105 protein-coding genes and 1 pseudogene (1 of these 106 cut by a window edge) are annotated in these 114913 nt (G+C 57.0%); 48 read left to right on the top strand and 58 right to left on the bottom strand.

Going from position 1 to position 114913, the window contains the following annotated elements; translation table 11 throughout:
• Window positions 1–1184, bottom strand: the 5' portion of a protein-coding gene (locus E9954_RS23485) for a UbiA-like polyprenyltransferase (protein WP_136081721.1). Its footprint begins 214 nt before the window's first position; the window shows 1184 of its 1398 coding nt (coding positions 1–1184); the start codon lies at window positions 1182–1184; its stop codon lies beyond the left edge, outside the window.
• A complete protein-coding gene (locus E9954_RS23480) occupies window positions 1181–1984 on the bottom strand; it encodes a 1,4-dihydroxy-6-naphthoate synthase (RefSeq protein WP_136081720.1) in 804 nt (267 codons plus the stop codon). Before E9954_RS23480 ends, E9954_RS23485 begins: the two co-directional genes overlap by 4 nt.
• A gap of 179 nt (window positions 1985–2163) precedes the next feature.
• Between E9954_RS23480 and E9954_RS23475 the strand changes: the two genes are divergently transcribed.
• Both E9954_RS23475 and cysI read left to right on the top strand, forming a co-directional pair.
• Window positions 2164–3972, top strand: a complete 1809-nt coding sequence (locus tag E9954_RS23475; RefSeq protein ID WP_136081719.1) for an assimilatory sulfite reductase (NADPH) flavoprotein subunit — start codon at window positions 2164–2166, stop codon at window positions 3970–3972.
• A gap of 83 nt (window positions 3973–4055) precedes the next feature.
• Window positions 4056–5777, top strand: coding sequence for an assimilatory sulfite reductase (NADPH) hemoprotein subunit (gene cysI / locus E9954_RS23470; RefSeq protein ID WP_136081718.1), 1722 nt, complete (start codon window positions 4056–4058; stop codon window positions 5775–5777).
• 161 nt (window positions 5778–5938) lie between these two features.
• Here the strand turns inward: cysI and rpsT are convergent, their stop codons facing one another.
• The 9 genes from rpsT to E9954_RS23425 form a co-directional block, all read right to left on the bottom strand.
• The gene (gene rpsT, locus E9954_RS23465) at window positions 5939–6202 is read right to left on the bottom strand and encodes a 30S ribosomal protein S20 (protein WP_136081717.1); all 264 of its coding nucleotides are present in this window, start codon (window positions 6200–6202) and stop codon (window positions 5939–5941) included.
• A 109-nt stretch (window positions 6203–6311) separates the two neighbouring features.
• On the bottom strand, window positions 6312–7574 hold the full coding sequence (gene lepB / locus E9954_RS23460; protein ID WP_136081716.1) for a signal peptidase I: 1263 nt from the start codon (window positions 7572–7574) through the stop codon (window positions 6312–6314).
• A gap of 94 nt (window positions 7575–7668) precedes the next feature.
• Window positions 7669–9474, bottom strand: coding sequence for a translation elongation factor 4 (gene lepA, locus E9954_RS23455; RefSeq protein ID WP_136081715.1), 1806 nt, complete (start codon window positions 9472–9474; stop codon window positions 7669–7671).
• A gap of 146 nt (window positions 9475–9620) precedes the next feature.
• Window positions 9621–11456 carry an amino acid permease gene (locus E9954_RS23450; RefSeq protein WP_136081714.1) on the bottom strand — a complete coding sequence of 612 codons (1836 nt, stop codon included), beginning with the start codon at window positions 11454–11456 and terminating at the stop codon, window positions 9621–9623.
• Entirely contained in the window at window positions 11453–12490 is a 1038-nt protein-coding gene (gene rlmN / locus E9954_RS23445) for a 23S rRNA (adenine(2503)-C(2))-methyltransferase RlmN (RefSeq protein ID WP_136081713.1), read from the bottom strand. The genes E9954_RS23450 and rlmN overlap by 4 nt, the downstream gene beginning before the upstream one ends.
• Window positions 12491–12575: 85 nt before the next feature.
• Window positions 12576–13421: a PTS sugar transporter subunit IIA gene (locus tag E9954_RS23440; RefSeq protein WP_136081712.1), complete on the bottom strand. Its 846-nt coding sequence runs from the start codon at window positions 13419–13421 to the stop codon at window positions 12576–12578.
• A gap of 167 nt (window positions 13422–13588) precedes the next feature.
• Complete coding sequence (locus E9954_RS23435; protein WP_136081711.1) at window positions 13589–14968, bottom strand: NAD(P)(+) transhydrogenase (Re/Si-specific) subunit beta; 1380 nt, start codon at window positions 14966–14968, stop codon at window positions 13589–13591.
• 3 nt (window positions 14969–14971) lie between these two features.
• Window positions 14972–15262 (bottom strand): NAD(P) transhydrogenase subunit alpha, encoded by a 291-nt coding sequence (locus E9954_RS23430; RefSeq protein WP_136081710.1) that lies wholly within the window; start codon window positions 15260–15262, stop codon window positions 14972–14974.
• A gap of 2 nt (window positions 15263–15264) precedes the next feature.
• Window positions 15265–16407, bottom strand: coding sequence for a Re/Si-specific NAD(P)(+) transhydrogenase subunit alpha (locus E9954_RS23425; RefSeq protein WP_136081709.1), 1143 nt, complete (start codon window positions 16405–16407; stop codon window positions 15265–15267).
• A gap of 304 nt (window positions 16408–16711) precedes the next feature.
• Here E9954_RS23425 and E9954_RS23420 point away from each other — a divergent pair, with 304 nt between their 5' ends.
• The gene (locus tag E9954_RS23420) at window positions 16712–17665 is read left to right on the top strand and encodes a tetratricopeptide repeat protein (protein WP_136081708.1); all 954 of its coding nucleotides are present in this window, start codon (window positions 16712–16714) and stop codon (window positions 17663–17665) included.
• Window positions 17666–17673: 8 nt separating this feature from the next.
• Here the strand turns inward: E9954_RS23420 and gltA are convergent, their stop codons facing one another.
• The 8 genes from gltA to E9954_RS23380 form a co-directional block, all read right to left on the bottom strand.
• On the bottom strand, window positions 17674–19095 hold the full coding sequence (gltA, locus tag E9954_RS23415; protein WP_136081707.1) for an NADPH-dependent glutamate synthase: 1422 nt from the start codon (window positions 19093–19095) through the stop codon (window positions 17674–17676).
• Window positions 19092–19928, bottom strand: coding sequence for a sulfide/dihydroorotate dehydrogenase-like FAD/NAD-binding protein (locus E9954_RS23410; RefSeq protein WP_136081706.1), 837 nt, complete (start codon window positions 19926–19928; stop codon window positions 19092–19094). Before E9954_RS23410 ends, gltA begins: the two co-directional genes overlap by 4 nt.
• 119 nt (window positions 19929–20047) lie before the next feature.
• Window positions 20048–20791 carry a type III pantothenate kinase gene (locus E9954_RS23405; protein ID WP_136081705.1) on the bottom strand — a complete coding sequence of 248 codons (744 nt, stop codon included), beginning with the start codon at window positions 20789–20791 and terminating at the stop codon, window positions 20048–20050.
• Window positions 20788–21618, bottom strand: a complete 831-nt coding sequence (locus E9954_RS23400; protein WP_136081704.1) for a GxxExxY protein — start codon at window positions 21616–21618, stop codon at window positions 20788–20790. The genes E9954_RS23405 and E9954_RS23400 overlap by 4 nt, the downstream gene beginning before the upstream one ends.
• 74 nt (window positions 21619–21692) lie before the next feature.
• A complete protein-coding gene (nadC, locus tag E9954_RS23395; RefSeq protein ID WP_136081703.1) occupies window positions 21693–22562 on the bottom strand; it encodes a carboxylating nicotinate-nucleotide diphosphorylase in 870 nt (289 codons plus the stop codon).
• Between the two features lie 30 nt (window positions 22563–22592).
• Window positions 22593–24098 carry a DNA cytosine methyltransferase gene (locus tag E9954_RS23390; protein WP_136081702.1) on the bottom strand — a complete coding sequence of 502 codons (1506 nt, stop codon included), beginning with the start codon at window positions 24096–24098 and terminating at the stop codon, window positions 22593–22595.
• Window position 24099: 1 nt separating this feature from the next.
• Window positions 24100–24966 carry a TdeIII family type II restriction endonuclease gene (locus tag E9954_RS23385; RefSeq protein ID WP_222847291.1) on the bottom strand — a complete coding sequence of 289 codons (867 nt, stop codon included), beginning with the start codon at window positions 24964–24966 and terminating at the stop codon, window positions 24100–24102.
• Window positions 24956–26005, bottom strand: a complete 1050-nt coding sequence (locus tag E9954_RS23380; RefSeq protein ID WP_136081701.1) for an AI-2E family transporter — start codon at window positions 26003–26005, stop codon at window positions 24956–24958. Before E9954_RS23380 ends, E9954_RS23385 begins: the two co-directional genes overlap by 11 nt.
• A gap of 157 nt (window positions 26006–26162) precedes the next feature.
• On the opposite strand from E9954_RS23380, the gene E9954_RS23375 reads away from it, so the two are divergent.
• From E9954_RS23375 to E9954_RS23360, 4 genes are all read left to right on the top strand, one after another.
• Window positions 26163–26414, top strand: coding sequence for an AbrB/MazE/SpoVT family DNA-binding domain-containing protein (locus E9954_RS23375; RefSeq protein ID WP_136081700.1), 252 nt, complete (start codon window positions 26163–26165; stop codon window positions 26412–26414).
• A complete protein-coding gene (locus E9954_RS23370; RefSeq protein WP_136081699.1) occupies window positions 26404–26559 on the top strand; it encodes a type II toxin-antitoxin system VapC family toxin in 156 nt (51 codons plus the stop codon). Before E9954_RS23375 ends, E9954_RS23370 begins: the two co-directional genes overlap by 11 nt.
• A 178-nt stretch (window positions 26560–26737) precedes the next feature.
• Entirely contained in the window at window positions 26738–28117 is a 1380-nt protein-coding gene (locus E9954_RS23365; protein ID WP_222847290.1) for an IS4 family transposase, read from the top strand.
• A gap of 9 nt (window positions 28118–28126) precedes the next feature.
• Complete coding sequence (locus E9954_RS23360; protein WP_136081697.1) at window positions 28127–28429, top strand: PIN domain-containing protein; 303 nt, start codon at window positions 28127–28129, stop codon at window positions 28427–28429.
• A 218-nt stretch (window positions 28430–28647) separates the two neighbouring features.
• On the opposite strand, the gene E9954_RS23355 is transcribed toward E9954_RS23360, so the two are convergent.
• Window positions 28648–30054, bottom strand: coding sequence for a phospholipase D-like domain-containing protein (locus E9954_RS23355; RefSeq protein WP_168442529.1), 1407 nt, complete (start codon window positions 30052–30054; stop codon window positions 28648–28650).
• Window positions 30055–30273: 219 nt separating this feature from the next.
• Here E9954_RS23355 and E9954_RS23350 point away from each other — a divergent pair, with 219 nt between their 5' ends.
• Both E9954_RS23350 and E9954_RS23345 read left to right on the top strand, forming a co-directional pair.
• Window positions 30274–30990 (top strand): hypothetical protein, encoded by a 717-nt coding sequence (locus E9954_RS23350; protein WP_136081695.1) that lies wholly within the window; start codon window positions 30274–30276, stop codon window positions 30988–30990.
• On the top strand, window positions 30987–31955 hold the full coding sequence (locus tag E9954_RS23345; RefSeq protein WP_136081694.1) for a hypothetical protein: 969 nt from the start codon (window positions 30987–30989) through the stop codon (window positions 31953–31955). Before E9954_RS23350 ends, E9954_RS23345 begins: the two co-directional genes overlap by 4 nt.
• A 107-nt stretch (window positions 31956–32062) precedes the next feature.
• Here E9954_RS23345 and E9954_RS32720 read toward each other — a convergent pair whose 3' ends face one another.
• The 3 genes from E9954_RS32720 to mutM form a co-directional block, all read right to left on the bottom strand.
• Entirely contained in the window at window positions 32063–32236 is a 174-nt protein-coding gene (locus tag E9954_RS32720; protein WP_168442528.1) for a hypothetical protein, read from the bottom strand.
• Between the two features lie 211 nt (window positions 32237–32447).
• Window positions 32448–33011 (bottom strand): peroxiredoxin, encoded by a 564-nt coding sequence (locus E9954_RS23340; protein ID WP_136081693.1) that lies wholly within the window; start codon window positions 33009–33011, stop codon window positions 32448–32450.
• Between the two features lie 125 nt (window positions 33012–33136).
• Window positions 33137–33952 carry a bifunctional DNA-formamidopyrimidine glycosylase/DNA-(apurinic or apyrimidinic site) lyase gene (gene mutM / locus E9954_RS23335; RefSeq protein ID WP_168442527.1) on the bottom strand — a complete coding sequence of 272 codons (816 nt, stop codon included), beginning with the start codon at window positions 33950–33952 and terminating at the stop codon, window positions 33137–33139.
• Between the two features lie 108 nt (window positions 33953–34060).
• Here mutM and E9954_RS33710 point away from each other — a divergent pair, with 108 nt between their 5' ends.
• Both E9954_RS33710 and E9954_RS23325 read left to right on the top strand, forming a co-directional pair.
• Window positions 34061–34255, top strand: coding sequence for a type II toxin-antitoxin system HicA family toxin (locus E9954_RS33710; protein WP_136081691.1), 195 nt, complete (start codon window positions 34061–34063; stop codon window positions 34253–34255).
• Window positions 34252–34608, top strand: a complete 357-nt coding sequence (locus E9954_RS23325; RefSeq protein ID WP_136081690.1) for a type II toxin-antitoxin system HicB family antitoxin — start codon at window positions 34252–34254, stop codon at window positions 34606–34608. Before E9954_RS33710 ends, E9954_RS23325 begins: the two co-directional genes overlap by 4 nt.
• A 22-nt stretch (window positions 34609–34630) precedes the next feature.
• Here the strand turns inward: E9954_RS23325 and E9954_RS23320 are convergent, their stop codons facing one another.
• Window positions 34631–36082 (bottom strand): hypothetical protein, encoded by a 1452-nt coding sequence (locus E9954_RS23320; protein WP_136081689.1) that lies wholly within the window; start codon window positions 36080–36082, stop codon window positions 34631–34633.
• On the bottom strand, window positions 36079–37137 hold the full coding sequence (mvaD, locus tag E9954_RS23315; RefSeq protein WP_136081688.1) for a diphosphomevalonate decarboxylase: 1059 nt from the start codon (window positions 37135–37137) through the stop codon (window positions 36079–36081). Before mvaD ends, E9954_RS23320 begins: the two co-directional genes overlap by 4 nt.
• Before the next feature lie 45 nt (window positions 37138–37182).
• Here mvaD and E9954_RS23310 point away from each other — a divergent pair, with 45 nt between their 5' ends.
• On the top strand, window positions 37183–38319 hold the full coding sequence (locus tag E9954_RS23310) for a D-alanyl-D-alanine carboxypeptidase family protein (RefSeq protein ID WP_168442526.1): 1137 nt from the start codon (window positions 37183–37185) through the stop codon (window positions 38317–38319).
• A gap of 70 nt (window positions 38320–38389) precedes the next feature.
• Here E9954_RS23310 and E9954_RS23305 read toward each other — a convergent pair whose 3' ends face one another.
• Together E9954_RS23305 and E9954_RS23300 are read right to left on the bottom strand one after the other, a co-directional pair.
• Entirely contained in the window at window positions 38390–38851 is a 462-nt protein-coding gene (locus E9954_RS23305; RefSeq protein ID WP_136081686.1) for a phage regulatory CII family protein, read from the bottom strand.
• A gap of 226 nt (window positions 38852–39077) precedes the next feature.
• Window positions 39078–40301, bottom strand: coding sequence for a DDE-type integrase/transposase/recombinase (locus E9954_RS23300; RefSeq protein ID WP_136077388.1), 1224 nt, complete (start codon window positions 40299–40301; stop codon window positions 39078–39080).
• 213 nt (window positions 40302–40514) lie between these two features.
• On the opposite strand from E9954_RS23300, the gene tig reads away from it, so the two are divergent.
• From tig to E9954_RS23280, 4 genes are all read left to right on the top strand, one after another.
• Window positions 40515–41810 (top strand): trigger factor, encoded by a 1296-nt coding sequence (gene tig / locus E9954_RS23295; RefSeq protein ID WP_136081685.1) that lies wholly within the window; start codon window positions 40515–40517, stop codon window positions 41808–41810.
• Window positions 41811–41913: 103 nt separating this feature from the next.
• Complete coding sequence (gene clpP, locus E9954_RS23290) at window positions 41914–42513, top strand: ATP-dependent Clp endopeptidase proteolytic subunit ClpP (protein WP_136081684.1); 600 nt, start codon at window positions 41914–41916, stop codon at window positions 42511–42513.
• Between the two features lie 117 nt (window positions 42514–42630).
• Window positions 42631–43890 (top strand): ATP-dependent Clp protease ATP-binding subunit ClpX, encoded by a 1260-nt coding sequence (gene clpX / locus E9954_RS23285; RefSeq protein WP_136081683.1) that lies wholly within the window; start codon window positions 42631–42633, stop codon window positions 43888–43890.
• Between the two features lie 193 nt (window positions 43891–44083).
• Window positions 44084–44320 carry a metalloregulator ArsR/SmtB family transcription factor gene (locus tag E9954_RS23280; protein WP_168442525.1) on the top strand — a complete coding sequence of 79 codons (237 nt, stop codon included), beginning with the start codon at window positions 44084–44086 and terminating at the stop codon, window positions 44318–44320.
• Between the two features lie 167 nt (window positions 44321–44487).
• Here E9954_RS23280 and E9954_RS23275 read toward each other — a convergent pair whose 3' ends face one another.
• Window positions 44488–46134 carry a glutamate synthase-related protein gene (locus E9954_RS23275; protein ID WP_136081681.1) on the bottom strand — a complete coding sequence of 549 codons (1647 nt, stop codon included), beginning with the start codon at window positions 46132–46134 and terminating at the stop codon, window positions 44488–44490.
• Window positions 46135–46268: 134 nt separating this feature from the next.
• Between E9954_RS23275 and E9954_RS23270 the strand changes: the two genes are divergently transcribed.
• Window positions 46269–47276: a DUF128 domain-containing protein gene (locus E9954_RS23270; RefSeq protein ID WP_136081680.1), complete on the top strand. Its 1008-nt coding sequence runs from the start codon at window positions 46269–46271 to the stop codon at window positions 47274–47276.
• Here the strand turns inward: E9954_RS23270 and E9954_RS23265 are convergent.
• The 5 genes from E9954_RS23265 to E9954_RS23245 all read right to left on the bottom strand — a co-directional run bounded on the left by E9954_RS23265 (window position 47265) and on the right by E9954_RS23245 (window position 51946).
• Complete coding sequence (locus E9954_RS23265) at window positions 47265–48530, bottom strand: hypothetical protein (protein WP_136081679.1); 1266 nt, start codon at window positions 48528–48530, stop codon at window positions 47265–47267. The two genes, E9954_RS23270 and E9954_RS23265, sit on opposite strands and share 12 nt — an antisense overlap.
• Window positions 48531–48591: 61 nt before the next feature.
• Window positions 48592–49719, bottom strand: a complete 1128-nt coding sequence (locus tag E9954_RS23260; protein ID WP_136081678.1) for an ABC transporter permease — start codon at window positions 49717–49719, stop codon at window positions 48592–48594.
• On the bottom strand, window positions 49658–50323 hold the full coding sequence (locus tag E9954_RS23255; RefSeq protein WP_136081677.1) for an ATP-binding cassette domain-containing protein: 666 nt from the start codon (window positions 50321–50323) through the stop codon (window positions 49658–49660). The genes E9954_RS23260 and E9954_RS23255 overlap by 62 nt, the downstream gene beginning before the upstream one ends.
• On the bottom strand, window positions 50320–51405 hold the full coding sequence (locus E9954_RS23250) for an efflux RND transporter periplasmic adaptor subunit (RefSeq protein WP_136081676.1): 1086 nt from the start codon (window positions 51403–51405) through the stop codon (window positions 50320–50322). Before E9954_RS23250 ends, E9954_RS23255 begins: the two co-directional genes overlap by 4 nt.
• Before the next feature lie 124 nt (window positions 51406–51529).
• On the bottom strand, window positions 51530–51946 hold the full coding sequence (locus tag E9954_RS23245; protein WP_136081675.1) for a hypothetical protein: 417 nt from the start codon (window positions 51944–51946) through the stop codon (window positions 51530–51532).
• A gap of 170 nt (window positions 51947–52116) precedes the next feature.
• On the opposite strand from E9954_RS23245, the gene E9954_RS23240 reads away from it, so the two are divergent.
• Entirely contained in the window at window positions 52117–52896 is a 780-nt protein-coding gene (locus E9954_RS23240) for a DUF3108 domain-containing protein (RefSeq protein ID WP_136081674.1), read from the top strand.
• Between the two features lie 2 nt (window positions 52897–52898).
• On the top strand, window positions 52899–53282 hold the full coding sequence (locus E9954_RS23235) for a Dabb family protein (RefSeq protein ID WP_222847289.1): 384 nt from the start codon (window positions 52899–52901) through the stop codon (window positions 53280–53282).
• 5 nt (window positions 53283–53287) lie between these two features.
• Here E9954_RS23235 and E9954_RS23230 read toward each other — a convergent pair whose 3' ends face one another.
• Entirely contained in the window at window positions 53288–54865 is a 1578-nt protein-coding gene (locus E9954_RS23230; protein ID WP_168442524.1) for a protein-disulfide reductase DsbD family protein, read from the bottom strand.
• A gap of 79 nt (window positions 54866–54944) precedes the next feature.
• On the opposite strand from E9954_RS23230, the gene E9954_RS23225 reads away from it, so the two are divergent.
• The gene (locus tag E9954_RS23225; RefSeq protein WP_136081672.1) at window positions 54945–56330 is read left to right on the top strand and encodes a CCA tRNA nucleotidyltransferase; all 1386 of its coding nucleotides are present in this window, start codon (window positions 54945–54947) and stop codon (window positions 56328–56330) included.
• A 400-nt stretch (window positions 56331–56730) separates the two neighbouring features.
• Window positions 56731–57540, top strand: a complete 810-nt coding sequence (locus E9954_RS23220) for an MBL fold metallo-hydrolase (protein ID WP_168442523.1) — start codon at window positions 56731–56733, stop codon at window positions 57538–57540.
• Between the two features lie 254 nt (window positions 57541–57794).
• On the opposite strand, the gene E9954_RS23215 is transcribed toward E9954_RS23220, so the two are convergent.
• The 7 genes from E9954_RS23215 to E9954_RS23185 form a co-directional block, all read right to left on the bottom strand.
• The gene (locus E9954_RS23215; protein ID WP_168442522.1) at window positions 57795–61553 is read right to left on the bottom strand and encodes an autotransporter outer membrane beta-barrel domain-containing protein; all 3759 of its coding nucleotides are present in this window, start codon (window positions 61551–61553) and stop codon (window positions 57795–57797) included.
• 891 nt (window positions 61554–62444) lie between these two features.
• Window positions 62445–63029: a PEP-CTERM sorting domain-containing protein gene (locus E9954_RS23210; protein WP_136081669.1), complete on the bottom strand. Its 585-nt coding sequence runs from the start codon at window positions 63027–63029 to the stop codon at window positions 62445–62447.
• Between the two features lie 66 nt (window positions 63030–63095).
• Entirely contained in the window at window positions 63096–63740 is a 645-nt protein-coding gene (locus E9954_RS23205) for a hypothetical protein (protein WP_136081668.1), read from the bottom strand.
• A 323-nt stretch (window positions 63741–64063) separates the two neighbouring features.
• Window positions 64064–64441, bottom strand: coding sequence for a transposase (locus tag E9954_RS33935; RefSeq protein ID WP_136081667.1), 378 nt, complete (start codon window positions 64439–64441; stop codon window positions 64064–64066).
• A gap of 91 nt (window positions 64442–64532) precedes the next feature.
• Window positions 64533–65879, bottom strand: a complete 1347-nt coding sequence (locus E9954_RS23195) for an ISAs1 family transposase (protein ID WP_136081666.1) — start codon at window positions 65877–65879, stop codon at window positions 64533–64535.
• Window positions 65880–65982: 103 nt separating this feature from the next.
• Window positions 65983–67917, bottom strand: coding sequence for a polyamine aminopropyltransferase (locus tag E9954_RS23190; RefSeq protein WP_168442521.1), 1935 nt, complete (start codon window positions 67915–67917; stop codon window positions 65983–65985).
• A gap of 164 nt (window positions 67918–68081) precedes the next feature.
• Entirely contained in the window at window positions 68082–71027 is a 2946-nt protein-coding gene (locus E9954_RS23185; protein ID WP_136081664.1) for a fused MFS/spermidine synthase, read from the bottom strand.
• 157 nt (window positions 71028–71184) lie between these two features.
• Here E9954_RS23185 and E9954_RS23180 point away from each other — a divergent pair, with 157 nt between their 5' ends.
• The 4 genes from E9954_RS23180 to E9954_RS23165 all read left to right on the top strand — a co-directional run bounded on the left by E9954_RS23180 (window position 71185) and on the right by E9954_RS23165 (window position 74874).
• Window positions 71185–71802 (top strand): PEP-CTERM sorting domain-containing protein, encoded by a 618-nt coding sequence (locus E9954_RS23180; protein WP_168442520.1) that lies wholly within the window; start codon window positions 71185–71187, stop codon window positions 71800–71802.
• A 143-nt stretch (window positions 71803–71945) separates the two neighbouring features.
• Entirely contained in the window at window positions 71946–72881 is a 936-nt protein-coding gene (locus E9954_RS23175; RefSeq protein WP_168442519.1) for a HEAT repeat domain-containing protein, read from the top strand.
• A gap of 62 nt (window positions 72882–72943) precedes the next feature.
• The gene (gene lgt / locus E9954_RS23170) at window positions 72944–73816 is read left to right on the top strand and encodes a prolipoprotein diacylglyceryl transferase (protein ID WP_136081661.1); all 873 of its coding nucleotides are present in this window, start codon (window positions 72944–72946) and stop codon (window positions 73814–73816) included.
• Between the two features lie 62 nt (window positions 73817–73878).
• Window positions 73879–74874, top strand: a complete 996-nt coding sequence (locus tag E9954_RS23165; protein WP_136081660.1) for a tRNA 4-thiouridine(8) synthase ThiI — start codon at window positions 73879–73881, stop codon at window positions 74872–74874.
• A 19-nt stretch (window positions 74875–74893) separates the two neighbouring features.
• Here the strand turns inward: E9954_RS23165 and E9954_RS23160 are convergent, their stop codons facing one another.
• A complete protein-coding gene (locus tag E9954_RS23160; RefSeq protein ID WP_136081659.1) occupies window positions 74894–75709 on the bottom strand; it encodes a hypothetical protein in 816 nt (271 codons plus the stop codon).
• A 263-nt stretch (window positions 75710–75972) separates the two neighbouring features.
• Between E9954_RS23160 and E9954_RS23155 the strand changes: the two genes are divergently transcribed.
• Genes E9954_RS23155 through E9954_RS23145 form a run of 3 tightly spaced genes read left to right on the top strand, consistent with a single transcriptional unit; the run spans window position 75973 to window position 79016 of the window.
• The gene (locus E9954_RS23155; RefSeq protein ID WP_136081658.1) at window positions 75973–76743 is read left to right on the top strand and encodes a hypothetical protein; all 771 of its coding nucleotides are present in this window, start codon (window positions 75973–75975) and stop codon (window positions 76741–76743) included.
• Complete coding sequence (locus E9954_RS23150) at window positions 76733–77869, top strand: S1 family peptidase (RefSeq protein WP_168442518.1); 1137 nt, start codon at window positions 76733–76735, stop codon at window positions 77867–77869. Before E9954_RS23155 ends, E9954_RS23150 begins: the two co-directional genes overlap by 11 nt.
• Window positions 77870–77882: 13 nt before the next feature.
• Entirely contained in the window at window positions 77883–79016 is a 1134-nt protein-coding gene (locus tag E9954_RS23145) for a S1 family peptidase (RefSeq protein WP_136081656.1), read from the top strand.
• 22 nt (window positions 79017–79038) lie between these two features.
• Here the strand turns inward: E9954_RS23145 and E9954_RS23140 are convergent, their stop codons facing one another.
• From E9954_RS23140 to E9954_RS23130, 3 genes are all read right to left on the bottom strand, one after another.
• Window positions 79039–80568, bottom strand: a complete 1530-nt coding sequence (locus tag E9954_RS23140; RefSeq protein WP_168442517.1) for a PEP-CTERM sorting domain-containing protein — start codon at window positions 80566–80568, stop codon at window positions 79039–79041.
• 221 nt (window positions 80569–80789) lie between these two features.
• Window positions 80790–81224: an OsmC family protein gene (locus tag E9954_RS23135; RefSeq protein WP_136081654.1), complete on the bottom strand. Its 435-nt coding sequence runs from the start codon at window positions 81222–81224 to the stop codon at window positions 80790–80792.
• A 98-nt stretch (window positions 81225–81322) separates the two neighbouring features.
• The gene (locus E9954_RS23130) at window positions 81323–82705 is read right to left on the bottom strand and encodes a Gfo/Idh/MocA family protein (RefSeq protein ID WP_136081653.1); all 1383 of its coding nucleotides are present in this window, start codon (window positions 82703–82705) and stop codon (window positions 81323–81325) included.
• A 204-nt stretch (window positions 82706–82909) separates the two neighbouring features.
• Between E9954_RS23130 and E9954_RS23125 the strand changes: the two genes are divergently transcribed.
• Window positions 82910–83920 carry a transposase gene (locus E9954_RS23125; RefSeq protein WP_136081652.1) on the top strand — a complete coding sequence of 337 codons (1011 nt, stop codon included), beginning with the start codon at window positions 82910–82912 and terminating at the stop codon, window positions 83918–83920.
• A gap of 1 nt (window position 83921) precedes the next feature.
• Here the strand turns inward: E9954_RS23125 and hrpB are convergent, their stop codons facing one another.
• The 6 genes from hrpB to E9954_RS23095 all read right to left on the bottom strand — a co-directional run bounded on the left by hrpB (window position 83922) and on the right by E9954_RS23095 (window position 90639).
• Window positions 83922–86453, bottom strand: coding sequence for an ATP-dependent helicase HrpB (gene hrpB / locus E9954_RS23120; RefSeq protein WP_136081651.1), 2532 nt, complete (start codon window positions 86451–86453; stop codon window positions 83922–83924).
• On the bottom strand, window positions 86443–86814 hold the full coding sequence (locus tag E9954_RS23115; RefSeq protein WP_136081650.1) for a YchJ family protein: 372 nt from the start codon (window positions 86812–86814) through the stop codon (window positions 86443–86445). The genes hrpB and E9954_RS23115 overlap by 11 nt, the downstream gene beginning before the upstream one ends.
• A complete protein-coding gene (locus E9954_RS23110; RefSeq protein WP_136081649.1) occupies window positions 86811–88727 on the bottom strand; it encodes an ABC-F family ATP-binding cassette domain-containing protein in 1917 nt (638 codons plus the stop codon). Before E9954_RS23110 ends, E9954_RS23115 begins: the two co-directional genes overlap by 4 nt.
• A 170-nt stretch (window positions 88728–88897) precedes the next feature.
• On the bottom strand, window positions 88898–89509 hold the full coding sequence (locus E9954_RS23105) for a hypothetical protein (RefSeq protein ID WP_136081648.1): 612 nt from the start codon (window positions 89507–89509) through the stop codon (window positions 88898–88900).
• 66 nt (window positions 89510–89575) lie between these two features.
• Window positions 89576–90103 (bottom strand): 3D domain-containing protein, encoded by a 528-nt coding sequence (locus E9954_RS23100; protein ID WP_136081647.1) that lies wholly within the window; start codon window positions 90101–90103, stop codon window positions 89576–89578.
• Between the two features lie 194 nt (window positions 90104–90297).
• On the bottom strand, window positions 90298–90639 hold the full coding sequence (locus E9954_RS23095; RefSeq protein ID WP_136081646.1) for a DoxX family protein: 342 nt from the start codon (window positions 90637–90639) through the stop codon (window positions 90298–90300).
• Window positions 90640–90905: 266 nt separating this feature from the next.
• Between E9954_RS23095 and E9954_RS23090 the strand changes: the two genes are divergently transcribed.
• The 12 genes and pseudogenes from E9954_RS23090 to E9954_RS33705 form a co-directional block, all read left to right on the top strand.
• Window positions 90906–91862 (top strand): hydroxypyruvate isomerase family protein, encoded by a 957-nt coding sequence (locus E9954_RS23090; RefSeq protein WP_136081645.1) that lies wholly within the window; start codon window positions 90906–90908, stop codon window positions 91860–91862.
• A gap of 15 nt (window positions 91863–91877) precedes the next feature.
• Window positions 91878–93203 carry a Gfo/Idh/MocA family protein gene (locus tag E9954_RS23085; RefSeq protein ID WP_136081644.1) on the top strand — a complete coding sequence of 442 codons (1326 nt, stop codon included), beginning with the start codon at window positions 91878–91880 and terminating at the stop codon, window positions 93201–93203.
• A 55-nt stretch (window positions 93204–93258) separates the two neighbouring features.
• Window positions 93259–93972: a 3-keto-disaccharide hydrolase gene (locus tag E9954_RS23080; RefSeq protein WP_136081643.1), complete on the top strand. Its 714-nt coding sequence runs from the start codon at window positions 93259–93261 to the stop codon at window positions 93970–93972.
• Window positions 93973–94474: 502 nt separating this feature from the next.
• Window positions 94475–95269 (top strand): helix-hairpin-helix domain-containing protein, encoded by a 795-nt coding sequence (locus E9954_RS33540; protein WP_168442516.1) that lies wholly within the window; start codon window positions 94475–94477, stop codon window positions 95267–95269.
• Between the two features lie 54 nt (window positions 95270–95323).
• A complete protein-coding gene (locus E9954_RS23070; RefSeq protein ID WP_222847288.1) occupies window positions 95324–95725 on the top strand; it encodes a thermonuclease family protein in 402 nt (133 codons plus the stop codon).
• Entirely contained in the window at window positions 95726–96391 is a 666-nt protein-coding gene (locus tag E9954_RS23065; RefSeq protein WP_136081642.1) for a DUF2490 domain-containing protein, read from the top strand.
• A 369-nt stretch (window positions 96392–96760) separates the two neighbouring features.
• Entirely contained in the window at window positions 96761–97861 is a 1101-nt protein-coding gene (locus E9954_RS23060; RefSeq protein WP_136081641.1) for a homocitrate synthase/isopropylmalate synthase family protein, read from the top strand.
• Entirely contained in the window at window positions 97854–98069 is a 216-nt protein-coding gene (locus tag E9954_RS23055; protein WP_136081640.1) for a hypothetical protein, read from the top strand. Before E9954_RS23060 ends, E9954_RS23055 begins: the two co-directional genes overlap by 8 nt.
• 125 nt (window positions 98070–98194) lie before the next feature.
• On the top strand, window positions 98195–99793 hold the full coding sequence (locus E9954_RS23050; protein ID WP_136081639.1) for a sigma-54 interaction domain-containing protein: 1599 nt from the start codon (window positions 98195–98197) through the stop codon (window positions 99791–99793).
• A gap of 15 nt (window positions 99794–99808) precedes the next feature.
• Entirely contained in the window at window positions 99809–100249 is a 441-nt protein-coding gene (locus E9954_RS23045; RefSeq protein WP_136081638.1) for a GNAT family N-acetyltransferase, read from the top strand.
• A gap of 728 nt (window positions 100250–100977) precedes the next feature.
• Complete coding sequence (locus E9954_RS23040; protein ID WP_136081637.1) at window positions 100978–101727, top strand: hypothetical protein; 750 nt, start codon at window positions 100978–100980, stop codon at window positions 101725–101727.
• A 66-nt stretch (window positions 101728–101793) separates the two neighbouring features.
• Window positions 101794–101907 (top strand): annotated as a pseudogene (locus E9954_RS33705) (fumarate hydratase C-terminal domain-containing protein); the annotation flags it as partial.
• Window positions 101908–101948: 41 nt separating this feature from the next.
• Here the strand turns inward: E9954_RS33705 and E9954_RS23030 are convergent.
• The 4 genes from E9954_RS23030 to E9954_RS23015 all read right to left on the bottom strand — a co-directional run bounded on the left by E9954_RS23030 (window position 101949) and on the right by E9954_RS23015 (window position 106536).
• A complete protein-coding gene (locus E9954_RS23030; protein WP_136081636.1) occupies window positions 101949–103121 on the bottom strand; it encodes a pentapeptide repeat-containing protein in 1173 nt (390 codons plus the stop codon).
• 194 nt (window positions 103122–103315) lie between these two features.
• Window positions 103316–105241 (bottom strand): hypothetical protein, encoded by a 1926-nt coding sequence (locus E9954_RS23025; protein WP_136081635.1) that lies wholly within the window; start codon window positions 105239–105241, stop codon window positions 103316–103318.
• 33 nt (window positions 105242–105274) lie between these two features.
• Complete coding sequence (locus E9954_RS23020) at window positions 105275–105664, bottom strand: type 1 periplasmic-binding domain-containing protein (protein WP_136081634.1); 390 nt, start codon at window positions 105662–105664, stop codon at window positions 105275–105277.
• Between the two features lie 29 nt (window positions 105665–105693).
• Window positions 105694–106536, bottom strand: a complete 843-nt coding sequence (locus E9954_RS23015; RefSeq protein ID WP_136081633.1) for a hypothetical protein — start codon at window positions 106534–106536, stop codon at window positions 105694–105696.
• A gap of 701 nt (window positions 106537–107237) precedes the next feature.
• Here E9954_RS23015 and E9954_RS23010 point away from each other — a divergent pair.
• A complete protein-coding gene (locus tag E9954_RS23010) occupies window positions 107238–107600 on the top strand; it encodes a group I truncated hemoglobin (protein WP_136081632.1) in 363 nt (120 codons plus the stop codon).
• Window positions 107601–108248: 648 nt separating this feature from the next.
• Here the strand turns inward: E9954_RS23010 and E9954_RS23005 are convergent.
• A complete protein-coding gene (locus E9954_RS23005) occupies window positions 108249–109844 on the bottom strand; it encodes an ABC-F family ATP-binding cassette domain-containing protein (protein WP_136081631.1) in 1596 nt (531 codons plus the stop codon).
• A gap of 132 nt (window positions 109845–109976) precedes the next feature.
• Entirely contained in the window at window positions 109977–110525 is a 549-nt protein-coding gene (locus E9954_RS23000; protein WP_222847287.1) for an AlkZ-related protein, read from the bottom strand.
• 199 nt (window positions 110526–110724) lie between these two features.
• Between E9954_RS23000 and E9954_RS22995 the strand changes: the two genes are divergently transcribed.
• The 4 genes from E9954_RS22995 (at window position 110725) to E9954_RS22980 (ending at window position 113550) form a co-directional block, all read left to right on the top strand.
• Complete coding sequence (locus tag E9954_RS22995; RefSeq protein ID WP_136081629.1) at window positions 110725–111555, top strand: hypothetical protein; 831 nt, start codon at window positions 110725–110727, stop codon at window positions 111553–111555.
• Window positions 111556–111582: 27 nt separating this feature from the next.
• Complete coding sequence (locus tag E9954_RS22990; protein ID WP_281281269.1) at window positions 111583–112212, top strand: YeeE/YedE thiosulfate transporter family protein; 630 nt, start codon at window positions 111583–111585, stop codon at window positions 112210–112212.
• A 1-nt stretch (window position 112213) separates the two neighbouring features.
• Window positions 112214–112780: a DUF6691 family protein gene (locus E9954_RS22985; RefSeq protein ID WP_136081627.1), complete on the top strand. Its 567-nt coding sequence runs from the start codon at window positions 112214–112216 to the stop codon at window positions 112778–112780.
• Window positions 112781–112884: 104 nt separating this feature from the next.
• A complete protein-coding gene (locus E9954_RS22980) occupies window positions 112885–113550 on the top strand; it encodes a general secretion pathway protein GspB (RefSeq protein ID WP_168442515.1) in 666 nt (221 codons plus the stop codon).
• A gap of 8 nt (window positions 113551–113558) precedes the next feature.
• On the opposite strand, the gene E9954_RS22975 is transcribed toward E9954_RS22980, so the two are convergent.
• Window positions 113559–113930 carry a hypothetical protein gene (locus E9954_RS22975; RefSeq protein ID WP_136081625.1) on the bottom strand — a complete coding sequence of 124 codons (372 nt, stop codon included), beginning with the start codon at window positions 113928–113930 and terminating at the stop codon, window positions 113559–113561.
• A 114-nt stretch (window positions 113931–114044) separates the two neighbouring features.
• On the opposite strand from E9954_RS22975, the gene E9954_RS22970 reads away from it, so the two are divergent.
• A complete protein-coding gene (locus E9954_RS22970; RefSeq protein WP_136081624.1) occupies window positions 114045–114233 on the top strand; it encodes a hypothetical protein in 189 nt (62 codons plus the stop codon).
• A 108-nt stretch (window positions 114234–114341) separates the two neighbouring features.
• Window positions 114342–114731 (top strand): HEAT repeat domain-containing protein, encoded by a 390-nt coding sequence (locus E9954_RS22965; protein WP_136081623.1) that lies wholly within the window; start codon window positions 114342–114344, stop codon window positions 114729–114731.
• Window positions 114732–114913: the final 182 nt, after the last annotated feature.

The following is a 114913-nucleotide window of genomic DNA, read 5'->3' as shown; positions in this document are numbered from 1 at the left end:
TGCGCCCCAACGGAACCGAGAGCCGCAGGAATACTGCGCACGCCGTTCGCGCGGTCGAATTCGATATCCATCAGGGCATAGATCACATCGAATCCGCTAATCCAGCAAAAGGTGAACAGCACCAGCAACCACAAAACCGGAGGGAAGGCCAGCGAATTGGTTATGGCCACGAATGCCCCGAGCGGCGCCATGCCGAGGGCCACCCCGATGCCATAGTGGCACAGTGGAGTAAAGCGCTTCAGCAATGAATAGAGCGTCAACGGAATCAATGGAAACCACGAGAGCCCAAGCACGGTGGGCCCGAGGAGCGCGCAGCCGACGAAGTAGATTGCCAATCCAACAATCGCCACCGCATACCCTTGCGCCATCGAAAGCGCACCCGTCGCCAGTTCGCGGTTTTCCGTGCGCGGATTCCTGGCATCGATGTTCTTATCGAGGATGCGGTTGACCGCCATGCCAAAGGTGCGGGCCCCGAGGCCCACCAATGCGATCAGTAGCAACGATTTGACGGCCGGCATCCCCCCACCCGCCCCGATCCACGCCCCCGCAAACAAGAGAGGCAGGCTAAAGATCGTGTGCTCGACCTTGGTGAAGGAGTGCAGCTTTTTCAGCATCGTGGCTTCGCCTGGCCCTGCTGCGGTTGCTCCGGAAGTTCCATTCACCACCTGGAAAACGGCCTCCGCCACGGTTTCCGAAACCGGGGAAATATGCTTTTGGATATCCTCTTTCCCATTCCCGTCGCCGAAGTCGGTGACGCCCTTGATCAGGATGCACGGCACCGAATGCTCCTCGCAAACACGGGCCACGGCATAGCCTTCCATATCGACCAACTCGCCATATTTAGAGAGCTCGCGCTTGCGTTTCGGCTCGAAGACCGGTTCCTGAACACTAACCAAACGCTTCAAGCCAATGCCCACGCCTACGTTCACGGCGGCCTTCAACTCCTCCATGCTGACCATCGAAACCCGATAGACCGCGCCCCGCTCCAGCCGATTGTTGAGAGCACCGCACACGCCGGCATTGATGATCGTCTTGCACCCATGCTCCTTCACCAGCTTTTCCGTGGCAATACGCGCGGCCTCAAGTCCCATTTCCTCCGAAATTTCAACAACGACGCCTTCCGGCACCCCCCGGTCGAGGAATGGTCGGGCTTCCATTTCTGTTGCGAACAACACGCCAATCATTGGATCACCCCAGCATCTCTCGCCCTCTGTTGCAACACACGAATCGCCGTGCGGCCTTCGTCGCCGAGATCGAGGGTGAAGTCGTTGACGTAGGTTTTAATGTGCTCGCTGGTCACATCCTCGGCCAGTTCCTGGGCATGTTGGCGAACATAGTCCCGGGTGGATCCCGGATCTTCGAAGGCCGCATGGATCGACCTCCGCAGGCGCGGCTCGATTTCCGCCGCGAGCCCTTTCCTGGCGGCAATGCATCCGAGCGGGATGGGCAACCCGGTGGTCTCCTCCCACCACTCGCCCAAGTCCTGGACGCACTCGAACCCGCGCTCCTTGTAAACAAAACGTCCTTCGTGAATGATGACCCCGGCGTCGGCTTCGCCCGACTCCACGGCCCCCATGATCTGGTTGAACGGCATGAAGATGCGGTTCTGGATTTCGGGCATCCAAAGACGCAGCAACAGATGGGCGGTGGTGTATTCCCCGGGAACAGCCACGCAAGCACACTTGCGCAAGTGTGCTTCAGCCCCGCCCCCGAACGCTTCCGCTCCTTTTCGAGCAATCACCAAAGGCCCGCAACCTCGCCCTAGCGCGGCGCCGACGTTGAGGAGTTCATACTCATCCTGCACCAGCAGCCAGGCATGGAACGAGAGCTTCGTCACATCGAATTTTCCCTCGAAAGCCCATTGGTTGAGGGTTTCAACATCATGCAAATGCGTTTCAATGTCCGGCTCCTTCGCCAATTGGCAAAAGATGAAGGTGTCGTTCGGACAGGGCGAATAGCCAATGGTTATGGGGGTTCCGTTCATTTCCTTACCATTTCACTCAGGTATAAATCATGTATATCACGTACAGTTTAGTAAATTTATGATTGATCCGATCATCTTTCAGGGTATTATCCGCACCGTCAATTTCAAAAACCAACGGAAAACCGGGCAAAACCTGAATCGCCCGGATCAAGGGTATAGAAACAAGGATTTGAGGGAAAATGTCAACACAACCTAATCATGGAGCAACCGGCGGGCTAGATGCCCAACTCCTCGGCCAGCTCAACCAGCTCTCGCAGGCCCTGACCCCGGCGCAGCTCGCCTGGGTTGGCGGCTACTTCACCGGACTCAGCGCCCAGGGCGGCGGGCAAGCGCTTCCCGCCGGTGGCTCCGGCGCAGCCTCCGCCCACGTACTGACCATTCTCTACGGCTCCCAAACCGGCCACTGCCGCTCCGTGGCGGAAGAGCTCAACGAGGCGGCCCAGGAGGCCGGACTCGCCACCGAGCTCGTTTCCATGGGCAAGTTCAAGGAGAAGAACCTCAAGAAACTCAAGCACGTGGCCGTCATCATCAGCACACAGGGCGAAGGCGAACCGCCGGACGATGCGCAGAGCCTGGTGGAATATCTCCATGCCACCAAGGCCCCGAAGCTCGACGATTTCCAATACTGCGTTCTGGCCCTGGGCGACAGCAGCTATGAATTCTACTGCAAAACCGGCAGGGATTTCGACGAGCGCCTCGAAGAGCTGGGCGGCAAGCGCATCCTCGACCGCGTCGATCTCGACGTCGATTTCGACGATGGCGCCGAAGCTTGGATTCCGAAAGCGGTCGAAGCCATGAAGGAAATCATCCCCGAAGGCACCGCCCCGGTTGCGGCGCCCGCCCTCGGTGGCTTTGGCGCCCCGGCCCCGAGCGTACACTACAGCCGCAAGAAGCCGCTGAAAACCCGCCTGCTGGCCTGCCAGAAGATTACCGGCCGCAATTCTGAAAAGGATATCCGCCACATCGAAATCGATCTCGAAGGCTCCGGCCTCGACTATCTGCCCGGCGACTCCCTCGGGGTCTGGTTCAAGAACGACGAAGAGCTGGTCGATGACCTGCTAACCCTGCTCGAAATGGATCCAGCCGCGACGGTACACGTCCACGACGAGCCCCGGCCGGTCAAGGAAGCCCTGACCGAAACCTTCGAGCTGACCCTGCTGCATCCCGCCTTTGTTACCGACTACGCCGATTTAATCGGAAACGAAGAGTTGCAGAAAACGGCGGAGGAAACCGAAACGCTCCGGGAATATGTGGAAACACGCCAGATCATCGACGTGGTTCGCGAGTATCCGGGCACCGCCGACCCCGAAGCCTTTGTTGCCTTGCTGCGCAAGCTCACACCGCGCCTCTACTCCATCGCCTCCAGCCAGGCCGAAGTGGAGGAGGAAGTGCACCTGACGCTCGGCGTGGTGGAATACGAAGCCCATGGCCACTACCACCTCGGCGGCGCATCCGGCTATCTCGGCCACCGCCTCAAGGAAGGCGAGGATGTGCTGGTCTATGTTGAATCGAACGACAACTTCCGCCTACCGGAAGACGGCTCCAAACCCATCATCATGATTGGCCCCGGCACCGGCATTGCCCCGTTCCGCGCCTTTGTGCAGGAGCGCGCCGCCCAGGAAGCCCCCGGCGACAACTGGCTCTTCTTCGGCAACCCGCACTTCACCGAGGATTTCCTCTACCAGACCGAATGGCAGGAATTCCTCGAAGACGGCGTGCTCACCCGGATCGACCTCGCCTTCTCGCGCGACCAGGAAAACAAGGTCTACGTCCAGCACCGCATTGCCGAGCAGGCCAACGAGATTTGGAACTGGATCCAGCGCGGTGCGCACATCTACGTCTGCGGCGACGAAAGCCGCATGGCGCGCGACGTTCACCAGGCGCTGCTCGAGGTCGTCGTTGAAAAAGGCGGCTACAGCACGGAAGAAGCCGAAGTCTACCTCGTCCAGCTCCGCAAGGACGGGCGCTACCAAAAGGATGTTTATTAACATAAGTTCTACGTATTACGTACTGCGTATTGGCACTCCTGAAGCAATACGAAGTACGAAATACGAATTACGGAGAAAATTCCATGAACGACGATTATCAACTGACCGAAGTCGAACACATCAAGGCGCGTAGCCGCCATCTGCGCGGAACCATCGAAGAGGGCTTGCGGGATCGCACCACCGGCGCGTTGCCGGCGGACGACACCCAGCTGACCAAGTTCCACGGCTTCTACCAGCAGGACGACCGCGACCTGCGCGACGAGCGCCGTCACCAGAAACTGGAGCCCCTTTATAGCTTCATGCTCCGCGCCCGCGTGCCGGGCGGCGTCATCACCGCCGAACAGTGGAAAGCCATCGATGCCATCGCCCGTGAGCTGACCGGCGGCGGACTCCGCCTCACCACGCGCCAAACCTTTCAATACCACGGTATTCTCAAGCACAACGTTAAGCCGCTGATCCAAGGCATCAACAAGGCCATGATCGACTCCATTGCCGCCTGCGGCGATGTGAACCGCAACGTGCTCTGCAACACCAACCCCGTCGAATCCGCCCTGCACCAGCAGGTCTATGCAGATGCCGTCGCCATCAGCAAACACCTGATGCCGAAGACGGCGGCCTACCACGAAATCTGGCTCGACCAGGAAAAGATCGCCAATTTCGAGGAGGAGGTCGAACCCATCTACGGCGACACCTACCTCCCCCGCAAATTTAAGATTGCGGTCGCGGTTCCCCCGCACAACGACGTGGACGTCAACGGCAACGACCTCAGCTTTGTCGCCATCGTCGAAGATGGCAAGCTACTGGGCTACGACGTGCTGGCCGGCGGTGGCATGGGCAACACCCACGGCGAGACCGATACCTATCCACAGATCGCCAAAAACTTTGGCTTCGTGAAGCCGGCCGACATTTGCAAGGTGGCCGAGGGCATCGTGACCACCCAACGCGACTTTGGCGACCGCACCAACCGCAAACACGCCCGATTGAAATACACCATCGACGACATGGGCGTGGAGGAATTCAAGAAGCATGTCGAGGAGCGATCCGGCGTTACGTTCGAGAACGCCAAGCCCTACGAATTCACCATGCACTCCGACCGCTATGGCTGGACGGAAAACGCCGATGGCACCTGGAACCTGACGCTGTATATCGAGCAAGGCCGCATCACCGATGCCGAAGGCCAACCGCAGATGCTGACCGGCCTGCTGAAGATCGCCGACCTGCATGGCGGCGACTTCCGCATGACCGCCACGCAAAACCTGATCGTGGCGCAGGTGGCCAAGGGCAAAAAGGACACGATTGAAAAGCTGGCCAAGGAGCACGGCTTGCTGCGCAAGGTGAGCGTCCTGCGCCAAAACAGCATGGCCTGCGTCGCGTTCCCGACCTGCACGCTGGCAATGGCCGAGGCCGAGCGCTACCTGCCGGACCTTATTACCAAGCTCGAAGCCATCGTCGACAAGAACGGCCTTTCCGACCAGCCCATCGTGGTCCGGATGACCGGCTGCCCGAACGGCTGCGCCCGCCCCTTCCTGGCGGAGATCGCGTTCGTTGGCAAGGCACCGGGCAAATATAACCTGATGCTCGGCGGCGACGGCAAAGGAACCCGCCTGAACAAGCTCTACCGCGAAAACATCGGCGAAGAGGAAATCCTGGCCACCCTGGAGCCGCTCATCGAGCAATACGCCAAGGAGCGCGAAACAGGCGAAGGCTTCGGCGACTACCTTGTGCGCACCGATGTCGTTCCCGCCGTCTACGACGGACGCGACTTCCACAAGAACCCCGAAGGTTTCATCTCCAGCGGGATCTAAACGTATTGCGTATTGCGTATTGCGTATTGCGTATTGCGAGGGATGGATCTCGCCGGCAGAAGAAATAGCAACACGAAATACGTAGTACGCAATACGCAATAGACATGCACAAAAAAACCCGCTCAAAGGCGGGTTTTTTCGTAGGTTGCCAGGTTGGTTAACTAGGCAATCTTGCGCAGGCCGTTGGCCGCATTGGTCTTGCGGCGGATGGCGGTGTTTTTCTTGATGACACCCACCTTGGCAGCCTTGTCGAGAACCGAGCTGTAGGTGCGCAATGCAACTGCACCGGCTTCGGCGTCTTTGGCTTCCAGTGCTTCCATCATGCTGCGACGGGCACTCTTGACACGTGTGCGCACCTGCAGGTTGCGGTCGTGGCGCACCACGTTCTGGCGCATTCTCTTTTTGGCGCTTTTCAGATTCGGCATATTAAATTACTCCGTTTTAACAAATTCGTTCGGTTTTCCTGTAAAGAAAGGTGTGGATAATAGCGAGGGCGGTTCCGAAGTCAACCCGCAAATCCTTCATTTTTACCACTTAGCGCACGATGCCCCAATGCTCGCGGAACGGCCAGTAGACAAAAATGGCCGGCCCCTGGAAATCATTGCGCGGAACACCGCCGAAAAAGCGCCCATCCAGGCTCATCATCGGCTTCGTATTGTCGCCCATCATCAGGTATTCATCGTCTGCCAGCTGAATGTAGTCGTCTTGGGTTGCCAGCCGGGAACCGGGGGCGTTGGCGTGCCCGCCGCTGTAGATGGGATCGGTCGCGATGGTCTCGAACATCGGTGGTTCGCGCACCACTTCGCCGTCGGCAACGATGCGGTTGTTCTGGATCTGGATTTTTTCACCGGCCAGGCCAACCATGCGCTTGATATAGAACGTATCCTTGCGCACCCCGGGATCGTTGATGTTGCGGGTATCGAACACCGAAATGTCGCCACGCTCGGGGCTCATGAAGTTGTATTTCATCTTATTGACCAGGATATGGTCGCCGGCAATCACCTTGCCGGCCAGGATGACGTCGCCCTTGTTGTAGTATTTGAGCGTGTTGGGCTGGAGCAGGTGGGCCGGAACCACATGGGGCATATTCCCGATCAGGAGCACATAGTCGCCGTTCTGGTCAACCTGGATGGCCTCGATCCGTCCTTCGGCCTGTACCGGGATTCCGCTTTCGCCCGGGCCGGGAATGAGCATCTCGCCCTTTTTGTAGACCTTGTTGCGGTCGATCTGCGCCAAATCGTTCATGAATTGGGGAATCTTGTGCTCAACGCCGCCGATATAGACGACGCTGTTGTCGCGCCCCCCCGCCCCGTAGGTCAGCTGGCCGGAGGCCTTGGCGCGGATCACCTTGTAGGACTCGCCCGTCAGCAGCCAGTTGAAAAACTTGAGCGGCTGCTTTTCATTCCAGCTCGAGTCGGCCTGCCAGGTGGATTGAATGCCGTTGAGCGTCGGTTGCATCGAACCGGTCGGAATCTTGAACGGCTGAAAAAAGAAGGCCCGGATGGCCATGGCCGCGCCGAGCGCCACAATAACGACCTCGACGTTTTCGCGGATGCCGGTGCGGTTCTTGTTCGGATACACCTTGTCGGCGGCGGCCTCCAGCGTGGCGACGGCCTGCTCGATATGGTCGCCCCCGCCCTCTTCGCGGATCTGGCGCACCACCGCTTCGGCATCGACCAGCGCCGCGATGTCGCGGGGATCGGCAATATCCTCGCGCATGTGCCGCGCATGCCGCGCCATGTGCAGGTATTCCTTCAGCTGCTTCCGCAGCTTTCGTCTTTTCAGCAAACTGATCATGGATTCTCCATTTTCAACCACCCGCTACGCTTATGGCACTAAGAACTCCAAGCTTGTTCTTCGTGCACTTCGTGCCTTTGTGGTTAAAAAACCTCTACTGGTTATTCGTTTTTAAAACAGCAATGAACGCTTCCTGCGGAATGTTCACCTTGCCAATGGCCTTGAGCTTCTTCTTACCTTCCTTCTGGCGCTCGAGCAGCTTGCGCTTACGGGAAATATCGCCGCCGTAGCACTTGGCCGTCACGTCCTTGCGGTAGGCGCGGATCGTTTCGCGGGCAATGATCTTGCCGTTCACCGCCGCCTGCAGCGCAACCGCGAAGGCCTGGCGCGGAATGACGTCGAGCAACGACTTGCACATTTGCCGCCCGCGGAACTCGGCCTTGGAGCGGTGCACGATGCTTGAGAAGGCATCCACCACCTCGCCATGGATCATGACGTCCATCCGCACCAGCTCGGACGGCTGGTAGTTCGCGTATTCGTAGTCCATCGAGGCATATCCGCGGCTGAGGGTCTTGAGCTTGTCGTAGAAATCGATCAGCACCTCGTTGAGCGGCATGTGGCAGGTGAGCATTACGCGGTGGCCGTCGATCGAATCGGTTTTCACGATGGAGCCGCGGCGATCCATGATCAGCGCCATCATATCGCCCAGATAATCGGTCGGGCAGATGATGGTGGCATTGATCATCGGCTCCTCGATGTGCTCGATCATGGTGGGATCGGGCAGATACATCGGGTTATCGACCTCCTGAACGTCGCCGTTCTTGAGCACCACGCGGTATTCCACGTTCGGATAGGAGGAAATGATGTCCAAATTAAACTCGCGGCGCAGGCGCTCCATGATGATTTCCATGTGCAGCAACCCAAGGAAGCCGCAGCGGAAGCCGAAACCGAGCGCGATGGACGACTCGGCCTGGTAGGAAAACGAGGCATCGTTGAGCCGCAGCTTGTCCATGCTCGCGCCAAGTTTTTCATAGTCGGACGTCTCCACCGGATAGATGCCCGAGAAGACCATCGGGTGGATTTCCTTAAAGCCCGGCAACGCGTCCGGCGCCGGCAGCTTGGCAAGGGTGAGCGTGTCGCCGATCTGGATTTCGGAGGCATCCTTGATGTTGGCGATCACGTAGCCAACGGAGCCCTCCTCCAGAATCTTGCATTTGTTCATTTCGGGCGTGAAAATACCGACTTCCTTGATTTCGTAGTCTTCCCCGGTGCTCATCACGCGGACTTTGTCGCCCGCCTTCAGCGCGCCGGAAAAGAGGCGCATATAGACCACCACGCCGCGGAAGGCGTCGTATTTGGAATCGAAGACCAGGGCGCGGGTAAACTGGTCCTTGGCCGGCTCCGGCGGCTTGAAACGTTCAACGACCGCCTCCAGCACGGCTTCGATGCCGATGCCCTTCTTGGCGCTGATCTGCAACGCGTCGGTCGCCTCGATCGCCAGAATATCCTCGATCTGCTGGGAAACCTCGTCGACGTCCGCATTCGGCATCTCGATCTTGTTGAGCACCGGGATAATGTCGAGGCCGTTGTCGTTGGCCAGATAGGTGTTGGAAACTGTCTGCGCCTCGACCCCCTGGGCGGCATCCACCACCAGGATCGCGCCCTCGCACGCCTGCAGCGAGCGGGAAACCTCATAGGAAAAGTCCACGTGGCCGGGAGTGTCGATCAGGTTGAAGGTATAGATGTTGCCATCCTTCGCCTTGTATTTCATCGTCACCGGGTGCGCCTTGATGGTGATGCCGCGCTCGCGCTCGAGATCCATCGAGTCGAGCAGCTGCTCCTTCATCTTGCGGTCTTCAACCGTATGGGTCAGTTCCATCATACGGTCGGCCAGCGTCGACTTACCATGGTCGATATGGGCAATAATCGAGAAATTTCGGACTAAACTAAGATCGTTCATAAACTTACAAAAAGGTTCCGGGCACAATCGTCCCACAAAAAACGAGCGCACAAGCTACCTGAATCCCCGCCCGCGCGTCAAGTTCCGCGCAACGCTTCAGGGCGAGGGCGTACGGGCGGCGCTTTCGGCGGAAGCGCCCGCCCCTCCTACATCCGGATGCGTTCACCGAGGAGGAGGATGTCCTTGAGCTGCTTTTCGTTCTTGGCGGTGCTCCAGCGTTTTTCGAATTCGGGATGCTGGACCAGGTGGGCAATGGCGGCGAGCGCCTTGAGGTGCAGGTGGCGCATATCGCGGCTGCCGGCAATCACGAAAAAGGCCTTCACCGATGTATCGGCCTCGAACCCGATCCCCTCGCGGCTGCGCACGAGCATGATCTTGAAGAGCTTCTCGCCGTCGCAAATGATGTGGGGAATGGCGACAAAAGGCGTTAGTACGCAACTGCCTTGCTCCTCGCGCTCAATGAAGCGTGCGCGGATATCGGCGGCGGAATGGGCCAGCTCTTCCTCCAGCGCGCCGGAAACCACATCGAGCAGCTCCTCCTGCCCCACCCCGGGAGCCAAGTCGATGGCCAGGGCGGTTTTGAGGACTTCGTCAAACTCATCGTGAACGACTTCATCGCGCTGATGCAGCACATCGTAGAGCTCCTTTTCCAGCGAGTCGGCGGTGAGGTTCTTATTGGTGAGGCTTTCGACAATGTGCAGCAAGGCATATTCCATGTTGGCGCGTTTTCGGCCGTAGAAGAAATAGATGAGCACGCCGAACGCAGCAAAGCCCAGGCTGATCTCGATGGCGGCCATGCCCATATCGATGATGAGGAGCGAGAAGCAGGCAACCCCGAACATGGGGAGCCAGGGGCTGAGCGGAACACGGAAGGTTGGGCGGTAGTTGGTTAGCCGGCTGCGGCGCATCACCAGCACGGCAATGGCGGAGAGAATGTAGGAACTGATCACAACGGCCGAGGCCGCCTTCACGAGTTTTTCGATATCGAGCAGCAGCGATGCGAGAATGATGGTCGAGGTCAGCACAATGGCCACCACCGGCTCGCCGTTCTTGTTCACCTTGGCCACGAAGGGAGGAAGGAGCTTGTCGCGCCCAAGGGCCAGCGGGTAGCGCGAGGCCGACATGATGCCGGCATTGGCCGTCGTGATGAATGCGAGCACCGCCGCCACCGTGATGGCACCGAAGCCCCACCCGCCCGCCAGCAACCGGGCGGAATCGGCGATGGGGGTGAAGGAAGCGGCCAGCCGCTCTCCCGGAAGCACGCCGACGGTGACGATCAGCAGCACCGCATACAGCAGGGTGATGGCGATGGTTGCCGCAATGAATCCTGCGGGAATGTTGCGGCGGGGATTCCGGACTTCCTCGGCAATCGTTGCGGTCTTGAGCAAGCCGCCGAACGAAACAAACACAAAACCGGCCGTTGAAAGAATCGACTTAAAGCTACCGCCCTCAGCCACGAACGGCGTGAAATGCGAAAGCTCCATGTTCGGTGCGCCGAGCACAAAATAGCCGCCGAGCAGCAGGAACAGCAGCCCAACCAGGACCACTTCGAATTTTGCGGCGGCCTCGGCCCCCCGGATATTGAGAATGGCAAACAGGAGGGTCACCGGTGCCGCGGTAAGGAACAACGGCACCTTTCCGCCGCTCAGCAGATAGACCACCTCCCCCAGACCGAATATGGCGAACGCGGTCTTCAGCGATAGCGCGAACCAGCTCAACAGGCCCGACACCGTGCCCACCAACGGGCCCAGGCTGCGGGTGAGGAAATAGTAGTCGCCCCCGGCCTTTGGCATTGCGGTTGCAAGCTCGATTACGCTCAGCACCCCGATCAACGCGAGTATTCCGGCAATGAAGTACGAAAGAATCATCGCGGGGCCGATGTGCGAAAAGGCCAACCCCGGCAGCACGAAGATTCCTGAGCTGATCATCGCACCGGATGCGATGCAGAAGACATCGATGAATCCCAGACCCTTCTTGCTCATGCGAACGCTTCCTTTCGTTTATGCTGAACCAGCTGGCCGCAGGCGGCGGCGATGTCGGAGCCTAGGGAATAGCGGAGGGTGGTGTCAAACCCGGCCTCCTTCAAGCGGTTTGCGAATTGCTTGCGCTCCGGCGGCGGCGTGCCGCGCAGGTTGCTGCCGGCATATTCGTTGAAAGGGATGATGTTGATGTGCACGGGGATGCCCCGCAGGTAGCCTTCGAGCGCCTTCAGATCCTCTTCCCGATCGTTCACCCCGGCCAGCATCAGGTATTCGATCATCACCTTGCCGCGCGCCGAGGCGGCCACCAGGGTTTCGCGCAATTGATCGAGGGGATATTTCCGCGCCTGGGGCATCAGCTTTTCGCGCACCTCCTGCCGCGCACTGTGCAGGCTGAGCGCCAGCTTCACATCCGGAAACTCCTGCGTGAAGCGATCCATGGCGTGCGGAATCCCGACGGTCGAAACGGTGATGCGCGCCCCGGAAAGGTTATGGAACGGCCCCGCCTTCAGGAACGAAACCGCCCCGAATACGTGTTCGAGGTTCAGCATCGGTTCGCCCATTCCCATGAAGACCACGTTGCGGATCGTCCGCCCCTCCGGTTTCACCATGCGGTTGGCCTGGGTGACTTGGTCGAGGATTTCGGCGGCGGTCAGGTTTCGAGTGAAGCCCATCTTTCCGGTTGCGCAAAAGCTGCAGTAGCAGGCGCAACCCACCTGGGAGGAAATACAAATGGAAGTCCGCCCGGTCTTGGGACGCAACACCACGCTTTCGACCAGGTGTTGATCCGGGGTCTTGAAAATCAGCTTGCTGGCGCCGTCGATCTTCGAGTCGTGGCGCTCGGCCATTTCCAGGCATTCAAACCCGATGCTTTGGTCGAAATCGGCCTGGGCACGTTCCGGGAGCGTGGCCAGCGCCTCGCCCCAGCCGCAGGCCTTCTTGAACAGGGCGTTGCGGAACAGCTTCATCCGGTGCGGCTGCACCGTGTTCCGGCGCCGAACCGCATCCATCGCCTCTGTGTCGTAGATCGAAACCATGTCGGGAATTCAACGAAAGAGCGCAAAGATCTCGAAGGCGTCCCCTTTCGTTCCTTGCGCCCTTGGCGTCCTTCTGTTTGAGATGCTATTTGAACGATTTCCTGGTCGCCTTGATGAGCGCCTTCCAGAGTTCGTCCTCGCTGGAGCAAGCCAACAGCGATTCGCTGACTTCCTTGTCGCGGAAGGTTTTGGAGAGGCCGGAAATCAACCGAAGGTAGAACGCGCTGGTGGCCGTCGGGATCACCACGAAGAAAAAGATGCGGGTTAGGGTACGCCCCGGGCCACCGAACTTGACCCCCTTCTTATGGATGCCGACGACCATGGATAAACCACCGCCCTCAACGCCGCGCACATGCGGGAAGGCCAACCCGTTATCGACCGCCGTGCTGATGATGGCCTCGCGCTGCAGGGCCAGGTCCAGCAGGTGGTCCTTGTCTTCAACAAACCCCTCCTGCTCCATGCGTGCACAGATTTCGCCGAGCACCTCTTCGCCGGTGGCCCCCTTCAGATCCACCATCATCAGTTCCGGCGCCGTGAACCGGCCAATGCCGGTTTTCTTGGCTTCGCCATAGGAACGGCTGACGCGTTCGCGGGCAATCAGCTGGTCCGGGTAGTAGAGGAAGCGCGCGCAGTTCGGACAGCGGCTGAGCCCTTCGGCCTTGTGGACGGCCTGCACCATGCTCTTGGTCAGCCCCATGCCGCAGCCGGTGCATAGTTCATTGGCCACCGGCACGATGGCTTCGGGATGCTTCTGCAACAGGCGGTTGAAGTGCGACTTGATCTGCTGCGGCAAATCCGCGCTCAGCGATGTAATCGATTTGGTCAATTCTTCGAGCCGGGCATTCGGCTGCGATACTTTTTTCTGCATATTGGCCACAACCAGTTCCTGCAATTGGATCAGCTGGTTGATAAGGCTATGCGTTGTCGTCATTTTGTGTCCTTTGTTTCTGTTGTTTGAAGTAGTAAAAAATACCAGCGTTTCAGAAAATTGGAAGCCTGCTCGCTAACATATTCCCAATATTGGAGAGCGGTCGCCGCATTTCGTTCAAAAGAATTACCCACTCATTGCGTTCCCACCGGCGCCCCGCGAAACGGTGGTCATAACTCCATCACGGCCCGAACGAGATCCTGCAGGACGGCCTTGGCATCGCCGAAGAGCATGAGCGAATTGTCGTTGATGAACAGTTGGTTCGGAATGCCCGCAAAACCGGGGCTGAGGCTGCGCTTGACCACGATCACCGTGCGCGACTTGTCGACCTCCAGGATCGGCATGCCGAAGATCGGGCTGCCGGCATCGTCGCGAGCGGCCGGATTGGTAACATCGTTGGCGCCCAGCACGATGGTGACGTCGGTCTGGGAAAATTCGGGGTTGATATGGTCCATCTCGATCAGCTTGTCGTAGGGCACCTCGGCCTCGGCCAGCAGGACGTTCATGTGGCCGGGCATCCGGCCGGCCACCGGATGGATGGCATACTTGACGTCGGTGCCGCGTTTTTCCAGTAGCGAGGCGAGCTCCTGGGTGACATGCTGCGCCTGGGCAACGGCCAAGCCATAGCCCGGGGCAATGACCACCCGCTGCGCATTTTCAAGGAGCATGGCCACCTCTTCCGCGCCGCAACTCTTGACCTTGCCCTCATAGAATTCCGTGCCGGGGATGGAGGCCATCTGCTCCTCGCTCACCATCGCGCCGCCGAAGAGCACGGCCCCGAGCGATCGGTTCATCGCCTTGCACATGATCTGGCTGAGGATGATGCCCGAAGCACCGACCAGCGAACCGCTGATGATGAGCCCGTTGTTCATCAGCACGAAACCGGTGGCGGCCGCCGCCAATCCCGAATAGGAATTGAGCAACGCGATCACCACGGGCATATCGGCCCCGCCGATGGCCAGAACCAGCAGGATGCCGAGCGCCAGGGCAACCACCACAAGCAGCAGGAGAAGGAGCCCCCAGCCCTGCCAGACAAACAGTCCCGCCAGCACAACCACGCCCAGCCCCAAGGCCACACGCAGGAGGTTTTGGTTGGGCAACCGCATCGCCTTGTCGGCATACCCCTGCAGCTTGGCCCAGGCCACCATGCTGCCCGTCAGCGTAACCGACCCGATCAGCGCGCTGAGCGACAACGCCACCAGCCAGGCCGCCGTTTGCTCGGAAGCGGGGGTAATCGTGAATTGGGCGAGCGCCACCAGCAGGGAGGCCCCGCCCCCGAAACCGTTCAACAGCCCAACCATCTCCGGCATCGCCGTCATTTTAACCGTCCGCGCCATGTAGGCCCCGATTCCGCCGCCCACCACCATCCCGGCAATGATCCAGCCAAAATTCAACCCTTTCGCCGAGAGCGTGGCCACAATGGCAATGAACATCCCGACCGCCCCGGTCAGGTTCCCCCTCACCGCGCTTCTTGGCGAACCGAGGCCCTTCAACCCCAGAATAAAAAGAATGGCCGCAACGAGATAGGCAAGATTGATGAGCTGATCCATGGCCTAGTCCTTTTTCTTCTTGAACATGTGGAGCATGCGATCCGTGACCATGAAGCCGCCGACAATGTTGACCATGGCGAGAACCACGGCCAAAAAGCCAAGGACGTTCGCAAGGATCCCGTCCATGCCGGAACCGATGCAGCACAGGATTGCGCCAATGATCGTGATGCCGGAAATCGCGTTCGATCCACTCATGAGCGGCGTATGCAACGTGGGCGGCACCTTCGTAATCACCTCGTAGCCAACAAAGACCGCCAGAACAAAAATAGTTAATGCACCGATCAATGCTTCCATGGCTACGCTCCTTCCTGCCCCAGCAGAGGTTTGATCATTTCGTGGACCACCTGCCCGCCATGCACCAGCAGCGAACCCGTCACAATCTCATCCCCAAGATCGATTTCAAACCGCCCCTCCTTCACCATGTTCAGCAGGAAGGTGCAAATATTCTTTGAAAAGAGCTGCGAGGCATGAACCGATGACCGCGATGGATAGTCGGTGTAGCCGACAATCTTGACGCCATGCCTGTCCACCACCTCGCCCGCAACCGCCCCTTCGGTGTTTCCGCCACGTTCGGCGGCCAGGTCGATGATCACCGATCCAGGCCGCATCGCCTGCAGCATTTCGTCGGTAATCAACACCGGCGCCTTCTTGCCGGGGATCGCCGCCGTGGTGACGACCACATCCACCGTTGCCACCTTGGCTTTCATCTGCTCCTGCTGCTTTTTATAGAAATCGTCCGACTGCGCCTTGGCATAACCGCCTTGGTCTTCGGCATCCGCCGTTTCGAGCTCGAACTCGACAAACCGGGCCCCGACACTCTCGACCTGCTCCCGGACCGCCGGGCGCGTATCGTAGGCCTCAACCACGGCCCCCAGCCTTTTGGCCGTGGCAATCGCCATCAGCCCCGCCACCCCGGCACCAATCACGAACACCTTGGCCGGGGTGATCGTACCGGCGGACGTCATCAGCATCGGGAAATATTTCGGAAGCAGCCCCGCCGCTTCGATCACCGCGCGGTAGCCGCCGATGGCCGCCATCGAACTCAGCACATCCATGCTTTGCGCCCGCGTGATGCGCGGAACAAACTCCAGCCCGAAGCCACTGATCTGTTTGGAAGCCAGCTGCTGCATCAGGTCCATACGGAAGAAGGCATCCATCAGGCAGACGAGGGTAATCCCCTCCTTCATCCGATCCACTTCACCCGGCTCGGGCGGACGCACCTTGAAAACGATGTCGGCGGCCTGATAAAGCTCCTCCGCACCGCCGGCAATTCCAGCACCGGCATCTTGATAGGCCTGGTCGGCAATGAACGCACCGGCCCCCGCCCCGCTCTCGACCAGCACCTCGAATCCCGCCTGGGTGAGCGCCGAAATGGATGCGGGAATCAGAGCCACCCGGTTTTCACCCGGCAGGATTTCTTTCGGAACAGCAACAAGCATCGGCGCACCTCGCAACGGATTAGTGTAAGAAAGCTTATCAGCTATTACACCATTCCAAAATCGCCGTCAAGGATTCGAAGGAAAATGCAGACCGTCACGGAACTGTCCACGACCGTGGACAGTTCCGTGACCTCCAGCCCAGGGAGGGCAGACACGAAAGTTCCCGGTCGGCATGACCCAAAGATTGAAAAACCAGTGACTCTATGTTGTCATCCGCCTACACCTTTAAGTCCTGCTATCCATTCGCACGGAACAAAAAGGCTAGCAATCCAAACTATTTATCCACATCACCGAGGTATCCTATATGAAGAATAAATGCCCAATCTGCAGCAAAGGCAAGCCCAGGCGCGAATGCCGGCTCCAGGAAAACACCCCCATCTGCTCTCGCTGCTGCGCGGAAATACGCGGCACCCACTGCGAGGGTTGCCCGCACTATGCCGAGGTCCTGCGTCATCAGGCCGAACGCTGGAATGCGGGCACACTGCCGGACGGGCACTTCATCGCCGAAATCAATCCCGAAGTCCAAGATGCCGTCGATTCCGCATTCCAACTCCAGCAGAATGGAGACCTGAACGGAGCGATGGAGGCCATGGAACAGTTGGCCTCGGAACATCCGCGCAACCACGATGTCTGCTACGGAATGGGGACCTTGCACGCCATGAACAACAATCCGGCCGAAACCGTTGAATGGCTCAAGAAAGCCGTCGAAATCCTGCCCTATTTCCCCGAAGCCTATTTCAACATGGCCGAAGCGTACCGGAAGCTTTACTCAATCGGGGACATGGTGCGCGCCCACCGCAAGGTCGTGGAATACGGTGACCCAGGGGAAGAATACTACCGTTCCGCCAAAGAATCCCTCGAACATACGGCACAGGTGATCCAGGAGAATAATGGGATCGGGCTCAATGCCTACCTTGAATCAGAAGCGGCATTCAACAAAGCCTTCGCGCTCATGGAGGAGGAGCAACAGTGGGAGAAGGCGCTCGCAGGCTTCCAAGCGGCGGCCGCCCTGCACGACCTCAACGCCCCCACGCACGGCAACATGGGGCTATGCCTCGCCTACCTTGGCCGCAAGGCGGAGGCACTGGCCAAGTTTGACCGGGCACTCGAAATAGATCCCGCATACGAACCGGCCATGTTCAACCGCCTGTCCGCCGAAGCAATGGACGAAGGCCACCCGCTCGAAGTCGCAGGCTTCAAGACAATCCACTTCAGCAAGGAACAGGTTGAAAAAAAGAAAGGCGAAGCCAACGCGTAGCGACGGCCCTACCCGGCGAGCATCTCGTTGATGGCGGCGGCGGCGCGGCGGCCTTCGCCCATGGCGAGGATGACGGTGGCGGCGCCGAGCACGATGTCGCCGCCGGCATAGATTTTATCGAGGGAGGATTTTCCGTTTTCATCCACCACAATGTTGCCCCACTTGTTGGTTTCGAGGCCGGGGGTGGTTTGGCGGATGAGCGGATTGGAATCGTTGCCGATGGCCACGATGACGGTATCGACATCGATCTCGAATTCGCTACCCGGGATTTCGACGGGGCGGCGGCGGCCGGAGTCGTCGGGTTCGCCGAGCTCATATTTGAGGCATTCGATGCCGGCCACCCAGCCGCGCTCGTCGGAGAGGATGCGCTGGGCGTTTTCGAGCATGTGGAAAACGATGCCCTCCTCCTTGGCGTGGTGCACCTCCTCGACGCGGGCGGGCATTTCGACCTCGGTGCGGCGGTAGATGAGGTGCACTTCCTTGGCGCCGAGGCGCACGGCGGTGCGTGCGGCATCCATCGCCACGTTTCCGCCGCCGAGCACGGCGACCTTTTCGGATTCGAAGATCGGGGTGTAGGCGTTCCCTTTGTCGTAGGCGCGCATGAGGTTGGAGCGGGTGAGGTATTCGTTGGCGGAATAGACGCCAACGAGGTTTTCGCCCTCGATGTTCATGAAGCGCGGCAGGCCGGCGCCGGTGCCGATGAAGAGCGCGTCGAACCCGTCGTGTTCCAGCAGGTCGTCGATCTTGCGCGTGCGGCCGACCACAAAGTTGGTTTCGAGTTTGCAGCCCATGGCGACGAGCGTGTCGATTTCCTGCTGGACGATCTTCTTGGGCAGGCGGAATTCGGGAATGCCGTAGATCATGACGCCGCCGGGCTTGTGGAACGCCTCGAACAACACCACGTCGTGCCCCTCGCGGCGGATGTCGGCGGCGACCGTGAGGCCGGCGGGGCCGGTGCCGACAACGCCAACCTTCTTGCCGGTGGGTGGCTTGGCAACGGGGGCTTCGATCAGGCCGTTCTCGCGCTCCCAGTCGGCGACATAGCGTTCGAGGCGGCCAATGCTTACGGCCTTTTCGACCGACTTCAGCGCCTTGCCCACGGTGCAGGGCGCCTGGCACTGGGTTTCCTGCGGGCATACCCGGCCGCACACCGCAGGCAGTAGGCTATTCTCCTTGATGACGGCGATGGCCTTGGCGTTGTCGCCCTCGGCGATGGCCTGGATGAAGCCGGGGATATCGATGCCGACGGGGCACCCGGAAATGCAGGGGGCGTTCTTGCATTGCAGGCAGCGATCGGCTTCGAGCTTCGCCTGTTCGGCGGTGTAGCCCTGGGCGACCTCCTCCATATTGGAGCGGCGGGCGACGGAATCCTGTTCGGGCATGGCCTGCGCCGGGATGGCCATGCGTTCCTTGGGGGTCAACGTGCTCATCGGTATTGCTCCATTCTGCAGACGTGGTTGCTCTCCTGCTTCTTGTAGGAGCCGAGCCGGATCATCAGGTTATCGAAATCGACCAGGTGGCCATCGAACTCGGGGCCATCGACGCAGACAAATTTGGTTTCGCCCCCGATGGTGACGCGGCAACCGCCGCACATTCCCGTGCCGTCGACCATGATGGCGTTGAGCGACACCACCGTGGGCACATCGAACTCCTTGGTGGTGGAGCTGCAAAACTTCATCATGATCGGAGGCCCGATGCAAACGGCCAGGCTGGGCTTGTTCTCGCGTGCGCAGACCTCGGCCAGCGGTTCGGTCACAAGCGCCTTGCGGCCATAGGAGCCATCGTCGGTACAGATGATGATCTCGTCGGCGATATCGGTCATTTGCTCTTCCAGGATGAGCAGCTCCTGGTTGCGAGCCCCGAGAATGATCGTGACTTGGTTGCCGGCGGCCTTGAGCGCCTTGGCGATCGGATGCAGCGGCGCAATCCCAATGCCGCCGCCCACGCAGACCACGGAACCGAGGTTTTCGATATGGGTCGGGGTGCCCAGCGGCCCCACCAGCGCGGCAACCTTGTGCCCAACTTCGAGCTGGGCCAGCAGTTCGGTGGTTCGGCCCACCACCTGGAATACGATGGTGATGGAACCTTCTTCGGGATCGGCATCGGCAATGGTGAGGGGGATGCGCTCCCCCAGCTCGTCATCGACCTGGAGAATGATGAACTGCCCCGGCTGGCGCTCGCGCGCGATCAACGGCGCCTCCAACCGCATAAGGTACACGGTTTCCGACAGTTGCTCCTTGAAATAGATCGTGCTTGAAGTCATTCCCCACCCCGCATGGTTAGTCTAATCGTTAGTTTGAACCAAAATTTACCGGATTTCCCGCCTCTGGCAAATATTTTCTCCTCCAACACATTACCCGCAAAATTATATCCCAAAGAAAACTACAAATTCAGCTCCCCAATAATGCCAACCCCCCGCAGCGTGAGCTTGGGATCGATGGTTGCGGAGACATCCCAGTCCTTGAAAATCCAACCGGCATAGCCGCCGGTGCAACAGACCGGCAACGGATCGACCCCGAAGTCATCCTCCAAAGCCGCGAGGATTTCGCGCACCATGCCGCGATACCCCAGGCGAGCGCCAATCTGCATGGCCTGCTCGGTATTGCGCCCGACCACGGCCTTGGTCTTGGAAGGCGCCACATGCGGCAGCAGCGCGGTTTTTTCGGCCAGATAGTCGAACATGAGCGGCAGGCCGGGGCAGATGATCCCGCCAATATACCCGCGTTGGGGATCCAGAATATCGAAGGTGAGCGCCGTGCCGAAATCGCACACCACCGAGGGCGTTCCGAGCAGGCGCACGGCGGCGGCGGCGTTGGCCAACCGATCGGCGCCGATTCGTTCGGGCTTGGGGTAGTCGACCGCCACCCCCAGCTCCAGCTCGTGCGTCACAAACAGCGGCTTCGGCAATCCCGCCGCCTTGAGCACCTTTTTCCAGCGCGCGTTCACCGGCGGAACCACCGAGGCAACCACCACGCCGTCCACCGGCTTGGCTGAGATGAGCGGCAATAGCTCTTCCTGGGTTTTGAAGCGCGAAGCGCACCGCCCCACCCCGGAAACCTTCCCGTTGCGGAAATAGCCGATCGAAGTGCTCGTGTTGCCGATATCTATGACAAGAATGGTATTCATTTTTTTACAGGACGATTGATAACAGGACTATTTTTCAGGGTGGTTAATTGGATTTTGTTACGGTTGAAATTGACCCACTGGATGCCGTTTAGATTCGTATGTTCTAAAAACCTCATTAGATGCTTCCGGTATTGATTCTGATGCTGAACAACGGATGAAACGTGCAAACAAAATGCCTCGCCTAGCAACGGGAGCGTATGTTGGCCCGCCGTCCTATCGCCGATGATGATCTCTACCGGCGAACATACTTTTTCCTCGCCACCCAAGAAATGTACCAAAGCATCCCTATACAGGTTGACATCAAGATAGGCACCCCACTCCGCCAATATAATTTTTACAATCCTCGAGAGTCGTTGACTGGATTTCAAATTTTGATCCCATTCCGATTCCTCCACCGAAAAAGCGAAGCGTGCCGCGAAACCCACTGTCGTCGACACGAAACGGTGCTGAATCGAAGGCGATGCAAAGTTCACGAGTTTCCCCTCCTTTAACCCGGAGAGAAACATATAATTAAGTAGCTGGGATTCGTGGTTCCCATCAAGGTTATCAACCGCCTTAAGTTCGTATAATGCGCCGCCATTCATCAATGCATCCACATAATAGGACTTGCGGAAGGAGTCCAACGACACCACGATTTCCCCTTCAGAAACAACGACAATCCCTTCCGACGAACAACGTGCAGAAACTTCCGCTTGATAAATCGATTCGTGATACAGACGCCCCAGCTCGTTCTGGACATCGAACACATGCCGCATCACTTGATAGTCAATTTCGTGAAAACGCGATTTCGACATTTCCTTCACATCGAATAGGCACTGCACCGGCATTCACGTCTCCCTAGATCAAACTACATTCCCTTTAAAAAAATAGTCCTGTTATCAATAGTCCTGTGAATTCCCGCCTATTCCACGAAGTCGAGGGCGAGGTCGATGGACGGCGCGGAGTGGGTCAGGGCGCCGACGGAGATGGCATCGACGCCGGTCTGGGCGATGTCGTGGATGGTGTTGAGGTTGATGCCGCCGGAGGCCTCGGTTTTGCAGATGCCCTTGCAGAGCGCCACGCATTCGCGCAGGACGTTGGGCGGCATGTTGTCGAGCAGCACCCAGTCGGGCTTGGTTTCGAGCGACTCCTTGAGCTGTTCGATGGTATCGACTTCGACCTCGATCTTGAGGTCGGGATATTTGGTGCGGGCGGCGGCTACGGCTTCGCCGACGCCGATGCCGTGGGTGCGCTCCCACGAAGCTAGATGGTTGTCCTTAATGAGCACGGCATCGAACAGGCCGTAGCGATGGTTGACCCCGCCGCCGCAGCGGACGGAATATTTCTCGAACGGGCGCAGCAGCGGCGTGGTCTTGCGGGTGCAGAGCAGGTCGACGGCCGGGTTGCCGGCGGCCTTGACATATTGGGCGGTGATGGTGGCCACGCCGCACATGCGCTGGATAAAGTTGAGCGCGGTGCGTTCGGCGGTCAGGATGCTTTTGGCCGAGCCTTTGATGATCAGCACATTGGTCAGGGGGGAAACGGTATCGCCATCGGCGACGCACTCCTCGATTTCGAGTTCCGGATTGACCTGGAGGAAAACCTCCTTCGCCACGCCAACCCCCGCAACCACGCACGCCTCGCGCGCAACCAGATGCGCTTCGGCCATGGCCTCGGCCGATACCAGCGACTCCGTGGTGACGTCCACGCCGATGTCGCCCAGGTCTTCCTTCAACGCCAACGCAATCGATTCCTTTACTTCGGGTCTTCTAAAAATGTCCGGTAATTCCATATTCCTATCCTCGGTTTAATCAAATCCTCATCAGGACCCCGCCGCCACGGATGTGCGGGAACCCGGTTTTTTCGTTTTCGGGGCAAACACCCCGGTTTCCAGAATCGCCTTGCATAACATGTCGATCACCGGAACGGAAACACTGTTCCCAACAAGCTTCATCCAGCGGGCCCGGGCATCCGGCAGCCTGAATTCGCCAGGGAAGCCCTGCATCAGGCAGGCTTCCCGCTTGGAAATCCTCCGGAACCTACCCGACCTGTAGATCTTTTCAAGGAACTGTCGCCGATAGTCTTCGGTCGTGGTGGGTTCAATGTCGTCCAGGGCAATATAATCGGTGGTATCGCTGGCGACCAGCGTGGGGAAGCGGTCGGAGCTGGGCAGAAAGATCCGGTTCACCCCGAAGAGTCCCGTGCTGATCTTGGTGTTTTTGAAGTCGTAGCGAATTTCCCGGCAGGTGATGATTCCCTTTTCCTTCAGCGCTTCAACGGTCCGGGCAATCCCCCCCCGCCCCAACCCGAGCGACCGGTTGCCCTTGAGATCATCGATGACCAGCTGCCCGCCCGCCGCGCAGGCGAGCACCATCGACTCCTCTTCCGCCAAGGCATGCCGCTTGGGCGATGCCACGTCGAACAGGTATTCCTCCGCCTCAAGAATGCCCAGGTCCACCAGGGCCAACAATTCGTCCAGCGCCACCGTTGGGTCGAGCGACTGGAAGTGCGGCAACGACAGCGGGTTCCCATCCAGCCTCCCATAAACACGCTTGCGCCGGTTTTGCAGGAGGAGATGGCAAAGATGCTTTTGCCGGTCGGTGGTCTCGAGGATATCCCACGAATGAATCGTGGTGTCTCCGTTGCGCAGGTCGTTGAACAGGAAATAGTCGTTGAAACCGTTCTTGCTCGAAAGGCTCATGACGCGTCCCGGCGAAGCGGTTGCCGCCGCAGGAACCCGGGTCTGGATCCCGAGCAAATCGCCCAGCGTTTTTCGGGCCTCCAGTGGCGGGGGCAACCGGAACCGTTCAAAGCAGCCCTTGTTCCTGAAACCCACGATATAGACACGAACCCGGTTTTGCGGAACGCCATGGTCGCAGGAATTGATGACATGGTGGCGGGCGTGATAGCCCGCTTCCCGGATCCGCTCCAGAATGTGCCCCAGGGCGCTCTCGTTGCGCGGGTCAACCAGCCCCTTCACATTTTCAAAAATGAAGGCCTTGGGCCGGGACTGTTTGAGCAGGTAGAGCGTATCGTTCCACAACTGGCCGCGGTCGTCGTCGAAGCCCAGGTTTTTGCCTGCAATCGACCAGCTTTGGCACGGCACACCGGCGGTCAGCAGATCGTGGGGCGGCAGGGCCTCGATCTTTCGGACGTCGCCCAGGTTGCCATCGGATGCTTCCGCGAAATTATCGCAGTAGGTTTCCACCGCATCGCGGCTGATCTCGCTGAAGCCGAGGCAGCTCCCCCCGTTGGCGGCCAGCGCCATCCGGAAGCCGCCGATACCGGAGAACAGATCCACGAATGTAAACTTGGATTCCTGTTCCATCCTATTTCAGCACTTGCTCGTTGTAGCCGGACGGCGGTTCCATTCCGAGGTATTCGCGGTAGATGCGCTTCTTGTAGTCCAGCCCCAGGGCATTGATTTCCCGGACAAAACTTGCATAGGTTCCCGCGCCGCCGATGAAGTCCCAGAACTCGTTCCCGATGAGCACCACAGGATCCTGTTGCATGTTGAACCAACGGCTCGGGAAGCTCCAGTCGTAGTCCTCCCGCTTGCCGAACGGATTGTACGGGAGGGCAAAAAAGACGTGGTCGACCACGCAGGGGTCCATGGCCAGCAGCTTGAACATCTTTTCCTTGCTGACCTTCGACTGGTCGCTGTTCGGCAGGGGCGCCTTGAGCTCGAACGCATATTTTTCGCCGGTCGATTCGCTTTCGATGTAGATATCGCACAGGACGCTTACCTGATGCGGGGCCCCTTTGCCCTGGCGGATGTAGGCCAGCTCCTCCTTCCACGCGGGATCGATCGGTTTCCGCCCGGCATGCGTGTGCTCCAGCTTGTCGAGTACCTCCTGGATCCGCCGGAGGCGTTCGCTGCCGATGAACCCGGTCACCACATGCCCCATGGAACAGTGCCCGTGGATCTCGCTGGCCACCACTTTCGCCAATTCCTCCCAAACGCCGCCGAAGCGGGTCACGAAGCGGCGCTCGAAATGCGAACCCTTGAAAATTTCGTCCGGCACCAATGCGGCATACAGCGTCTTCTCGGCATGGTGGTCGGCCGCAATGAACGGATCTTCCACCAGCACCGCCTCCATCACCCGATCCATCATCTCGGCAATAACCCGCCGAACGCCCATGGCCATGCGCTCCCTGGACTGGATTCCGATGCCCTCCATCAACCTAGGCTCCATGATCCTTCATGAACTGCTTGCCCGATCCCATCAGGATGCTGATGGGCTTGAGGGCGTCGATGTTCTCGCAGACAATCTTGATGGCGGCGGCGATCGGCACGGAGAGCAGCGCGCCGGTCATGCCCCACATCCAACCGAAAAAGATCAGCGAAAGCAGAATCACGACCGGGCTGAGGTTGAGGCTGTCGCCCATGATCTTCGGCTCAATCACATTCCCCATCGTCATCTGGATCAGCAGCAGGACAATGGCCGTGAAGATCGGTGTCCATACGGAGGGGTAGTATTGCACGATCGACAGCAGGATCGGGGGGATCGAAGCGAGGATCGATCCGATGCTCGGGATAAAGTTCAGGAAAAAGGCCAACGCCCCCCACGTCAGGGAAAATTCGACCTGGAGCAGGGTGAGCGCCAACCAAACCAGCACCCCCGTTGTTCCGCTGATGGCCACCTTGACGACGAGATACTGCCCGATCTGCTTCGAGATCGAGGCCGTCATTTCCGTGAACTGAACCGCCTGCCTGGCCGGAAACGCGGCGGCCACCTTGTATTTGAAGTAGGGTTTGCCCAGCAGCATGAACACCAGGAAGATCAAGACCAACGTCAGCTTGCCCAGGAAGTTGCCCATGAAGCCCGCCACCGAAACCGACATCGCCGCCACCTTCGGGCCGAGCTGTTGCGTCCAGTTGATGTCGGCCAGATAGTCCTCCGGCAGGTCGAGGTTGGCCGTGGCATCCTGATAGATGGCGTTGAGCTGCGAAATGTAGCGGGGCGACTCCGACAGCACATCGCGCACGCGCCCCCCCAGGAACACGCCGCCGAGGTAGCAGACGAAAAGTACCAGCACCAACACGAAAAAGACCGCCAAGCCCAGCGGTACCCTCTTATGCACCAGGTAGTTGACCACCGGGCCGCAAATGTAGGAAAGCAGCCAGGCAATCATCAGCGGGATCACCACCGTCTGCGCCACCTTGAACGCCGCCGCCACGGCAAACACCGCCAGCAGGCTCAGCAACCCCACCATTAAATTCGATCGTTTCATCAAAATCCCCTTTGGACATGGGACTATTGATAAACGACATTGCCCATGATTGAAAGTAGCGAGTAATGCGGAATTAGTGATCAACCAGCCCCCTCCATCCCACGACTTGACAACCGGCAGAAAAGTTATACCCTAAAGTATAACCAAGGAACACCAAATGCTAATGAAGGTATTCAACAAGGGCCAGGTAGTCATCCCCGCCGCCATTCGGAAAGAACTGGGACTCAACGTTGGCGACATGCTGGACATTAATTTGAACAGCGACCGCGCCTGCATTGAACTGAAAAAGGCGGAGAAGGCTTCTGGACGACTCGCCGGATCACTTTCCACGTATGCCCGAGGCAAGACATTCCCATCCAAGAAACAGATGCGCAACGCCTTGGCAAAGGGCATGGCCCATGAAGCATAGCCTGATTGACACCAATGTCATCGTCCGCTATTTGGTCGAAGATCCGGCAACCCTTCGCCCAAAATTCAAAGGCATCTATTCCTTTTTCGAAAAAGTGGAACAAGGAGAGGCCAGGGTCGAATGGCACTTAGTTAAGCCGCTTTGAATGGGATGTTTTCCCCGCAAACATTGCCTCAATTTGTGAATACAGACTTGGATTGTCTTGCGTCATATTGCACTATCTTTACATGCACACGACGCCCCTGTTTTCCATGCAGTTCCATATCCAGACGCTCAGTAAAAAACGACGTACCACCGCGCAACGCTTAGCCGATGAAATCGCTGTGGCAAGAACCCGCAGCCTTGAGCAGCTCAGCACATGCCTGGAGGAGTTCATCCCCGAACACTTGCTGGTTCAGAACGCAAGCGGCAAGCACAGCAGAAGCCGGATATTCACCAAACAAACAACGTTCTGGGCGTTTCTATCCCAGGTTATCAATGCGGACGGCGGTTGCTCCGAGGTGGTTTCCAAGCTCCGGGCGTTTGCTGCGCTCAAATGTCCCTTTGCCATTTCGCCCTCAACGGGCGCGTATTGCTCGGCGCGAAAAAACGTGTTGAAAGAAGAGATAAAGACGGTCTTTGATCATACCGCCGAAACCCTTGATAAAATGGAGCGCCGGGACTTTTGTGATCGTCGCGTCATCGTGGTCGATGGAACCGGGCTGACGGCCCCCGACACGAAAGACAACCAGGAAAAATGGCCGCAGCAAAAGCAGCAACAAGTGGGGTGCGGATTCCCCAGCTTGCGGGTTTGCGCCTGTTTCTCGCTAAAAACCGGCGGCGTATTGAGTTATAGGACAGGGAACAAGAGAAGCCACGAACTGCGTTTGTTTCGGGACCAATGGGATGATCTTTTTCAACCGGGTGACATCAATCTGGCGGATAAGATGTTCAGCAGCTATTTCGAGTTTGCCATGCTTTTAAAACGCGGCGTCGACAGCGTGGTTACCCAGCCCGCGCACAAGCGCAGGCCCATCGCAGAGGAGAATGCGGTCAAGAAGCTTGGCGGCAACGATTTGATCGTGGTCTGGAAAAAGCCGGTCTGGAGTAAGAAGGCCGCCTACTCGCGCGAAGAATGGGAGGCCCTGCCCCAAACACTGACGCTTCGCCAGATCAAGGTCGACGTCACAGCCAACGGGTTCCGCGTGAAATCCTTCTACATCATCACGACCTTGCTCAACCCGGACGAATACCCGGCGAACGACCTTGCCGAACTCTACCTGCGGCGCTGGGAGGTCGAACTCAACTTCGACGATCTTAAGACCACCATGGGGATGGATGAACTTCGCTGCAAGACGCCGGATATGGTGGAGAAGGAACTGCTCATGTACTTCATCGCCTACAACGCCGCCCGCTGGATGATCTGCAAGGCAGCCGGCACGAGCGGTGCCGATCCCATGCGGATCAGTTTCAAGGGAGCGCTTCAGGAACTCAGGAACTGGGAAGGGCAGCTCAACCACCCAAAGACCACCCAGCAAGACAAGCGGAAGCTGATCGCCGAGCTATACCGAGGCATTGCTCTTAAAATCGTCCCGCTCAGGCCCAACCGAAAAGAACCCCGCTGCCTCAAGCGCAGACCCAAGCCCTACCAACTTTTGACCGAACATCGAAGCACCATGAATGAAACCAAACACCGCGATAAATATCGAGCCAAGGCGGCTTAACTAAGTGCCATTCAGGCCAGGGTCCTGTTGCCGGAACTGGTTGTGTTCGAGGCTTTCTTCGTTCTCACCAGCTTCTATGAAGTTCCGCAGGCCGAAGCCGCACACACCCTGAATCTCGTGGTTTCCTTGAAGGGTATCTCGATGCAGGACAAGGGCTTGATGCGGTCGTGTCTGACCATCCTACAAAACAAGAAAATCGACCTGGTCGATGCCTATATCCTTGCCCTCTCCCGGCAAAAGGAAATCAAAACGGTCTATTCATACGACAACGACCTGAAGAAGAATGGTCTGGAATTGTTGAAGATCGAATAGTCAACAGCCGCACCAATAGTTCACGTAGAGCCGGATTGCTACTTTTCCGCCTTGATAATTTGCGTCCGGATATGCTTCAGCCGCCTATCATAATACCTTGCATCATTACCAATGAAGTCCGAGCAATGTCGCTACAGCTTGAGGCAGGTAAATCGTGATGAGTGAGCCGTGAAATGTGATTTCATGGCGAGTCGCGCCTCACTCGTCAATCATCAGGCTCAAAACGTGCCCATGCCGGTGTTTTCCATCCACCAGGCGGTGAAGCGGCGCCAGCGGGAGTTGTCTTCGTAGGTGGCGTAGTCGGTGGTGTAGGTGCGGCCGTCCGGATTGTTCCACCAGCGGTCAAACACCCGACGCGCCCGCTGCATGGCGGGATGTTCGAGCGGGGCGTTGAAGGCAAGGTCGGCTTCGCAGTTATAGTTGTCCATGTTGCGGCGGGTGTAGTTGCAGGAACCGAGCAGCAGCGTCGCGGCTCCATCGGCATGCTCGACATAGAGCATCTTGACGTGGCACTGCTCGCCGTGGGTTTGCGTCCAGCGCAATGGGACACCGCCCTTGACCAGCTTGGCGGCCGACTGCCGGTTCGGCACGCCGTTTTTCTCGAGGCCGAAGGCATCCTTCGAAGGATCCATGATGATGCGGACCTCGCACCCGCGCTCCTTGGCCGCAACAAAAGCCTTCACCACATCCTTATGCGAAAAATAGAACATGCACAGGTCGATGCGGGCTCCGGCCTCGGCGTTGCCCAGCAGCTCCAGCACCTTGTCCCTGATCCGGCTTTCGGTCAGCAGCTCTATGCGGTTGCCAGATGGAAGGGCGGAGGCTTCTCCGCCCGGGCGCTCAGCGAGCGCCCCTCCAGCACCGGAAAATTCAAGAATGGCCGACTCGGCCTCCAGCGCCATTTCCTGCCCGGCGCCATCAATGCGCAGGGCGGTGTTCCAATGCGCGCTGCTGGCGCTGTGCGGATTGGCGCTGGTGATGAGCAACGATTTGTCGGTAACCACGATCTTGCGGTGGTTGGCCTTGAAGTTGAGTAGCTTGAAAATACTGCGCAGCGAAACGCGCCCCTCGCCCATCGGGTTTCGCACGGTGCTCCCCGGCCCGACGCCGAACGGCTTCACCAAAAGCCGCCAAGGCTTGGAATAGAGCGGGTTGCTGTCTTTCATCTGGTTGAGATCCGTCCAGACCACCTGCACGCCCGCCTCTTCCATCGCCTTGAATTGCGCCGACTCGACCGAGCTGTAAACCGAGTTGACCGGGTCGGTGATGAAAATGATCTCCACTTCGGGATCGGCTTTTCTTTTGGCCACCAGCTGATCGGCCAATTCCTGGCTAAGCTGCCGCATGCACGGCCCCGGCACATAGCCAAAATCGTTCACGAGAAAAATATCCAGCAGGATGAACTCCTCCGCCTCCTCGATCATGTTGAATACCGAGTCGTAGATTTCCTGCTTCACCTGACGGACTTCGTTGGTATCCACCCAGGTTTCGTCCACCAACAACGCAACGTTTTCGGCGCGGGTTGCCCCCGAATAGACCATACCCAGTTTCTGCGGGTTGGTCGTGCAACCGGTAAGGATGGTTGCAATGAAACCAAGAAGGGTAGCCACATACTTGTATCGCATATACATCTCCTAAAATTGACCGGCAGATTAGAAGGTTTATCCCGAGTAGAAAACTAAAATGGTCTTTTCTATTTACACACCTCACTCATAGAGATTTTTGCAGGGCAGGACGGTTGGAGGAGCGGAGGTGGGACTTCGCCTTGCTTCGCGCCGCCCACCCCGAATTCCCTTGCAATCCACCCCGCCTTTATCAATGCTTTCCCTTTCTTAGGGGGCAATATGGATTCAGTAATCGTCACAAACTATCTCACCATCACCAACATGGTCACCATGTATTCCCCAGAGGTCGCCGGCCAGGTCGCCGAGAAAAGCATAAACGGCTTCGTCACCTTTTCCGCATGGCTCATCGGCCTCGTTGGATTGCTCCTGGTCATCATGGCGGTTAGGTACGCCATCGATAAAGGCAAACTAGACGCCGTTGCGAGCGAAATAAAAGATCAGCGGAGGGATTTGGATGATATAATCGAGGCCAACAAAAAGACCTCCGGCCAAAACGAAAAAATTAGTGCCAATCTTGTCCTAAACGAAGAAATAACCATCAACCACTTCGCGACCCTTTGGGCGAGTCTTGGGATGGAGTACCAGAGCAAGGATAATCATTCCCAGGCGATCATCCTATATCTCAACGAACTTGAAATCCTCTCCTCCAGTGCAGCCAAACACGTTCCTGAATGCATCGATTGTCTGCTTCGCCTTATTGGCTCCTTCAAGCTGATAAAAGAGAGTCAACCGGAGGGGGTGGGACAGCTGGTGTCATTTATCACGAGGCCTGATAAACAGGTAGACCTTAACAGCATAGTATCCAACATCAATGAAACCAAAGATAGCAAAGCCATAGAGCTCATGGCTCAGGTAATGGACTTTTTCTCAAACCCGCCAACGGAACCAAGCCCCCAAGCACCATCGCCAGAATCTCACCCGGAAGCCCCCGAATGAAAACAACAGCAGCCCTCCTGATCGCCTTCATCGCCGCATCCACGGTCGTCGCCTCACCGGCCATAAAAATCAAAAACCACAGCGTAAACTTCCGCAAAACCAAAAGCGGATCAGCCCTCGACCCCTCCGTCACCATCGACGCCGGCGCACAAACCACCCGCTACGCCACCAGACCCGTCGTCACCATGATCGTGCTCCTGAAAACCAAAGACACCGGAACCCTCGAAGTCGTAAAACTAAACTACGTATGGGCAAACGGCCTCTGGCAAACACACAAAAAGCCCGAGCACACCATTAAGTGGTCGAGAGAGCAGCCCGCCTGCGATTACAAAGAGCTATCCCCAAAAACCCTCCGAACGCCCAAGAAAGAAAAGCTCGAAACCCGCACCTACAAATCCACCCCCAAGATCCTCGCCATAAAAACCCGCCTATACATCGGCGGCCAGCTCGCCGACGAATCCGAAACCAAAGAACGCGCCGGTAAGTCCCCCCAAGGCATCCGCATCACAAAACACGCCATCAACATCGAAAAAGTAAAAAGATACGGCAACTCCGATGTCCACGTCCTGCGCCCCAGCGTCGCCATTCGCAACGACGCCCGCACCACCGTCTACGACACCCGGCCACTCCTCACCATGTCCATCCTCACCAAGGAGACCGGCTCCGGAACCATTGCCGTCCTCAAAACCTACTTCGACTGGGGCGGCGGCGAATGGCTCCCGCAACCCGCCGACTTCGACCCCACCGAAGAATCAATCAAACAACCCCCCTGCGACTACAAAGCCATCGCCAACGAAACCATCCGCGACAAAGCCGAACACGCCTCCGCCTTCTCCGATCTAGGCCTCCCCGACCGCCCCAAGATCCTCGCCACCAAAGCTCGCCTATACATCGCCGGCACCATCGCCGCCGAGCAGGAAGAAAAAACCCGCCACTGCACCTGGAACGACTGGGAAAACATATAAGGAGACACCATATCCGGATCACCATAAGAAACCGAAGCCCTGTTTCCCTGCTCAACATCGCCATCATGATTGTCGTGGCCCTCGGGCTCCTCCTGCTTTTTGGATGCCTAATCGGATGGGCGCTCGGCATCGGCAACATCCGCCACAACCAGCGCATCCTCATCAGCCAGAACGACGAAATCATCGAGCGCCTCGACGCCGCTATCGAGATCCAGCGCGACGCCGCCACGCACCAAGGTATCCACTCCGAACCCGAAACCCTGCGCGTAGAATAACGCCAAGCCCCTAGCCCCGAGCCGCCCCCCCCCAACATCAACCTAGGGGCGGACAAGGACAAACACGGAGACTAGGTCAGTCCTCGGATTTAAGTAAAACTGGGAATAGCAAACCCTTTTCCCGCGTTTCTATAACTCCAATAATACCCAACAAAAAAGGGGGCTAGGCATTGCGCCTAGCCCCCCGGGGGGTGGGGTGTTAACTAACCAGGGGAAGTTAGATTTTTCCTACGAGGTCGAGACCCGGGGTGAGGGTGTCGCTTCCCGGCGTCCAGTTTGCGGGGCAAACCTGGTCGCCATGTTCGTGTACAAATTTTGCGGCTTCGAGCTTACGGAGGGCTTCCGCTGCGCTGCGGCCAATGCCGAGGTCGTGGACTTCGGCGGTCTTCAGTACGCCGTTGGGATCGATGATGAAGGTGCCGCGCAGGGCGAGGCCTTCTTCTTCGATGTAGACGCCGAAGAGCTTGGAAACGGCTCCGGTCGGGTCGGCGCCCATCAGGTAGTTCACCTTGCCGATGGCTTCGGACTCGTCGTGCCACGCCTTGTGGACAAAAGCGGTGTCGGTGCTAACGGAGATAACCTCAGCGCCAGCTTCCTGGAATTTCGGATAGAGCGCCGCCACGTCCTCGAGTTCAGTCGGGCAGACGAAAGTGAAGTCGGCCGGGTAGAAAACCACCACAACCCACTTTCCTTTATAATCGGAAAGCTTGATGTCCTTGATCTCATCATTCTGAAATGCAGCCATTGCGAATTCAGGCACTTCCTGACCAATCCTAACCATTTTTCTTCTCCTTGATTTGTTAGCTGTTCCCAAACAACGGCCAAACAGTACCATTCCCGTTCAGTTTGTAAATAGGAATATGGATACTTTTTTAATGTTTTTTAAAAACCACCGTTTTTATTGGACTAAATGGGCTGACAAGCCGGACAAAAAGTGGTTCCCCGCTGGGCGACGACGGTTTTTTCGAGCGGTTCACCGCATCGGTCGCACGGATTTCCGCCCCGTCCATAGGCTTTGACCTCCGCGCGGTTTGCGCCGGAGTCGCCGTCCACCTGGCGATAGTTGGTTTTTCCACCGCCCAGCGAGGTGCCGCGATTCGCTACGCCGATGTTGAGCACGTGTTTGATCGCCTTGAAAAGAGCCGCCAGTTCCTCGTCCGTCAGCGAGTCCGACAATCGTTCGGGGTGGATCTTCGCCTCCCACAGGGCCTCGTCGGCATAGATGTTTCCGAGGCCGGCCACAATCGACTGATCCAGGATCAGCGGCTTGATCATCCGATGTCGTTTGCGCATGGCGTCCGCAAAATAGTTCCGGGTAAACCGGCGGGTCAGCGCATCCGGCCCCAGCCCCTTCAGGATAACGTCCGGATCATCCACCAGCTTCCACCGGCCAAACTTACGGGTATCCCGATAATAGAGGGTCAAGCCATCGGAAAGCTTCAGCACAATCCGGTCATGGCTCCCCGGCCCCATTGAAAAGGAACCCGCCATTCGGAGGTGAACCATGATCGTCTGCCCGGAGCTGAGCGAAAACATCATCCATTTCCCGACGCGCGAGATTTCATTGATCGTCGTTCCCTTGACCGCCTTGGAAAAGGCCGCAACGGAATAGGGTTCGATGGTCGGAGCCCAGGCCACCTTCACCGCGAGGATTTCCTTCCCCTCAACCCCCCGCGCCCGCAGCTGCCGCGCAATTGTTTCAACCTCTGGTAATTCGGGCATGGCACATCCTTTTTCGTCAAAATGATTATGGACAAAATAATTCAATTCCATGGGATGCCAAGACAAACGCACGTTGACTTCATGATACTATTTTAGTATCAAACATCCATGCCACGAAAGATTCGCGAGTTAATACAGGATCTAAAGAAAGCCGGCTTCGCTGATCGGGGAGGCAAAGGGAGTCACCGGAATTTCAAGCACCCAAGCGGCACGAGAATTACGATCAGTGGAAAAACAGGAGACGATGCGAAAAAGTATCAGGAGCGCGAACTGGAACGGGCGCTCCACGAGGTGAATAAATGAAGGCTAGCGACAAATATCTTAAGATCGTGGAATGGTCGGAAGAGGATCAATGCTATGTAGGCACCTGCCCCGGCCTGATGCTTGGTGGTATTCACGGAGATAACGAGGCCAATGTCTACAAAGAGCTCTGCCAAGCCGCGGAAGAATGGATTGTGATTTGCGAAGAAGACGGCGAACCCCTTCCCTCCGCAACCGCGGGCAAGGAGTATTCGGGCAAGTTCGTGGTCAGGGTGGGCAAGGAACTCCACAAATCCCTAGCCATCGAAGCCCTTCGACAAGGCGAAAGCCTGAACTCCTATTGCACCCAACGGCTAAAGGAAAGCACTCCGGAATATCGAACCAAAAAGGATTGAACATCCCCGGAAGAGACGAGCCTTACTCCCACTCAAATTCGATTCTGGTGATGGAGTATGGTGCAATTTCGATGGCTTCGAGCGCTTTGCCGGTCATTTCCGTTTTGTTAATGAACTGCGTTTCCTGCAGGGCCTCGGCGAGGGCGACGTCTTTTCGCGGGGAGAGTTGCAAGGCACCCGAAACCTTCAAGGTCTTCTTTGATTTGAGCGCATCGACCACGCAACGCTCCGGGCCCTTGTTGATTAGGATCAGATAGCCTTTCTCCCGTCCAATGAAAGCCCCGCCTTCCATTGCCGATGAACCGCCAATCTTCAACGGCACATACAACTCGCTCTTGCGAACGGCCTCCGCAAACATAGTAAAATGCAGGAATGAAAGATGCGTACCCTTCCCGATTCCGCCCTGCTTGTAGTCGTATTCGAGGAAATGGCTGAACGAATGCCAGTGCGACACCTTGACGGAGGGGCGCGACAGGAAACGAAGCAGCATGAGGTCGCTATGCAGCGCCCCGAGGTGGGAGGAGCGCAAGCCATACTTCCGCAGGTTGCCGGAGAATCCGCCGACCCCATATTCGGTGACCCAGATCTCCTTGTCCGGAAATTGGGTTTCGAGCCGCTTCAGTGCAGGATCAAGATGCTCCTTCATATAGGCCACCACATTCGAGAACGCATCGACGAAGGGGAGGAAGTCGGATTCCTCGACCTTTCCATCCATCCCGGTCTGCGAGTAGAGGTGAACGACAACGGCATCGAAAAACGTTAATCCCTCCAACATTTCCAGCCATTGCTGCTGCCGAGCCATGTTGGCGGGTTGCCCCTCTTCAAGAAACGATTCGTGCGTGTAGATATGGCTCGGCACCAGTACGCCGATCTTCGCTTTCGGAAACAAATCCCGAACCATCGCCGAAGTTTCCCTCGCCCGGCGAAGATAGTCGCGCGGATTCCGGAACGCCCAGGCATAGGCCTCGAAATAGAGCTCGTTGCCGATTTCGAAGCAGGGGATTTCCACGCCTTTCTCCGCCGCCTCCGCCAGCCACTCCCGGTTTTGCTCAACCGTCCGGGTGCAGATGTTGAGCACAACGGAATAGCGAGCCCCCGTGGCCTCGGCAAACTCGAAGAATTCGGCCGGTTTCTGCCCCCTGCCCCGCGTCATGAGTTTTACGCGCTCATTCTCCTTGCCGTAGTCCCTGCCCGATTCGGGCACCTCATCCCGCAAGCCGCGTTGCGGATTATAGAAGTTGGCCGGCGTTCCCCCCGGAAAACGGAAGAAGGGTTTTCCGGCTTCCTTGTATTTTGCCATGAAGGACGGGTCGGTGTACCAAACCGGTCGGCCCAGCAGCAGGCAGTTGGCGCCGTAGCAGTCCTGCTCCAGCGGCTGGCGCTTCTGCAGCAGCAACTCAAGCGATAGTTTTTCCGGCAATTCCGCCGCACAACATGCCGTAGCCCACAGGCACAAGAGCATAGACGCCCTCATGGAACCTCCTCGAACGGCTTGATGATTTTCAGGCCAGGAAAACTTCCGGCCACATCCGCTTCGCTTTCCTCAAGGAAGAGCAACTTGATGTTGGGCCCGGCATCAATGGTCAGATAAACCTCCAGGCCATCGGCGCGGACGCGCTGCACCTGGTGGATCATCGCCATCGATTCCGGCTGCAGGTAGATCAGCGGCGGCCAGGCGGACATCATCGTCGCGTGCATGGAAAGGGCGTTTTGTTCGGCGGTTTGTCCTAGGGCTGAAAAATCCTTTTCTTGGATGGCCCTGCGGATCGTTTCGATGTCGCGGCCGGCCTGAGTCGGCCAGCTCCTGTACAGCGGCGAAGTTTCGACCGTGCGGTTCATGCCGTCGCGCGAGCCGACCGGTTTGGCGGCATCGGTCAGCTCCAGGATGCCGATGCGGAACTCCGGCCATTGAAACGATAGCTTTTCCGCGAAGGAGTCGGAGCCATCGGGATGGGTTCCGGCATGCCATTGCACAAACCCATCATAGACCGAGCGCGAGGCACTACCGCTGCCAAGCCGGGCGAGCATGGAAAGCTTCCGCCGCTCCAGCCCCCACCCCGCAAAATCATCCAGCGCCATCACCAGCGCCGCAAAACCGGAGGCCGACGAAGCCAACCCCGCCGCCGTCGGTATGTTGTTCTCCGTCCGGACTTCGAAACCGGCATTGCCCAGCATGGGACGGAACAGGTCGAGGAATGCGGAAATGCGTTGGGCGAAGGAGGAATCGGGGCTCTGTAGCGCGTCGTTCAGATATACGAGATCAAGCGATGAGGGCATCGCTTCTACCGCGCGGCGCGAACTCGTAGACGCGATGCCCTCATCGCGTATCCGCAGCTCGGTGCGGGTGCCAAGATCGCCGAGGGAGATCGAGAGGCTGGAGTTGATCGGGAGGTTGAGTGCGGCGTCGCGCTTGCCCCAATATTTGCAAAGCGCGATGTTCGATGGCGCAAAGGCCGAACCGGCGGCCTTCGGGTTTGCTTGCCCCCCCGCGAGGATGTTTTTTACAAATTGGTGTTGTATGTCGTCCATGATTCCCTTGAGATGAGCCGCTATTTAAGAGAATTACATGCCCACATGAAGAAAAGCAACGTCACATTCATCGCCGCCGTCCTGATCTCCCTGCATGTCCTGGCTTTCATGCTCTTCCTGGGTTCGAAGGAAGGCAAGGCCGACAAGCAGTCCCCTCCCACGAACCCCGCGGCCCCATCCGCCCCCGCGCCGGAACCGGCGCCTTCCGCCGGGTTCGAGATGCCCGAATTGCAGGTTGCCGTGCCGGAACTGGCGGAACAGAAGCTCGAGATCGTGCCGGTCGAAGTGGTTGAAATGCCCAAGGCAGCACCGCGCGAAGCCATCGCCCACCCCCGCAATATCAAGGGCTACCTTCGCTCCGACCGCTCCAACCGCCGTACGTCGAAGACCTACTCCAGCCTGGTCGGCAATCCCTACCAAGGCGCCATCGTGATTGATGCGCGCACCGGTAAAATCCTCCATGAAGACCGGGCGGCGGTCTATGCCTACCCCGCCAGCGTGACCAAGATGATGACGATGCTGATCGTGCTCGAGCAGATCGACAAAGGCCTCGTCCGCTTGTCCGACCGGGTGAAGATCACGCCGGAGATCGCCGGCATCGGCGGATCGGGGGTCTACCTCGATGTTCGGGAATCCGGCGCCTTCACCGTTGAACAAATGCTGCAGGCATTGATGATCCACTCCGCCAACGATGCCGCCGCCGCGCTGGCCTTCCACGTGGCGGGCTCCATTGATGGCTTTGTGGACATGATGAACCAGAAGGCGCGCGAGCTGGGCATGAACTCCACCACCTACCACACCCCGCACGGCCTGCCCATCACCGCCCAACCGGACATCAGCACGGCCTACGACATCGCCATCCTGAGCCTCGCCGCCCTGCGGCATCCGCAAACCCTGGAATACACCGGAACCAAGCTGGCCTGGCTACCCACCAACAGCCTGCGCAAGGAAAAATTCATGCTGGCCAACCGCAACGCGCTGGTGGGCAAGGAACCGTATCCGGGATGCGACGGACTGAAGACCGGCTACCATTCAAAAGGCGGCTATTCGCTGGCGGCCACCGCCAAACAAGGCAACCACCGGGTGGTCTCGGTGATCCTGGGCGTGCCCGACCGCGACACCCGCAATGCCACCACCCGCAAGCTGCTCGACAAGGGATTCCAAAAACTGAAGCAAAACTAGACCGTATGAGCGGCTATGTGCGTGGCGGCGTCATCGTTGCCCATTCATTGAATTCCATCTCGCCGGCGTCCTAACGCACTTCGTTGTAGGAGCCCTTTTCGCAGGCGCCGACGAAACTTTCGGCGGACGATTTTAGCTTCTCCCACTCATCGCGGATCTTTTCCGCCTCCTGGAGATCGATCTCCCCATCGTTCTCGATGCTCTCGGTGAGCACATCGAGCAAATCGGAAAATTCGCGCACAATGCGGCGGGTCATATGGAGCAACGGGATGGCATCGATGTCCGCCGGCTTCACATTCGGCACGAAATAGCCATCAGCCCGGCGGCACAACCACTCGACCGGCCCCTTGTCGCCGGTCAGTTCATAAACCTTCGCCAGGCGGTCGAGCGGATTCTCCGCCCCGCTGGCATCCTCGGTTCCGGAGGGCTGGCACCATTTGTAGATGAGCGAGGTGGAGAGGCCGAGATCGGATGCCACCGATTTCACGCCGAGTTCGCCGAGCGATTTCCTGAGTACTTCGTTTGATTTCATCGTATTCCCTTCGTAGCTGGGCAAAACGTAGCCCGTCCTCCCTAAGCCAGCCATTACAACCCGGCTGGCAGTGTGTAATGGCCCACGTTCCCATCTCAAAACACGCGCACTATAAAATGAGATCGATTCCCTGTCGATTCGCAAGCCCGACAATCGGTTCAGCCCCCGCGTTGCCTCAAAAATAAATGACACCGTAGAGGTGCGGATGAGGAGTCGTTTGACTGCATTAATGGGTACCCTCTAATTCGGGGGTTGTCAAGGTGGGGAGGCAGTCGGGGAACCCGGGTTCCCCGACTGCGGCGGACTCGCCGGTTTTCTTCATTTTTTCGATCTTGCGACGTCGGCGCTGGATGCGATTGCCCAGCTCGAAAGGGTCGAGCGTTTCGTATTCGCGTTGCAGAGCAGCCTCCTGTTGTTCGCCAAGGATGCCGCTGACCTTCAGGCGGTCAAAGGGCGTGGCGGGGGCATCGTATTTCTTTTTGTACCGGCTTTTGACGCGAACCTTGCTTTTTAGCTTGAACGAGGGTTTGAAGAAGTTGTTGAGCCGTTCCCAGTCGCGGTAGAGTGCGTTGAGCTCTCTGATCATGGCCGGGTTGTCGAGCCGGTCGTAGCCGAGCAACTCGCGCACGTGCGTCCAGTTCTTTTGTTCGACATGGGCGTTGTCGTTCTTGTGGTACGGTCTGCTGCGTGTAAAACAGACGGGCTGTTTGCGTTGCAGGAAGTAGCGCGTGAGATGGTGGTTGAGGAACTCGCTGCCGTTGTCGCAGTCGAAGCCCAGGATGGCGAAGGGCAGCTTGTTTTCCACGTCGTGGGTTTGGTGCATCACGCCTTCAGCGCCTTTGTTCCAGACCGCGCGGGTTACCGTCCAGGTGCTTATGATGTCCGTATAGGTGATCGACCAGATGAAGTCCCCGCTCATCGATCCGCCACAGTGGGCTACTGTGTCGGCTTCGAGATAGCCGGGCCGGTCGATGTCCTCGGTGGAGGTGCGGATTGGGATCTGATTCTTGAGCAGCGAGCCGGGCTTGGTACCGGTATTGCGCCTTCGCTGGTACTGCGCTTTGAAGGGTTTGAGCACCCGGTCGATGCTTGCCGGGCTGATTCTCAGTAGCTTTTCACGGCATTCGGTCGATAGCGGTTCGTAATGTTTTTCATAGTGCTTCAGCCAATGTGGCATAGCAGGCTTGAGGCGCTTCCCGCACAGTTGTCCAGAACGAAGCCACAGAGTTTTGAGGGTCTTGCGCAATTCAGCAGAGTCGTACTCGCCTTTGCGGCCGCGTTTGCCCCTGGAGGGCGTAAACGAGTCGTTGAGCAGCTTGGTGGCATGCTTGCGATCATAGCCGCATACCGCGCATACTTCATCGAGCAACCGGGTCTTGTAGGCCTTTTCCGCGCGCCTATAGCGGCGTTTTTGTACCGCGATGTATTCCATTCTGGTTTCGCAACTCATCTCTTTCATCCTCCCTGTATACAGGGTGTGATTTTTTGTGAGTCAACGAATCCTTTCCGCCCGCATCCTATCGGATGCTTCGGTGTCATTTAATTTGAGGCAACTCGCCCCCCCAAAACACACCATCCGCCAGACTTGACCTGAGGGGTGTTCGTGCGTAATCTCACCGCCTTTTGACCAAAAACAGGTAACTACACAGGAGTACAAGGATTTATGAATGTTTCAGTGAAGGATGCCGGCACCTGCCGCAAGACCATGACCATCGAGATTCCTGCTGATAAAATCAGTGAGGAAAAAGCGGAAACCCTCAAGGCCTACATGAAGTTCGCCAACCTCCCCGGCTTCCGTAAAGGCAAGGCCCCGAAACACGTTGTCTTGAAGAAATACGCAAAGGAAATCGACCAGGATCTGCAAGAGCGCGTACTGCCCCGCTTCTACCACGAAGCCCTGCAGAGCACCGAACTCAAGGTGGTCAACGTGGTCGATGCCACCGAAGTGGAAATCAAGGATGGCGAGCCGGTCTCCTTCGAGGTCACCGTCGATGTCGAACCGGAGTTCAACCTGCCGAAATACACCGACATTCCCGTCAAGGAAGAGAAGATCGAGATCTCCGACGCCCAGGTGCAGGAACAGATCGACGGCATCCGCAACCAGCACGCCAACTACGAAGAAGTGGAAGGCAAGACCATCGAAGCCGGCGACATGGGCCAGCTCACCTACGAAGCCACCACCGACGGCACCCCGCTCAAGGACGCGATCCCGGAAGCCAAAGGCATCGGCTCCGGCGAAGGCTACTGGGTCTCCGCCGACGAACACGCCTTCATCCCGGGCATGGGCGCAGCCCTGATCGGCCTGAACGTCGGCGACAAGAAGGAAGTGGAAGTCACCTTCCCCGAGGATTTCATGGTCAAGGAGCTGGCTGGCGTTAAGACCATCTACAATATCGAAGTCACCGCCGTGCGCGTGCGCACCCTGCCGGAAATCGACGAAACCTTCCTGGGCCGTCTCCAGGTCGAGTCCGAGGAAGCCCTCCGCGCCAACATCCGCGAACAGCTCGAAGCCCAGGCCCAAAACATGGCGCTAGGAAAAACGCACGACCAGATCGTCGATTACCTCATCAAGAAGACCAAGCTCGACGTTCCGGAAAGCATCGTCCAGCAGCAGGCCCGCAACGTCGTCTACGACATTGCCCAGCAACGCATGATGATGGGCGCCACCCAGGAGCAGATCGGCGCGCAGATGGAGGAAATCCAGAAGGAAGCCCAGGATCGCGCCCTCGAAAACGTCAAGCTGCGCTACATTGGCCTCGGAATTGCTACTGAACTGAAGTTCGAAGCCAGTGAAGTAGAGGTTGACGAAGAAATCGCAACGATGGCCATTCGCCAGCGCAAGGATGCGCAGGCGCTCCGCCGGGAGATGGAGGAAAACGACTCCTTGTCCAGCGTTGGCGAGCAAATCCGCTTCAACAAGGCGCTCGACTACATGGTTGAAAACGCGAAGATCAAATAAGGCTCTTTGAGCCGGATTGCCGGAATCGCCGGATTATTGGATTGATGGAAACGCCCATTGATCCAATAATCCCGACCTCCATCAATCCAACAAAGGAAGATCTATGAACGAAATGGCGAACTATCTTGTTCCGACTGTAATTGAGCAAACCGGCCGCGGCGAACGCGCGTACGACATCTACTCCCGCCTGCTCAAGGAACGCATCATTTTCCTCGGAACAGCGATCGACGACACGGTCGCCAACCTGATTGTTGCCCAAATGCTATTCCTGCAGAGCGAGGATCCGGAAAAGGATATCAGCCTCTACATCAACTCGCCGGGCGGCGTCGTTACCGCCGGCCTGGCCATCTACGACACCATGCAATTCCTGAAGTGCGACATCACCACCTACTGCGTCGGCCAGGCCGCCAGCATGGGTGCCGTGCTGCTGGCCGCAGGAGCCCCCGGCAAGCGCTATGCCCTGCCGAACGCCCGCATCATGATCCACCAGCCCCTCGGCGGAGCACAAGGCCAGGCGACCGACATCAACATCCAGGCGCAGGAAATCATGCGCATCAAGCAGATCCTCAACGGCATCCTGGCCAGCCATTCCGGCAAGAAGATCGAGGATCTCGAAAAAGACACCGACCGCGACAACTTCATGTCGGCAGCACAGGCCGCCGAATATGGCCTGATCGACGAAGTGGTCGCCCACGCAAAGTAACGAATGGAAGTTTGGATGACTGGAAAGATGGATTGCTGGATTGCGATCGGAAAAGGACACGCCTACCTCCCCCCTCTCCCCCTCTCCTCCCCACCCAAAAATCCGAAGGATTTTAAGATGGCTGACAAGCACAACACCCCCGAGTGTTCCTTCTGCGGAAAGAACGAAAAAGAGGTCAAACGGCTCATCGCCGGCCCCGGCGTATTCATCTGCGATGAATGCGTGGGCCTGTGCGATGCCCTTCTCGGGCACCAGTCTGGCGACCACGCGGAGGAGCCGACCACCTCCCAGGAGATCGGCGTGCTTGCACCTCACGAAATCAAGGCAAAGCTCGACGACTATGTGATTGGCCAGGACATGGCGAAGAAAGTACTCTCCGTCGCCGTCCATAACCACTACAAGCGCATGTTCGCCCAGCTCGACGAGGACGGCGTGGAGATCGACAAATCCAACGTCCTGCTCATCGGCCCCACCGGCAGCGGCAAAACCCTGCTCGCCAAAACCCTCGCCCGCTCGCTCAACGTCCCCTACGCCATCACCGACGCCACCACCGTCACCGAGGCCGGCTACGTGGGCGAAGACGTGGAAAACATCCTGCTCCAGCTTTTGCAGGCCGCCGACTTCGATGTCGACCGCGCCCAGCGCGGCATCATCTACATCGACGAGATCGACAAGATTGGCAGACGCACCGACAACGTATCGCTCACCCGCGACGTTTCCGGCGAAGGCGTCCAGCAGGCCTTGCTGAAGATTATCGAAGGCACCGTTGCCCGCGTACCTCCGAAGGGCGGACGCAAGCACCCGCAGCAGGAATACCTGGAAATCGACACCTCCAATATTCTCTTCATCTGCGGCGGCGCATTCGTCGGCATCGAGGACATCATCAAGCAACGCGTCGACAAGAAATCGATCGGCTTCGGCACCACGAAAAAGTCGGAAGAGGAACTCTCCCCCAACTTCGTCACCATGAACGTCGAATCCGAAGACCTCCTGCGCTTCGGTCTGATCCCCGAATTCATCGGCCGCCTACCGGTCGTCACCATGTTGCACGAGCTGACTGAAGACGAACTCGTCCACATCCTGACCGAACCGAAAAACGCCATGGTCAAGCAGTACCAGAAACTGCTGATGATGGACGGCGTTGAACTGGAGTTCGAAGCCGACGCCCTCAAGGCGCTGGCGCGCATGGCCAACAAACGCAAGACCGGTGCCCGCGGGCTCCGCGCCATCATCGAACACCTGATGCTCGACGTCATGTATGAAATCCCCATGCGCGACGACGTCAGCCACTGCACCATCACGCGCGACATGGTCGAGCACGGCCTCCATCCGCTCGAAGGCCTCAAGCTCATCGAGACCGAAAAGAAATCGGCCTAGCTTGAATAATTCATGCATCGCATGAAAATTCACCGCCGCCAATGGCAAGAGCCGCGATGTTCACGCAGACGTATTATCATACCTTGTGAGGTGTGATAAATATTGTTGATCAATTTGGTTATCACACCTCACAAGGTGTGATAATAGATTGCACATGCAAACGCTACGACCCACCCTATGGAGAACATGCCGGGTGATCGCAAATGACACCCGCTTGAACCTATTGCGTGAACTCTTGCGATGCAATGAATGCACCGTGGCGATGCTGGGAAGCAAAGTCGGCATTGCGGAAGCTTATGCCAGCACCCAATTACGAACGCTGAACTCCCGCGGACTGATCACATCGCGCCCGAGCGGGAAATGGGTGTACTATTCAGCCCAACCCAACAATCCCTTGGCAAAAACATTGCTGACGATCGCTGCAGGCTAAAAAGCGCCGTACAACAACGCGCTCCGGACGCCCCGGAGCGCGTTCTTTTCAGCAAATGAAACCGTAGCCATCAACATGGTGGGGCGGGTTGCATCTGGCGCACGGCCCGATACTGCGAATGTTCGGGAGGAACCGAACACTCCACGTCATCGGTTTTCCCTGCCGCTTTAAAAACGTCCCTTCATGATCTCGACGGCCTTGGTGGATTGGGCATCGGTCATGTAGGGGATTCCGGTCTCGGCGGCGGTTTCGCGATTGGCCGCCATGAGGTCGCCGCGTGCGATTTCCGTCAGCGAAAACTTTCGCGCGCCGGCCATGAATTGCTGTAAGCCGCAGGCAAGCTTGTCGGCATAGCCATACATGGCCACGGCACCGAACGGCACGTGTTTCATTTCGTCGGCACCCACCTTGGCCTTGACGGCTTCCCATCCGGTGAAGATTTCTTCGGGATAGGTTCCAACCGCTTTCACGGTGGCCGGAAGCTCTTCCCAGTGCCCATGCAGCCGCTCGCGGTTTTCTGGCTGGAAGACCCCTTGTATGTTGCTGCCGAGATAGCCGGGAATCATGGGGGCACGGCCCATGCAAACGAGCTTCGCATACGGCGCGCCAAGGGCCAGCGCCTTGAAGATGTGGTCTTCCCGAGCAAAGCCGCCGGCGAATGAAATATCCGGAACCTCAATGCCTTGGGCTTCGAGCATACTGCAATATTCATAGGCCTTCGCATGCAGCGGAAGCGACGGAACGCCCCAATGATCCATCATGTTCCACGGGCTCATGCCGGTGCCGCCGCCCGCGCCGTCGATGGTCAACAGGTCGAGTTGGGCATCGGCCGCGAGGCGGATCGACATGGCAAGCGCTTCCATTCCATAGGCGCCGGTCTTGAGCGAGAGGCGCTTAAACCCGAGCTTGCGCAGATAGGCGACCGCGTTCATGAAGTCTTCCTGCACCTGCGCGGGGCTATCGAGATTGGTCGCCCCCAACCGACTGTGGCGGGCGAAGGAGGTGACCGCATGGTTCCTATAGGCTTCCTTCACGGTCGGATCGGTCGGATCGGGATCGACGACATAGCCACGGTTCTTGAGAAACTCGGCATATTCGAGCGACTTCACCTGGATTTCGCCGCCGATATCCTTGGCGCCCTGCCCCCACTTGAGCTCGAGGATAATCTGGTCGCCATACTTCTCGGCCAGGTATTCGGCCACGCCGTTGCGGGTGTCCTCCACGTTCATCTGGACGATGATGGCGCCATAGCCATCGTAATAGCGCAGGAAGGTGTTGATGCGCCGGTCGAGCTCCGGGGCGGAAGTGATTCCGCCGTCTTCGAGCGTGGACTGCTTATCGACACCAACAACATTTTCGCCGACGACGATCGGGAAACCGCAGATGGCCGCACCGGCGGCGAAGGAGTCCCAATAGTGCGCCGCAATGAAGGTTGAACCCAGCGCACCGGTCATGATCGGGACGCGGCACTTGGTCTTGATTTCGCCGCCAAACTCGGTGCCGACATTGACGTTGGGGAAAATACAGTCGTCGGGATCGTTGGTCAGGCCTTCACCGAGCCCGTTGGCTCCATAGGCATAGCCCTGGATGCGCAACGACTGGTAGCCGACCCCCAACGAGGTGACATTGGCCGATCCTGCAGTCGTCAAGGGATAGTCGCGCGGATAGAGCAACTTGCGCCCGACCAGGCACGATGTCCAGGTTTCGCATTTGCCTTTACAGTCCGCCCGGCAAAGCGTGCAGAGTCCTGATTCGCAGGGCACCCCGCGGTTGGTGGTTCCGAGCGCATCGTTGTTCTTAAGCCAATGTATCATCGCATTCTCCTTGGTTAAGTTGCATCCCCTTCCGGCACACCATTGCCGGAAGCAGGCTCTTTTTTTAGAGTCTTTGCAATGGATTGGCGATTTATACTTGATCTAATTAAGCTTTTACGGCAATTCTGCCGCTTATGGATAAACGCGAAAAGAAACGGCTGGCCATTTTGGATGTGCTCAGTGCCAGCGAACGCCCGCTCGGCAGCTCCCGCATCACCGACATCCTGGTGGCGCAGGGAGTGGAAATAAGTGAGCGAACGGTAAGGCATTATTTGCTGGAGCTCGACGACCACGGCCTAACCGAAAACCTCGGGCGGCGCGGGCGGCGGATCACCGACGACGGCATGCGCGAGGCCGACGACTCGCGGGTGCTCGAACGCATCGGCTTCCTATCCGGCAAAATTGACACAATGGCCTACCGCATGGATTTTGATCCGGCAACGTGCTCCGGGCACGTGGTGCTGAACCTTTCGCTGGTCAAGCCCTCCGACATCACCCGCGAACGCCTGCGGCTCATCGGCAAGGTGTTTTCCAAGGGGTATGCCATGGGCAAGCTCATGGCCTTGTTCGAGCCCGGCGAAACCTTTTGCGGAACGGTTGTACCGGACGACATGGTCGGCATTGGCACGGTCTGCTCGATCACCCTTAATGGCGTGTTGCTCAAACACGGCGTACCCACGGTCTCGCGCTTTGGCGGCTTGCTGGAGCTGCAGAACAGCCACCCCACCCGCTTTGTTGAAGTGATCAACTACGACGGAACCACCATCGATCCGCTCGAAGTGTTCATCCGTAGCGGCATGGCCAACTATATCGGGGCGGTGATTTCCGGCAACGGGCGGATCGGCGCCAGCTTTCGCGAATTCCCGGCGGAGAGCATCGAAACGGTGCGCGCCGTCGCCGCGCGGCTGGAGGCGATCGGGCTCGGCAGCCTGATGTTCCTCGGCAATCCCGGGCAGTCGATCCATGGCGTACCGGTGGGGCCGCAGCGCGCAGGGGCGGTGATCATCGGCGGGCTCAACCCCATGTCGATCTTCGAGGAGACCGGCCTGCGGGTGCTATCGCGCGCGCTCTCCGGGCTGGTGGACTTCCGGCGCCTGTTCCACTATTCCGAATTCCGCGAGCAGCTGGCCTCAATCGGCTAGCTCCCATTCGGCGGGGACCTGCCAGCGGGAATCGTCGGCGATCCAGAGGACGGGGACGAGCGCATCGGCCTCGCGCTCCAACGCCAGGCGCTCCTTCTTTAGCTCCAGGCGCTCCGCATTAAGCATCTCAAATCCGGCGTAGGTGGACGGCTTGCCCAACCTCGCGAAAAGGGATTCCTTGGCCGCCAACCGCGTCATCCGATCCTCGAGCAAATGCAAGGCATCGCGGGTTTCGACCAACGCCTTGACCCGTTCCTCGGCCTCTTCATAGAGCTTTTGTTTCAGCAAATCGGTACTGCGGCGCGTCTCCCGCAACTGATGGGTGATCGAAAGGTTGGTATCGAGCTTCATGCTGACGGAGGCCTCGAAGCGGATATCTTCGGCATCGAAGTTGAAACCACCGCGATCACCCGCACTGAAGAGGTAGACCGAGGGGCTATAGACCCGGGTATCGAGCTGGGGCCAATACTGGAACTTGACCCCGAACTCCCGCAGGCGGGCGCCTTCGAGCTCAAGGGCCTGAATGGTCGTATACAAACCGCCGAACGTGTCGGTATCGAGAATCGCGGGATCGCTCTGCATATAATCGATTTCAGGGAGCTGGTCGCCCACCAGCACCCATCGGTTGGAATGGCAGCCCAGCGCCCCGGACACCGCCAGCCAGAGTTCGTTTTCGCGCTGCTTCCGCGCGAACGCCAGCTCGCGACGGTCGGACTCGGTGAAGGTCGGGTGGGAGGATTCGAGGTCTTCGATCAGGCTTTCCTGCCGGTTCCAATGGGATTTCCGGAACAGGGAGTAGAGGTTGAGCACCTCCTCGCGGTAGGTCAGTTCGTATTGCTGGGTGGCGGCATAGTGCGAAAGCACGGCGGCATAGTAGTCCATCCGCAACCGGACAAAGCCCGGGATGGAGAACAAGGCATTCACGTTCCCGTTGAAGTTGTCGGATGAAAGTTCCGTAAATTCGCTGATGGCGGTGTTGTAGATGCCCTGCATGGTCAACTGCGGAACGAGATCCCAGAAAACGCGGTCGATCGCCACTTCGGCATTGATGATTTCATTGTTGGCGGTTCGTAGCGCCAGGTTGCCGTCGATCATCGAAAGCGCCGTCTCCCAATCCAACACCTTTTCCGGAAGCCGGGATGGATCCGTGAAAATTTGCGGATAGTGGGCCTCGACCTCCTCCCGCTGGATCTCGATGCGCTCCTCGACGCTTTTGCAACCGGAAAGCCCCAACAGGACTACCGAAAGCATCATCAGGCTTGCACTTTCCAAAGCGGCCGCGCCGCATCTTAACGTTGTTTTATAAAAATCCATATCAACTCAAAATCGTTCCCACATCCTTTTTCAGGATATGCAGCGCCGGCAGGGTGCTGATGACCACGCCGACATTGACACAAACCAAAATCACGATAATTTCCGAGGCCATCGTTTCAAGCGACAGGCCCGCCCCGGTGCGCTGCCCAAACGATTTGTAGAGCACCTGCTGGAAATAGGCCAAGGTGAAATAGGCCGACACGCCGGCGAGATTCACGACAAAGGCGCTTTCGAGCAACTGCATGCCGTAGACCATCCAGCGCCGGATGCCGAAACTCCGCAGCAGGGCAATCACATAGGCACGCTGCTGATACTCCAGCAGGGCCAACGTACCCAACACCAGCGCCAGCACCCCCCCGGACGCCAGGGCCAGTCCGAAGCGCCAGTAGACCTGTTTTTCCTTCAGCTTGTCGAGATCGCCCAGCAGCTTCAGCGAGCTGCGGACAAAATCGTTCTGGTTGTCCAGCTTCGACATCAGCCGGACGGCTTCCTCCAGCCCGCGCAGCGCGGAGATCCGGTCGGCCTTGAACAGGGTGATCCGGGAAAAGCCGCGGGTCTCCAGACGCGGCAGCGTTCCCTCGGGAACCAGCACCACGTTTTGCTGGAACATCTTCGAGAGCATGCCGGATGGGCGGCGCACCTGCGCATTGAAATAGTGGTTGTCGATCTCGGTGCGTATCGGCATGCCCTCCGGCAGGGCATCGCTCAGGAATACGATGGGCGCCTCCACCGTAACCATGTTTTCAAGAAACGGCAGAGCGGTATCCGGGTAGGCCACGACGCGGGCCACCCCCGCATGGGACGTGCGCACGGAACCGAAAAGCTGGAGCAACTGGAACATGGTTCCGTGGCCCTGCAGGGGGGCATAGCGTGGCGCGCGCTGCCTCGAAACAAAATCGTCGGAGGAGGCATTGACGTGCTCGGTGATGAACAGCATGTCGATCCCGTTGCGCGTGAGCCGGCTTTCGAGGTTGTCGGCCATGAGCGCAAACGCGCCAAGCAGCCCAAGCGATGGCAACACCAGCGCATAGGCCACAACAAACCGTGTCAGGACATTTCCGGGCTGCTCACGCCAGCGCCAAAAGATGTCCTTCAACAGGTAGGAACCGATTGAAATCAACAACTTCATGGGGGAGGTTTTCCAAACGTTGGTCGTGGGTGCACACGAGGCAGATGCACTCGCGATCGATCATTTCCTGCAAGGCCTGGACAATCAGGCGCGTGTTGAGGTCGTCGAGCCCGGAGGTGGGTTCGTCGAGCAGCAGCACCTGGGCATCCTTGATGAGCGTACGCGCAATGGCGGCGCGCTGCTGCTGGCCGCCGGAAAGGTTCTTGGCCTTGTGGTGGGCCACGGGGGCAAGGCCGAGCTTCTCGATCCAGTAGCGGGTTTTCTCGGCCACCTCGGCGCGCCCCATGCCGGCCAGCTCACCGGCCAGCTCGAGGTTGCGGTTCACGGTGGCCAGCGGCAGGAGATTGAACTGCTGGAAGAGGAAGCTCATTTCCTTGCGCTGGTATTCCGGCGCGGTGGGCTTGTGGCCGCTTGGCGTAACCACCCGGCCCGACTCGGGCTTGAGATAGCCGGCGAAAATCTTGAGCAACGTCGTTTTGCCGCATCCGGAATAGCCCTTAAGCAGGTTGATGCCCTGATTGAAGCTGAACGATTGGCCATCGAAAACCGGCGGGGCTTTCCGGGCATAGGAGAAGGTGATGTCCTCGCAGGAGAGCGTCTTCATTCCGCGGCGCCCTTTGCCACGATGCCCAGATGGGTGCGGCCGGTGAACAGCAACGTGGCTCCCGGCCAGAGTTCCTCCACCACCTCGCGCCAGTCGGCGAACGAATCGTTTCCGCCGAGCATGCGTGCCACCTCGAGCTTTGAAACCGAGTGGAAGGCCTGCCCGGCCTCCACCCAGAGATCGCAGGTCAGGTTGGCCCCGATGAGCGCCGTTAGCTCGGCCGATTTTTCCGGCGCGAATCCAAAGCGGTAGACGAGGACATCCTGGTTGCCCATCTCCACGATCTGCGTATCGTGGAACCGCCCCCGCAAAACATCGCCGCTATCGCGCTTGAATTCGACCATCAGCTGATCGGTTGGAATGGCCACCGTTTGCGGGTCGCGAATGATGATGTGCAGGTATATTTCGGAAATATCGCGCATGGTGCCGACCGGCGTGTTCGCGGCAACGCGGATCATTTTGCGCTTGGGCGTTACGGGTAGGGAAATCAGGAGCTCGCCATCGAACGGCATTTCGATCCGGGAGCGCAGCGCCTTTTGCCGGAAGGCCAGCCGCTCCACCACCCCGCAGGATTCCAGCTGTTTTTTCAGCAGGTCCAATTCCCCCTGCAGCTGCTGGACAATGTTGGTGGAAAGCGGAACACGGTCTTCGTAGGGGAGATCCCGGAGCGCGGGATCGGCCATCATGAACTCAACCCGTTCCAACTCGCGTTCGGCCAGCTGGAGCTCGCTCTCCAAGCGCAGCTTTTCGTTTCGGGTATTCAGCTCCAACGCCAATTCTTCGCCGGCAATCTGTTCCGGCGCGGCCTCCGCCCAGAGCGTGCCTTTCGGCAAAATCTGGCGGGTCTGCTCGACATGGAACAGGATGTCGCCGTCCGACGGGGCGGTTACCGGAATACTGATCAAGGGTTTCACCTGTGCCTGGAATTCGCCCAGCATCAGGCTGGTGGACGAGGGAAAACCCGATAATTCACGAACCACAACCGCTTCCGGTTCCACAACGGGAGCCGGCCCTCTCTCGGAACACCCCAACAGGCAGGCCACCCCGGCGGCCATCGATAAATAAACAAAACGACTCAACATGGAAAAGAGCCTAGCAGAATTTGTTGGCGGGGAAAGTGCAATACTGCCGACAAATCACCACGGCGGAGCCAAAACAAAAAGCGGCCCCCGCAAGAGCCGCTCAAGACCTGGATAGGACTACGGATTATTTGGCGTAGATTTCCCAGCCACCGTTTATTTCATTGCCACTCGAGGAGGTTCCTTCATAGGTGCCTTCCGCGCTTTGGCCATCGTCGGCAATGGTACCCATCAATGTAATTACGAAGGGATCCACCGTGGTATCCTCGATGGTGATGGTGATGGTGGATCCCGACCTAACGATATCGACACGGTATTCGTCGTAGTTTTGCCCGTAGTCGCCAACATTGTTCAGGTTGCTCCATTCAAGGACAAGCGTGAGGTCTCCCTCATCCTCTCCATACCACTCGACCTGCCATTGCGTTGGGAGTAGGTCATCATCGTCGTCGTCCCACGGGCAGCCGGTGAGGACTGCCAGGCAGCAGGCACCTGCTGCCATGATTGCGGTTCGCCTTGCGAATTTCCGCCATGTTGTTGCTTTCATACTGCTCTCCTTCACCGTTTCCGGCGCTTGAATTTAGTACTACTGTCCTTTGCCAACGGGCGAATGATACCGCTGCACCGCTAAAATGCAACCTTCAATTCGGCCGCCGAAAACCGGTTTGCACCGGCTTGAAGATTCGAATACCATGCACCATTCAAGAGGTGAGCTGAATGATGCCAAACCGAAGATCTTTTCTAGCCAGACTCCTGGCGTTGCCCGTTCTCGCACGGTTTTCCCGGGCGGAGGAAGAGGCGGCTGCAGGAGAGTGGAGCCCGGCGTTCAAGGCGGGGGAAAAACTCACCTATAGCCTGGGGTGGCAGTTCATTGTTGCGGGCCACGCCACCATGGAAGTCCTGCCGGACGAGCAGTGGGACGGACGGAAAATCCGCAGCTTCAAGATGACCGCCAGAACCGGCAAGGTGGCGGATGCCATTTTTAAAGTGCGCAACGACCTCTCCTCGCTGGCGGAGTATGATGTCAGCCGCTCTCTCGGCTATGCCAAGATGCAGCGGGAAGGCAACACCAAGCGCCATGTTACGGTGGATTTCGACTGGGAAAACCTGAATGCACACTATTACGAAGCGCTCGGCAACGATGCGCGAACCACCCCGATCCTGGCAAACACGCTCGATCCGCTCTCCGCGTTCTATTTTGTCCGGAACCAGAAGCTGGAGGTCGGGACGGTGCTGGAAGGCCCATTGACCGACGGCAAGCGCTGCAAGGTTTCGCGCATCGAGGTGGTTGAACGCGAGACGATCAAGGTGAACGGGCGGGAATATGACGCGCTCAAACTGATCCCCGACATCCAGGATGTGGGCGGGGTTTTCGAGGAGAGCAAGGATGGCAAGACCATCATCTGGTGCACGGCCGACCACCGGCACATTCCTGTTTTATTGAAAAGCAAAGTGGCAATCGGTAGTTTTAGAGCCGAACTGGAAACGGAGATATAACCATGAGATACATTTGCGCCCTGCTGCTGGCCAGCCTGCTGGCCGGCTGCGCCACGACCCAAACCAAACAACCTCCAAAGGAGAATGCCATGATCGTCCATTCCGTCTTCTTTAAACTCAAACACGACAAAGGTTCGCCGGCTGAAACCGGATTCCTTGAAAAGGCGGCCGGACTCGCATCGATTCCGGGCGTGGGCAACTTCCAGGTTTTGAAGGAAACGAGCCCGAAGAACCATTTCGCCTTCGGGCTTTCGATGGAATTCGCTGACCAGGCGGCCTACGACGGCTACAACAACCATCCCGAGCACGTGGCCTTCGTCCAGGACATCTGGTTGAACGAGGTCGAGGATTTCCAGGAAATCGATTACGTTCCGCTGGTCAAGTAGGAAGCCTACCGCTTCGCTTCAAGTAAAACCAAGGTCGGAAGCCCCTGCGCCCCGAAATGCCGCATCACGGCTTTTGTGTTGGGGTTTTCCGGATCCTCGGCCACATATTTAACGACCACGAAATCCGCGAGCGCCAGCTTGACCGCACCGTCCTTGAAGGTGGTTTTTTCCATAACCGCGCAGTTCTTGCACCAACTGGCCGTGAAGTCGATGAACACCGGCTTGCCATCCGAACGGGCCTGGCCGAGAACATCGGCAAAGCCGGCGTTGGTGCGACCGTCGATGCCATCGGTCACTTCAACCGGATTGAAGGCGCGATAGCTCAGGTTGCCGTAATAGAGGGCGAACAAGATGATGCCCACGCCAAAGGCATACTTGACATATTCCATCCATTTCCCGGGTTTGGGCAGGAATGAAAGACCGGCCCCCGCAAAGGGCCACGGAAGCGCCATGCCAATCCCCAGCACGAACGGCAGCAGCAAGCCCGAAACACTATTGGCTTCATAGATGTTTGCGGAGAGCAGCAGTACGGCAATCACCACCGGAGCCACGCAGGCCCCCGCCAGCAGGGCCGCAACCGACCCCATGGTCAGCGCCACCACGAAGCTGCCTTGCTTTTGCTCCCCGCCACCCATCTTCGACTGGAAGCGGGAAAAGTCGATATGGAAAACATCGAACATCGCCAAGGCTAAAACCACGAAGATCAGCGCAATGGCCAGATTGAACCAGGGATTCGCCTGAATGGTGCCGAACTGCGATCCCGTCAGAACAACAACCAAGCCCAGAAGGCCATAGACCAGGGCAATGCCCAATCCATAGGTTGCCCCCAGGGCAAACCCCCGCCCCTTCGAACCGGCCTGTGCACCGGCGCCAATGATGGCGAGGTTGATTGGAATCATGGGAAGTACGCAAGGGGTTAGGTTCAGCGCCAATCCGCCGATTAATATGAACAGGATCGTCAGCAACAAACCGGATTCGCGGACAAAGGCAACCGGGTCGGAGAGGAACAGCCGGAATCCACCGACGGCATCCCCGTCCCCCTTCCCCTCGCCCATTCCGAGAAAACCAAGGAATTCCCTGGCATCCATGCCACCGGAGTGCATTTTGAGTACATCGAAATTTTCCAGTTCCTTTTCCCAGTCGGATACGGGCTTGCCATCGGCGGCCTGCACTGCGGGAACCGCGGATGCGCCCTCAACCCCAACCACCTTGGTTTGGGGAATAAAGCAAACCTCGTCGTTGCAACCCCAATATTTCACATGAACGGCCGCCGCGCCCTCCGCCCCGGGCGCCCATGCGAACACGGCCTTGAACGCCTCCGCGAAAACGGGCTTCGGCTTCCCGGAGTTGGGATCCGTGATGTCGGTGGTTTCCGGCAAAGACACCACCCGTTGCAGGTTGCCGACAGCATCGGTCACTTCCAGCGCATCGGCATAGAGATAATGATTTTCCGGCACCTCGACACTCAACCGAACCTCGCTGCCGACCAATTCAACCTGAACATCGAACGGATCACCAAACTGGCCAAAAGCGGTCGAAAGAAACGCTAATAACAGGAGATATAAACTCGCCATTTTCTTCATACGGAGGATTCCTATTGTTAATGTTTCCTTCGACATCATAAGGGAACTATAGTTCATTCCATCTAGTGTGAAAGTAAATATGGGCGAAATAGTCAACCAGAAGGCCGCGGCCAAACGCATCGTCGAGACCCTGCAAAGCAAGGGCTACATTGCCCTGTTTGCCGGAGGGTGCGTGCGCGACGAAATGCTCGGGCGCGAACCCAAGGATTATGACGTCGCCACCGACGCCTACCCGGAAGAAGTCGAGGAACTCTTTTCAAAAACCATTCCCATCGGCAAGGCCTTCGGCGTGATTGCCGTGGTTGACGGGGTCGAAATGATCGAAGTGGCCACCTTCCGCGAGGAAGTCGGCACCCTCGATGGCCGGCACCCGGAAACCATCCTCTTCAGCGCCGCCAAGGAAGACGCCCTGCGCCGCGATTTCACCATCAACGGCATGTTCTTCGACCCGGTCAAAGAACAACTGCACGACTATGTCCACGGACGGCGCGATCTTGGGAAAAGAATCATCACCGCCATCGGGAAACCCACCGAACGGTTTGCCGAAGACCACCTGCGCATGCTACGCGCCATCCGCTTCGCACACAACCTCGGCTTCTCCATCGATCCCGAAACGGAAGCGGCCATCAAGCAAATGGCCCACCTGATCAAGAACATCAGTGCCGAGCGAACCGAAGTCGAGCTGACCCGGATCCTGACCGACAGCGCCAAGCCAGGCGATGCCCTCAAGCATCTCCTCGAAGTGGGACTGCTCCAATACATCTTGCCGGAACTCATTCCGATGGTCGGACAGGAACAACCGCCCCAATTCCACCCCGAAGGCGATGTCTTCGAACACACCTGTCTGATGCTTAATCTCATGAACAAAGGGCAGACTGGAGAGTCCGCCACACATGCACCCGCCTACACCGCGCGGGAGCTGGCCTACACCGTCCTGCTACACGATGTAGGCAAACCGCCCACCGCCTCGTTCGGCGCGGGAGCGGATGGCGAGCCGCGCATCCGGTTTGATGGCCACGCCTCGGTCGGCGCCGCCATGGCCGAGGAGATCCTGATTGGCCTCAGGTTCCCGAACAAGGAAAAGAAGCATATCGTTGCCGCCATTGCAGGGCATATGCGTTTCATGGATGTCCAAAACATGCGCACCTCCAAACTCCGGACGCTGATCGGCGCGGAAACGTTCGACCTGGAGATGGAGCTGCACCGCCTCGACTGCCTCGGCTCGCACCGCATGCTCGACAACTATGACTATGTCCAGGCCTACCAAGAAAAAATGGCCAACGAACCGATCCTCCCCGAGCCGTGGATCCGCGGCCACGACCTCATTGCCATGGGCATCAAGGAAGGCAAGCTGATCGGCCAAATCCTAAAGGAAGCCTACGAAGCACAAATGGAAGACCGCTTTGCTTCCAAGGAAGAGATCCTCGAGTGGATCAAGGCCAACCCCGGCGACCATTCCTGCTAAATAGTCCGTCTTTTTTTTACAGCCATCCATTCTCACACCTTGTGAGGTGTGAGAATATCCCAGTCCGATCATTTCACACCTTTAAAGGTGTGAAAGAGGAAGTTGCAGCCTATTTGGAGGGAATAACCTTCGGCCACCGCACCTAGGTGCTCATTGAATCCTCGTGCCACAGGGTTCCGCAGATGGGCTTTAAGTTTGGAAAAAGGCATCTCGATTGGGTTGAGGTATGGACGGCAAGGCGAAGAGCCCTGTCATTTCGAATGCTATTGAACGGATGCAACACTCATGGATACGGATAGGAGACAGGGAAACTTGCCGGAAGCTAAAAGTTCAAAGTTCGATGTTCATAATCCACGTAGCCTCCCCTATGATGGTCGGCATTAGCAGGAGAATCCCTTTTATGAGTTTGGAAGTTTGCGTTTTAGCCAGCGGCAGCTCTGGCAACTGCATCTATGTGGCATCCGGCAAAACCAGGGTTTTGATCGATGCCGGGCTTAGCGCCAAGCAGATCGCCGTGAGGCTGGATCAAATCGGGGTGGTGCCGGAAAGTATCAACGGCATCTGCGTTTCGCACGAGCATGGCGACCATGTTGCCGGCATCCGTGTGCTGCAGAAGCGCCATGGAATCCCGGTATTCGCCAATGCGGGGACGCTGAACGGCATCATGCGGCAGCCGAAGTCGAACGAGATCTCGGCAAAAGTCTTCCAAACAGGATCCGCGTTCGAAATTGGGGACATCAAGGTGGAACCATTTTCCGTGCCCCACGATGCCTATGAGCCGGTCGGATTTCGCCTCCAGACGGCGAACACGAGTGTTGGTGTGGTTACAGACCTCGGAATGGCCACCGCGCTCATACGGGACAAATTGAGGGGATGCCAGGCCATCATCGTTGAATCCAACCACGATGAAGATCTCTTGCGCGAGGCACCGCGCCCCTGGCCACTCAAGCAGCGCATCCGTAGCCGCCAGGGCCACCTCTCCAACATCGATGCCGCACAACTGATCACGGACAGCGCCACGGATGCATTGGAACACGTGTTCCTCGCCCACCTCAGCTCCGATTGCAACACCCCCGACACCGCCATGCGCACGGTGGCCTCGCAGCTACGGCTCGATGGCCTCGGCCACATCAACCTCGAGATCGCCTTTGCAAACCAGATTTCGAGTGTTTGGAGACCGGGGAAGACCGAGTGCGAGCTGGTTTCGTAACAGGAACTTAACTTGAATGGTCTCACCACAAGGACACAGAGGCACAGAGAAATATAGCAACCCGGCTGCTCTGTGTCTCAGCGCCCTCTGTGGTAAAAAAACGAATCAGTTTAATTTGGCATAATCCACCCTAACAGCAGCCCGGGTGGAACCGGGCCCTCCAAAACAGAGAACATACTTCATGAAAAAACGCGCCCTTTCAGTGAAAGAGGCGCGTTTCTCCTTGAACGGGCAACAGCCCCTTCTCTCTGGGATTAGAAGCGGTGCATAATCTTGCCGCTTACGATGACGGCATCGTAGTCGGAACCAAGCACGCCATCGACATCGAGGCCAAACTCGGTGTTGTCATTATCCCACTTGGAGAACCGGATCCCCGCACCCAGGCGAACGAGATCTTCCTCGCGCGCCTGCAAGATCGCAGCACCGCCCGTGTAGGTTTCATCATCCATCTGGGCATTGAACTCGTGCAACCAATGGGCGCGTAGCTCCGGCTGGATTTCCAGTTCGGAACTGAACGACTCGATCTGCTGAACCATGGAAAGCGTGGCACCGATCGACATCAGCTGCGACCACTGGTCGTAGGAGTCATAGTTCTTATCCGGGAAAGCGGTATCCGAACCGGCGATATCCGATGTTTCGGTATATGCTTCACGGTTGTAGTAGGTCATCAGCAACGAGGCTTCCGGAGTCAAGAGCAACTTATCCTGAAGCATCGACAAACCATACCCACCGCCCAGGTAGAAGCTGAGTGTGTTGGCATCGTATTCACCCGAATAACCGAAATCATCCATGGTCGTGGTTTCAACCCCGCTGAATGCATAGTTGACGTTGGCATCCAGATAGAGATCGTTCAGCATGGCTGAAAAATACCCAACACCATGAACCGTGTTGGCCGTACCATCGTTGTCCCTGTTGCCTTCCAGCATCGTGTGGGCATAACCGCCGGCAAGACCGAACATCATGTTGTTCAAACGCTTGTCCATACCCAGGATGGCACCGGCGACCGTGGCATCGTAGCCGGAGAAATAATCATCCACGGCATCAAAGCTCCCCGTTGTTTTCTGGTTGAGCATAGCGGCATAGCCACGTCCCCAGATCTGGTAGGAGGGAGGAATTTCGATATCTTCAGTCGGCATGGGAAGCGCTCCGTGAACCGCGTCCACGAGGGCATCATAATCGCTACCCTTCGAAGTGGATTCGGCCATGTAGGGCTTGCCCACCTCGGACGGGTCTCCGGAAATGTTAGGCATTGGGGCATTGTCGGACGCAGAGCGCGTCGCACCCTGGGCATCCCAGAACGGAAGACGATCCTTCGTCCACTGAACCGAATCGTGGTACCAATCCGACGGCCCGGCCGCTCCCGCAGGAGCCATGTTGGCCTTGCTGCCATAATTGGCAAGACGCAGATAGGAGCGCGTGCGATCCTTGATCTGGTCGTTGAAGATGGAAGGCAGGCTGATCAACGCGTTGGCCATTTCCGGCGTGCGGGCAAACACTTCGTTCATATCCGGGGCCGCTTGCAACACACCCGTCCAGTTGGTGCGGACATAGGTCCCCAGCTCGGGATTATCCTCAATGTAATCCGCAAGGAAGCCCATTGTTTCAACGAGCCCCGGATAATTCTCGAAAAGCTTTTCGAGCGAGAGATCGCCATAGGTAGCAACCAGGTTACCACCGTTCGTAGTAAAGCCATTGACGCCCTGAGCCCACTCCGGGTTACCGATAATTTCAAACTTCAGAGCATCCAACTCATGCGTCAGGTTGCTGCTCGCCGTTGCCAGCAGGAAGCCATCGGCAAAGTTTTCGGAACTGGAAACCGATCCATCGTTGACCAGCGTCCACTTCGCAATATCCCCAATGTCCACGTTTTCGCCCTCGATTACACCGGTATCAACGCCACCTGCTCCGTCATCGGAGAAGGTCGTTTTCATCGAAGCATCGTCCTCAACAGTAAAATCCTTGGCCTGAACCGTACCCAAACCAACATCCAGCGTACCGCTCTTCTTCACCATCAGGCTGTCAACATTCAGCATGGCGTCCATGGAGCCCAGCTGATACACGTGTTTACCAGCCACTTCCAAACCAGCTCCCGAAACATTGAGCGTACCGCTGGAAATAATGATATCACTGATGCCAAAATCGGTTCCGGTAATGTCCAGTGTACCGCTCGACACATTGACATCTCCGATGTCATGGCTGCTTCCTGAATATGTCACGGCACCATAGCCACCACCCTCCATAGTCACACCGTCGAGATTTGCACCGTTGTTGGCAAGACCGAGGAAGTTGCTGGACGAACCGGCGAAGCCGACCGAAGTAACGCCAGCCCCATCAAGAGCCAGCGAATCGCCAGTTCCGGCAAAAGAGACACGGTCTACGCCGGTTCCACTAATGGAAACCGTGTTCGCGGAAGAACCCTCGAAGTTTACGGAACCAATAGTAGCATCCGACACGGTTACCGTATTAAGGGCATTGGATCCACCGATCTTCAGAACATCGACCGAACCACCAGTAATCGTAGCGATCATGGAGGGTGTCGCCGTTACCGTACCGCCCCCAAAGGCGAGTTCAATCTCTTGTTCTGTCCCGGCGAGCTCCAAGCCGTCAAGATGGCCGCCATTAATGGTTGCATCGACCACCGACGACCCATTCATCAATACATTGCCAAAGGTGCCATCATCAATCGTGACTGTAGCCGGATTTGCTGCATCGAAAAACTCATCATAGGTGGCGGTAAAGATCACATCACCGAATGTGCCGGTCGAGATGTTTGCGGTGCTGGCATAATAGTGCGACTCAAACCAGAGACCAAGGCCCTCAAACGTACCGTCCGTGATAGTTAGGTTGCCATCACGCATCCGAACGCCGGCACCACGGCTTCCAGCTTCGCCATTGGCCGTACCGGCCGCGCCACCGCTAAACGTGCCTCCCGAGATGTTAATGTCGGCATAATCGGTAAAAATACCGTGTCCACCGTCGGCAATGGAATCGCCCGCGCCATTGTTAATCGAAGTACCGCCATCGCCGCCTTTAAATTTGCCATCGGAAATATCAAGGGTCACGCCGTACACGAGGTAATCGTCGTTGAAATACCGGACGCCATGACCTCCGCGCGCACCGCTAAAACTTTCAGTTTCGCCATAGGCTTCGCCGAAATAGTTTTTTTCCTGCAAGGGATTGCTTACTAAATCGGTATTGAACTCGGCCGATCCCCCGTCACCTCCGGAGAAAGAGCCTCCGTTAAAGTCGAGAGTCTGGGATGAAGTGGATAGAATGAAGAGGCCATCGCCACCCATCGCCTGTGCACCATCGCCGCCATTAGCAACTGATCCGCCTTTGCCACCGGAGACCGAAACATCGTCATCGATCGTCCCCATAGCGTATGCACCGTAAATCGATACGCCACGACCGCCGCGGGCAGTCAGGAATCCCGCAGAGGTATCGGCCGTACCACCGTTGCCTCCTGTTAGCGTGCCGGAATTCAGGTTCAAGGTTCCCCCCGAGGCCATATCAATAGCCGCACCGCCGTTGGCGAAGAGTTTCACTGGAGCAAGCGCCGAAACCATACCACCAGAACCGCCGGTCAGGTTGGCGCCGTCGATGGTCAGAGAATCCGAGGTCAATCCCGGGGTAAAGTCGATCGCATCACCGCCATGTGCCGTTGCCGACAAGGTTCCTGACCCAACCGTTACATTCGCACTGCCGCCCGTGCCTCCTTTGACAGTGGAAGAGTTGTGAATCAGCGAAGATCCAACGGAGCCGATCACAATACCCTCGCCGCCGGAAGCATCCACGCTTATTGGCAAGCTCCGAGTGGCGCCCACCCCGCCGGACAGAGTACTACCCGTCACCTCGAAACTCGGAATGCCAGAAGCCCCCGCAGCAGCTTCACCCGTATTGCCGGTTATATCCACCCCGTCAAGAATGCCCCCCGGCGGATTATTGGTTGCCTGGCCATAGGCCATGGAAATCGATGCCACAGAAGCGGCGATAAACAGTGCTGTCCTATTCATTATTCCCCCTCGGAAAGATTGGATTACGTCACAACAAAACAGGATTTCATAATGGGAAGGAGATGTCATGCGGAAAGTGCGGAAAAACAGCAAAATGAAATTGGCATTTCAAGCGGAACCATTGGCACCGAACCCTGCATAAAGCAAACGTCTTCGAGGCATTCATGGGCAATCGCAACCAACCACGCCCCACCCTGCCGATAGCGATTCAAGCGCCTTTTCCTCACGGGATACGTGAGCCTCAGCGGATAAATCCCAACATCGGAACTGCACCGAACAAATTCCGAGGAGCACTCAAGGCACCAACTCAAGCACGGCTTGCCCGGCGTGGAGCAGGCGGGCTCGCCAGCGGGGAACGGTTTTGTACGGGAGCGGGGACATTCCTGTCCCCGACGGGGCCAGAAAGCCCCCGCTCCGTTGGAACCACCCATGAGGCTGGATTCGGGCAGAATCATATTTAGGCAGAAAGATGCGGCGCTTGTAATAGGGTTGCTCGGCGGGGCAGGCGGGACGCCTGCGGTACGACTGGAATGGCCTAGCGCGGAGCAGGCGGGACGCCTGCGGGGAATGGTTTGTGCGGGAGCGGGGACATTCCTGTCCCCGACGGGGGCCAGAAAGCCCCCGCTCCGTTGGAACCACCCATGAGGCTGGATTCGGGCAGAAAAATGCGGCGCTTGGAATAGGGTGCTCGGCGGGGCAGGCGGGACGCCTGCGGTACGGAGGGAGCGGCCTGGCGGGGCAGGCAAGGAATGTCGCCCCACAAAAAACAACGTGGTTCAGATGTCGAACCTCAGCCGTGCGAACGATATCTCGCATCAGACATGCGAGCAACGGACAAAAAAAAAGAGCCCGCCGAAGCGGACTCTTTTCTTGCAAGCTTAGCAGCTAGGATTAGCGGCGAGCTTTGCGACGTGCCAGGAACATGCCGATGCCAGCGATGCCCATCAGACCGATGGTTGCCGGTTCCGGAATGACTGTCACTGCGCCAGTAGCAGTTCCGCCAGCACCGCCGTTATCGAAGAACTTACCTTCCGGAGTAGCTTTGGGGTCGGAAATATCGATATCGGAGAAGGACATCGCCTGCTCATAAACCCAGTCACCACCTTCGGTACCACTAACACGAATCCATGCATCAGCAGTGTAGGTAGCAGTAATAGTGCCTGCAATCAAGCCAGCCCAATCACTATAGTCAGCACCACCAGAAGTGACCACACCAGACAGAGTGCCCAATACAGTATCATTGCCGCTAGCCTTTACGCCATCAGCCCAAACCTGCATTCCAGCCTCATAATCAAGGCCATCGCCTCCGCCATCGATAAGCTGAAGAAGGATCTGGGTACCATCAGTTGCGTTAACGATACCACCAGCCGAACCATTACCACCGATACCGAAACCAGCGGCAAGTGCCGTATAGATGTCTGCAGATGCCGCACCAGCAAGGGCGATAGCACTCAGAAGTACAATTGCTTTTTTCATTTTTATTTTCTCCTTTAGTTAACGACCCGCCCACCTAGGCGGGTCAACTTCAAACAAGCTTATAATTTACGGGGTGAACGGAACCGGCTCGTCAACGACGATGGCAGAACCAGCATTGTCAATCCAGAAGCCTTCCTTCGGATCCATGATAGGATCTCCAGTACCTGTCCAAGTACCGCGGGTGTTCTTAGACCACGCAGCATAGGATTGAGTGCCTTCGTCCCACATGTAAAGGAAACTAAGAGCGGCCAGGTCGGTAGCAGCCTGAGTGGTTTTGAAATCCTTCTCAACAGGGAAGCTATAGCCTGTAGCGACGATACCAGCAGGAAGCGCCCAAACACTGTTGGAAGTGAGCACCTCACCACTAAAAATCAGCTCATTGGTTCCAGCGCCAGCCGCCTGAATCCACATCGCATCACCGATATCGACGGTCAGGTTGGGAGTCCAGCTACCACGGGTATTCAATGAGGCAGAGGTGTAGGCCGAAGTGTCTTTGTCCCAAAGATAAACAAAACTCAAAGCCGGAACATCGGTACCGATCATATCCTGAAGGGTAGTTCCGCCGGTTTCAAAGTTAAGAGCAACGAGACTCAGCTCACCGCCGACTGCATTAACTTTAGTGTAACCAACAATATTAGCGCTGGTCACGGTCTGCGCGACGACAGCGGACGCGCATGCGAGTACTGCTACTGCCATTACTAATTTTTTCATTCTATTACTCCTAGTTGTAAGTGAACCCATTCCACTTAGATTTAGACTTTCTACATCAATCCATGTTGCGCGGCAACTGATTTTTCCGAATATTTCGAATTTTGGACATCAAAACGCATAAACATTTGGAAACCTGCGATTTTCAAGAACCTCAGACCACAACTTTCAGTCGCCAAACTCCACTCGTTGATGCTTGCAACAGACAGGAATTGAACCCATTTCGCCTCTCCATCCATTGCGAACCCGTGTGTATAAACCCATGAAAGACCGAAAAAATCAAGTTCAATTTCAGTTAGCTTTGCAGCAGCTCAGTAGCATTCAGTTCATTGCAGTAGTCTGTTGTTATAAGGGGTTATACAGAAATTTATTGCGATTTGAGGGTTCCGGGCGAGTTTGCGGTTCATTTTCGGGATGGTTTTGCAGGGGGATTTGCGCGTATTGAATACGCCGAGGGCGTGCAGGCCGATGGCCAGGTTCTTCATTGAGGCCAGCGCATGAGACCCGTTGCGCTTGCGGATGCGGTTGTGGTCTTCGCGGTAGGTGGTGTCCCTTGGCAGGTGCAGTTTGTTTTCGATGCTCCAGTGCCCGCGGTTGAGCGCGAGCAACCGGTGCTCGTCGGCCTCGTCCGGGCGGAGGTCGGTTATGCCGCAGACGGTTTCCGTTGTCTTTTCGGCCCCTTTGGTTCGGTTGCGGCGGATCATGAAGACCTGGGCGGCAAAGGGGAAGTCGATCCCGCAGGCGGTGACGGGCGCGGCGATGATCCGGCGCTCGATGGTTTGTCCGCCGGCTTTGTCAACGGTGCGGCGGGCTGAGGGAAAAAGTGCGCCCCGAGAGGCGCTGTTCGATCCGTTGGCGCAGGCCGGGCTGGTTGTCTTTTACGGTGAACACGTAGTGGGCGCCCTTGTCCTGCACGATATGCCGCGCGCTTTCGCGCTGGGTGTTGAGGGCGTCGGCGGTGACGACGGTTCCGTCGAGCTCCAACGGTTCGAGCAGATCCGCGAGGGCGGGGATTTCGTTGCTCTTGTCGTCGATGGCGATCTGGTTCTGGACGATGGCCTGTTCGTGCGCCAGGGCGGCGAAGAGGTTGAGCTTGTTGTCGTGCTCCGCGTCCGGGCGGGTGCTGCGCACGGTTTTGCCATCGACGGCAATGGCTGCGGGACGTTCGCCCTGCAGCTCTTTGAGAACGGTGCAGACCACTTGATCGAGCCGGTCGGGGTCGATCGCATTGAACAGCTCCCAGAACGTGGTCGCGCACGGGGCGTCGTACGCGCCGTTGCGCCGTTTCCAGCAGCGCAGGGCGCGGCGCTGGGGCTGGGTGAGATGGGAGGCATAGTCGGCGATGGCCTCGTATCCCTGCGCCCCGGCCAGCACGGCGCAGGCGGCGATGCTCAGCAGGCAGCCGATCGGATAGCGCCGCCCGCGAACGGCCCGGGGATCGGGCACGGCATTGAACTGGCCGAAGATGGAGCGCAGTTGCGGGGTTTTCACGGTGCAACCCGGATGGAAGCAACGCTCCTGGGCGCCCCACGCATCGGGCAGCTCGGGAGCGCTCAGCAGCTCCCGCGCCTTGCGGTGCAGCGGGCGGATGAAGAGCCGCTTCGGCCGGGCATGGGGTTCGTAGTAATCGGTGCCCGCCCGCTCGAAGCCCTTGGTTCTCCCCAGCTCGATCCAGTTCGAGGCCTTGTAGCAGGTGCCCGCATACGCTTCGATATCCACGAACGTCTCGGCCAGCAGCAGGCCGTGCCCGTAGCGTTCGCACCAGTCGCCATCCAGCCGCGCCAGACTCAGCCGCAGGATGCGCGAGGCCAGGTTCGGATATTCCCCGCGGCCGGTGCGCAGCAGGAAGCGGCTATTCGAAACGACGAAGTGCAGGCGATTGCGCCGCTGCATGTCCGACCAACCGATCCAGCGGTCGCGGCCGGCAATGTGGTACGCGGCCCCGCTCCACGAAAGCAGGGCCAGCCATCGGCCGCCCACCTCGGCGACATAGCGCAGCTGCTCGCCCACGAGCGTCGGGTTGTGAAGATAGTGCTCCTTCTCAATAAAGGCATTCCATTGCTCTTTTTCATGTTCGAGGATCAGGCGAACGGTTACCTTGTCCAAGACATCCTGCTCTGTAGGTATTTTAGTCGATTCCATGCTCCGTAGTGGAGCATACAGGGCAGGATGTTACCAGGTTATTTTCACATTCCCTTGTCGGAATAAGGATTAGGGTCTCTCGTCAATTGGTACTGTGCAGCAGCTATTTCCGCAGCACAGAAAACAGATTGCTAAAGTCATCCGTCCAGAGCCTGGAAACCTCCCCGCCGATACCGGAGGGACTAATCTTCTCAACCAACCGTTCGCTCCGCCCCATCAACACCCACGTTGTCTGACTGCTGAATCCTTTTTTCGGGGTGGTGATCAGGGAGGAATATAGGCCGTAGTGACCTGCGGCCGCCTTGAGCACAGGGGCTAGGTCCAAATATCGATTGCTAATGTGGATGGCAATCAGGCCATCCTCCTCCAATAGCTCCAGATATAGACCGAAAGCCTCTTTAGTGATGATATGCACCGGCACCTGGTCGCCACTAAACACATCGATTGCCAAAACATCGAATTTTGAGATGCCCGCTTTCAGATCGTCTTCCATGGCCATGCGACCATCCCCACAGACAACCTCCACATTCGCTTTCGAATCGCCCACATAGGTAAACCATGGGCTATTGGTGGCTAGGTTGATTACCTCGGGATTGATTTCGTAGAACCTAAAGACATCGCCCTCCTGCCCATGAGCCGCAAGCGTTCCGATGCCCATGCCAAGCAACCCAACATGCATAGGCTGGCCTAGGCGCCTTTTCGGATGCTTGACAATGGCGAGCCCCCCGCCCCCCTTCTCCGTATAATAGGTGGTGGGATATTTGCGATAAATGGGATGATCGATCTGCAATCCATGCGTGATATGCCCATGCTTGAGCTCATAGGACATGACGGTATTGTCCATCTGGGCCTTTTTTGCCACGTAGACTTTGCCGAAAAAGTTGCGGGAGATATAGACCGACTTCCCGGATTCCTCGACAGCATCCCTTGAAACATTGAACCCCAATAGTAAGACAGGAATCCAGAGCGCATGGCGAACCACATGGAACATGCTCTTCTTATCGGCGTACACGGTGAACACTGCAAGCACTGCGGCAAGAACCAGACTGATCTGATATTCCCAGTAATGGCTAAAAACAACTGGCGACACAATCGCCACAAAGATACCCCCCAACACACCGCCCAGGGAGATCGATAAATAAAAACCGGTCAGGAAACGCGGCTCCGGCCTCCGGCGATATAGTCCGTTGTGGCAAAAAAGGCATAGCGAGAAGAGCACCAAACCATACCCAGCTATCTGCGGAATCAATCCAATGACCGAACCCTTTTCCATCAGATACCATGCCAGATAACACCCAACAACCAGGATATAGAGGTAGACATCGTTCCATTTTCCTATGGCCAAACGATCCATGAAACCAACAATATAACTTAGCAGATAGAGCGCCAGCGGAAGCACCCAAAGGAACGGTACCGGAGGAACATCCTGTGTCATCTGATTCGTGATCGCCATGAGCACTAGCACCCCGCATGCCGACAGGCTTATCCAAGCGAGGTATCTTCGCCATCCCGGGGAGGAACTCCCTAGAGCAGCATCCTGATTTACAGCCGATGCCGAAATATCCCGAACATGCCTCGCAGCTAGTGCACAAAGCAACGCATAGACAATAAACCCCAGACTCCAAAGAAACGCCTGCGTCTTCAAGGCAAAGAAGGGCTCCGCCAAGAAAGGATACCCCAACAGAGCCAGCAAAGAGGCCGTGTTCGAAACAATATAAAGAACGTAAGGCGACTTCGAAGAATCGGCCTTATGCATCCATGCCTGTAGCAACGAAGTGTTCGCCGCGAGCAGAAAATAGGCAGCGCCAATGCTCACCAACAACAACCGGAACACACTCCACGCGGGCCATAAATTGTTCTCCGGACGCCAATCGGCGGAAGGAAGGATAGGGTTGCCCCACACAAAAAACAAAGCGATCCCCACTAATATGACTGCCCCAAGCAGCGAGCAATGCATCATCACCTGCCGGCACGGGGCAAAGCGCTGCAGGAAATGCGCATAAGCATAACCACCCAACAACAGCAACTGGAAAAACAACAGACAGATTGTCCAGACCGAGGAAGTGCCACCAAACCACGGCAGGAAATATTTCCCGATCAACGGCTGAACCTGAAACAACAGGAACGCCCCGAGAAATACCGTTGACGGAAACAGGAGATTCTTTTTCATGGGCGCCTTAAAAGGATTAGCTTTTATAAAACCTAGAGGGAAAGTCGCTCGATCTGCCGCTTCGCTTCGTTCGCGCCTTTCGCATCGCCCAAGACCCGCAACGCCTTTTCATAGTCCACCCAAAAATCTACATATTCCGGGAGCATCTCGATGGCCACATTAATGTCCGTAGCCGCGCCTTGAAAATCACCCAACGTCCCCTTAATACGCCCACGCAAAGCAATGAACAACGGCGAATCCGGGAAGCGCCTCAACCCTTCTTCCAAATACTGGTTGGCTTTTTCAAGGTTTTGCAATCGCATGTTCAAATTCACAAGCCGATAGATGGCATTAAATTCATTAGGCTTGTATTTAAGCGCTAGCTCATACTGCAAAACGGCCTGCTGGGCATACCCCGCCGCCGCCACCGAATTAGCGGATATCATGAGACTAGACCCAAGCTCATTGGCGATGACCGGGTTTTCAGGCGCCAGCTTCGCGGCCTCCATCAAAAGGTTGATGTTTTTCTTATAGTTTTCCTGAGCCCGGAAAATATTGGCTTCGAGCATCATACGCATAGCCTTATGTGAATCCTGGACGATCTTTTTCTGCTCTTCATCGAGTCCCTCAAGCAGGAATTTCGGCATCGGGGAATAGTTTTCCAGCAGGGTCTGCTGGTTTTCATCCGGTGTATAGCGGAAGGTGCTTTTGGGAGCGGCAAACTCGACATAGGGATGGTTATCAGTATTAAGCTTACCCTCCCTAAACAGATGGACGTCATCCGAAAGACGAGCCACAAACATGCTCAAGAGCATTTCAGGTTTCGTGAAACCGACATCGGCAAGAGAGGCCCTGACCTCGAGAATCTCAAATTTTTCCTTCGCGACAGGAAGCGTCAGCGCCAAATCGCCCTTTCCACCAAGCATGATCGAATCGAATCCGGTAAAGAACAACAGCGCGTCCGGGAAGACCTTGGCGAAGGAGCGCATAATCATCGAATAGTCTTCATAGGACAATTCGTAGAGCGGCAAATATTGCGCCATGATGCCACCCTCAGCCAGGCGGCTCTTCGCCAGCTCGAAGAAATCGACGGTATAAAGATTGGCGGCTCCAGCCATGACCGGCTCGAAAGGGTCCGAGGTAATCACGTCGTAGGGCTCGCCCCCAACAAACAGATGATTGCGACCGTCGTTAATGGTGACCGTTACATTGGGTTTATCGACAACATTATGGTTCCGTTCGCCCCATACCCTGGCAATGTTCACCACGCTGGGCTCGAATTCAACCACCTCGAGGTGCTCGGCCGGATAACAGCTCACTGCACCAAAGGTGACCCCGGCGCCCAGACCAATATTGACGGCGCGCTGGGGACTGGGATGAAACAGCATAGGCAGGTGACCCATCATACGCTGCAACATCATGCTTCGCTCGGAGGTGTCGGCCTCGACCTTACCCTGGCTGCAATACATCAGATCTTCGTTGGAATCCTTCACCACCGAAATCGTGGAGGTGATCCCCTCGTTAAAATAGAGCAAGCGAAACTGCCGCAGCTGCTCCATAAGGGTGACCTTGCCATCCTTGACATAGTTCCACGGCCCAAAATAGGGGCCCGACGACATGATCTGCTTGTCCCAGTGCGGTGGGCTGATCAAGGTTCCAACCAGCGCCAGAACCGCCACTACCACCGCCAGAATCTTAGCCCACTTGGCCGTTGCCGACGTCAGGCTGAGGGCCAGTCCCAAGGCCAGGATCAAGAAAGCGCATACAATGAGCGACTTTTCCATGCCAATGGCTGGCAACAGGATGAATCCGCCAAAAAAGGCACCCAGCGCCGCACCAATCGTGTTGAACATGGCGGCTTCGCCGACAGCGCGCGGGGAGGAATTCATCGCCGCCCGGATGGCCTTGACCGCCGCCGTGAAGGATGCTCCGAAAAGAATGGTGGGCACGAGCAGGAAAATAAGGGTGATCATAAACTTGAGCATGATCATCCGCCCCCACCCAGGAGTTCCCTTGAGCATCAGGCTTTCCAGCAAATATTCGGGCATCAGCGTAAACCAGCCCATGGAAACCAGGCTGTAGATACCGGTCAGCATGGCGGCCGCGCCAAAGATGGCGGCCGGACGCTTCGCCTTGTCGGCAAAACGGCTGATGATCATGGAACCGATCGAAAGGCCGATCAGGAATACGCCGAGCATGGCGGAAAAGGAATAGGTGGTGGAACCAAACACCAAAATCAGCGCCCGGAACCAGACGACCTCGAAAGCAAGGGAAAGAAAACCGGAAGCACCAATGGCCAACAACAACCCGGTTGCCACCTTGCCACGCTTGAAGCTTCCTTTATCTAATTGTGCTTCTAGCTTTATCGCCTCGGCGATCTCCGGCGAGCTATCCATGGTACGCGAAAGATAGATGGCGATGAAGCCAACAGAAGCATCTAGACAGACGGCCACCACGTTGGTAAGGCTCATGCCGAGTTTAGGAATAAAGACGAACCCAGCCAATAAAACGCCGGAAACCGCGCCCAGCGTGTTGACCCCGTAAAGAATACCCAAGCGAGAGCCAAACCGCTCCACCCGGGTAAGGAACCCTTTGGACAGCACGGGAAGGGTTGCCCCCATCATGGCGGTAGGAATCAGCAGCAACACCAATGCAAGAACAACACGAACTACCGTGAGAACGGCAAACGAATCGGAAACATGAAGGGCAAAGAAACGATAAAGCACCTGGATCAGCTTAAAAATGAGCGGCACGCAAAGTGCATAAAACGCAGTTGCCACTTCCAAAATACCGAACATTTGAACTGGTTTTTTAATCTTGGCTGCCCACTTTCCAGCAAAATGCGACCCCAACGCCAAACCAAACATATAGGTCATCATGACGGTGGCGGCGGCATAGACCGTATTGCCAAAAATGTGACCCAGGTGACGAACCCAGAGCACTTCATAGGTGAGCGCGGCGATACCCGAGAAGAAAAACAGAAGGGATATAGTTTTCATTAGGACGTTATATAGTGCCTCTCAACTATTCAACAAGCAGGAATGGCTAAAAACGCACTGACCGAGTCTCCCGGGGAAAATGCAAAAAAAATGCATTCAATTGACAAACACGATATCAAAACCCACAATCGAAAAATTCTTTAAGACAGGAGGAAGCATGAGAAGAATTATACTAACCACCTGCGTAATGCTGTGCGGCAGCGTGTTTTCAGATTTCTATCTGGATTTCTTGACGATGTGGGGATTTGCCGACGGATCCGACCCGACCGGCAACACCCCCCTTCTTCCCAACACGGGCGACAAAGCCTTGGTTCAACTTCTCTATGCGGGGGACAACGGCATCCCCGACTATTACCAAGGATCAACCCTTTACATCGGAGGCGGAGTTGAAGGAGACGATATCCTCCTAGATCAGTTCGTTTATGAAAACACAGGCCAACCCTACGAGGAGTGGGCGTTGTTTTACAGAAGAGTAGATGTCGGCTACCTCGGAAACGGAAAAGTGTACGGTCGCATCTTCAACACAGAAGACGCCGGATACGGGAGCAAATTCTATGTCGGTCATGTACAAACCATGTCTAATATAGACAAAACCATAGTCCCACCATTGCTACCGGAAATGTATGACCTGGGTCAGGCTAAAGATGCACTGGCGACCAATCGGATATCAGTCTACGAGAACGCTGTCATTCCGGAACCTTCAACCACATCACTCCTGGGCATCGGGGCCATCACATTTTTCCTAACGAACCGTCGCCTGAAAAAGTCCCGCTAATGCCGATCGTCTTTTGGACGGACGGCATTTTCCTCCACTAGCATCCTATCGGATTATGGCTCAATTCTGACTGCACAATGTTGCTTGTTTTCACCCGGCCTATTGCCTATTTTTGTAGCGCAATCACTTTAAGGAGAACCTACATGAACAAAACATTTGCTATGCTGAGCCTTTCTGCATTCGTACTGGCATCCCTATCAAATGCCCAAGCACCAACCAACACGCCGGCGACAGCCCATCAATATTCCATACAACAAGTGCTTAGCTTCAACTCCACCGCCATGAGAATGCATGCGCTTGCCACGATTACCCGCGAAAAGACTGGAGAAACCATAAACGAGAGCTATCTTCCGGGATTCAAGGCCTGCTCGACAGATAAAGCCTCCTCCATTCGCAGCGTGACCGCCCGTCTGCTTGGCGAGCATTTCATTGAAGGTAAAAATCCCTCCAATCCAGAGGCGCTGGCCATATTGCAAAAGCTTTCCAAAGATGAATCGGCCGATGTTCGCTACAACGCCCTCCACTATGGCCTCACCCAGGTCGAACCAAAGTCCGATCAATTGATCGAGGAGCTTGTTGAAGCTGCGGTTGTAAACCGTGAAGAAAACCTTTACGACCGGATCATCGTTGCTATTTCCGAAAATAAGACCCACGCGAAAAACTATCTGGCGGGGAAAATAAAGGATGAGTCGTCCATCGCCTATTTTGAAATCTACCGGGATTTGACTGGAGGAAATCCACCTAATTCCGAAAACTACCTGAACCTCCCATCCACCCAGCCCCGGCTCTATGTCTTCACAACAAAGAACCAGGATAAGAATGCCGCTGCAACTGATCTGGAGAAGTGGGTATCCGGACTCGGAATTGAAAGTTTCTATGTTGAGGTTTCCGGATACGCCGGCCAGCGCGTGCTCCTCCTCACCACCTATATCACACGCGACCACGAGACGGTTGAGGCGAAGCTGAATGACACAAACGAACAATTCGATTTCATGCAAAAATTCTGGCTAACCCCGAAACTGGCGGCAGAAATCGACACCGTCCGCGCAAACGAAAAACGGAAAAAAGGAAAACGCTAACAGGGTAGCGTTTTGCAGGGTTCCGGGAAGAGCTTGCTCTTCCCATTTTCCTGTTTAGCGGAATGACGCACTACATCCACAACATTAATCCGATCCTGCTGGAGATTGGGGGGCCATTGGCGGTTCGGTGGTATGGCATTTCCTATTTGATGGGGTTTATTGCCTGCATCCTGTTGCTGCGCCGGTGGTCGAAGCGGGGCGAGTTCGAGGTGCCGGAGAAGGAGGTTAGCAACTTTGTTGTGCTCCTGGCCTTTTTCGGCGTGTTTCTGGGCGGGCGGCTGGGTTATGTGCTTTTCTATGGTTTCGACTCCTTTTTGGAGGATCCGCTCTATGTTTTCCGCGTTTGGGATGGAGGCATGGCGAGCCACGGCGGGTTCATCGGCGTGATCCTATTCTTGGTATGGTACGCCAAGAAGAACCATCACCATTTCCTGAACCTGACCGACCACATGGCGGTGACGACCTCGCTGGGCTTTGCCTTCGGCCGGCTGGCCAACTTTGTGAACGGCGAGCTTTGGGGACGGGCATCGGATGTTAAATGGGCGGTGGTTTTCCCGCAATCCGCCCATCTTCACTATGGCCAATACACCATTCCCGAGATTGAAAGGATGGTGGAGGCCGGGCAGCTGGTCCCCCGCCATCCCTCGCAGCTCTACCAAGCCTTTGCGGAAGGTTTCCTGGTTTTCGGGATCATGATGCTGTTGCGCCGAACGGCCTGGGGCAAGCGACCGGGAGCGCCCAGCATCAGCTATCTTGCGCTCTACGCCCTCGCCCGCATTGCCATGGAGTTTTTCCGCGAACCGGACAGCACCATCTATCTTGGCTGGCTCACCAAAGGCCAGCTCTATTCGGCGGTCATGATCGCGGTCGCCGTCATCGTGGCCTGGCAGCTGAACCTATTTCGCCGAAGTTCCGCCACGGAACAACACGGATAAACGCTGACTTTGATCCAAATGGTGCGGACATCAGCAAACGTTTTCCCAGACAAGGACTTATCATGAAAAAACAATACAAGGCACTCTCCCTCCTTTCCGGCGGGCTGGATAGCCAGCTCGCGGTTTGCGTATTGCGCGAACAGGGCGTCCACGTGGAGGCCATCGTCTACAACAGTCCCTTTTTCGGAACGGATAAGGCCGAAGCTGCGGCAAAGGCGCTCGACATCCCGCTTCACATCATCGACTTCACCGAAGACATTCTTGAGCAGGTGCAGCATCCCGCCCACGGGCTGGGCGGCGCCATGAATCCCTGCATCGACTGCCATGCGCACATGATCATGCGCGCCGGGGAGTTGCTGGAGGAATGGGGCTTCGACTTCATTGCCACCGGCGAGGTGCTGGCCCAGCGGCCGATGTCGCAGAACAAGCAGAGCCTGGGCGTGGTGGCGCGCTGCTCGAAATATGAAGACCTCATCGTCCGCCCCCTCAGCGCCAGCCTGCTGCCGCCCACGAAGCCCATCCGCGAAGGGTGGATCGATGCCGGAAAATTGCCGCGTTTTTCCGGGCGCAACCGCACCCCGCAGATGGAGCTGGCGAAACATTTCGGCATTACCAGCTACCCCACCCCGGCCGGCGGTTGCCTGCTGACCGAGGAGCGCTTCGGCAAAAAGCTGAAGGACCTGCTCGACCACGAAGGCCCCGATGCCGACCGCACCAACGTTTGGCTTTTGCCCACAGGACGCCACATGCGCCTCGCGGACGATGTGAAGATCATCGTCGGCTCCTGCAAGGAAGACAACGAGCTGCTCGACGAAAAGGCCCACCCGGACGATTACCGCATCACCTGCCCCACCCTTCCCAGCCCGCTCGTAATCGCCCCGCCGAATGCCCGCGAGGATCAGCTGGAAACCGCGGCGGCCATCTGCGCCCGTTATGCGAAGACCCCAAAGGACCAGCCCTGCACGGTGGAAATTACCAACGGTTCAGGATCGCACACCATCGAGGTCATCCCCATGGATCCCGATGCCGTCAAGCAACTCATGATTACCCCGCAATAGCCCCGAAAACCACGCCGTGCTAGCTTGAAAGCGCCAGATAGATCACCATCCCGAGCGGGAGGATCAGGGCGAGATTGGCGATGTTCGATGCAACCAGGGCATCCAGCGCCTCCTGGGTATCCTTGATATGCTCCGGAGAATCCTTGGGTTTATGGATGCGGTAGATCTCGATGAACGAAGCGAGCTCGCATACGGAAGTCACGAGGCCGAGGATCCAACCAACCGCCCAAGCGGGCACGTTCAATTGGGTGATCAACGCCTCGGCGCTATTCCCGAGAAATCGCCCGGAAAGCAGGATTAGCACGATACCGAGAAGCAACATGCCTCCCCCGCCCCATAGCGTCCCACCCTCTGCGCCGGGCGGCAGCACGGCGGGCTTGCCGGCCTTGTTGAGGCGCTTGTCCATCACCTTGTAGACCATGAAAAAGGCGATCAACCCGATAGCTGTCGCATAGCTGGTTCCAATGTGGGCGGCAAACATCAGCAACGGAACCACGACCGACAAAACCCCAAAAACGAGTTCATCGGCAAAGCCCTTGTTCTTCAGGTCGAGCTGCTGGCGGAAAGCGAAAACCGTCAGGAGAAAGAGCACCCAGTTTACGACATTCGAAGCCACAATATTCCACATGCCGGCATCGAACACCCCGTTGAGCGCCCCCGCAACAAGCACGGTGAATTCGGGCACGCTGGTGGCATAGCCGATCATCTGGCCGCGCACCTTGGCGGAAAACTTCAGCGCCGCCCCGATCCTCCCGATGCCCGGAACCAGCAGAAAGCGCACCGCCACAACAATTGCGGCCGCGCTCAACACCAGGATGGAGAGGTCTTTGATCATGAATGCAGGTGCATCAAGTGGTAGCCGAAGCCCCCGGACGATTCGAGCAAAAACCCGGATTTATCCGGAATACATCCCGGTTTACAATCAAAGCCCCACATCACGCCTGTGCTCACGATCGTGAGCACAGGCGTGGTGCCATTTTGTCGCGGGAAGGGCGTCCGTCTCATCGATTCCGCACCCTCTTTCGAAGACCAATGGCAATCTTTTCTTTTCGGGGGTTCCCATATTAGGTACAACGATCCTGTGTTTGGGGGTTGTTAATGGAACGAAAACATGTCTTGGGCCTATTGATGGCGGCACTCTTGCCGGCCATATGTTCCGCCGGGGAAACCCATCTTGATATCGCCGTGCCCTCGCGGGTGGCGAGCGACTACTTTGGCCCCGTGAAATCGGTCGAAGAGGAATACGCCTACGACATGTCCGACCGGAAATACAAGGAATTCCGGGAATACGACCGGGCGGGCAACCTTAAATACCGCAAGAAATGGAACAGCAAAGGGGAGCAAACCTACTTTGCAACCAACATGTTCAATGAAGCGGGATGCCTGGTGCGGCAACGCACCGAGGACGTACGCCATGGATCGACCAACGATTATGAAATCGTGCTCAATGCCCCGACCCGCCAGATCGCCTATCAATGCAAGCTCTCGGGCGAAGTCGAGATTCTGACCTACAACAGCGAGGGCTACCAACTGACGTCCACCATCAAGAACAAGGGGGAAAGAACCCTCCCCCTCTCGAAGTTCCAGCGCGCACCGGACAACACGAAACAACTTTACACCCGATACGATGAGCGGGGACGGATCAAATACACGATGGCCTACGCCTGGACCGACAACGGACTCATGTCGGGCACGAGGATCGCCTATGCCCAAAAAGACCGGAAGGATTCCAACGACTACGAATACCTGCGCATCGACGACCAGGGAAATTGGACGCAGTGCCTGCTGAAACTGAAAACCGTGGAGGATGGAGAAACCAAGGATTTCGAAAAATTCACCACCCGAAAAATTGAGTACCATGATGAATAGCGCATTCAAAACCGCCCTGCTCCTGCTGGTTGCCGCCCTGGCTGCCGTTCCGGTGGTTGCCGAAACCGAGAGCGACGAAGAAGCCCGCGAAAAGCAACGGAAGCGGAATGAGCTGAAAAACAAGCAGGAGAGCCAGGCCCTGATCAGCGCCCAGTTCAGCTATGGATTCAGCGACGTGGCCGACAAGCTGGTGATCATCAGTTGCAAAAGCGAACAGGGCAAGACCTTCGGCAGCGGTTTCGTTGCCCGAATGGACGGGAAAACCTACATTTTCACCAACCAGCACGTCATCATGGGGGCCGACAAGATCAGCTTCAAAACGGCATCCGGAACCCAGCTGAAGCCGCGTAGCGTCGAGCTATCGCTAACCCGCGACATAGCACGCCTCGAACTGGAAACCGACCACGCATTCGACATTGGCAACGAAGTTGAAATGGACATCCCGGTGGCTGTTTTCGGCAACAGCGAGGGCGCCGGCGTTGGCACCGAGTTGTTCGGCGTGGTTAACGGCCTCGGGGCGGAGCTGGTCGAAACCTCGGCCGAATTCGTATCCGGCAACAGCGGAAGCCCCATCCTCAACCTGAGCCAGGAGGTTCTGGGCATTGCCAGCTATGTCCGTGTTTCCCGCAACCATGCCATGAAGGAGGGCACCAAGTTCGAAAACCAAACCCGCCGGTTTTGCTACCGCCTTTCCGGCGTTGAATGGAAGAGCGTTCGCTGGACGCACTACAACAAGCAATACGGTAAGCTCTACCGCCAGAGCGAAATGCTCTACAACGGCATTTTCGAGATCATCAAGAACTGGAGCGAATCCCCGTTGGCCAAGGTAAGCATCGAAGACAATCCTGAACGCAGTCTCCATTCCTGGGCAAAGTCGCACAACGAGGTGATCTCGCGGTTCGACCGCAGCTCCGCGCACAAACGCCAGCTGATGACCGAATATGCCGAAAGCCTGAAAAAGCTCTCCGGGGTGTGCCGCGGCCGGGCTCGCCAGATCAGCATGTTTTCCGAACAGCGCGAGCTTACCGGATTCCTGCGCGAGGAATTCGAAAAACAATCCGGCTCGCTCGATTACGCCGCCCAATGGATCGACCAATGCAGCGCAATGATCTATAGCCAACGCTAAGCCAGGAGCCCGCATGAAAGCCTCTCACATCCCCCTCGCCCTACTCAGCCTTGCCGCCGCCACCTTCGCGGCGGACAACGATGCCAAAGCGCAAAAGGCACTCGAAAAACGGCTCGCCGAGGAGGGCGCCATCAAGGCAAAGTTCGCCTATTCCTTCAACGATATCTCCGACAAGCTGGTCACGGTCTCCTGCGAGAGCCGGCTCGGGAAAAGCTCCGGAAGCGGATTCATTGCCGAGCTTGATGGAAAAACCTACCTCTTCACCAACCAACACGTCATTCTCGGCTCGGAAACGATCAGCTTCAAGACAGCGACCGGTCGGACGCTGCGGCCACGCAGCGTCGAGCTTTCGGCCGAGCGCGACATCGCGCGCCTGCTGCTGGCCGATGAAACCGGGCTGCCGGTAACGAAAAAGCTCTCCATGGGCGGCCCAGTCGGCGTTTTTGGCAACAGCGAGGGCGGGGGCGTTGCAACGGAGCTTTATGGCAAGGTCACCGGGATCGGCGCCGACAAGGTCGAGGTGAGTGCCGGTTTCGTCTCAGGCAACAGCGGAAGCCCCGTGCTGGATCTTAATCGCAATGTGATCGGGATCGCGAGCTACGTGACCTATTCGACCGGCGAAACGAAGGACAACAAACCCCGGCGCTTCTGCTATCGCCTCACCGACTGCAACTGGGGCGCGGTTAGATGGAAAAAATACAATGAGAAATACGGCAAGCTTTACCGCGACTACGAACAACTCATCGACTCCATCTTCGAAGCCGCCGATTCGTGGTACGGCGACCCCTTCAGCCGTATGTTCGCCGACGACCACAAGGATTCCGGCCTGCAAAAATGGTCGAGCGAACACAACCTCATGGTCAAACGCATCGAGCGAACACTCGGCACAAAGATCACCCAGCATGAGCTCGACAACACCAACCGACGCATCCGCAAGGATATGTCCGATAGCGCCGAAGCCCTCACCAAGGTTTGCCGCGACCGCGCGCGCCAAATGCGCCTGCTCTCCGAACAGCGCGAGCTGTCCGGATTCCTGCGCGACGAATTCATCCGCTTTTCAGACCGCATGGAATATGCCGCCACGCACATCGAGCGCTACGGAAAAAAACTGGCCGAACACAACTATTTCTACTTCGAAAAAACGTAGAACAGGGCAACCGCCGGAGCCATCACATCACGCGCTCAAGGAACGCATCGAGCAGGGAAACCGCGCGCTTCCTGATGGCCGCCAGCTTCCTGCGCCGGGCCCTCCCCCGGCTTTCGATCCGATCCCAGGCAACGGAAGCCACAACGGCATCTAGAAGCGCAAGCCCACGGGAAGCGAGCGCCTTGCGGGCATGCCTGAGCGATCGTTTTCTGCCCGGCAAATCCACCCACCGGTCCCAGGCCATCAACGCATCAACGAAACGGGAACCAACCGCCCCGAACCGTCCAGTCGCTCCGTCGAGCAATCGCTTCAGGCTCCCATCCAAGTTCGCCCTCGGGGCTGCATCATCGAAGACAGGCCCGGACGAAACCGGCTCCTCGAAGAACCGATCCATGGCCAAGCCCTCGACGGGCATCACAGACCTCCCGAACCGCCTGCGCCGACGAATGCGCCGAGCCCAAAAAAGTCCCGACGATGCCATCCCCATCAAACTCAATGTTGCCGGCTCGGGAATCACGCTAACGCTTCCAGTGGTATAAAGTTCAGAGGAGTCAAGAAACAGCCCGCCAACGAGTTGGGGAGCCGTAATGGCAACAAACTGACCGCTTACCCCCCCATTCCAGTCGAATAAATCATAACGTGCCCCATAGACCGGGGCATCGCCCGTGAACAGCACCTCCAGCGAGCCTTCGAGAACGGCGAGTCCTTCAACGGTCAAATGCCCGTTTGCGGCATAGCCGGCCGCCACCTCCAGCACTCCCTCGGAAGAGATCGTTAACGATCCATCCACCACGCACGCCGACATCTCCTCGTCCAGGGCATAGGTTCCGGCGAGCGTCAGGCCTCCAGACACCCGGGTTGCCTTGAGCCGCCCGCTCACCTTACCGCCGACGGAAAGCGTTCCGCCATCGAACAGGAAATGATCAGTGGAGACGTTGAAATCATTCTCGACATGCAAGTGGCCGCCCTCCCCTAGCCTGAACCAGCTCCCATTCGCGACCGAAAGCGAATCCACCGAAACCGTCCCACCTCCGGACACCTCCGCATAACAAGGGATTTCGCGGGGCAGTTCAAACGGCAACCCCGGAGCACCAGGCGACTCCGGAGACCAGAGGTCCAGGTTGCCGGCCACATCCAACAACGAACCTTGCCCCGAAACGGATAAATGGTTGATCAGGTAGGAATACACAACGCCTTGCGTTTGATCGCCTGAAAGGCTGAACGAAGAGCACCTGACAATCCCTCCGTTTTCGATGGAATAGTCGATACCCCGGCCACCATTGCCAACATACTGGGCTCCTGTTTGCAAAAGCGCATTCGTCCCGGCCACGGTGACCTCCGTGAAATAGCCCCCGTAACTTCCAACAATGAATGCCGACGGCGTCTCGACCGCCCCATGGGCCTCAACGATCAACTCGTTCCCGTTGTTCGATGGATCGACCTCAATGTAGGACTCGCTGTAAAACACCTCGCCGCTGGAGACCGTCCGGGCGTCAACCATCGGATAAAAACCGAAAGTAAATACGACATACGCCACGACAATTCTCTTCATTTTCCCCTTAAGGCAAGCTGGTTCACGAATACGAGAGGTGAATTTATACATTTTTTCGATCAGTTTAAAGGCGTTTCTTATCCACAGAAACAATAGCGAGTTGCCTCAAATTAAATAACACCGAAACATCCGACAGGATGCGGGCGGAAAGGATTCGTTGACTCACACAAAAAAGACCCTGTATACGGGGCGGCTTTCGAACACGCACCGCAACGGGCTTCCTAAGCCAGCTTAACGCTCACCGGAGTGGCATTCATTAGGTTTTCGGAGACCGGGCAACGGCTATCGACTTCGTGGATGAAGGCTTCCTTTTCCTCGTCGGTCAGGTCGGCATCAACGTGTATCGAAATCGTAATGCCTTCGAAACCGACGCGGCCATCGATCGGCTTGCCCAGCAGGCCATCCACATCGAGATCGCCCTCAACCTTGATGTCCATGCCCCGCAACGCAATGCGTTTCTGCATCGCCACAATGCGGCCGATGGTTCCAATGCACCCGGCCAGCGAGGCGAACATCAGCTCCAGCGGCGTGGGGCCCGTATCGGTTCCCGCTGCGTTGGCGGGTTGGTCGATTACAACCTTGTGCCCGCGTATATCACTCGCAATCACAAATTTATCGTTCAGCTTCGATTCAACAACAACGGTCTTTTTAGCCATCTGATCTCTCCTGTTAAAAATTGAAACTACAGCATGGCAAAAACAAGCCCGGCTTCCAAGGCTTGGAAGCCGGGCTTTTCGCCAAGGGATTCAGCGGGCTAAAGAGACCACCCCTTTCGGTATTCATGGTGGATGTAGCGATTGGCCACATCGTTGTTGGTTTTCATGCCCTCCGAATCCCAGGTCAGCTTGGTTCCCGGCCCGACACGCGTCGCGACGCAACCGAGCAACATCATTTCGGTCAGCGGCCCGGCATAGCCAAAGTTCGATTTGGCCATGGAGGGATCGTTGGCCTTGATCGCCTGCACCCACTCCTCGTGGTGCCCCGGCGAACGCGTCATGGTCTTGCCCGGAATCTTATTGGCGCGCGCGGCGGCCTGCATCGCGGTTTCCGGAAAAATACGCGGCACACCGCCATGGCTGCCATGCATCATGCTGTTTTCGCTGCCGTAGTATATCACTCCGTTTCCCGGGAGTTCCCGTTCTTCCTCCAGTGCTTCAGGACGCGGTGGCAGGTTGCCTTTACCGTCAAACCATTTTAGCGTGAGGGCGGGTTGCCCGCCGCGGGCCGCAAATTTATAGGTCACGTTGGTCGTCACCGGGAAAGTGTCCTTCGCGCTGGCGGGGTCCTTGCGCTGGAACCCAACCTCCACGCTCAAGGGGGCGCCGAGCCCCAGCGCCCAGACCGGATGATCCATGATGTGCGCGGCCATGTCGCCCAGCGCCCCGGCGCCATAGTCCCAATAGGCGCGCCACTTGAACGGCGCAACCTTGGAGCTGTATGGTTTCTGGGGCGCGGGGCCAAGCCACAGATCCCAGTTCATCGTCGAGGGAACCTGTTCTGCCGGCGGGCGAACGATCCCCTGCGGCCAGATCGGCCGGTTGCTCCAGCAATGCACTTCGGTCACGGCCCCGAGCAGACCGCCCTGTATCCATTCGTTGGTCAACCGCGCGCCTTCCGTTGAGTGCCCCTGGTTGCCCATTTGCGTCACGATGTTGTTCTTTCGGGCGTACTCGGAAAGAACCCGCGCTTCGGAAATGGTGCGGGTGAGCGGCTTTTCCGTGTAGACCGGCAGGCCGCACTGCATTGCGGCCATGGTGCTGACGGCATGGGTGTGGTCGGGGGTACTGACCAGGACGGCATCGAGGTTTTTCGCCTCCTTATCGAGCATCACGCGCCAGTCTTCATACCTGGATGCCTTGGCAAAATGGTTGAAAGCCTCTGCCGCCCGGTCGGCATCCACATCGCACAGCGCATAAATATTGTGGTGCATCAACGGAATGATGCTCGACTTCGCCTTGCCGCCCGCGCCGACAAAACCAATGTTCAGCCGCTCGCTGGGTGGAAGCGGTTTCTTGTCAGGAAAACCGCCGCTTTTCTTTTTCGCGGCCTGCCCCAAAACGCTGGAAGGGACAATCGAGAATGCAGAAACCGCGGCTCCGGCGGCCAATACGCCACGACGGGATGGTTGCTTGCTCATATCCATAAACCTCGTTGTTAAAACGATAGGTAATAAACATCACCCCCCTCGCCATTTCCACCCATTATCCACCCCAATTGTTGTAGGTACCGCGCCCGGACTTGTACATTCGACGCATCATCCATATATAGCATATATAGTGACAGGCACATAATAGTTTAATAGTTTGACTGCACTTCGCACATCGTGGTATGGATTTTGCCCATGAGGAAACCGCGCATACTTGGAAAACGTGAAACCAACTATTACCACGTCATGTCCCGTGTCGTGAACCGAGACTACATCATGGGCGATGAGGAAAAGGAATTCTTCAGGAGAACCATGTGGAAGCTTGGGGAATTTACCGGGGTGCGCGTGCTCACCTATTGCATCATGTCGAATCACTGGCATATTCTGGCCGAGGTGCCTACGGTTGTTGAGCTTGAAGATGATGAACTTATCGATCGCATCCAGGCCTTCTATTCCAAACAGCGGGCAAGTGTTGTTATTCAAGCATATGAACGGGCTTCACTCCATGCGAAGGAGACAGGCGACACCTCATGGCTGGATGAATGGCGAATGAAATACACCTCGCGCATGGGCGATCTTTCGATCTTTGTGAAGGAGCTCAAAGAGCGGTTTTCGAAATGGTACAACCGTAAATACAACCGCAAAGGAACCCTTTGGGAGGAACGCTTCAAAAGCGTTCTCGTGGAAGACTCGGACCATGCCATCGCCACCATGGCCACCTACATTGAACTCAATCCCGTACGGGCCGGGCTCGTTGACGATCCTCGCGAATACCGTTTTTGCGGCTATGCGGAGGCCGTGGCCGGAGGCACTGCGGCACGCACGGGCATTGAACGCATCCTTTTCCTGCACGGGCAAGAAGCCAGCTGGCGTAAAATCGCGGCCCAATACCGGATACAGCTGTTCTGCACGGGCGAAGAAGCGGGGAGCCGCCAGGGATTTGAACCGGATAAAGTTCGGCAGGTTCTCGAAAACAAGGGAGAGCTGGGTCTCTTCGAACTCATGCATTGCCGGGTGCGCTATTTCAATGACGGCGTGGCCCTGGGCAGCCGGATGTTCATCGAGGAAGTATTCGAGCAGAACCGAAGCCTTTTCAGCGAACGCAGAAAGAACGGGGCCCGGAAAATCCGCGGAGGAGGCCTACTCGACCTCTTCAACCTGCGGGACTTGCGCCTGGAAGGTATCGCCCCGCCGGCTCCCGGATAAACTATCTCCATTCGTGCTTGGGATATCGGCCCTTCAATTCCTTTTTCAGCATCGGATAGGCGTTTTCCCAGAACGACTTCATATCCTGGGTTTTTTGCTGCGGACGCTGGTTCGGGGCGAGTGCTTCAACCACCACAGGAATCTGGCCGAAACCGATCCTTGGCGTTTCATTGAGATCGTAGAGTTTCTGGATCGAGGCCGAGAGCACCGGCGGTTGCCCGGCCTCGTAGCGCACTCTCGCGTTGAGGCCGCTCGGCAACTTGATCCGTTCCGGCACCTGCTTATCGATCAGGTCGAGCTGCGCCGCCGATAGCCACGACTTGACCACCTTCCATACCGGCCGGTCTTTCAGGTCGCGTTTGCAGACGGCCCCGAGGCAGATTTCCTGCACCATCGCGCGCCGCGCCTCTTCATCGATGGCCGGAATGCCATAGTCGGGACAGCCCTCCGCCAAACAGTTGACACGCGCAATCCACGTTTCGACCGCCTCATCCCACTTATAGAGTTCGAGCCGACCGGCCAACACCTCCTCGGCGATGATTTCCGCCGCCTGTTGCGGATCGACCGCCTGCTTCATGCTGGCCTGCAGCTCCAGGCCGCGGAACAATTTGCACTCTTTGGAAACCACGCGCTTCAACACCGGATCGAAAACCGCTTCGGTCTTTTCCTCGATATCCTCCGGGAAAAGCTCATCGAGCCACGCTTCGGAAATGGCCGTGCACAGGTTGAGCCGCACGTTCAAACCGCGGCCTTCAATTTCGCGGATTTCCGCCGCCACCACGAGCTCCGCGTCGCGCACCACCGTATCGCGGTCGAGGTCGCCGGCACGCCCATGCACCACCGCGCAATGCAGCGTACCCCGGTCGCGCCGTTTGGCCACCTGGTCGGAGAACGACAGCAGGATGCACTTCTGCAGATCTTCATCGAGAGGTGCCCGGGCATTGATATCCAACCCCTCTTGTTCGGCAATTTTCATGAAACGCTGATAGAGCGGCTTCACCAGGCGCGCCGCCCCGGCATGCACACCCAACCGACGGCAGGCATCGACCCTGTACTGGTTTTGATCGGCAAAACTCCACGCGCGCATCAGCCGTTGGAAATCCGACACGTCGTCTTCGCCCAGCACTTCGTCGCGGGTCCCGCGCGTTTCCGCCCCCTTGTTGCGCTCCAGAATCGAACGTCCCTGCGTCAGCGCGGCAATCAGGCACGCCTGGCGGACGCACCCATATTCCTGCCCCGCGAGCAGCATGCGGGCGTAGCGGGGGTGCATCGGGAACGAAACCATTTTTTGGCCGACGGCCGTCAGCCTGCCGGCGTGGTCGATCGCCCCCAAATCGGCCAGCAACGCCAGCGTACGCGCCAGCGATTTTGGATCGGGCGGTTCCAGCCACTCAAAATTTTCCACATCGTCGATGCCCCCCGCCTTGAGCGTCAGCACCACCTCCGCCAGATCGTGGCGCAGGATTTCCGGCAGCTCCTGCATCGGCCGGGCAACGTGCTCCTGCTCCGTCCAGAGGCGGTGGCAGGTTCCCGGCGCGGTACGCCCGGCGCGCCCCGTCCGCTGGTCGGCCGAGGCCCGGCTGATGCGCTCGACCAGCAGCGTATCGATGCCACGGTTGGGATCGTAGCGCGCGATGCGCGCGAAGCCGGCATCGATCACGATGCGGATGCCGTCGATGGTGATCGAGGTCTCCGCCACATTGGTGGCCACAACCACCTTGCGCCGGTCGCACTCCCCCACGGCCGCGTCCTGGTCGTGGGCAGAGAGCTCGCCGTGCAGCGGCAACACGGCAAAGCCGCGTGCGCACCTTCGGCCGCGGATCGCCTCGACCGTGCGGGAGATTTCGTAGCCGCCCGGCATGAAGACCAGCACATCGCCCTCCGCACCGGACTCAATCGCCTGCTCAAAGGCATCGGCGGCGGCCTCCCACATCGGGTGATGGCGGAAGTCGATGCGCTTCTTGGCATAACAGATCTCGACCGGAAACATGCGGCCTTCGCTTTTGAGCTCCCTGCAGGGGGCAAGGTATTCGCGCAACGGCCCGGCATCGAGCGTTGCCGACATGACGATGATTTTCAGGTCGGGTCGGGTCTTCTGCAAACGCAGGGCGCGAGCGAGTGTGATGTCGCCATAGATATGCCGCTCGTGGAACTCATCGAAAACAATCGTCGAAACCCCGCGCAGTTGCGGATCGGAAAGGAACTGGCGCAGCAAGATGCCTTCGGTCACATAGCGGATCTGGGTCTTGGCGGAAACATGTTTCTCCATGCGCACCTGGTAGCCCACCTCCCCGCCCAGCGGTTCGTTGCGCTCGAACGCCACGCGCTTGGCCAACAGCCGCGCCGCCAACCGCCGGGGCTGCAGCACCACCACCTCACCCGGGCCGGCGTTGCCGCAGTCGAGCACGATCTGCGGCACCTGGGTCGATTTCCCCGACCCCGTCGGCGCCTCGATGATGATGCGGTTTCCGGCCTTCAGCGCATCCGATAATTCAACACGGAGTTCATAGATGGGTAGCTTTTTAGGATTCATGCTCATCGCCTACGTAGAACCACTCACCCTTTTCCTTTTTGAAGGCAGAGCGTTCGTGGTGCTGCCCGGGTTTGCCATCGGAAATGTATTCGGCGATGAATTCCACGGTGTCGTCGCCGGAGAACAACACGTGGAGGCGAAGCCATTCGACCTGCTCCATCCAAAGGCGGATGGAGTTGGCCAAGGACGGTGTGCGGGTGGATGGGTGCGTGGTTCGCACCAGGTAATCGACATCCTTGACCACATAGGCTGTATAACGCGAGCGCATCAGTTGCTCGGCGGTTCCGGCTTTGCGTTTTCCGGCAAGGATTGCTCCGCAACACCCATCGAACAAGATACCGCTTCCACAGGGGCAAATCATCCTTCCAACTCCTCGGCGGTTTGCTCCCATTGGGATTCCAGGGTTTGGATTTCCTTCTGGATTGCGGCGAGGCGGGTGTTGATGGCTGCGAAGTCAGCATCGCGACGGGACATCATTTCCTCGGAGAGGGCGGTCTGCTCATCGGTAAGCTTTTCAATCTTGTTCTCGATTTTCTTCAGCGCCTTTTCGGCCTCGCGTTGTTGGGCGCGGATTTTGCGCGCGTCTTTGCCCTTGGCGGCGGGCTTTGCGGTTGCAGGGGTCGGCGAGGCCGCCGCCCCTCCAGGTGACTGCTGGCCACCGGCGGTACGCTGTTCGACTTTCTCGAGATAGTAGTCGTACCCTCCCGGGAAGCGGGAGACGCCCGTATCATCGATCGCAACAATATGGCCGGCAATGTTGCGGACGAAGGTGACATCGTGGCTAACGACGCAGAGCGCCCCCTTGTAGGCCTTGAGCGCCGATTCGAGCGCCTCGCGCCCGTTGACATCGAGATGGGTGGTCGGCTCGTCGAGCAGCAGAAAGTTGGGCGGATCGATGAAGAGACGCGCAAAGGCAAGGCGGATCTTTTCGCCGCCACTGAGCACCTCGCACTTTTTCTCGACCGAATCTCCGCTGAAGCCAAAACCGCCCAGCAGTTTCCGGACATCGGACTCGGACGCGGCGGGGTTTCCCTCCTTGACGATGTGGAAGACGCTTTTTTCCGGCGGCATGGTTTCGGCGAAGTCCTGGCTTTGGTAGCCGACCACCACCTTATGCCCCAGCACGCGCTTGCCCGCGCTCAGTTGCAGCGCGCCGGCCAACGAGCGGAGCAGTGTGGTTTTCCCCATGCCGTTGTAGCCCACAAACCCCACCTTTTCGCCGCGGTTGATATTGAGGTCCAGATCCCGGAAGATCCAGCGTTGCCGGTCGTAGGTGAGTCCGGCCTTTTCGAGGCGGATGATTTCGTGCCCGCTATGCGGCGGCTCGCCGATCCGGATTTTGGAGTGGTTGGCCAGGGTGGCGGGCGCATCGATGCGTTCCATTTTTTCGAGCTGCTTGATGCGGCTCTGCACCTGGGTGGCCTTGGTGCTTTTGGCGCGGAAGCGGCGGATGAAGCTTTCAATCTGCTCGATCTCGCGATCCTGGTTTTTCTTGGCGGCGAGCTGGTGGTGGATCCGGTCTTCGCGTTCTTTGAGATAGTAGTCGTAGCCGCCTTGGTAGCGGGTGGCGTTTCCGCCTGCGATTTCGATCGTTACGGTGGCGAGGGAGCGGAGCAGGTAGCGGTCGTGGGAGATGAGCAGCATGGTGCCTTCGTAGGCGCGCAGGAACTTCTGCAACCATTCCACCGCCGGGAGGTCGAGGAAGTTGGAGGGTTCGTCGAGCATCAGCAGGTCGGGACTGGCAATCAGGGTGCGCGCGAGCTCGGCACGCATCTGCCATCCGCCGGAAAACGAAGCGAAGGGCTTGGCGAATTCCTCGACGTGGAAGCCGAGGCCGCAGAGGGCGGCTTCGGCCCGGGCGCGCATTTCGTAGCCGCCCAGATGTTCGTAGTCGTGCTGCAGGTTGCCGATCTGCTTGAGCGCCCGCTCTTTTTCTTCGGGCCCGAAGGTTTCCATCTTCGCTTCCAGCTCGTGGATCCGGACGGGGATGGTCTTGAGCTCGGGAATGGAATCCTCGGTATAGTCGAGCAGGTTGAGATCGACCGCGTGCGGATTGAGTTGCTGGTGGAGGTAGCCGATCCGGGTGTGCTTCGGAATGACAATCTCGCCCTTGTCGGCCTCGATGTCGTGGCCGATCAACCCGAAGATGGTCGACTTGCCCGCGCCGTTGGGGCCGACGATGCCAATACGCTCGCCGGCGTTGATCCGGAACGTCACCGACTTCAGCACGTCCTGCGTGCCGAACTGCTTGCTTACCTGTATGAAATCGATCATGCGTTTCCCCAAAGACCGGAAAACCTACCGCAAAGCGATGGCGGATTGGAGCCTGCTTTTCAGGTATTTTTGGCGCGCCGGCCAATAGGGGGGCCACGGTGCTTTTCGGGGAGGGTAAAAAAAAAAGCGACCCGCAATCGGAGCCGCTTTGCACCAGAAAAGATTCCAGCCTAGTATTCGTTGCCCGGATCGGTGGCACTCGGGATGGCCTTCTTGAAGGCTTTGCCGGGATTTTCGAGTTCGCCAATCACATTGCCATCGCGGTCAAACAGGGTCTTTTTGCCGAGCTTGCGGATGAATTCAATGCCCTTGTCCTTGATGTGGCGACCGGAGCGGGTATCGATGACTTCCCCGTTGTGGTCGGAGATGACCACGAGATAGGTCTCGTAGGAACCGCCCACGTTAATGTTTCCGCTGGTGCGGCCGAGGGTGTACATCGGACTGGTGTATTCGAAGGTGTTGTCGTTTTCCTTGGAAAACTTGAACTCGCCCTTCTGGACGTCGATGATGCCGTAGTAGCCGGTATGGATCTGCTTGCCGATCACATAGAGTTCCGCGCTAACCGGATTGTCCCACGGTTGGGAGCTGGACTTGCGGACCTTGACGCGTACCTGGACCTGCTCGGTCTTGGCTTCGCCGTCCATGCCGGCCCCGATACTTTTCCGGGATGACTTTGCGGAGACATCGATATCCACCCTGAGCGGAAACTTCGTCTGGGCTTCCACGACCGCCACCGACGCCAGAACCGCAATACAAACGAGACCTTTAACCATACCTTTCATTGCATACCTCCATTTAAAGTTTAAAAGCTTATAAGACATTAGCGCTTCCCAGGCAACAGAAATGGATCACGAACCCACATTGGCAGGCGCCTCTTGCTGCGGCGGATCTTCCTTGGGCGGCAACCAAACCTTGACCTTGAGTTTTTTCACCCCCCACGACCGGGCGAACCAGTGGTTCGGGCGGTAGAGGTCGATATGCCGCCCCTTGATCGCGCCACCGGTGTCTTCGACGCGCCCATAACCGTAGCCGGGAACGTGCATGATGGTGCCATAGGGATAGATCGAGATATCGGCGGCAATGGAACCGGGGCGCACCGTTGCCCCGGACGAGGTAACGCCGATCTTTTTTATGCGGCCACTGAAAGTCCCCGTTTTTTGATAGGGAATGAATGCGAGCCATTTATAGCTGCAGCATTTTCGGCAATGGCAATACGACGTGGTGTCCAGTTCAACCACCACGGGTTCGGCATCCCCGGGCGGGCGTATGTATTTTGGGAAATAGAAGCGCCCCTCGAGCACAAACCACACGGCAACCCCCACGAGGAGGATGACCGTCCATTTTCCCGGCTTCCGCCGTCTGCGCCTGCGTCCCATGAACCGTTAGCGGGTGCCGGGGGCATCCGCGGGCGCCATATCGATGAACCGTGCGTACTGTCTATTCATTGCCCGACCTTTCGTTGGATGGTGGCATCATAAGGAATCGGAAGGCAAAGTAAAGAGGTTCCATCCATTTCAACCACCCCGCGCAATCCAGCCGGGCAAACCGCGCAGGATGGGCTCCTGGATGCCTAAGACAGCCAGTTTTCCAACAGCGCGGCCCAAACACAGAGGCCGAACAGGGCGGCGGCGGGAATTAGCCTCGAAATAGGATGCTTGGCGAAAAAATGGCTCTTCAACGCCCCCAGCATCAGGCAGGCGAGCGCCGACAAGACCCAGATCGTTAGGAAATCGAACCATAGCGTAACAGCACCCAATATTTCGAGAATCCCGATGAAATACATAATCTCCATCGGCAAGCGGAAATCGTGGAACTGCTCAACCAAGGTTTTCGCCTTGGCCAACTTGGCGGAGCCGGCCGCAAGAAAAGCCAGACTCGCCACAACCTTCAGAACAATCAGAAGTAAACTCATCACTATACTCCTTTCATCAACTAAGCGGAGTGTAGCCCCCGGCAGAAAACCGGTCGAGATCTTTCTCGCGCCCTCGCGCCCAAGCGAGTTGCCTCAAATTAAATGACACCGAAGCGCAGCGTCGGAAACCGCCCGCTGAAGATGCATGCATGCGGATTTCATACAAGGATTTGCCCCGTTTCTACAAGAACAGGCCTTTCGGGCATGTCCACTATGGGCAATTGTGCTTCGTTTAGTGGGAATAGACTAACAACCCAGGGGAGAAGATGATGAACCGCAGGACATTCGCAGCAACAACCACCACATTGGCCACCGTTGGAGCGGCCGGGCTGGCGACTACCGCTTCGGCACAAAACCCAGCCACCCCGTTCAAGCTAATGTATGCCCCCGGTTTCCGCCATTTTGTGAATAGTGCGGGGAAGGATCCGCTCGACCAGATCCAGTTCATGTACGACAACGGCTTCCGGGGCATCGAAGACAACGGCATGATGAACAAGCCGGTCGAGCTCCAGCAGAGGATCGGCGACAAGCTGGCCGCGCTCGGCATGACCATGGGCGTTTTCGTGACGGGCTTCGGCATGAACACCTACATGCTCACCTCCAACATTATGGGCGATAAGAACCGTGGCAAGGGAGTGGATGCCGATCCCAAGGCCGTCCGCGCCGAGTTGAAAAAAATGTGCGACCAAGCCATCGAAACCGCCAAGCGCGTCAACGCCAAGTGGACCACCATCGTGCTGGGCGCCGACAATCCGAACCTCGACTACGACTACCAGTTCGCCAATGTGGTCGACAACCTCAGATACTGCTCCGAGCTGATGGAACCCCACGGACTCGTGATGGTGATGGAACCGCTCAACTACATGAACCATCCCGGCGTCTTCCTGAAGACCGTCCCCCAGGCCTACGCCATCGCCAAGGCCGTCGGCAGCCCATCGTGCAAGATCCTCAACGACCTCTACCACCAGCAGATCGAGATCGGCAACCTGATCAACAACATCGACCGCGCGTGGGACGAGACCGCCTACATCCAGGTGGGCGATGTTCCGGGCCGCAAGGAACCCACCACCGGCGAGATCAACTACAAGAATGTCTTCAAGCACCTTTACGACAAAGGCTACAAGGGCATTGTCGGCATGGAGCACGGCATCAGCCGCCCGGGCGCCGAAGGCGAGCAGCGCCTGATCCAGGCCTACCGCGAAGTCGACGACTTTGAAATTTAATCAGGAGAAAACAACATGAACATCGATACCAGAAGACGAACCTTCCTCGCATCCAGCATCGCCACCGGCGCCGGCCTGACCCTCCTTCCCAGCGGAACGTTGGCGGCCGGAAACGACAAACTCAACATTGCCCTGATCGGCGCCTATGGCCGCGGACGGCAGCACCACCACGACCTGAAAACCCAGAACGTCGTCGCCCTTTGCGACGTGCATGGCGAATGCATGGCCATGGCCGCCAAGGAATTCCCGAGCGCGGCGCAATACACCGACTGGCGCAAATGCCTGGAGCGAAAGGATCTCGACGCCGTGGTCATCTGCACCCCGGACCACCACCACGCCTTCATCTCCATCTGGGCCATGAACCGCGGTCTGCACGTCTACTGCGAAAAGCCCCTGGGCGACTGCGTGGCCGAGGCGCGCGCCGTCCGCGAAGTCTACCTGAAGAACAAGCACAAGCTCGCCACCCAGCACGGCACCCAGCGCCACGCCCTGCCCAACTTCGACCGCGTGGCCGAAATGATCAAGGGCGGCGCCATCGGCGAGCTCAAGGACGTCCATACCTGGGGCAACCGCACGCACGACAAAACCGCCTACCTCCCTGCCACCGGCGCCCCGCCGGCCAACATCGATTGGGAACAGTGGATCGGCCCGACCCAATTCCACGCCTACAACCCCGACTATTTCGACCTGAAGCCCGGAAGAGGCTGCCTCAAATGGAACATGTACGACGACTTCGGCAGTTGGCAGATCGGCGATATGGGCAGCCATACCATGGACCTCGCCTGGAACGCCATCGATGCCGACCGCCCCACCAAGATCAAGGCCTTCGGCGATGCGGTCAACCCCGATGTCTGCCCCTCCGAGCTCACCGCCATCTTCACCATGCCGGCCAACGACTGGCGCGACGAAATCCGCCTGGCCTGGTACCAGGGCGGCCCGCGCCCCAAATCGCCGAACAGCGCGATCGACCTCGAGAAGATTGGCCACGGCGCCATGTTCAAAGGCTCCAAGGGCGTACTCATCGCCGACTTCAACAACCGCATCCTGGTTCCACTCGGAAAAGAGACCGGAATGGATTACTACACGCCGCCCAAGGAACCGCGCGCACCGATCGGCGGCTTCATGCACCAGTGGTTCAACGCCTGCAAGGGCGACCTTAAGACCGACTGCGACTTCGACTATGCCGGCCGCATGATCGAAACCCTGATGCTCGGCCTCGCCGCCCACCGCGCCGGCAAGGAACTGACCTACGACGCCAAGGCCGGCGTGGTTACCAACGAACCCGCCGCCAATGCGTTCCTCTCGAAAACGTATCGCAAAGGCTGGGAATTGAACGGATAGGAAAAAGCACGTAGTTCCGCCTGCAGGCGGAACTACGAACCTTCAAGGAACAACCATGAAACGACTGCCCACCCTCATTGCAACACTCGCCCTATCCACCGCCGCCCTCGCCGAAGGCGAATATACCAGCCTGTTCAACGGCAAGGATCTGGATGGATGGATCGTCAAGATCGCCAAATCCGAAATGGGCGAAAACCCCGGCAACATGTTCCGCGTGGAAGATGGACTCCTGACGGTTTCCTACGCCGACTATGCCGGCGAAAAATTCACCGGCGAATTTGGCCACATCCATACCGACAAGCCCTACACGAACTATCGCTTCCGTTGCGAATACCGCTTCATTGGCGAGCAGGTTCCGGGTGCGCCGAAATGGGCCTACGCCAACAGCGGCATCATGCTCCACTGCCCCCACCCCTCCAACATGGAGGTCAACCAAAACTTCCCCAACTCCGCCGAATTCCAGCTTTTGGGCGACACCCGCACCACCGGTTCGCTGTTCACGCCGGGGTGCATGGTCGAAAAGGACGGCAAAGAGGTGAAGGGATCGGTGAAAAGCACGATCCCATCCAAACCGTTCGGCGAATGGGTCAAGGCTGAGGCGGTCGTCAAAGATGGCACCATCCAGCATTGGATCAACGGGGACTTGGTCATGGAATATACCAATGCCCGCTTCGATGACGGCACGCCCATGAACGGCGGCCATATCTCGCTCCAAGCCGAAAGCCACCCGTGCCAGTTCCGCAACATCGAGATCCTGGTGTTGGATTAGAGCTTCGGCCAGCTGGAAACACACCCCCGAAAAGGCGGCCTCCAGCCGTCTTTTTTTTGCCTCTTCACGGAAGAGCGTCTTGAGCTGGAAAAACAGGGAGCCGTTGTCCCTGCATGCACTTCCGAACCCCGTTGAATTCGACCTTTGCACAGATCGAAACCCACCACAGGATGTTGCAGTTATGCTGACGGCCGTCAGCATAACTGCAACATCCTGCGGGTTCTTTTCCAGCGTCGGTGAAACAAAACGGCGCGGAGCACCGTTCCTCGGCCAACGCCGGTAGACGCATATGCCACGTGCCCGGCGACGTGCGTTCCGTGGTTGAAAGCTGCGCTTTGCCGAGAACAATACCTGAAGAGGTTCTGCGATCGGTTCCCGGGAAAAAAGCACTTCCGTGAACAGCCTTTTTTTGTGGGTCTGTTGCAATTAGTTTCGTGTATTCAGTCTATTTCGTGGATATGTTCCTTGCATGAAACGATCGGGAATAGTTTTGGCAATAGCGATGTTCACTGGCGTTTGCCTCGGCGGCGAACTGGTGCGGCTAGATGGCGCGGTGCTGGCCGACTATGGCGGCAACGACGGCGACAGCTTCATGATTGAACACAACGACAAGAAGCAGGTCGTCCGCCTCTACTATGTCGACTGCCCGGAAACCCATGCCACCACCGAATCCGATGCCCGGCGCGTGCGCGAGCAGGCGCAGCATTTCGGCATGGCGGACAAGCGGAAGGTTTTCGAGTATGGCAAGGAAGCCGCGAACTTTACCGAAAAGCAGCTGGCCAAACCCTTCACCGTCCACACCGCGTATGCCGATGCCATGGGGCGGTCACCGGGCGGGCGCGTCTTCGCCTTCGTTACCACCGCCGACGGGCACGACCTCGCCGAACTGCTGGTTGAACACGGATACGCCCGTTCCTACGGCTACCGCCGCGAGCTCCCCGACGGCACCCACTACAAGGAAGCCGCCGCCCGCCTCGACGACAAGGAAACCGTCGCGGCCCTGAAGAAACAGGGAATCTGGAAAGCCACCAACCCCGACCGCCTGGTCGAACTACGCGCCGCCTCCCGCCTGGAGGTGGCCGAGCTCAACGCCATCACCAACTCCGCCGCCATCAAAGGCCCCATCAACATCAACACCGCCACCGCCGAAGAACTGCAAGCCATCAAGGGCGTCGGTCCCGCCACCGCCGCGCGCATCATCGAACTCCGCCCCATCAACTCCGCCGACGACCTCGACCGCATCCCCCGCCTTCCCCAAAAAACCAAGGCCAACATCATCCAAGACACCGGCCTTTAGTTTCCGGGGGGAGCGACGCCCATTTCAAACGGTCTTAACCGGCAGGTCACCAAGATGGGGTTTGAAGTCATTCGCCATTTGGCCTACACTCGGTTCATGAAAAATGCAGACTGGCTATACCATTACAAGGCACTGGTAACGGATGCGTACGACGGCGACACGGTCACCGTGGAAATCGACCTGGGGCTGAAAACGGCCATCAAGGGCGAAAAGCTACGGCTCCACCGGATCAATGCTCCGGAGATGCGCGGCGACGAAAAGGAAGCGGGCAAGGTTGCGCGCGACTACCTGCGCGGACGTATCCTCGGCAAGGAGGTGCTCCTCGAAACCATCAAGGACAAACGAGGCAAGTATGGCCGCTACCTCGCCGAAATCTGGCTGGAGCAGGACGGCGGTTTCATCAACATCAACGATGAACTGGTTACCAGAGGACTTGCGGTTTACAAGGAGTATTAGGTGAAGTTTGCAACCGTTGTAGTCCTCGCCTGGGCGGCGCTGGGTGTGGCAACACGTTGCCGGGCCTGGGATGCCTCCGAAAACATTATCCGGCTAGAAGGTGCCGTCAAGGGCCCGCTTTCGGATTCGTTCACGCTGAAACTGGTGGAAAACCACCGCTACACCGAAAAGGGGAGCTTCCACTACTATCACCACACCGAGCTGGAGCTGGGCTGGGCGTTTGCCGAAAACTGGCGGCTTTCCCCCGCCTTCCGCTACATCACGGCCCGTTCCAAGGAGTCCGACTGGATCAGCAAGCCCACCTGGCTGCTCAACCTGAACAACTCGGCCAGCTGGCGCGGATTGAATCTTAGAACGCGGCTGCGCTTGTTCCACACCGACCTGGATTCGGTGGACGCTATCACCGATTTCCGTCCCAAGCTCACGCTGCAACCGACCCAGGGGTTCACCGGATGGAGCATCAAACCCTACATCGCCGATGAACTGATTTATAACTTCCAGGACAACAGTTTCTACCGCAACCGGTTCAGCGGAGGCGTCAAGCTCGTCCCGCTCAAGCCCCTGTCGTTCGACCTGTTCCTTATGCAGGAGCTGACCCGGCTCGGTAGCCAGAACGATTGGAAAGAGCGCTACAACTTCGGCTGCTCGGCCGCCGTTTACTTCTAGGAAAAGGAACGAAGGCGACTGGTGCCACAACCTGAACACGCGCAGCGATGTCTTTGGCTGCAAACACTAATTAGTACGAGCCAACCCGGCAGGGGAGGACGTCTCCACCCCTCAGGAACAAGTCCAACATTTTTCGTGTTTTTCACCAAGGGCTAGGAAATAAATGTCGAAGTTTGCCTATCCCCCTGCATTTGCATGGCTTGCGGCACCCGCCCGCACCGCATTGGTACCGTTCCGACATTTCTTTCCGAACCGCCGTCGAAGCCATCAAGAGGAATGCCAAAAACTTAACCATTTAAAACCAACAACTTAACGCCTTGGACTCCTTGGTCGGTACGGGGCTGGCACACCTCGCGCTATGGGGATGCAATGAAATCCCCTTATTTAATCGACACCACCCTGCGCGACGGCGAACAGATGCCCGGCGCGGTCTTCACGCGAGAAGAAAAAATCGGGATCGCCATCGCCCTCGCCGAAACCGGCGTGGGCGAGATCGAGGCCGGCATCCCGATGATGGGCCGCACCGAGCAGGAGGACATCGCCGCCATCCTTGCGCTCAACCTACCCTGCCGAATCACCGGCTGGTGCCGCGCCGCGCTGGCCGACCTCGACGCCGCCGAAGCCGCCGGCCTTGAATCCGTCCACCTCTCGTTCCCCCTTTCCGGCCACCACTTCCAGGCCCTGGGCAAATCCGAGGCATGGGTTTTCGAAACCCTCGAAAAGGTGCTGCCCGAAGCCTTGCGGCGGTTTGGATATGTTTCCGTCGGCGCACAGGATTCGGCACGCGCCGACCGCACCCTCTTACTTGCCTTTGCCCGCGGCGTGCATGGACTCGGAGCGAACCGCTTGCGGATCGCCGATACCGTGGGCGTGCTGAACCCATTCTCAACGCGGGCACTTTTTGAGGAACTGCACGAAGCCGTTCCCGGACTCGAACTGGCGTTCCATGCCCACAACGACCTCGGCATGGCCACGGCCAACACGCTCGCCGCCTACGAAGGCGGAGCAGCGGCAGCCGACGTCACCGTCGCCGGCATCGGCGAACGCGCCGGCAACGCCGCCTTCGAACAGGTGGCGATGGCGGTGCCGGAGCTGGGCATCAAGACCCACCTGTTGACCCCGTTGTGCAACCTCGTTCTGCCGGCCGCCGGAATGGAAGCGCCCCGGTGCTTCCCGATCATCGGGAAAAACGTCTTCAGCCACGAGTCGGGCATCCATGTGCACGCCGTGCTCAACCACCGGGCGGCCTACGAACCCTTTTCCGCCGCCGATATCGGCCGCACCGACGACACGCAGATCGTGCTCGGCGTCCATTCCGGCGAGGCGGCGCTCCGCCACGCCCTTGAAAAAATCCATATCAATCCCGGCAAGGAGCCGCTCGGCTGGCTGCTCAACCGAATCCGCAACCACGCCCTCGAAACCAAGCAGCCCGTCACCCCGCGCCAGCTCCGGAATATGTTTTATGAATAATCCTCCCGCCTGTCCCCACTGCGGCTCTATGCAGCTCGTCTCCGCATCCTCCTGCCGCAAGGTATACATCGACCACCACGGGGAACGCATCCCGCTCCTCACCGCCAACTTCAGCCTGGGCCTCCCGGTGATCGAAGAGAACGCCACCACCTACACGTGCAATTGTTCGTGGGCGGGGGCGGAAGGCGACTGCGATCCCCACAAATGACGGCTCAACCGCCATGCCCCAAACCCCGTTGGCACAGCTGATGCAATACTAGGTTCCGAACATGTCGGAAGGCGTGCACTTTGCAACATAATTGTAATTTCGACTCTTAAAATGACCTATAGCAAATGCCAAATTGTAAGTTTGATAATCCAACCCTCTGTGACCAGCGGCACATCAAGGAGCTCGAAACCTTGGCCGACATCGCCCGTACTCTCTCTTCGAAATCGCAGCAGGAAGAGGTTCTCCTCGAAGTAATCGATGTGCTTGAAAAAAGCCGCAGCGTGAAGCGTGGAACACTGATGCTGCTCACGGCCGACGGACGCGAGTTGCGCGTCGAGGCGGTGAAAGACCTTAAAGTGCGGCAGGCCGAGGGCGCGGCCTACCGCCGCGGCGAAGGCATTACCGGGCAGGTGCTCGAATCCGGCGAACTGCGCGTGGTTCCGCTTGTTTCGGACGAGCCCCGCTTCAAGGGGCGCCTGCATGGGCGGTCCGACGAAAAGCTCAGCTTCATCTGCGTTCCAATCATGGTCGAGAACGAAACCGTGGGCACCCTTTCGGTCGATTGCGATGCGCGGCCCTTGCCCGAGCTCAACGAGCTCGCGCGGTTTCTTTCCATCGTCGCCACCATGATCGCCAACGACGTTTCGGCGCGGCGGACCTCGCGCATGGAGCGCGAAGTGCTCGAATCCGAAAACCTGCGGCTGCGCACGGAGATGATGGAAAAATTCCAGCCGGAAAACATGATCGGCAACTCGCACCTGATGCACGAGGTCTATACCCGCATCCACCAGGTTTCCGCCTCCGACACCACGGTGCTGATCCGCGGCGAGTCGGGCACCGGCAAGGAGCTGGTGGCCGCCGCGATCCACTACAGCAGCGGCCGGGCAAAGAAACCCTTCGTGAAGGTCAACTGCGCGGCGCTGAACGAAAACCTGCTGGAGAGCGAACTTTTCGGCCACGAAAAAGGCGCCTTCACGGGGGCGCTGCAAACGCGCATCGGCCGGGTGCAGGAAGCCGAAGGCGGCACCCTCTTCCTCGACGAAATCGGCGACTTCTCCCCCACCACCCAGGTCAAGCTGCTGCGCGTATTGCAGGAACGCACCTACGAACGCGTCGGCAGCAACGAGCTGCGCAAAGCCAACGTCCGCATCATCGCCGCCACCAACGCCGACCTCGAAACCGCGATTCTCGAAAACCAGTTCCGGCAGGACTTGTTCTACCGCATCAACGTTTTCCCGATCCACCTGCCCGCCCTGCGCGCGCGGCGCGACGACATCCTGACGCTCACCAATTTTTTCGTGAAGAAGTATGCCAAGCAGATGGCGGTCGAAATCCGCCGCGTCAGCACCCCGGCCATCAACATGCTGATGGCCTACCACTGGCCAGGCAATGTGCGCGAACTCGAAAACACAATCGAATACGCGGTGCTCATGGGCCGGGAGGATGGCGTCATCCATGGCCACGACTTGCCGCCCACCCTGCAGACGCCCGTGGCCATTGCCGCAACCGGCAGCAACCAGCATACGCTCAAGGCGCGCGTCGCCATGCTCGAGCGCGACCTGATCGTCGACTCGCTCAAACGGCACAAGGGCACCATCAGCGCCGCCGCCCGCGAGCTCGGCATTACCGAGCGCATGGTGCGCTACAAGATCCAGAAGCTCGATATCGACTACGAAACCCTGTTCAAAAAACGACGGAAGAAAAAAACTCCAACTCGAAAATAAAACAGACAGGCCAAGATGAAGATCAGGACCGCCACCATAGAGGATGTTCCGGTGATGGCCGAGCTGCTCCACGAGCTGTTCGCCATCGAGGAGGATTTCACCGCCGACTTCCAAACCCAGGCGCAGGGGCTCGAACTCCTGCTGGGCCGACCGGGGGCGCAAATCTTCGTGGCCGAGTCCGGCGGGAAAGTCGTTGGCATGTGCACCGTGCAAATCCATATCTCGACGGCCAAGGGCCGCGAGGTCGGTCTGGTGGAAGACGTCATCGTCGATATCGACCACCGGGGCCGGGGCATCGGCGCCGCCCTGCTCCGAGCCCTCGAGGAGTGGGCGATTGAACGCGGCCTTGGCCGGCTCCAACTACAGACCGACCGCGACAACCACCCCGCCCTCGGCTTCTACCGCCGCCAAGGCTGGCACCTCACCAACCTCATCGGCTGGATGAAGCATTTGTAAAAAACCACCCCCACTCCCGCCTCAGGCCACGAATTCGTTGTCGATGTCTTCCGCAGGAAATGACGAAACAATTGGGCCGACACCCGGGACGTCGGGGACAGGAATGTCCCCGCTCCCGCACCAACCATTCCCCGCCGGGGAAATACCACCGCACCGCCGACGCACCACTTGCCGTACCGCAGGCGGCCCGCCTGCCCCGCCGAACGGGCAACCACCGCGCGCCCCCAAAACCGCTCGAGATCTTTTGCATCAAACCCTAATATTCTCACCCTTTTTCCAACGCCATTCGGAGCCTCTTGGATGACCCTTAGTTCATCAAACACAAAGATCAAAGGACCGACCCCTCAGACAAAATGACGATTTAGGCGGCCTGACCCGAATGGCCGTACCGCAGGCGGCCCGCCTTCACCGCCGAACGGGCAACCCCCCGCGCCCCAAGGGACGGAGACTTATCAATGTGATGATTGAACGCTTCTGGCGCCGCATCAAGCACGAGGATATCCGAGAATGCATGGGAGCTTGAACGGGGCGCTGGAACGTGTAGCATGCATACAAGTGTAAGCGACAACACCAGTCGTCGGGGAAGCGGTGCTGGAGGAAAACGCACGGAGGCCGCCAAGTTGGTGGCACGTTTTTCACCGATTGCGTATTAAAGGTTCTGCAAAAAAGAAAAGGCCACGACTTCTTTGCCGACATTCTGAGGAAAAAATGCCAACAAGAGGCAGACTATGAAGAGATGCTCGACCATCCCAACTCTATGCGCACTTATGCTGTGCGGCCAAGCTCTCGCAGAGGAATATGTGTTCAATGCAGTTACCGATTTCCCGGAGATAGACCAAGGGGAGGTGCCGTTCTATAAGGATGTCGAACAAAAAGCGCTGGCGATCGATACGAGCAAAACGGAACACCGGAACAAATGGGCCCGCGCCTCGCTTGTTTTCTCTGGGGAAAGCGGAACCTATGCGGCAACACTCACGGCCCTAAGAGAACCGTCCGGTGAATGCTTCTATCGCATCTTGGTCAACGGGAAATCCCAAATAACGGTAAGAAACCGTGAGTGGAAAAAAGAATATGATCCCACGCCCCACCGCTGGTCGGATATCGAAATCAATAAAGGCGATAAAATATCCGTCGAAGCGCGCTCCAGCACTAACGGCTCGATCAAGGAAAAGGGTGATGCCATCTGGGCCCGCGGGCGGTGGAGCAAGCTAACGCTGAAATCCATTGATAACGGCGCCCCCGAATCATCGATTGTCTACCCCGCCAACTCATTCGGAGACCAAAAGGTGCGGGTCAGCATTCAAGACATGGAAACACATGCCTGGACACTGATTGGTGTATTTGAATCAAACGAAGATATCGTAATCGATAAAATCGAGGAAAATAAATACTATCGCACCCGCATCCAAATATATGATCGCAAAACAGGCACATGGATCACTGAAAAAGAGTTCAGCACATTCCGGGGATCTCGTTAAACAGCAGCTCCAACCGTTGCTAGATGACCTGCAACAATTCGTAACCTCGGCAATTCAACAGCTCCACGCACCCAGACCATCACCGACTCCCGCACCAAACACAGCGGCTTCTACCTCGGCTCCATCGGCGGCCCCGCCACCCTCCTTGCCGAGAAAAACATTAAGTCCGTCGAGATCATCATGACTAATACACTCTAAACAAGGTATCTGCTGAGAGCATTTCAGTTAGCGATTTTTTTATTCAGATTCTTTTCCGACTCAAAATCCACCCATTGATCAGAGCTTTCCCCATCAGACTGGTTCCAGTTTTTAGGCCGATTGATGTAATTTGGCAATTTAGTGCTGTGACTGCCAAATGCCCGATCAACCGATTCTTGTTTAAGGTTAGAGACCGAAGAGAGATCGCACCCGATGAACAGAGCCCCGAAGATCCGGGCATTGTCAAGATTGGCACTACCGAAATTAACGTTAGCAAAAGAAGTAAAACTAAATGAGGTATCGGTTAAATCCGCTTGATCAAAAGTGATGTTTTTCAGCGTGGCATCTGAAAAATCAGATGAAGTAACTGAAGCCCCAACAAATGAACAGCTCGATAACTTACTGCCGTAAAAGTCACTATTTGTGATTCTTGCACCATTAAGATCAGAGCTATCAAAGCTGGAAAACCTAAAAACAGACTCTTCAATTTCAATTTCTAGTAACGCTGAGGATTTGACCGTGACTTGAGAGAAGTCTGCTTCGGCCAGATATGCCTTAAAGAAATCAACATTATCATAAGTCGCATTAGTCGATGATGTCTCGATCATCTCCGACTCTGTATATTGGATATTGTATTGATCACTATCATCCAAAATCGCCTTACCGAGATTTGCCTTTGAAAAATCCGTATAACTCAAATTCGCCTCTCGAAAATCAGTAATAATGAGCAATGCATTCGAGAAATTTATCTTGTGAATAAAAGCCTCTTGGAAAGAAGACCTTGTTAAATCAGAATTTGATAGATTGGAATCATCGAGTGTTGATTCATTGAAATTAATGGCATAGAGATTCTGACCGGAAAGACCAATTAGGTTACTAGTCGATGTTCGGGATAGGTCAAATCCCGCAACACTGTAACCCTTGTCAAGTATTTCGCTTATGGCCTCCACAAGCTTCTCCGTACTGTACCTGTTCTTGATTACATCATCATACATCGCTCGAAAATCAGCTTGCTCTCGAAAAAATTTGTTTGCAGCACGCTCCTCTCTAGCCAAATCTCGTTCATCAAGAGCTAAAAAGAGATTCACGACGATAGCGACGATTCCCAGCACCACACTGAGCTGTCCCACGAAATGAAAAGCCTTTTTCCACCTACTTTTTTCCTCAAGGATTTTTACATAGACCGGATCTTCCATTAGCGACCTCCCAGTTAAATCTCCATGAGTACAAACTTTCCATTAACAACAGCGTTTACCGAGGGTAAGGCTTTTGTCCCGACCGCGGGATTTAGCGAAAGAAAAGAGGACTTCACCAAGGCCCCTGACCCTTTCGCTTCAATATGCGTCCGATGGTTCAACTTAAATATATATTATTTAGACCTACCCCTCATTTAACGAGGAACTGCCTGGAAGGTCTGGATTAGATCCAGCGCAAAGAAAAACATGTGCGGATCATCCTCAACGCTCAGGTTGTAGCCGTAACCCAACTGCAGGAAATTTTTGAGAAGAGTAAGCTGAACACCGACCGCGAGTTCTGTTCCGGTCTCAAAGCTTGGAGCAGAAACATTGATTCCCAATCCGGGAGCAAATATATCATAAAATGTGTGGCCATATGATATGGGCCTGTAATGGAAGTTATATCCCACCCCAGGTGCCGCCCTGAAGGAGGAGGAGTTGTCACTTAAACGGTTAAAGAACAAAAGCTGAGCGTTGTAGGTAGTGTACCACCCGAACTTCCTTACTCCAAAAAGCTTCGATCCTTCAAAGGTGTATGTGTTTTCACTCTCTTCAGACGCAATTCTCGGATTCACTGTAACACTATATATGACCATGAGGTCATCGCCCTGTTCTGCGGGAGTATCTGCAAGATGAACAACTCCAGCAGGAGAAAGCGCTATGGAAAACGGCGTGCGTGCAATTGTCCTCCCGTCCAGTTTACCGAAGGATTGTCTTTGAGGAAGACCTTTGAGAGCCATCAGAGAAACGTAAAGCTGGGCAAAATCTCCGTTGGTGTTTTTCAGCCCTGTATCCAGAGCATCTCCAGCCTTTTTCAATACATCATCCAGCCACTTTTTCTGGTTTGCAGCTAGATTCTGAGAGGAGGATGCCTTCTGCTCCAGAATAACAACATTCTCTTTTATTGCTTCAATACCAGCAACAATTGTTGTTGCTTCGGCTGCGACCTCAACAGGACTTATCGGCGTATCAGCCGAAGCGGATTTAATAAGGGTCTCGATCTGCTTTTTTACTGCTTTAGTTTTATCGATGATTGCTTGTGCATCAGCCTTGTATACGGCCAGCGTTGTATCGTTCGTATTTGTAATATCGTTCAGTTCGGTCAGGAGAGAATTCGTTACCGATGAGAATGAGTTGGAAAGTGCGGTTACGATATCCCGTTGTAGATTTTTAATATTCTCTTCTGTGCTCTTGTCTAGGATGACATTGATAGTTTTGGCCAACTCGTTATAGGCCTTGTATTCATCTGCAACTCGTTTGGTATCTTCCTCGCTTGGTATGCCGATTCGTTTACTCTTCTGGCCTCTGCCGGATCCGGCAACTTTTGTGTATGGACTGATGGTTACAGGTATCTGTTCTTTTCCCCTGACCAATTTGGCTTCCATTTCGAGTTGAGCGTTGTCTTTTATTAGAGCCAGTTCATACTTTTCGATCTTATCATTTAACAATGAAATATATTCGTTAAGGAACTCGGTTATCGCATCTGGACTATAGTTGCTGGCAGACGGCGCGATACGATTGTAGATACTGCTGACATGATCATTGGCTACATCGGACTCTTCCAGCGAGATGCCAAGCTTGCTTTCATCATCGGCATTGTAGTTCCACTTCCCATAATAATATCGCTGGTTTACGTATTCATGAATATTTGTTTTGAGTTGACTCACTATGGCCAACTGCTTTGTCCAGAGTTCCACATACTTTAGCTGGGTTGCCTTGCTAGGATCAAACGATGCATAAAAACGTTCATATGATTCAACTAGACCCAGAACAATGCGAATATCTTTCCGGATGGCTTTTATCTGCTCTTGAAGTAAGCTGATCTCTCTTGATTGTTCCTTGGTTGGGCCAAGGCCGATTGCCCGACTCAGTGCCGCTCTGTCAGGCTTAATCTCAACCACACTTTCATAGTCTACGAGATTCTTCGGTGGATTCGAGATGGCATTGGTCTCGCCTCTTCTTGTCTCATATGACTGAAAGGAGCTGGAGACTGACGTGTAACCCGCTTCTACCATCGTTACCGAAAACAAACCCGTGAAGCACATTAGAACCGCTAGTTTAATATGATTAGCCTTTGACATACCTCGAACTCCCGTTGGATTATGTAGCCTGATCTATGCTGTTTTAGTCTTCAGATAGCACTCATCGATATTCAATGTGTTGAGCTTGAAACGTTTCAATTTCTCTTCGATTCGTTTGTTTTGGGGGCTGATGAAGGTCATCAGGTAACCATCAACCGGCCTGAATAGTTTTTTGGAAGCTGCGGGCATGTCCGTGATATTGTTCAGGAGTTCGGAATCGGTAATCCACACGACACCGCGCTTGGTGGCATAGCGCTGTTTAGCTAGGTCGAATGCTTTGGCAGCACTCTTGCTGTTCCCATGAACGACAGCGATTGCAGCATATTTTGAAGCATCAAGATATAGCTTTAACTTTGCCGCTGCTTCAGCTGGCGGGGTTGTTATTGCAAGAACTAATGCGTGGGATGATCCAGGTGTTGGCATGATATATCTCCGTATTTTATTTAATTAATTCAAACATTCCATAGTGAGCGGATGTATTTTAGGTAGGCGGGTTTGCTGTAGGGTTTGTTTTGGTGGATTCGTAGATAATCCAATACCAACTTGTAGGCGATGGGTTTGATGGCGTTGTTGTCTTCCCAGTAGCCGATGTGGCTGATGGGATTGCCCATGCTGATGACGCCGCCGATCTCGGTGACATAATCCATGTCGACGGCTTTTTTATAATGTGGATTCAGCTCGCGCAGCGGATAACCAATGATGTCTTCATCGTCGAGAATATTGATCCAGGCTCCGTTAGGCCGTTCGACCTGGGTTGGGCTATCGGCTTTGGCAGGATCGCCATAGCGCAAGGCCCAGACCGCGATGGGAGAACCCAATGTAAACAGGTTCGTAGCGGTGATGTCGTCCGCATGATCGTAGAGGTAGTTGGAAACGATGATTGAGCCCAAGCTGTGCGCCACAAACGTGAATTCAACATCATCGCCGTCATATTCATTTTTTACGGCATCGATGACGGACTGCACCTTTGCATCAATCTCATTGTAGACCTCGTCGCCCTCGCCCGTTTTTTGATAGGCAATGGCATCGCCGGCAAAGGAGATCAGAAACTTGCGCAGCTTGACCATATCGAGATCATGCTTGCTGTTTACCCGTCGCCACAATTCGGCCTGCGGATCGGAGGTGATGGGTGCCCAGACGACCTCGCGGCAAATGAGATCCGGAGAGGAAACTGAAGCATCCTTCTTTTTGAGTAGTTTAACGAAGGTTTCCTGAAGCTTCTCCGCACTCTTGTGGGAATAGCCGGCTTTCTGTTCGCCGATGCCGTGAAGGTAGATGACCGCTTGCCTCTTCATCGCTCCCCCCTTGGGCACGCCATGGTGCTCCTGGTTCCATCGCAACACACAATCAAACGCTTCATAATTTACCTCCCATTTTTTATGATTCCGCTTAAGCCCTGCCAAGAAAACAGAAGGAAAATAAACCACCGATGATCATTGTGCAAGTATTTTGGTCACATTTTACGGGTTTAAATTTTAGAGATAATAGGAACTTAGCCTGAATGGTCTCACCACAGAGGACCTAGCGCGGCATAGCCGCAACCAAATTGTTTAGAACCACTGATGAACACCGAAGACACAGATTTTTTTTTTACCACAGAGGGCAATGAGACACAGAGCACCCTAATCCTCTGAGCCTCAGTGTCCTCTAGCGCAGCGGGTGGTGAAAACTTGTCAGGAAAACAAGAAATTGACGGATAGTAGTACGGAGGCACAGAGAAATAGTGCAATCCCGCTCCTCTGTGCCTCATTGCCCTCTGTGGTAAAAAAAACGAATTAGTTTAATTTGGTATAAGTGATCGGAGTTAATCCGTGTCGATCTGTGGCTTTGGAATCCACCATACCACCGCCGCCCCGCGGGGCGATGCAACGAACTATGGCCTTATAAAACCTTATTGTTCATAGACTTGCCGCCCTGCGACACTAAGATCACGTCTCGTTAAGCGAGAGGCAACGGAGACGTTGTACATGCAAAGCAACCTACAAGGAGCGATACCATGGCAGACTCATTATATGAACGACTCGGCGGATCGGAAGGCATTAACCGGATCGCAAGCGATGCGTTGGACAATCATCTGGCCAACCCGAGGATCAAATCCCGCTATGAACATCTGGACAACCTTGAAGCGGTGCGGAAGGGCGCGGCCAACTTCTTCATTTCAGCGACCGGAGGCCCGGATGTCTACGAAGGCAAGAACATGATTGAAACGCATAAGGGCATGAACATCGACGAAGCGGAGTTCATGGCCGTGGTGGACGACATCCTTGACTCGCTGGACAAGAACAGCATTGCCCAACGGGAGCAGGAGGAAGTGCTCTTTGCCCTCTACAGCCTGCGGCGGGAAATCGTGGGCGTCTGATATGCAACCAACCTGAATCGCCTCACCTCTGGGAGTCCAGCGCGGTCTAATCTCAACCAAAGGGGTTCACAGGATTATTGATAACAGGACTATCTTTAAAATCATGATCTTCGACGACCAAATAGTCCTGTTATCAATAGTCCTGTGAAATAGGTATGAGTGCGTTTAATTCGGTATAAGCGATCAAACAACCAGTGTGCGACAAGGGTTCCTTTTGGAGCTACCCGACCGTTTATTAGGCCCTTCGCCGAAGGGCAGGAGCAACATGTTGTTCCTTAGCGAACATGTTGTCCGGCGTAGCGCGGATATCCGATCCGCGTTTCCTTGGTAGCGGGAACTCGCATCGGACATGCGAGCTACGGCTTGGCATCGGCTGCCGAAGGCCTTTTGTTCCGGGCGCAGTCTTGGAAAAAACCTAGTCCCTTTCTATTCAAATCCTATCATGTTGAATCGATCGCGTTGCTCTCTATTTTCTTTCAGAAAATCATGCTTCGCGGCGACGGTTTTTTTACCACTGAGGACACGGAGCACAGAGGGATGGAGTTCTCTGTGTCTCGGTGCTCTCTAGCGACACGAAGTGAGGCTGGCGCGAAGCGACGGCAGCGAAGCGGCAACCGGGTGGTAAAATTTGGTTCCGGCTCTGCTGGGTTAGGCTTTGCGGCTTTTTTTCATGGCTTCGTAGTCATCGAGGGTGCCGGGATAGTCGATGATGCCGTCTTCGGTGACTTCGAGGATGCGGGTGGCGAGGGTGGCGATGAAGCGGTGGTCGTGCGAAACGAAGAGCAGGGTGTTCGGGAACAGCGAAAGGCCAAAGTTGAGCGCCTCGATGGATTCGAGGTCGAGGTGGTTGGTTGGTTCGTCGAGCGCCAGCACGTTGCCCCCTTCCATCGTCATTTTCGAAATGATGAGGCGGGCCTTTTCGCCGCCGCTAAGGACACCGACCTTTTTCCAGCAATCCTCGCCGCGGAAGAGCATGCGGCCCATGAAGGAGCGCAGCTCGACCTCGGAGGTGCCGGGCTCGGCGTAGCGGCTGAGCCAGTCCAACGCGGAGACGTCGGCATCCAGCAGCGCCGAGGTATCCTGCGGGAAGATGCTGAGTTCAACGGTTTCCCCGGGGATGACTTTGCCGGTATCGGCTTTTAGCTGGTTGCAAAGGATGTTCAGCAGCGTTGTTTTCCCGATCCCGTTCTTACCAATGATGGCGACGCGTTCCTCGGGGCCGATGGTGCAGGAAAAGTTGCTGAAGATTTCTTCATCGTACGACTTGGAAACCCCCTTGGCCTTGAGCACCTTGTCGCCGAGGCGCTTCTTTGGATTAAAGCGGATGAACGGCGAGACGCGGCTGCTGGGCTTGAACTTGGTGATTTCGAGTTTATCGAGGGTTTTCTTTCGCGAGGTGGCCTGCTTTGCCTTGGAGGCGTTGGAGCTGAAACGGGAAATGAACGCCTTCAATTCCTGGGCCTGCTTTTCAACCTTCTTGTTCGCCTTCTCCTGCAGGTCGCGGGCATCGAGGCTGGCGATGGTAAAGTCGTCGTAGTTACCGGGGAACATGCGGATTTCGTGGTAGTCCAAATCGGCGATATGGGTGCAGACCTGATTCAGGAAGAAGCGGTCGTGCGAAATGGTGATGAGCGTTCCGTTGTAGCGCTTGAGCAGTTCAACGAGCCACTCGATCGATTCCATGTCGAGATGGTTGGTCGGTTCGTCGAGCAGCAGGATGTCGGGCTGGCCAAACAGCACCTGCGCCAGCAGGACGCGCAGCTTAAAGCCGCCCTGCAGCACGGTCATGCCCTGCGCGAACAAATCCTCCGTAAAGCCGAGGCCGATGAGCAAGGTGGCCGCTTCGGCCTCCATCGTGTAGCCGCCGGCATCGCCGAACTCCTCCTCGATATGCCCGCACCGGTCGTTCTCTTCATCGGTGAGTTCATCCTTCGAATAGAGGTATTCGCGCTCGCAATGCAGCTTCCAGAGCACCGGATTGCCCATGTAGACCGTATCGATGATCGAGTGCTTGTCGAAGGCCGAGTGGTCCTGCCGCAGATAACCCAGCGTGCAGCCATGGCCGATCGCCACCTCGCCTTCGGTCTGGTCCTGTTGGCCGGTCAGTATTTTCATGAAGGTTGATTTGCCGGAACCGTTGGCCCCGATCAATCCATAGCGGTTGCCCGGCGTGAACTTAACCGACACATCCTCGAAGAGGGTGGTTTGGCCGAAACGCATCGTGATCTTGGATGTTGAAATCATATGAAAATACCTGGGTTGAGTCTGTTTTTCCGAAAAAGCAGGCAGTGCTATATCAGCATATGCCCCGGAACCCCACTGCTAATTGCAACGAATTGGCCCGGCAACGGGACCCGGCATCCCCTGCCGCGTGCATCAAACCCCATCCGGAACGTGTTGGTTCCAAATGTCGGCATAGACCTCCTGGAAGGTGAGCCAGGTGTCTTGTTCGGCCTCGCAGTCGCGCACGACGTTCATCGAGATTTGCAGGTTCTTAAGGGCGGTGTCGAACTGGCTTTTTGAACAGCCGCATGCGCTAACCACCTCGTTGCGCAGCTCGGTGGTGGTCCAGGGTTCGTTGCGGATGTATTCAAAGATTCGCTGCGCAAGCGGGTTGAGCGATTCGACCGGTTGATAGGCCGCCGGGAAATGGGTTCCGGAGAGATGGTCCATCTCCATCAGGACTGCGAATCCGCCCTTGATCTTCCCGTAGTAGATTTCGTTCGGGTAGTCGGCGGGCAACTGGTTCTTCCACGTCCAGACCGCCCCCATCTTTACGCCCCAGCCGGATTCACCCGGTTGCTTGTCCGGCAAATCCACCTGTTCCCACAGGGAAGTGTGCTCCACTTTGCCGGAAGGGAAGATGGTGCAGATCTTCACTTCCTTAACGAACTCGCGCGCGTCTTCAATGGTCTTAACCTTCATCGGCCATCCCTTTCCATTCATTCCATCCAACGGGCCGTAGAATAGGATTCCGGGCACCGGTAACGAAGGAAATTCCTCCAGCGTTCGCGACGGGATGGCCGCGCGACCGCGTTTCCAGCTTCCAAATCCGGGCCGGGTTTGATAGGTTTCAGCGGTTGGCCAACTAGAATCGCATGGATGCCATGCCGACGTTCAGACCATGAAAACCGTTACTCCATACATCCTATTGATCGGCGCGGCCCTGGGGATGGGCGCCGCCTATCGCATGCGGCAAAGGCCGGAGCCGGAACCTGCGGCCCCACCATCCGCGACGGAGCAGGTGCGGGAAACCCCAACCGAACCGGAGAAAGACGAACCCCTGGTTGTTGTGCGCAAAACGGCTCCGCCACCACCCAAACCCATTGAACCACCGGAGCCGGCGGAGATCCGGGGCAAGGCCCCGGCGAAAGAGGCGGCACCGCAGCAGTCCACCCCGAAAGCCGTCCAGCGCAGGCCGCGCCCGGCCCCGAATTATTGGGAGATCGCCGCCCGGCGGTTTTCGCAAAAGCAGGACATGCTGAACCGGGAACAAAACCCGGACCGGCGACTGGCCCTGATCCAATCGATGTCCGCAAACGTCCGGATCGATACGCCCAGCACGATCGACTGGGCCATGGGGCTGGAGGATCCCGAGGAAAGAAGGGTGGCCCTGGAGGCCATCAACAAAAATGCCCTGGTCGGTATCGGCGCGAGAATCCACATGGATGAAACCGGCGTGCCGAGAATCATGGACACCACCGTCCTCAGCGCCATCGACTCCACCGGAATGACCCAGCCCGGCGACTACATTGTGGGCATCGAAAACGGCGAGGGGGAACCCACCTACTTCAAGGGGCAGTCGATGCAGAACATCGTGCAGCAGCTCCGCGGCCAAGCGGGAACCGAGGTCAACCTGATCATGGAACGCGTGGAGACGGACGACTCCTCCAAGTCTGTAGTCTTCAACGTTCCGGTTCAACGGTCCATGATCGTTGTCCAGCCCCCGTTCTAAAATTGACGGGCCAATGGACAAGGATTACTGTGGGCACCAAATCGTTGCAATCCTTCACGGACAAGGACAGGTGTCATGAAAAAATTCCTCTATCAGAAACAATGGAGCTGGAAAGCCAGCGGGATCGCGCTGGGCCTTGCCTTCCTGCTCGCCGTGGTGGTGGTCAAGCCGATCGGGGTCTCCACCCAGTTCGTCATCTTCGACGGAATGGTCTGGAACCTGTTTTCAAGCGACCTGGTGGTTGAGGACGACTCGGCGGCATCGGGCTATGCGAGCACCAATCCCTATTTGAACAAGAGCGGCGGGAAATATGCAAAGAGCATCGCCAAACCATTGAACTACAGCTTTGTTTTCGTGCTCGCCATGATCGCGGGCGGGTTCCTGGCCTCCCGTCTCCAGTCCGACCGGCAGCCCGGAAACCGGGTGGCACCGGAAGTCTGGCGCAACCGGTTTGGCCACTCATCCGGCAAACGCTATCTGGTGGTCTTTGCCGGCGGCGTGCTGGTTCTGTTTGGATCGCGCCTCGCCGGGGGATGCACCAGCGGACACATGATGAGCGGAATGATGCAAACCTCGCTGAGCGGCTACCTGTTTGCAATGGGTGCGTTTGCGTGTGCCATCCCGACCGCCATTCTGATGTTCAGGAAGGGGAAATAGCATGAATCTCATTGCAGCCATTCTGATCGGTACATTCTTCGGGTTCGTTCTTCAAAAATCGGGGGCGGCAAACCCCCAGCGCATCACCGAGATGTTGCGCCTAAAGGATTTCCATCTCATGAAAGCCATTCTCCTGGGCATTGGACTCGGTAGCTTGCTGCTCTTCATCCTGTTGGCCCTGGGTCTTGCCGACCCGGGGCATCTGAGTGTGAAAACGGCCTACACCGGCGTAATCGCCGGGGGCGCCCTCATGGGCGTGGGCTGGGCGGTTTCCGGATTCTGCCCCGGCACCGGACTCGTTGCCGCCGGAGCCCTGCGAAAAGATGCGCTCTTCTTTATTCTCGGCGGCCTCGTCGGCGCGTTGCTCTTCACCCTGCTTTATGGCGCACTGGAATCCACGCCAATGTTCCATGCCATCGGTGGCGGCAAGGCAACACTGGCGGAAACCGGAGTCGAGGGCTATACCGCCTTGATCCCCGCCATCCCTCCCCTGGTTATCGCCGGAGGCATCGGCATCGGGTTCATCATCATTGCTTGGTTGCTCCCGCAAGACCGCACGCCCGAATAACCCGCAGTCAACCCACTCGCGGACATCCGGACGCAGGCTGGCATTGGTCGTGCTACATGGTTTCGTTTGCGGGTTGATTTTTGGTTCGAGAAGGCGGAATGGGAATGGATTGGCAACCGATTGCGGTGAATGTGCTCATCGGCACGCTGGTGCCCGGCGTGGTGCTTTGGCTGATTGGCAAGAAAGTCCAGTACGACTTCGAGTTCTGGAAACTGCTGCTGATCACCAGCTCCGCCGCACTCGTGAAGCAGATTCCGTTTGGCGGCATCTGGATCAGCATCCCGGTCTACTACATCCTGTTCTGCCTGCAGACGGGCATCGACTATCTGGAAGCCATGTGGATGACCTTCCTCGCATTCCTGGTCTACGCCGCGGCGGGCTTCCTGCTGATGATGGTTGCCGGCTCGCTCTGGGCCAACCACCTGGATGAAGTGCTCGCCGAGGAACCGGCGATGGAAGTCGTGGCCCCGTTTGAGGCGGAACCCCAGGAACCCCCCAAACCAACCCTGGCGAAAAAACCACCCCCGGCCCCGGCACCACCGAAACCGCTTGCAAACGCGCCCGAATGGCTCAGGGAAAAGTATACGGTTTCAGGCATTGCGGAAAGCCGGGGGGAACGGCGGGCCATCATCAACGGCAGCATTGTTCCCGAAGGAGAGGAGCTCGAACCCGGCGTGATCCTCCAACGGATCGGAATGAACCACGTTGTCATCCGCACCGGCAACACGAGCTACCAGCTCGACATCCGCACCGGCATACCGGCGCAGTAGGCTCCGCCCTACTCCCTTACCGGGCGCGGCGGAGGCGGCGGGGGCGGAGATCCCCCCGGCCCGCTCGGCAATTCCTCCGAAGAGGATTGCCCAACCTTCACAACACGGAAATTGCAGCTTGCGGCCACGATCGCCACCGTCCGAACCTCCGCTCCGGCAACGGCCACGAATTCCGGACCCTCGTTGCTCCACGCCCCGCTGCATAGGCAGTCGCGGCATTGCAGCTGGTAGCGCCCTCCCGGTGTTGTTTCAACCGTCAGTTCGATTTTTCCATCCACCAGCCTGACTTGACTGATTCTTCCCGCTCCCATGGCCGGCACCGACCACAGGAACGCCATCATTATTACGATTTTGCCAATCGATCGAATACCCCTTCTCACGACAGACCTCCTGGTTCAAAAACGGATAGTTAAGGCACTACCGCCGCCCTCCAACAAGCCAATTGTTTCCCGCCACCGGCAGCACCCCGATTGACCGCCGCTTAATCTCTTTCAATGAAAAAACGACTGTTTTCATGCCCCCAAAAAGAAGTCGGAATACAAGGCATTGAGCAGGGGCTTGCAACACAGCAACTTGATGAAACACCGACGAAACAGGTTCCTTTTCAGGATTTTAACCGCCCGGAAAAACTGCAAAGCGACACGCCGCTTATTGAGATCCAGTCTAATACTGTTTTTTGCTAAACGAGTTGCCGGAATCGGCTCCGGAGGCACCGGCAAAAGCAGTCGAAACTTCGTCCACCCGATACCTTTGTATCCAGGACCGTCCGTGTTAGGGTTGTTCCCGAAACGATGAAGAAGCCAACCTTCAGAACCGCAATGATCATCACCGTCCTAACGGTGCTGGCTCTCTATGGCTATGGATGCCGCCTCATCTTCAACGGTGTCGAAACCTACACCCGGGACGCGCAGGCAACCTATGGAGGGGAACCGGCCATGGCCTTGATTGCATTGGTTGAGGATGAAAGTGCCTCGTTCGAAAAACGCAACAGCGCCATCTGGGCGCTGGGGCAGCTCGGCGACAAACGGGCGCTGCTGGCCCTGCACAAGCTCGATACCGGTGAAATCCAGAATCCGCCCTACGATTCAACCGCCTACATCGTCCAATATTCGGTAGAGAAAGCCATCAGCCAAATCAACCGCTTCAGCATCGTCCGCTGGATGTACCGTTGGCTGGACTAGTACTCTGCCAGGGTATTATTGACCGCCAAGACGCGAAGGACGGGAACTTTTATCCTTATAGATGCGGCGGCTAAATATCGAAATTATTTGCCACAGGAGAGCGCAAAGATAACAAGGAATCCTCCATATGGTTCTGAGTTCCATGCGCGCAATTGCTTCTCAATTGTGTGGCCAAACCTTCC

Source organism: Pontiella desulfatans (assembly GCF_900890425.1).
Taxonomy (GTDB): domain Bacteria; phylum Verrucomicrobiota; class Kiritimatiellia; order Kiritimatiellales; family Pontiellaceae; genus Pontiella; species Pontiella desulfatans.
Note: the sequence above shows the minus strand (reverse complement) of the source record. Positions and strands in the feature narration are given on the sequence as shown.

What these genes read in the sequence shown, in the direction of transcription:
- E9954_RS23480 (WP_136081720.1), bottom strand. Translation starts at nt 1,984, where the DNA reads ATGAACGGAACCCCCATAACCATTGGCTATTCGCCCTGTCCGAACGAC.
- E9954_RS23475 (WP_136081719.1), top strand. Translation starts at nt 2,164, where the DNA reads ATGTCAACACAACCTAATCATGGAGCAACCGGCGGGCTAGATGCCCAA.
- cysI (WP_136081718.1), top strand. Translation starts at nt 4,056, where the DNA reads ATGAACGACGATTATCAACTGACCGAAGTCGAACACATCAAGGCGCGT.
- rpsT (WP_136081717.1), bottom strand. Translation starts at nt 6,202, where the DNA reads ATGCCGAATCTGAAAAGCGCCAAAAAGAGAATGCGCCAGAACGTGGTG.
- lepB (WP_136081716.1), bottom strand. Translation starts at nt 7,574, where the DNA reads ATGATCAGTTTGCTGAAAAGACGAAAGCTGCGGAAGCAGCTGAAGGAA.
- lepA (WP_136081715.1), bottom strand. Translation starts at nt 9,474, where the DNA reads ATGAACGATCTTAGTTTAGTCCGAAATTTCTCGATTATTGCCCATATC.
- E9954_RS23450 (WP_136081714.1), bottom strand. Translation starts at nt 11,456, where the DNA reads ATGAGCAAGAAGGGTCTGGGATTCATCGATGTCTTCTGCATCGCATCC.
- rlmN (WP_136081713.1), bottom strand. Translation starts at nt 12,490, where the DNA reads ATGGTTTCGATCTACGACACAGAGGCGATGGATGCGGTTCGGCGCCGG.
- E9954_RS23440 (WP_136081712.1), bottom strand. Translation starts at nt 13,421, where the DNA reads ATGACGACAACGCATAGCCTTATCAACCAGCTGATCCAATTGCAGGAA.
- E9954_RS23435 (WP_136081711.1), bottom strand. Translation starts at nt 14,968, where the DNA reads ATGGATCAGCTCATCAATCTTGCCTATCTCGTTGCGGCCATTCTTTTT.
- E9954_RS23430 (WP_136081710.1), bottom strand. Translation starts at nt 15,262, where the DNA reads ATGGAAGCATTGATCGGTGCATTAACTATTTTTGTTCTGGCGGTCTTT.
- E9954_RS23425 (WP_136081709.1), bottom strand. Translation starts at nt 16,407, where the DNA reads ATGCTTGTTGCTGTTCCGAAAGAAATCCTGCCGGGTGAAAACCGGGTG.
- E9954_RS23420 (WP_136081708.1), top strand. Translation starts at nt 16,712, where the DNA reads ATGAAGAATAAATGCCCAATCTGCAGCAAAGGCAAGCCCAGGCGCGAA.
- gltA (WP_136081707.1), bottom strand. Translation starts at nt 19,095, where the DNA reads ATGAGCACGTTGACCCCCAAGGAACGCATGGCCATCCCGGCGCAGGCC.
- E9954_RS23410 (WP_136081706.1), bottom strand. Translation starts at nt 19,928, where the DNA reads ATGACTTCAAGCACGATCTATTTCAAGGAGCAACTGTCGGAAACCGTG.
- E9954_RS23405 (WP_136081705.1), bottom strand. Translation starts at nt 20,791, where the DNA reads ATGAATACCATTCTTGTCATAGATATCGGCAACACGAGCACTTCGATC.
- E9954_RS23400 (WP_136081704.1), bottom strand. Translation starts at nt 21,618, where the DNA reads ATGCCGGTGCAGTGCCTATTCGATGTGAAGGAAATGTCGAAATCGCGT.
- nadC (WP_136081703.1), bottom strand. Translation starts at nt 22,562, where the DNA reads ATGGAATTACCGGACATTTTTAGAAGACCCGAAGTAAAGGAATCGATT.
- E9954_RS23390 (WP_136081702.1), bottom strand. Translation starts at nt 24,098, where the DNA reads ATGGAACAGGAATCCAAGTTTACATTCGTGGATCTGTTCTCCGGTATC.
- E9954_RS23385 (WP_222847291.1), bottom strand. Translation starts at nt 24,966, where the DNA reads ATGGAGCCTAGGTTGATGGAGGGCATCGGAATCCAGTCCAGGGAGCGC.
- E9954_RS23380 (WP_136081701.1), bottom strand. Translation starts at nt 26,005, where the DNA reads ATGAAACGATCGAATTTAATGGTGGGGTTGCTGAGCCTGCTGGCGGTG.
- E9954_RS23375 (WP_136081700.1), top strand. Translation starts at nt 26,163, where the DNA reads ATGCTAATGAAGGTATTCAACAAGGGCCAGGTAGTCATCCCCGCCGCC.
- E9954_RS23370 (WP_136081699.1), top strand. Translation starts at nt 26,404, where the DNA reads ATGAAGCATAGCCTGATTGACACCAATGTCATCGTCCGCTATTTGGTC.
- E9954_RS23355 (WP_168442529.1), bottom strand. Translation starts at nt 30,054, where the DNA reads ATGCGATACAAGTATGTGGCTACCCTTCTTGGTTTCATTGCAACCATC.
- E9954_RS23350 (WP_136081695.1), top strand. Translation starts at nt 30,274, where the DNA reads ATGGATTCAGTAATCGTCACAAACTATCTCACCATCACCAACATGGTC.
- E9954_RS23345 (WP_136081694.1), top strand. Translation starts at nt 30,987, where the DNA reads ATGAAAACAACAGCAGCCCTCCTGATCGCCTTCATCGCCGCATCCACG.
- E9954_RS23340 (WP_136081693.1), bottom strand. Translation starts at nt 33,011, where the DNA reads ATGGTTAGGATTGGTCAGGAAGTGCCTGAATTCGCAATGGCTGCATTT.
- mutM (WP_168442527.1), bottom strand. Translation starts at nt 33,952, where the DNA reads ATGCCCGAATTACCAGAGGTTGAAACAATTGCGCGGCAGCTGCGGGCG.
- E9954_RS33710 (WP_136081691.1), top strand. Translation starts at nt 34,061, where the DNA reads ATGCCACGAAAGATTCGCGAGTTAATACAGGATCTAAAGAAAGCCGGC.
- E9954_RS23325 (WP_136081690.1), top strand. Translation starts at nt 34,252, where the DNA reads ATGAAGGCTAGCGACAAATATCTTAAGATCGTGGAATGGTCGGAAGAG.
- E9954_RS23320 (WP_136081689.1), bottom strand. Translation starts at nt 36,082, where the DNA reads ATGAGGGCGTCTATGCTCTTGTGCCTGTGGGCTACGGCATGTTGTGCG.
- mvaD (WP_136081688.1), bottom strand. Translation starts at nt 37,137, where the DNA reads ATGGACGACATACAACACCAATTTGTAAAAAACATCCTCGCGGGGGGG.
- E9954_RS23310 (WP_168442526.1), top strand. Translation starts at nt 37,183, where the DNA reads ATGAAGAAAAGCAACGTCACATTCATCGCCGCCGTCCTGATCTCCCTG.
- E9954_RS23305 (WP_136081686.1), bottom strand. Translation starts at nt 38,851, where the DNA reads ATGAAATCAAACGAAGTACTCAGGAAATCGCTCGGCGAACTCGGCGTG.
- E9954_RS23300 (WP_136077388.1), bottom strand. Translation starts at nt 40,301, where the DNA reads ATGAGTTGCGAAACCAGAATGGAATACATCGCGGTACAAAAACGCCGC.
- tig (WP_136081685.1), top strand. Translation starts at nt 40,515, where the DNA reads ATGAATGTTTCAGTGAAGGATGCCGGCACCTGCCGCAAGACCATGACC.
- clpP (WP_136081684.1), top strand. Translation starts at nt 41,914, where the DNA reads ATGAACGAAATGGCGAACTATCTTGTTCCGACTGTAATTGAGCAAACC.
- clpX (WP_136081683.1), top strand. Translation starts at nt 42,631, where the DNA reads ATGGCTGACAAGCACAACACCCCCGAGTGTTCCTTCTGCGGAAAGAAC.
- E9954_RS23275 (WP_136081681.1), bottom strand. Translation starts at nt 46,134, where the DNA reads ATGATACATTGGCTTAAGAACAACGATGCGCTCGGAACCACCAACCGC.
- E9954_RS23270 (WP_136081680.1), top strand. Translation starts at nt 46,269, where the DNA reads ATGGATAAACGCGAAAAGAAACGGCTGGCCATTTTGGATGTGCTCAGT.
- E9954_RS23265 (WP_136081679.1), bottom strand. Translation starts at nt 48,530, where the DNA reads ATGATGCTTTCGGTAGTCCTGTTGGGGCTTTCCGGTTGCAAAAGCGTC.
- E9954_RS23260 (WP_136081678.1), bottom strand. Translation starts at nt 49,719, where the DNA reads ATGAAGTTGTTGATTTCAATCGGTTCCTACCTGTTGAAGGACATCTTT.
- E9954_RS23255 (WP_136081677.1), bottom strand. Translation starts at nt 50,323, where the DNA reads ATGAAGACGCTCTCCTGCGAGGACATCACCTTCTCCTATGCCCGGAAA.
- E9954_RS23250 (WP_136081676.1), bottom strand. Translation starts at nt 51,405, where the DNA reads ATGTTGAGTCGTTTTGTTTATTTATCGATGGCCGCCGGGGTGGCCTGC.
- E9954_RS23245 (WP_136081675.1), bottom strand. Translation starts at nt 51,946, where the DNA reads ATGAAAGCAACAACATGGCGGAAATTCGCAAGGCGAACCGCAATCATG.
- E9954_RS23240 (WP_136081674.1), top strand. Translation starts at nt 52,117, where the DNA reads ATGATGCCAAACCGAAGATCTTTTCTAGCCAGACTCCTGGCGTTGCCC.
- E9954_RS23235 (WP_222847289.1), top strand. Translation starts at nt 52,899, where the DNA reads ATGAGATACATTTGCGCCCTGCTGCTGGCCAGCCTGCTGGCCGGCTGC.
- E9954_RS23230 (WP_168442524.1), bottom strand. Translation starts at nt 54,865, where the DNA reads ATGAAGAAAATGGCGAGTTTATATCTCCTGTTATTAGCGTTTCTTTCG.
- E9954_RS23225 (WP_136081672.1), top strand. Translation starts at nt 54,945, where the DNA reads ATGGGCGAAATAGTCAACCAGAAGGCCGCGGCCAAACGCATCGTCGAG.
- E9954_RS23220 (WP_168442523.1), top strand. Translation starts at nt 56,731, where the DNA reads ATGAGTTTGGAAGTTTGCGTTTTAGCCAGCGGCAGCTCTGGCAACTGC.
- E9954_RS23215 (WP_168442522.1), bottom strand. Translation starts at nt 61,553, where the DNA reads ATGAATAGGACAGCACTGTTTATCGCCGCTTCTGTGGCATCGATTTCC.
- E9954_RS23210 (WP_136081669.1), bottom strand. Translation starts at nt 63,029, where the DNA reads ATGAAAAAAGCAATTGTACTTCTGAGTGCTATCGCCCTTGCTGGTGCG.
- E9954_RS23205 (WP_136081668.1), bottom strand. Translation starts at nt 63,740, where the DNA reads ATGAAAAAATTAGTAATGGCAGTAGCAGTACTCGCATGCGCGTCCGCT.
- E9954_RS33935 (WP_136081667.1), bottom strand. Translation starts at nt 64,441, where the DNA reads ATGATCCGCCGCAACCGAACCAAAGGGGCCGAAAAGACAACGGAAACC.
- E9954_RS23195 (WP_136081666.1), bottom strand. Translation starts at nt 65,879, where the DNA reads ATGGAATCGACTAAAATACCTACAGAGCAGGATGTCTTGGACAAGGTA.
- E9954_RS23185 (WP_136081664.1), bottom strand. Translation starts at nt 71,027, where the DNA reads ATGAAAACTATATCCCTTCTGTTTTTCTTCTCGGGTATCGCCGCGCTC.
- E9954_RS23180 (WP_168442520.1), top strand. Translation starts at nt 71,185, where the DNA reads ATGAGAAGAATTATACTAACCACCTGCGTAATGCTGTGCGGCAGCGTG.
- E9954_RS23175 (WP_168442519.1), top strand. Translation starts at nt 71,946, where the DNA reads ATGAACAAAACATTTGCTATGCTGAGCCTTTCTGCATTCGTACTGGCA.
- lgt (WP_136081661.1), top strand. Translation starts at nt 72,944, where the DNA reads ATGACGCACTACATCCACAACATTAATCCGATCCTGCTGGAGATTGGG.
- E9954_RS23165 (WP_136081660.1), top strand. Translation starts at nt 73,879, where the DNA reads ATGAAAAAACAATACAAGGCACTCTCCCTCCTTTCCGGCGGGCTGGAT.
- E9954_RS23160 (WP_136081659.1), bottom strand. Translation starts at nt 75,709, where the DNA reads ATGATCAAAGACCTCTCCATCCTGGTGTTGAGCGCGGCCGCAATTGTT.
- E9954_RS23155 (WP_136081658.1), top strand. Translation starts at nt 75,973, where the DNA reads ATGGAACGAAAACATGTCTTGGGCCTATTGATGGCGGCACTCTTGCCG.
- E9954_RS23150 (WP_168442518.1), top strand. Translation starts at nt 76,733, where the DNA reads ATGATGAATAGCGCATTCAAAACCGCCCTGCTCCTGCTGGTTGCCGCC.
- E9954_RS23145 (WP_136081656.1), top strand. Translation starts at nt 77,883, where the DNA reads ATGAAAGCCTCTCACATCCCCCTCGCCCTACTCAGCCTTGCCGCCGCC.
- E9954_RS23140 (WP_168442517.1), bottom strand. Translation starts at nt 80,568, where the DNA reads ATGAAGAGAATTGTCGTGGCGTATGTCGTATTTACTTTCGGTTTTTAT.
- E9954_RS23135 (WP_136081654.1), bottom strand. Translation starts at nt 81,224, where the DNA reads ATGGCTAAAAAGACCGTTGTTGTTGAATCGAAGCTGAACGATAAATTT.
- E9954_RS23130 (WP_136081653.1), bottom strand. Translation starts at nt 82,705, where the DNA reads ATGAGCAAGCAACCATCCCGTCGTGGCGTATTGGCCGCCGGAGCCGCG.
- E9954_RS23125 (WP_136081652.1), top strand. Translation starts at nt 82,910, where the DNA reads ATGAGGAAACCGCGCATACTTGGAAAACGTGAAACCAACTATTACCAC.
- hrpB (WP_136081651.1), bottom strand. Translation starts at nt 86,453, where the DNA reads ATGAATCCTAAAAAGCTACCCATCTATGAACTCCGTGTTGAATTATCG.
- E9954_RS23115 (WP_136081650.1), bottom strand. Translation starts at nt 86,814, where the DNA reads ATGATTTGCCCCTGTGGAAGCGGTATCTTGTTCGATGGGTGTTGCGGA.
- E9954_RS23110 (WP_136081649.1), bottom strand. Translation starts at nt 88,727, where the DNA reads ATGATCGATTTCATACAGGTAAGCAAGCAGTTCGGCACGCAGGACGTG.
- E9954_RS23105 (WP_136081648.1), bottom strand. Translation starts at nt 89,509, where the DNA reads ATGAAAGGTATGGTTAAAGGTCTCGTTTGTATTGCGGTTCTGGCGTCG.
- E9954_RS23100 (WP_136081647.1), bottom strand. Translation starts at nt 90,103, where the DNA reads ATGGGACGCAGGCGCAGACGGCGGAAGCCGGGAAAATGGACGGTCATC.
- E9954_RS23095 (WP_136081646.1), bottom strand. Translation starts at nt 90,639, where the DNA reads ATGAGTTTACTTCTGATTGTTCTGAAGGTTGTGGCGAGTCTGGCTTTT.
- E9954_RS23090 (WP_136081645.1), top strand. Translation starts at nt 90,906, where the DNA reads ATGATGAACCGCAGGACATTCGCAGCAACAACCACCACATTGGCCACC.
- E9954_RS23085 (WP_136081644.1), top strand. Translation starts at nt 91,878, where the DNA reads ATGAACATCGATACCAGAAGACGAACCTTCCTCGCATCCAGCATCGCC.
- E9954_RS23080 (WP_136081643.1), top strand. Translation starts at nt 93,259, where the DNA reads ATGAAACGACTGCCCACCCTCATTGCAACACTCGCCCTATCCACCGCC.
- E9954_RS33540 (WP_168442516.1), top strand. Translation starts at nt 94,475, where the DNA reads ATGTTCACTGGCGTTTGCCTCGGCGGCGAACTGGTGCGGCTAGATGGC.
- E9954_RS23070 (WP_222847288.1), top strand. Translation starts at nt 95,324, where the DNA reads ATGGGGTTTGAAGTCATTCGCCATTTGGCCTACACTCGGTTCATGAAA.
- E9954_RS23060 (WP_136081641.1), top strand. Translation starts at nt 96,761, where the DNA reads ATGAAATCCCCTTATTTAATCGACACCACCCTGCGCGACGGCGAACAG.
- E9954_RS23055 (WP_136081640.1), top strand. Translation starts at nt 97,854, where the DNA reads ATGAATAATCCTCCCGCCTGTCCCCACTGCGGCTCTATGCAGCTCGTC.
- E9954_RS23050 (WP_136081639.1), top strand. Translation starts at nt 98,195, where the DNA reads ATGCCAAATTGTAAGTTTGATAATCCAACCCTCTGTGACCAGCGGCAC.
- E9954_RS23045 (WP_136081638.1), top strand. Translation starts at nt 99,809, where the DNA reads ATGAAGATCAGGACCGCCACCATAGAGGATGTTCCGGTGATGGCCGAG.
- E9954_RS23040 (WP_136081637.1), top strand. Translation starts at nt 100,978, where the DNA reads ATGAAGAGATGCTCGACCATCCCAACTCTATGCGCACTTATGCTGTGC.
- E9954_RS23030 (WP_136081636.1), bottom strand. Translation starts at nt 103,121, where the DNA reads ATGGAAGATCCGGTCTATGTAAAAATCCTTGAGGAAAAAAGTAGGTGG.
- E9954_RS23025 (WP_136081635.1), bottom strand. Translation starts at nt 105,241, where the DNA reads ATGTCAAAGGCTAATCATATTAAACTAGCGGTTCTAATGTGCTTCACG.
- E9954_RS23020 (WP_136081634.1), bottom strand. Translation starts at nt 105,664, where the DNA reads ATGCCAACACCTGGATCATCCCACGCATTAGTTCTTGCAATAACAACC.
- E9954_RS23015 (WP_136081633.1), bottom strand. Translation starts at nt 106,536, where the DNA reads ATGAAGAGGCAAGCGGTCATCTACCTTCACGGCATCGGCGAACAGAAA.
- E9954_RS23010 (WP_136081632.1), top strand. Translation starts at nt 107,238, where the DNA reads ATGGCAGACTCATTATATGAACGACTCGGCGGATCGGAAGGCATTAAC.
- E9954_RS23005 (WP_136081631.1), bottom strand. Translation starts at nt 109,844, where the DNA reads ATGATTTCAACATCCAAGATCACGATGCGTTTCGGCCAAACCACCCTC.
- E9954_RS23000 (WP_222847287.1), bottom strand. Translation starts at nt 110,525, where the DNA reads ATGAAGGTTAAGACCATTGAAGACGCGCGCGAGTTCGTTAAGGAAGTG.
- E9954_RS22995 (WP_136081629.1), top strand. Translation starts at nt 110,725, where the DNA reads ATGAAAACCGTTACTCCATACATCCTATTGATCGGCGCGGCCCTGGGG.
- E9954_RS22985 (WP_136081627.1), top strand. Translation starts at nt 112,214, where the DNA reads ATGAATCTCATTGCAGCCATTCTGATCGGTACATTCTTCGGGTTCGTT.
- E9954_RS22980 (WP_168442515.1), top strand. Translation starts at nt 112,885, where the DNA reads ATGGATTGGCAACCGATTGCGGTGAATGTGCTCATCGGCACGCTGGTG.
- E9954_RS22970 (WP_136081624.1), top strand. Translation starts at nt 114,045, where the DNA reads ATGAAAAAACGACTGTTTTCATGCCCCCAAAAAGAAGTCGGAATACAA.
- E9954_RS22965 (WP_136081623.1), top strand. Translation starts at nt 114,342, where the DNA reads ATGAAGAAGCCAACCTTCAGAACCGCAATGATCATCACCGTCCTAACG.